The organism is Tunturiibacter psychrotolerans (assembly GCF_051013365.1).
In the GTDB taxonomy this organism is placed as follows: Bacteria; Acidobacteriota; Terriglobia; order Terriglobales; family Acidobacteriaceae; genus Edaphobacter; species Edaphobacter psychrotolerans_A.
This window is the reverse complement of the sequence record NZ_CP132941.1, coordinates 2,763,402-2,878,744: the sequence shown is the minus strand read 5'-3', so window position 1 is coordinate 2,878,744 and position 115,343 is coordinate 2,763,402. Positions and strand designations below refer to the sequence as shown.

Below are 115,343 nucleotides of genomic sequence, written 5' to 3'. Positions count from 1 at the left end.
GCGCGGAGCCAGTTGCCAGCAAACCTGCCGAGTAATCCGGGGTATTACAAGGTGAATCCTGCGGACTCGCCGATTATGATTCTGGCGCTGACCTCGGACACGATGAATATTCCGCAGTTGTACGACGCTTGCGACAGCATTCTTGCGCAGAAGATCGCGCAGATACCGGGTGTGGGGCAGACTTTCTGCGGAGGCAGCTCGAAGCCGTCGGTACGGATCGAGGCGAATCCGCTGCAACTGGCGCACTACGGTGTGGGGTTGGAAGCGGTGCGGGCTGCGATCGGCACAGTGAATGTAAATCAGCCGAAGGGGTATCTGCAGGACGATACGCGACGGTGGAGTGTTAGTGCGACGGATCAGTTGTTTGGCGCGGCGGAGTATGCTCCGTTGATTGTTGCAACGGACAGGGGGCCGGTGAGTTCGGCTCCAGCAAGTTCGGGGCTGCCTGCTTCCGTGGCTAGCGCGTTGACGAGCAATCCGCAGGCTGTGAGTGGAGGAACGGGTTCGACCACTACTACCGCGAGCACCGCTGCTTCAGCGGGCACAAACAGTCCGGTTGCGACTCCGGCCGCGACTGCGTCTACGGGGATGACGGCGGGACCGGCAACTGCGCATGGCATCGTCCGGATCGAGGACGTCGCGAAGGTGGTGGACAGCGTTGAGGATGTCCATGGCACCGGCGTGTTTAACGGCAAGCCCGCAATTCTTGTGATCGTGTTCAAGACCTCGACGGCGAACGTGATCGAGACCGTGGATAACGTGAAGAAGATGCTGCCGTTGCTGGAGGCGTCGATTCCGCCGGCGATTTCGGTGCATGTTGCGTTGGACCGCACGACTACGATTCGCGCGTCAGTGAAAGATGTGACGCGAACGCTGGTGATCTCGATTTTGCTTGTGATCCTGGTGGTGTTTTTGTTCCTGCGTGAGGTGCGTTCGACCTTGATTCCGACGGTCGCGGTGCCTTTGAGTCTGCTGGGAACGTTCGCGGTGATGTATCTGCTGGGGTATACGCTGGACAATCTTTCGCTGATGGCGCTGACGATCTCGACCGGGTTTGTGGTCGATGACGCGATTGTGGTGATCGAAAATATCAGCCGTCATCTTGAAGCTGGAATGTCGCCGTACCAGGCGGCGATGTTGGGTTCGAAGGAGATCGGGTTTACGGTGGTTTCGATGAGCACGTCGCTGATTGCGGTGTTCATTCCGATTCTGCTGATGGGTGGGATTGTTGGGAGGTTGTTTCGCGAGTTTGCGGTGACGCTGTCGGTGGCGATTATGGTGTCGCTGGTGGTGTCGCTGACGACAACGCCGATGTTGAGCGCGAAGTTTCTTGAGGCGCACAACAAGCGGAAGCATGGATGGTTTTATCGCGCAGGCGAGCGGGCGCTCGAGTGGCTGGCGGCTGAGTATGAGCTGGGACTGCGGTGGGTGCTGAAGCATCAGAAGCTGGTGCTGACGATCACCGTGTTGACGTTTGTGCTCAATGTTTATCTGTACATTCTGGTGCCGAAGGGATTCTTTCCTGAGCAGGACGCGGGTCGCATCGGCGGACAGGTGCAGGGTCAGCAGGACGTTTCGTTTCCTGAGTTGAAGAAGAAGGTGCTGGCGCTGGCGGCGATTGCGGGGAAAGATCCGGGAGTGCAGGATGTGACGGCGTTTGCCGGCGGACGAGGGAACGTCAACTCGGGCTTTATGTTTATGTCGCTGAAGCCGGATGCAGAGCGGAAGAAGACGGGAGACACTGCGCAGGTGATCGTGGACCGGCTGCGGCCGCAGATGACCAGCGTTCCGGGCGCGATCATGTATCTGCAGGCTTTTCAGGATCTGCGGATCGGTGGGCGGAACACGGCGACAGAGTACCAGTACACACTGACGGCGGATAACCTGAAGGAGTTGAACGAGTGGGGGCCGAAGCTGGAGGCTGCGATGGACCAGCTGCCGCAGATTAAGGACGTTGCGACGGACGAGCAGCAGGAGGGGTTGCGTGGACAGCTGGTGATCGATCGGGCTACGGCGAGTCGCCTGGGAGTTTCGCCGCTGACGATTGATTCGACGCTGTCGGATGCGTTTGCTCAGGCACAGGTTTCGACGACGTATATGCCGCTGAATCAGTACCACGTGGTGCTGGAGGTTCCGCCGGAGTTTCAGGAAGATCCTGATGCGCTGAAGAATATCTATGTGAAGAGCACGACGGGAGCGATGGTTCCGCTGTCGGCGGTGACTCACTTTGAGACACAGAGAATTCCGCTGGCGGTGAATCACCAGTCGCAGTCGCCGGCTACGACGCTGTCGTTCAATCTGGCGCCGGGGGCTTCGCTGAGTGAGGCGACGCAGGCGATTCAGCAGGCGCGGGTGGACATCGGAATGCCTTCGGCGATTCATGGTGGGTTTGCAGGATCCGCGCAGGCTTTCAAGGATTCGCTAAAGAGCGAGCCGTGGCTGATTCTGCTGGCTCTGGTGGCGGTTTATCTTGTGCTCGGGATTTTGTATGAGAGCTTTATTCATCCGTTGACGATTCTGTCGACGCTGCCTTCGGCTGGCGTGGGTGCGATTGTGGCGCTGCTGCTGTTCAAGGTGGACCTGAGCGTGATCGCGATGATCGGGATCATTCTGCTGATCGGGATTGTGAAGAAGAACGCGATTATGATGATCGACTTCGCGCTGTTGGCGGAGCGGCAACATGGGAAGACGCCGCAGGAGGCGATCTTCGAGGCTTGTATGCTGCGGTTTCGGCCGATCATGATGACGACGATGGCGGCGATGCTGGGTGGGTTGCCGCTGGCGCTGGGACGCGGAGCTGGGAGCGAGACGCGGCGGCCGCTGGGAATCACAATTGTGGGTGGTCTGATTGTGTCGCAAGCGCTGACGCTGTTTACTACGCCGGTGGTTTATCTGTTCTTTGATCGGGTGAGGGGCAGGTTTGCGCGGATGGGACGGAGACGACGGGCTGGGCGGCGGGTGGCAGAGGTTGTGGCTGGGGATTAGTTACTGGAAAAGACAACGGCGTGCTGCGCGCACGGCGCGATCTGCCATCGAGGCTGAAGCGCCTTCGGCGCCTTTCCGCGGCAAAGAAAACAGGCAACGACCGATTGGCCGTTGCCTGTGGAATTGCTTGGTTCGGATTAGACGAGTGCGGCTTCGGCGACTACTGTGTCGGTGGAGCGACGGTGTTCGAGATAGCTGGTCTGGACTGAGGAGAGTGGCGTGGCGGGAAAGTACGAGTTTTCAAAGTACTGGGCGAGCATGCGGTGAGTGTTGAAGAAGCTGCCGTTAATGGCGACGCAGTGCTGCTGCATGCGCGACCAGGCCCCGGGGTTCGCATACATGGGGGCGACGGACTTCTCAAGCTTTTCATAGAGGCTGGTGGCTTCGGCGGCTTCGTCTTCGCCGTTTTCGATAGCCCAGCCAGTGGTGTTTTCGGCACAACCTTCGATCCACCAACCGTCGAGGATGGAGAGCGACGGAACGCCGTTGAGGGCGGCCTTCATGCCCGAGGTGCCGGAGGCCTCGTAGGGCCGGCGGGGGGTGTTGACCCACACATCGACGCCCTGGGTGAGGAGAGCGCCTAACTCCCAGTCATAGTTTTCGATGTAGTAGATCTTGAGAGCCGAAGAGTTGAGTTTCGCCGCGGAGGCAAAGACGTCGCGGATGAGACCTTTGCCGGCGGTGTCGGCCGGGTGTGCTTTGCCGGCGTAGAGAATCTGCAGGCCGCCGATCTTTTCCGCGATCTCGACTAAACGCTTGGGGTCGTGGAGGAGAAGGCTGGCGCGCTTGTAGGTGGCGACGCGGCGGGCGAAACCGAGGGTCAGAACGTTGGGGTTGAAGTGATGGCCGGCGCGTTTCGCGATGGTGCTGAAGAGGCGAAGCTTACCCTTGTTGTGAGCAGCAGCGATGCGGGCGGGGTCGATGCCGTAGACCGAGCGAAAGTATTGATTGTCGGTGCGCCAGTTGGGAATCTCGCCATCGAGAAGCTCTTGAAAATGGGGGGAGAGCCAGGTGGCGGCGTGAACGCCGTTGGTGATGGAGTAGACCTTGTAGCCGGGGAACATCTGTTGGGAGACCTTGCCGTGCTGCATGGCGACGCCGTTGACGAAGCGCGAGAAACGCAGAGCGATATAGGTCATGTTCATGAGGCCATTGTGAAGACAGCCGAACTGCTCGATGGCAGCGCCGCGGTCGTGGCCGAGAACCTGGTACATCTGGTCGACGCCGAACTGGTCGTGGCCGGCGGGGACGGGAGTGTGAGTGGTGAAGACGCATTGCTGACGGACGGATTCGATATCGGCTTCGGTAGCGTCTTTGAGGGGGATGCCGGCGAGGTGATCTTCGAGAAGGCCGATGGCCAGGAGGGCGGCGTGGCCCTCATTCATGTGATAGACTTTGGGTCGACAGGCAAGCGCTTCGAGAAGAGCTACGCCGCCGAGGCCGAGCACGGTCTCCTGACAGAGGCGGTAGTAGGTGTCGCCGCCGTAGAGGTGATCGGTGAGGCGACGGTCCCAGGGGTCATTGCCTTCGACGTCGGTGTCGAGGAGGAAGACGGGAATGATGTGGCCGGTGACACCTACGACATCGAAGCGCCAGGCGCGAACGAGGACCTGACGGCTCTGCAGGGTGAGGGCGATGATTCGGTTGGCGCTGGGAAGCGTCGTATCAGGAGACCATGGAACGTCGGCTTCGGTCTGCTGGCCTATGTCGGAGAGTTTCTGACGGAAATATCCGCGGCGATGGACAAGCGAGATCGCGACCATGGGGGCGGCGGTGTCGGCTGCGGAGCGAAGGGTGTCGCCGGCGAGCATGCCGAGGCCACCGGAGTAGGTGGGTACGGCGGGAGATAGAGCTATCTCCATAGAGAAATAGGCGATGGTGCGGGTGGAGAGATCGGGAGTCGAAGGAGGGGTGAGAGCGGAGGGAAGAGTCATGCGTTGGTGGTTCCTTTTCTCATCCGATTATGTATCTCGTAACGTCGGTGGCCTAAGTTGCGATGTCACAACTTCTATCGGCGGGAGATGCGCTACACGAGATCCGGAGACAGATCGTTGGAGCTTCGAATTTAGGTGATTCTACCAAAGGGAGCTCCATCAAAAGATGGAACTCCGGTTAGGTTACGTTGGTTCTATTGGGGTATTGACCGGTAACCGTGTTGGCGGCGGCCTGAAGGCGTTGCCACAAGTGGTCTAACCAAAGGAGATGCTCGGGCTTCATCAGTACGGACCGGAGGCAGGTCACAGTTTTTTCGGTGTTTTTTGAGGAGGTATCTTTCCATGTATCTTGTGGAAAAAACCGCACCGGAAGTTTCGCCAGAGCAATATGAAGGTCGATTTTGGCGGCTTCGTCGAAGATGGACTGCGCGAGGGCTGAGGAAGCCTCGGGAGTGGGGGCGTTGGCGGCCCAGAAGACGATGTCGAGTTGAGGAGAGCCGGATGGGGTGAGGAATTGAGTGCTCTGGGTTAGACGGCGATGGAGTTCGTGCGCGGCGGCGTGGCCGTCCTCGAGACCCTGGGCGAAGATGCCGCCGGGGGTGTAGGGGAGAAGCTGTTGGGTCGCCCAGAGAGCTACGGCGGAGGCTCCGGCTCGGGAGCACTCGAGGGAGATTTCGCCGAGATGGAGGTCCTTTGAGGAGAAGTAGGTGTAGGGGGAGTCGTGTTTGTAGAAGCGGCCGACGGTGGGGTCGCGGAAGAGGATGGAGCCGCAGCCGTAGGGCTGGAGTCCGTGCTTGTGGGGGTCGATGACGATGGAGTCGGCGTGGGGGATGGCGTCGAAGGCGGCGCGGGTCTCGGAGGAGAGGTTGGAGGCGAGGGTGAAGTAGCCGCCGTAGGCTGCATCGACATGGATGCGGAACTCGTACTTTTTCTGGAGGGTCAGGATCTGGTCGAGCGGGTCGACGGAACCGATGGCGGTTGCGCCTAAGGTGACGACGACGGTGCCGATGTCTTTCGTTGCGAGGAGCTGTTCGAGAGCGGCGAGATCCATGCGGCCGCGCGCGTCGGAGGGAACGGTGACGAAGGGCAGGCCGAGGACGCTCGAGATGCGGCTGTGAGTGTAGTGGGCCTGATCGGAGGCGGCGATTGCTTTGCCCGGCATGAGCTGGCCAGACACCCAGAGGGCTTCGAGGTTCGCGAAGGTGCCTCCGCTGGTGAGATGGCCGAGATGCTGGGGCCAGTGAAACATCTTTGCGATGGCGGCTACGGCTTCGATCTCCATTGCAGAGCTGGCGCGACCGCCGTCGAGAGCGTGATTGTTCGGGTTGACCGACATGGCAAGCGCGTATGCGGCGCGGGCGATGGGGTGAGGCGGCTTGAGCATCTGTCCGGCGTAGAGGGGGTGGGCGTAGGGGTAGTTGTCGTGCAGGCGCTCGGCTACCTGATGGAGAATCGCTGAGGCTGATTCGTCCAGCGGGGGCGTGGGGTTTGGAGGCAGGTTGGCGAATCCGGCGTCCAGGTGACGCTGTGCTTCGTTTAGAAGTTGGAAGAGATTGTCTGGCATGAGATTTCTTAGAAGGTGGAACGGGTGAGGAAGCCGAATTTCATCATGAACCCGACAATGGCTGCGAAAACAAAGGCGATTGTCATCCAAGGCGCAGAGACCCGGAGACGCTTCATCAAAAGTTCGATGAGGACAATAAGAAGATATACGACGAATGCGATGAGAAGGCCGTCGGCGATAAAGATGCGCGTGCCGGTCGGGGTTGTGCTGAGGACATGCTCGATGTGGAACGGCGGAAAGAGAGAAAAGGCTCCGAAGACGATCAGGAAAAGAAAGAACTGGAGGATGGTGATGATGGCTTTTTTCATGGGCTCTGGAGATGAGTTTAGCGTGCGCGGCCAGGACTTAGGGGAGGCTGGATTCGAAGAGATCGAAGCGGTGTTCGAGCTCCCACTGTTCAGCAGCTTTTTCGCTGGATTGGAGAAAGCTCAGGCAGTTCGGGGTAGGATTCGCGGCTCCGAGCGGCTGTCCGGCACAGGCAGAGACGGTTTTGGTAAACGCGTCAGGCTGTTGCCAGAGGCTGGGCCCGGGGAGAAAGTTATGCTCGAGGCTGGTGCGGGCAGATTGTTTGAGGTCGAGGTAGGAGAGGTTGAACTCCATAGCGGCGCGTGTGTACTCGTTGGTGAGATCGATGCGGGAGACGCCCTCGTCGTCGGTGGAGAGAGCGATGGGGACGCCGGCGGCTCGATAAGTCGGTAGCGGGTGCCATGGCGCGGTGACACCGAGGATGACATCGTTCGAGGTGAGATTGATCTCAACCATGATGTGCCGGTCTGCTAATTCTTTCAGCAACGCCTGAGGATCGTTCTCATACATGACGTCGACGCCGTGACCAATGCGTTCGGCATGGCCTAAGTCAACGGCCTCGCGGATGTGGAAGCGAAGACCGTCGGGAGGGACGAGGCCTGGAGCGATCTCGCCAGCGTGAAGCGCGATGTGAATCTTTGGGTAGACGCTGTGAAGGTAGTCGAGCATAAGCATCTGGCGGTGATACTCGGACATGGATAAGTATCCGTCTTCGGGTTGCACAAGGTTGATGCCGACGACGCGAGGGTCGACTGAAGCAACCTCGAAGGCTAGCAGCATTTGTGCGAAGACATGTTGCGGAGGAAAGGCGCGGAGAACCTGGTAGAGAAAGCGAACTTTGACGGAGCAGGCAGCTCGAGCACTGGGCTGGCCGCAGTTTTCGATGCGATCTCGTGCGTCGAGGGCGTCGTCCAGTTGTTTGCGATCGACGGCTACCTCGTCGCGGAGGCCTACCTTGAGGAGCGTGTCGCGAAGATGGCTGAGATCTTCGCGGGTGGTGCCGGTAGCGTCACCGGTGCGGTTTTGCGCGGGATCGGCGGGTGTGGTGGGCCACTCAATGTTGGAAACGATTTTGGAGAGGTCAGTGAAGGTTGGTGTCTCCATGACCTCGAGGTATTGCTCGTTCTGAGACGCAGCGCGGGTGGCCACTTCGTCGAGCCACTCTCCTGTATGAGATTTATTGAGGCTGCGAAAACGGTCGAAGGTGGCGAAGAACTGATCGTGTCCGCTGACGCCCGCGCTGGGCACAAAGGCACGCATGGAGAAGGCATCGACGAGAGCATCGTAGAGCTTCTGGTCTTTGAAGGCGTCCTCGGCGCGAACATTGCCTTCACCACAGACGGGCTGCGGCGGGATGCTTCGGGTGGTGGCGTCTGGTTTAAAGAAGCTGTGCGTGGCGGGGTTGACGCAGAGGATATCTGCAGCGCCATTCTTGATGAAGGTCTCAGCATAGACCGCGCCCGCGAGGTGCATGTGCAGATCCGCTCCCTTTGGCATGCGGGTGAGGAAGGCGTTGAGCTGGAGTGGACTTTCTCTTGCGGCGTTGAAAGCCTTGATGGCTCGCTGTTCGTGCGGCGCGGCGGCGGCGGTTGCCTTGGTAGTGGCCGGTGCGGATGATTTCGCTGCGACTTGCGCGTGGGCGGCAATGACGAGACAGAAAAGAAATGATGCAGGAGTAAAGTTTCGGGAACAAAGGAGCATAGGCATCCTAGCGTTAAGTTTCAGGTAATGAGAAAGGATAGCGCGAGCGGGGAGAGTTGGCGGTACAGCTCGGGATTGCTATACTTAGAATGCGTTTGCGTTGCTGGCTCCCGCCGGCGATGGGCTCCCCTGAAAAGCCGGGGCGACAGATGTAGTATCAGCGCACGGTGGTTCTTGGCGATCCCCGATAACAGGCGTTGCATGCCAAGGCCAGATAGCTCAGTGGTAGAGCGCGGCCCTGAAAAGGCCGGCGTCGGCGGTTCGATCCCGTCTCTGGCCACCACTTTATAATCAACAACTTAGATGGTGCTCTCCGGAAAGTGCAAGAGGATTTGCAAGAGTGCGATGCTACTCTTTTGCAATGCACGAACTGAGCCCTGCTTTGCTCCGCCCCAAAAGTCAACCTGTCTCCGTTTATACGCGCCACTCTGCAGATTGCTCCAAGAAGGGGAGCCGCAGTGGAGGCGTTGTAAGTGTGCGAAATACCTCTACCTATTGAGGGGCGGGAAGGACACGACTGTGTCCGCGAAGACCCGCTCTTGGGAAAAAGCCGAACAACAGGCCCAGGAGATTCGGGAGAGTTGGGATCCGGTCAAGCAGAGGCTCGGTGAGTTGGATGAACTCAAGCAGGCTCCGAGCTTGGCGAGGCCACGATCACCCATGCTTTGGAACGGTGGCTCGCGTCCGTTAAAGCGGACAGCGACTCCGGCAACGAGCATACGCATAGCAAATATCGGACCGCCGCTAAACATATCGGAGCCTGGGCGCACGCAAACCATCTGATCCGTCTCAGCCAGATTACGCCGGATGCTCTCGACCATTGGAAGAGCTCATGGTCGCCCAAGGCGAAAACTCCTAATGATCGTATCGGCAAGACGACTGCGGGCAGGAGGCTGGAGAAGGTCAAGAGATTTCTTGGCTACTGCGTGAAGGTGCACTGGCTTGCGACAAACCCCGCCACCGAGTTGAAAGCCATCAAGCCTGACCCAAGTGTGACGTGGCCGTTATTGAGTGGCCGCTATGAAAAGGTGATTGCCGCGACCTATGAGTATGACAAGCGTGCCCGTCGTCCCTCCGATCAATTCGGCGCCGAAATGAGAGCGATCATCGAGTTGATGCGGTGGACAGGCCTGCGGATTGGCGATGCTCTGATGTGCGCCAAGTCGAGGATTCAGGGAAACCGTTTCAGTCTCACAACCCAGAAAAGCAAATCTGCCCTGACCGTCCTGATTCCTGACCACGTTATCGCCGCTTGAACGCTCTTCCCACTCGAGCGGATGTTCATCCGGACTATTTCTTTTGGAGTGGGAACTCAAAGCACAAGTCCCTGACAGGTCGATGGCAGCGCAAATTGGAACGTCTTAACGACCATCTTGCCATTGCGAAGGACGATGGAACACCCATGAGATTTCATTCGCACCAATTGCGCGACACCTTTGCTGTTGCTCAGCTTCTAAATGGAACCAGCATGCAGGATTTATCCAAGATGCTGTCGCACAAGTCGATAAAGATTACCGAAAAATACTACTCTCCGTGGATCCCCGAAAGGCAGGCGGCACTCGAGCGGGCGGATGGCTGAAGCACTCATCCAGATGGGTGTTTCGGTTAGTCTATAAACTCTTAATCAGACCGATGGCGATCGAACCAACGGTTGGCAGCTCTCAGAGTCAAACATCATCTCAGATAGGCACCTACACTTGGCCCAAAAAAGGCTTCTTCACAATGGCAATTCGCCATTCTGTGCATCACCACGTGAGGATGAGGCTCTTAGCCAAAAATGCACGGCTGGATTTCTTCAGGCGAGTCGGCAAGTGATTGGATCAACTTACGGATGCTCAGGCCAAGAGTGTTTAGGATATCGGCGCATCAGTTCACGACGTAGCTGCGGATAGAGTCTCGTCCAGAATCCGGCAAGATCTGTCGTTGTCTGCACTGCCCTCTGGTTCGGCGCGAGCAGGTGGATCACCAGCGGCATGTTGTTGACCCCAACGCGCGGTGTGTCTCTCATCCCGAAAAAGTCCTGAAGGCGAGACGCGATCCATGGGGGCTTGTCGCCTTCGTAGTGAATCTTGGCCTGACGCCCGCTCTGCAGTCGAACGCTCACCGGAGCGAGTTCCCGCAAGAGCTGCTGATCTACCTTTTGCTCTAAAAGAAGCACGAAGCTCTTCGCGGCATCCTTCAGATCGGCGAAGCTTCGAAGTCCCGAACACAATTCACGCAGTGTTTGCGGAATATCGGGCTGAGCAAGACCAGCGAACTCAACCCGGGCTTGGAATTGCTTCAACGAGTCTCCATCAACGAACCGCTCGATGCCAATTTCCAGGGCCTTGCTCCAGAGCAGATCGGATGCTGCCTCCATCTCTGGCTGCGTATCTCGGGATTCCTGTATCACTAGATCGTCGTATAACAGCGTGCTGACTGCTTCGACTCGTTCTGCGAGACGATTCCATTTCACGCTGGATTGTTCGCGCACACGATCCGGAAAGAGGTCGATCAGCCATTCGGGCTCGACTCGGGACGTCGTGCGTACCAACGGAAGAGGCTTGTCCTTGCGATCCTCCGCATCGATCGCAACCATGAACTCATATACAGGTGGCTCGCCTGCGATTTCAGCCGAGACGCCTGTCGACAACCGCACCTGATTCCCCGCTCTCCGTCGTGCGACTCGATCGGGGAAACCGGCAAGGACCGATATGAGCAACGCATCGTCTTCGTGTTTGAGTTGCTTCGAAGGGCGAGCGATGCGACGGAGCTGCTCAACGTGCTGAACGGTGCGGTAGTCATGTCGCGACTCCATTGCGTCAAGAAGGTCTCTTTTCTCGCTCCGTGTCTCCGACTCAAGCAGAGCCACCGCGAGACATCCGTCCTCACCTACGCCGCGGTTTATGGCCTCTACCAGGATGCGCGACAACCGAGGAGACAAGGGATATCGCGCCAGTCTGTCGACCATCTTTCCGGTAGCCCCAAGGCTGTCGAGTAACGACTCGGCGTTTTGAAGTGCCGACATTGGCGGCGCGTCCAGCCAATTCACCATGTTGGAGTCGTATATCTGCATCGCCCGCAGGGTCAGGCACAACTGGGATAAGTCGCTGCGCAGTATCTCTGGCGTCTCCTGATTCGCACGAAGCAAATAGTCTTCCTCAGAGTAGAGACGGAGCGCTTTACCTGGCCCCGTGCGCCCTGCTCGGCCAGCTCGTTGCTTCGCCGACGCTTTGCTTACTCGACCGAGGTGCAGAGTCGGTAAACCGGTCCATGGAGAGTAGGTGGCAACGCGAGCCAGACCACTGTCGATGACAGCAGTTACGCCCTCAACCGTCACTGAACTCTCCGCGACATTGGTGGCAAGAATGAGCTTTCGTTGTGGACTAGGGGAGACCGCCCGGTCCTGTTCTTCTGGTGACAGATCGCCATGCAGCGGTAGCACGAGCAGCCCGGCTCGGCGAGCAACGGCCTCGCACTCTCGCGTCGTGCGCCGTATCTCCGCAGCTCCAGGCAGAAAGACCACGGTGTGGCCGAGATTTCCGTCGTCGAGCAGCCACTCCACTGCGCCCTTCACCTGTACGTGAATCGGCGCTGGAGAGTACGGTAGATGCTTGATTGTGAGTTCGAACAGCCGTCCCTCGGACCGCAGTATCGGACAACCATCCAGATACAGCGCCACAGGAGCGGCATCGAGCGTAGCCGACATCACCACGATCCGCAGATCTGGCCGCGTTCGCTGCAGTCGCTTTAACAACGCCAGAGCGAGGTCACTGTCGAGGTGTCGTTCGTGGAACTCATCTAGTACAACGGCATCGACGCCCTTGAGGCTAGGATCCGAAAGCAGCCGTCTCGTAAAGAGGCCTTCCGTGACAAACCGCAGCCGTGTGCCCGGTCCGACTGCTTCCTCAAACCGAACTTGATATCCGACAGTCTCACCGACCTGTTCGCCTAGTTCCCAGGCGACTCGCCGAGCCGCCAGTCGTGCAGCTATCCGACGCGGCTCGAGGACCATTACTTCACCCCGGACAATCCCGAGCAGAGCAGGTGGCACACGCGTCGTTTTACCCGCGCCCGGTGGCGCTTCGATGACCAAGTTTGGGTTGTGCTGCAGAGACGAGATGATCTCCGGCAACAGAACGTCCACCGGAAGAGGAGATGTGCGGCTCACTTCTTCCATCGAACACGATCAGTTGAAGGACGTCAATCGACCACATCATCGAGCACACTTCACATCACCGCAACCTCCCTCAGAACCATTGCTAGCGGGCGGCTAGTGACACCGATTGACTGAGCGGTACCAGTGTTCTACACCGACATACTTTTGTGGACGCTTATCGCAACACTCTCGGGGATCCGGAGAGAACAATAACCCACGCTTGTTCCGCAGCTCTGGGCGGTCAACCTTCAGGACGCCGGGTTCGTCAGCAAAGATCTTCCTGACTACCTTCGGGCTCAAACTCCATTGCTCCGCCAACTCCGTCGCCTTATAGTGCCTCTCCAGTGCCCTCACTGCCGTACGCCCCTCGATCGCCCCTTACATTCGGAACGATGAGGGCTAATACCCAGTGAGAGGGCCGGACAGTGAATATCGACTGAAATTATTTTGATTGAGTCGCTAACCTCAGCGGACAATGCGTTGTAGTTTTCCTAACCGCCGTTTCGAAAGAGATATGCAGAGCAAGAGAGAGGACGGGGAGTGGCACCTTGTGAGGATGGCGTCGTGCTCGCAGGGACCTGGCTAGTTCCCTAAGGCTTCGAAGTGTTGCTCAATCTGCTCCAGGGTTTTTCCTTTGGTCTCAGGCAGGAAGAAAGTCGCGGTGATGAAGTAGATCACCGTGAATCCGGCAAAGAGAAAGAACATTGTCGAGTAGCCGTACTTACTTACGACGGGGAGAAATAGAACCGCAAGTGTGGTCGACACGAGCTGATTGATTACTAGCGCAACACTCATTCCGATGGAACGAATTCGCGTCGGCATCAACTCTGAAAGCGCAAGCCAGACGCAGACTCCAGGCCCTACTGCAAAGAACGCGATGAATGCAAATAGCGCAAGTGCCACCATGTATCCGTGAGCCCGGTCGGGAACCTGGCCGATTCGCGCACGTTCAATTGTCAGAGGCGCGGTCCGAGCAGCGTCGAGATCAGAGAAAGGATTCTTGAAGAAGGCTTCGACCCTGGTTGCGGGAATGGAACTTGCCCGAGTAATCCGGATGGGTTCTGCCGCAGGGTCATCAGAGCGGACGAAAGTAGTCGCCCCGGTAAAACCCCCGTAGGAGTATATGACCGCGAGCGATGCATGTGCACCAAGCGACGTCGTGTCTTCGTGACCGCTGGCCGCCAGGAGACGATCGGCTTCCGGTTGATCGAACTTAAGAACCAACTCCTGTTGCGGCCCTACGAGCGATTGAACAGCGTCGCGACACTCCAAATTGGATTTTTCCGTTTTCCAAAAGAGCATTCCGATTGAGATCAGCGTCGCCATCAGGCCTGTGCTACCCAGGATGAGCAAAAATCTTCGGCCCCTGCGATCGACGAGTGTCATTCCTACGATTGTCATCAGGAAGTTCACGGTAGTAAAGATGACATAACCCCAATGCGCTGCTAAATCGGAGAGGCCGCTTTGCAGCAGGATGCTTGTGTTGTAGCCGATGATCGAGTTGACGCCGGTCGCGGTGTTACAGAAGAGAATCACGCAAGCAAGTAGAAACGGAATTACATACTTTTTGCGAAAGAGGCTCTCCGTGTTCTTTTGGCCTGATCCATCCGGCATTCCGACGTTCAGCGAACGCTGTTCCATCTCGCCGAACTCGAGCTCCGCCATTGCCGGTGTTCGCGAGCGACGTAGCGCCGCCATAGCGCGTTCACGGTGGCCAGCGCGAAAGAGGTGGCGCGGCGACTCCGTGACAAAGATGCTCCCGAGAACGAATAGGACTCCCGGCGGCAGTGAGATCCAGAAGATGTGTCGCCACGCACGATCTTTGACCTGAAACAACGCCGCGGCATCGGACGCACGCGCCACAGCCTCAACGCGATAGCTGTAGTAGATTCCGATCAATGCTGCGGCTACGATACCGAGCGTAAGCAGCCACTGAAATATTCCCGTTCCTTTACCGCGATTGGATGAGGCAAGGCATTCCGCGAGATAGAGCGGAACCACCACACCGATAAATCCGCCGCTGATGCCCTGTAGGAGTCGTCCGACAAAGAGAGGACCGTAGCCATGGGACAGCGCGATGACAGGAATGCTCACAACGAAGACGAGGCCGCTCAAAGTCATCATCGGTTTGCGGCCCATCCAGTCCGCGAGCAGCCCGGCGAAGATGGTCGAAATCACGCTACCTAGCAGGACAGCCGCGACAATCACTGAAAGCTGTCCGGCATTCAATCCTGAGGTCGCCTCCAGATAGGGCAGCGCTCCCCCGATGATTCCGATATCCACCCCATAGAGCAGGCCGCCGAGTCCGGCCACACACAATAGCAAAGCGTTATAGCTGCGTTGAGCTGAGGCTATTGCGGAAGAGGAATTAGCTCCAGAGATCATAGATCGTATTTGCTCCCGCCAACAGTGTCTCAGTGGCCATTCCTGCTCGCAATCTCACTTTAGATTTGGCAACAAACGCAGTGCATTGTCTCGATAGACCTTCCGCAGAACATCCTCCGGCAAGTCCATTCCATAGATGTTCCAGCGTCCCTGGCGAGATGCGTGGGTGGGGTATTCGAAATATTCGTCCGCCGTCTCCAGAAACCGATAATAGAGACGATACATCTCGACCTCTGGAACAAGATCAGCGCCGAACAAAATCCGATCCGCAAAGCGTAGAAAGAACTTCCGCGCCGAATAGGGTTGCCGTCCTAGTTCAGATGCCCTCGCACTGATATCCACGAGCACATTTGGATTTGCATCCAGCATCGCGGAGACACGCTGAAGATCCTCTGCATTCTCGGCAATGTGAGCGGCAACGAAAGTTGTCCCCGGATGTCTTTTGAAGACGCGATCCCGCTGATCTAGCAACTCATGTTTGCTGAACTCGGCACCAAAAAAGCTCCAGTCCGGGTGTGCAGCCAACTCTTCATAACGCTCGTTGTTCGCATCAATTGGAAGGAAAAAAGCCTCCGGATCGCCAATATGCACCATCACCGGAATGCCAAGCTGGCCGGCCTTCTCAAAGATTGGTGCAAGACGTTCGTCATCGACGTGTAGAAGCTGTCCGCTTGCATCACGCACGGACAAGCCGAGATCTTTCCAGAACTTGAATCCGACGGCCCCATGCTCTACCAGACGCTCAAGCCGGTCGATGCTTACTCTAACGAAATCGTCGCGCTCGACGCCTGTCCAATCCATCCAGCCGATGGTCGAGAAACGTGCAGCATCCGCGGACCGGTAGCGATCCATCATACGGAGCGCTTCATCCCCCACCTTCATCGTGATGTTGACGATGTGCTCGATTCCGCAAGCATCCATGATATCCAGCACATGTTTTGGCTCCTGCGCATCCAAGTGATTGTGATAATCAATGACCGGAAAGCGTGGAAGTAACACTTCGTTGCGTGGCGTGTTCAGCATGCAGCGTGGATGAAAGTCGCTAAGCGGCAGCGTAACATTGGCCGTTGCCGATACCATGGCGATGAACTTGTCTTGTGCTTTCTGTTCCGACATCATTTCCTCGTTCGTGAGGGTGTGCTTTTCGATTCGAGATCTCTTTCGAATCGCCGTCGCTCCTAAAATGAAGCTCCGGCATGTTGGAAGAGATTGCGATAGGTGGACTATAAAACGAAACATACCACTATTTCTATATATTTCGTTTTATGTTAGAAGATAATCATTTCAATCATCGAACTCGGGGCCAACGGCACTATGTTCAACTTCCTCTTCTGTCGATTTAAGCGCAGGCTGTTAGGTCTATTGTTTCCTATTCTGATTTGTAGTGGTCCATTCGGCGTTGCTCAGGACCAGAGCCTTTCTGCCAAGAACAATACCGTCCTGCACGCCGGGGATCTGTCCCTCAACATCGAGGTCTCCAACCATCATTTTGGCGGTTTTCACGTCCGTGATGGCTTTTCCGATAGAACAATTGATCTCCCAGAATCCTTCATTCTCGTGTTGAGGGACAAGAGTGTGCTTCGTTCAACGGAGATGCAGGTGACTCGGGCATCGAACTCAAGACTGGCAACGGACCCGCATCAATCCTTGCGGATATCGCATGACGATAGAGCTTCGACAAACGCCTGCTGGAGCTTTGCTACTCCACGATTGCCCGCTCATCTTGAATGGTGCGTTGTCGCGCGTCCCGGATTGGCTTATGTCCGACAGTTGCTCAGCATCACGGCAACCGCTCAGGATTTGCCTATCGCAGAGATCAGGCTGCTTCACTTTGCCGATCCAATGGCGCACGTCGAAGGCATGGTCAAAGGCTCCCCAATAATTAGCGAAAATATGTTCTTTGGATTTGAAAATCCGCTCTCCGTCAGCACAGTGCAAGACCGAGAGGTTACGGTTTCTCTCTTTCGTGATCTGCCTCTTCGCGCCGGCCAAAGAATCACATATTCCTCCGTGATTGGGACCTCGCGGCCGGGCCAGCTCCGTCGCGCGTTTCTTAGCTATATAGAGAGTGAGCGCCCACGGCCATATCAACCGTTTTTGCATTACAACTCCTGGTTTGATCTTGGCTATGAAAACCGATTCGACGAAAACGGAGCACTTGATCGGATCAACGCTTTCGGCCAGCAGTTAACGGTGGCGCGGCATGTTCAGCTTGACTCTTTCCTTTTCGATGATGGATGGGACGATCCGACTACATTATGGGGCTTTAACTCAGGATTCCCGAACGGGTTCACGAAGGCCGGGGCGGCGGCGGCTCAATACAAGGCCGGCATTGGTGTTTGGCTCTCACCGTGGGGCGGCTATTCCGATCAAAAAAAACAACGCATCGCGTACGGCCGCGAACATGGATACGAGATTCTTCACGACGGCTATGCGCTATCCGGACCGAAGTACTTTGAGAAGTTTGAGGATACCTGTCTTACGATGATCGGTCAGTACAACGTCAATCAGTTTAAGTTTGATGGGACTGGCAATGCGGACAGTGTTTTTCCGGGGAGCGCTTTTGACAGTGACTTCGATGCCGCCATCCACCTCATCGAACGGCTCCGTAAAGAGAAGCCATCCATCTTTATCAATCTCACCACGGGTACGACGGCCTCTCCGTTCTGGCTTTTCTACGCCGACTCTATCTGGCGCGGCGGAGAAGATCACGACTTCTCCGGGGTAGGTACACCCCGTCAGCGTTGGATCACGTACCGCGATGCACAGACCTACAAAAATATTGTTCGCCAGGGTCCACTCTTTCCGCTCAACTCGCTAATGCTCCACGGCATTGTCTATGCCAAACAAGCAAAGGATCTAGCCACCGATCCAGGCAACGACTTCGCTGACGAGGTTCACTCTTACTTTGGGACAGGAACTCAGCTACAGGAGATGTACATCACGCCTTCGCTCTTATCGCCAGCGAACTGGAACACGCTCGCCGATGCGGCTCGATGGAGCCGTTCTCACGCCGAGACACTCAAAGACGTTCACTGGATTGGCGGTGATCCGGACCAGCTGCAGGTCTACGGATGGGCGGCGTGGAGTTCACGAGAGGGTGTGATTACCCTGAGAAATCCATCGAATAATCCACAGGAATTCAGCATAGATGCAGCCAGAGCCTTTGAACTCCAGCCGTCAGACCCAGCAACCTACAAAGTGCACAGTGTGTGGAAGGACGAAAAAGACTCGAGCCAAAAATTCGCGTCGGAGTTGCGCAGAGACCAGAGATTCTTGATTCATCTCGCCCCATTTGAGGTCCTCACACTTGAGGCCGTGCCCGCCGATTAGCAAATCAAAGGGAAAATCAGCCTGGAATACGAAGGCTGCCGCATAAGCGGTTTTTCTTGGTTCCTAGATTCGGCCTAAACAAGTGTGAGTTTGATGTTGAGATTGCGTAGGGCTTCGGCCGTCTCTTTTGGAAGATTGTTGTCGGTTATGACGTGATGAATCGAAGACGCATCGACGATCTTCGACAAGCTTCGGCGATTGAATTTAGTGGAATCGCAGACCGCCACGATCGTCTTAGCGGCTTTCACCATCGCACGATTAACACGCGACTCCATTACATTCGGCGTCGTAAGGCCTACCTCAAGGTCAAATCCGTCGACCCCGAGAAATAGGATGTCGGCATGCATGTCATGAAGCATCTCTTCTGCAAGCGGGCCGACGAGGGAAAAAGAGTTCTTGCGCAGCGAACCTCCGGTAAGGAGCACTTCGAAGTCAGTCCCGCTTAGCTCAGCGGCGATATTTACCGCGTTAGTAATGATGGTCAGGTGCGAAAACTTCTTAAGGGTCCTGGCGATGGCAGTCGTAGTCGTCCCTGAGTCAAGCAGAACGCATTGACCTTCCTGGATAAGGTCTACGGCAGCGATCGCTATCCGCTGCTTCTCCTGCAGGTGACGCCCTTCCTTCTCCTTGATCGACGGATCGAAAAGGGTTCCCGACTGTGGAAGCAGTGCACCACCATGAGTTCTCTGCAATACGCCCCTGCGTTGGAGATAGTCGAGATCCTTACGGATTGTTATCCGGGATATTCCGAGGGATTCTGACAGCTCCTCGACGAGAACGCGACCTCGTTTCTGTGCCAGCGAAAGGATATGCTGGCGACGTTCTTCGATGAGCATTTGTTTGCCACTCTCGGACTCTGCGGGAGGCACTTTTGACGAGGCTTTCGGAGCGACTTTTCGCTGCATAAAGGTCAATTTACCAAGTGACAACTCCCGAACAGTACCACGGGGCTTTCGCATAGGCAATTCCGAATTAAAAGGAAAGACGAAAGAGGTGCGACCTGGTTGCAGTCAGCGGCATAGAACACCCAGCACGTCCCGCATGCGGTCCACGATCAATGACACTGGGTGTCACCTTCTATTTCTTTATTTCGCGGCCGCGGGTATTGCAAGGATAAATAGCGGCTGCAAATGCTATCGGGCGTGGTTACCACAGAAGATTCGCAATCAACATATCAACGGCTTCGGCGATCTCGGGTAAAAGCCAGTAGTTACGAATACGGTCGATATCGCGATAGAGCCTCAATAGCTTCTGTTCTGCGGGAGTGCCCTGGTAGTAGGATTTCCAGTTCGCGAAGTGATTTCGGTGAAGTCTGCCTCTGCCATCGATGTCATAAGTTTACGGTTGGCTAAATCGGGAGACAGACTGGTTCAAAAACCTCAAGCTAGCGTTCTTCAGTGACGGCCCCCTCATAGAGAACGAATGGCCCCCAATAATACGGTTTCGCATAAATAGTTTGCGACCGTAAAAGCTCGAGTTTAGCTGCCCGCAGCGCGACTCCGGGATCTTCTCCTTCAGCTATACCGGAGTAGAAGTTGTTCATGAGGCGGGGAGTGGACGTATCATCTACGTCCCACAGTGCGGCAAGTACTTGATGTGCTCCAGCTCTAAGAAATGCCCAAGAAAGCCCCACCAATCCTTCAGATGAGTAGATTCTGCTGCCCGCACTATCACAAGCAGAAACAGTTACGAGCCTGGCGTTCAGCTTCATCTTTGCGATATCGCGTGCATACAGGTTAAACGAACTACCGTCTTGGGAAAGAACGACGGCGGAATCGAGTGGGCTTACGCGGCTTGCTGTTCCATGGGCCACAAAATGAATAAAAGAAAAAGTCTCAGGCTTCGCATTGAAATAGGCCGTCGGAGTAGCGTCCGGGCCTGAAATAACAGTTTCTTGTTCTGAGCTAAAGTGGCCTCGTATGAGCCGGATTTCATCGCCTGCATGTGCTAGCGGCTGATAATATTGGGGCGCTTTAGGATCTCCGATCAAAAGGAGCGTTTTATTTGGCCTTGCCGATGGCCGTAAAATTGAATGCCCACCTGTAGATAGCAAGGCTGTTGAATTGGCATTCGAGATGAAGACGTCCTCGATCCAGTAGTGCGGCTTCGGTGAAGCGACAATTAGAGTTTCGAAGTTCAATCCGCACAAAACTCCATCAGGAATGATGGTTATCCGCGCCTCCGGCGTAATCCACCGCTCCGCCGGACCAATTAGCACTTTGTAAAGTTCCTGTCCGTCGGTATAGTCCGCGTTCTGGGATTTGAACGATCCAGCAAGTCGTTCGTGATGCCGTTCGACCATTGCACCAATCTGATCTTCACCCGGCAGGACGAATACCTGCGAACCATCAGGCCGACAAACCCAAAGATAACTCTGTTCCGGCCCTAGCCAATAAGCGAGGATCACCCGGTGCTGACGCGACGCGGCACGCTGAGTGTCGGCAACGCTCAACGCCTGTCTGCTAAAACCGCCTTGCAGTTCCAGGCCCTCCGTGAGTGTTTTGGCGCGATGCAATTCCGCTACAGCGAAAGCGTCATTCGACCGACCCCGGTCCATTAGAAATCTGATGTAGGCGTTATAGGCGTCCTTAGCGTTTGTGGGATAGGAGAGCTCAAATTCTTCTCGACCGAGAGACTTTCGTTCTTTGTCGAGAACTGCAATCGCCGATCTGTAATGCTTATCGGCCAATTCCGGCTGCTTGAGCTTGTCTTCTGTCTCGCCCAGGCCGTCCAAGGCCTCTGCCTTCATGCTGATGTCGTCGCCTGCGTCACTAACCACTTCCTGAAACAGCTGATTGGCCACGATGTACTGTGCGGTTGCAAACGCTTTGTTTGCGCTGTTCAGCTTCGTGTAGAGTTTGCTGTTCTGACTGCCGATCGCATCTGCTAAAGCAGCTGCTTCCTGGTTATAGCGCTCCGCAAGGGGGAATTGTTTTTTTGCGAGTGCAATTCTCGTTAATCCATGCAGTCCATAGATCACCTCTTGCCGATCATTCAGCGACCTCGCCAATTCGAGAGATCGTGAATAGGATTTTTCCGCTTCTGGAAGATCCCGACGGAGAAACTGTACCTCTGCAGCGTTCATCAGCCAGGTCTGTTCATCGGTGATCATGCTATGTCGTTCTGATATAGTCTCCGCCTGAGAAAAACTTTCGAACGCTCGATCCAGGTCGCCCATTTTGAGATAGGCCCACCCCAGGTTGCCCAGGGTTCTTGTTGCCGTAATTTCCGCGTTGCGGGATTGAGCTAAGAATATGGACTCATTGAACCAGTCAGCAGCCTCCGCATAACGATGCTGTTGCATGTTAAGCATGCCAAGGTTGCCTAATGCACTTGCTTCGAGAATTGGTTTGTTCTGTTGGTGGGCAATCTCAGCTGCCTGCCGAAACATTTGGTCTGATCTCGCAGGCTCATGATGAAGAGCTGCTAATCGACCCTCGCCAAGCAATAATCTGCAGGTTACCTCACGCACCTCCGGAGTGTTTAGCGTCTTGGCGGTGGCAAATTCCCGTTCCGCATCATCGAACATTTGGAGATTGCTGTAGGCGGATCCGAGCAACACAGATCGAAACGCAGCAAGGTCGGACTGCGAAGAAACGGAACTTGGCATTGGAGCAAGCAGATTCACCGCGTCGCGGGAGAATCCCTGCCAGATTAGAATCTCAGATTTAAGAAAGCGAAGACGCCAAGCTTTCTCAGACTGTTTGTCGTGCAAATCCTGTAATGAGGCGTCCGCTTCATGCAATGCGGATTCCACATCACCCTGAGAGAACTTCAGCTCCGCGTCCTCAAACGTTGGCTTTGGCGTCGACTTGACTCCAGGGCGACAGGCCACGAACAGAAAGCAAATAAGCGAGAGGAGCGTTATCCGCCCTTGCTTTAACGAAGTCGCGACCCATACTGACCTCATCTTCGACATTTCGTTTCTTCGAGAGTTCGTGGATGAGGTCATTACCCTGATTGAAAGTCCTGTGGTTACATTATTCTACGGGTACCACTTACCGTTGGTCTCCAAACCAGCTACCGCTAAACTCCCGACAACAGGGCTACCTAGTTCAAGGCGCATCATCGTAAGCCGCTTTGTATCTTCCGAGGAGGTAAGTTCGCCCAAGTAGAGCCGGCCAACGTCGGGAATTTTAATAGCGTGGGCATAAGGGACAGGTGGTGCATTGACCGCTCCGGATGGACTTGCTTCTCGCACGGACCGCACCAGACTGCAGTACAAATGGGATCCCGACTGCTGCCAACCAGGGATGGGCGGCGCTAGTAGACGCTCCTGCAACGTGGCTGGCATGTTTGCAACTGGATGACCCCATTCGTATCTCAATTGAGTCGGCGGAGTGAAGCCTGCGCAAGGGTCACTAGTGTTGCACTTGCCTAGAAAGTGATCGACCAGAGAGGAATGTGTTGAATGATGCGCAAAGAGATTATCGAAGAGATCGACCTCAACTGGTTTTCCTGCAATCTTCAAATTCTGAAAGGTACTACCCAAGGGAATGATTTTGGCTGGCTGGCCGTCTTCGTGAGTTGAGGACAGCCTGCCGATCACTGAATCGGCAGTAATCACATCGAGAATATTGAGATCCTCTACAACCGTATTTACAACCGTACTGTGACGGGTGTCATTGTTCTGGATTCCCGAAATATAGGTGTGCGCCGAACGGTAAGAGATTAGGTCTTTGAGACGATAGCTGTCTGCTTTTGCCGAAGCGAGGCCACCAACGATCGAGAGAGCCGTAGCTGCATGGCTGTTAATCTCCTGTTCAAGAGGCTGGGTGATCCTGCCGCCGAGCGCGAATCCATTCGCGTGATATAAGAAAATTCTTTTTCCCATCTGTATCTCCGCTCCTGTGGACATCTAGCCTCGGATGACCAATCTAACATCGTCTACTCGGTTGAACTAGACATCTCGGCTTTGAAGTCTCCGAGTATAGTGGCTCTACGTGAGATTCGTTTCAAGTGTCGATATAAAACTTGCAAAGAAATGGGCTCGAGCCATGAGTAAACAGCTTTTTTGAGATTCAAGCGATCGACTTGCCCCCTTTACGGTACTCTCCCTTTTACTCACCGTAGTCTGTGGGATAGCCATTTACATTCCGAGCTGCCCCCGCTAGATCGCTAGGCACCGAATAACTAACTGAAAATAAATCGTTTGCGAATCCTCACTCATTGCCGCTACTGTTGTACTTGAGTTGAATCACTGATTGGCAAATGAAACGTTTAGTGGGCAAGCTTCACCATCCAATGAGGGCGTAATTTGTGGATCATAAGGAAGCAATTGAGAGTCAAGCCGTAGAAAGATATCTGCTGAAGGAATTGTCCGCCTCGGAGCGAGACGAATTCGAAGAGCACTACTTCGGATGCGGCGAATGCGCCAGCGATTTGAGAAGTACCTCAGCGTTTCTTGAACTTGCTGGAAGGGTGACTGTCTCTGATCGAATCAGCGCACCCAAACCAAAGGTCTTACCTATCCTTAATCGCTGGAAACCTTTGAGTTACGCAATTGCAGCTTCCATTGCATGCTTCTCGTTCATTTTGTATCAGAACATATTGCTGATCCCGAAGCTCCGTAGTGCCGCCTCACCTCAAGCCTTGCAATATTTTTCACTGACCGACAAGACCGCACGAGGTAGTGTTCAAACAGCGTTCAAGGTCGAACCTGGAAAGCCTTTTCTCCTGCTTGTTGATTTGCCACCGCGTGAGGCTACAGGCGAATATCGATGCGATATCTCGAATTTAGCCGGCAAGAAAATGCTGTCGTTCTCTTTGTCGAAAGAGAACGTACAAAACACGGTCCCGTTGCTGATACCGGCGACGTCCCTTGAACAAGGTGTCTATTCGCTAAGCATTTCAGGAAGGTCAACAAACGAATCTGCTTACACTGAAATTCAGAACCTTCATTTCGAGATCAGATGATTTTGTTTTTGGGATTGCCTGAATCGGCGATCGAATAGATTTCGAATGCAGCATGAATATGTGAAAGGCGCCTCTCTGTTTTGCTGACAGTGGCGATTGCCTCATGGTCTTGGGACTGCGCGATGCTCACGAACGCAATTGCCCTGTCCGCGAAAAAGCACATCTCCCGGGGGACCTTGGTGGGCATTGATGCAAGGCAACGGCGTGAATTTGATTGTCCGCATGTTTTAATCAATTGATAGGAAGGAGCTATCAGATGGAACTGCGGCATCTTCGATATTTCACTGCAATTGTCCAGTGGAAGGGTTACCGTCAAGCGTCGCGGCATCTTTATATTGCGCAACCCTCCATTAGCCAGGCTGTGGCAGATCTTGAAGGCGAACTCGGGATCAAATTGTTCGCGCGCGAGGGACGGGTCGCCAAGCTCACACCCGAGGGGCAGGTTTTCTACGAGGAAGCATTGAAGACGCTCGCTCAAGCGGAGCGTTCGATAGCCACTGCGCAACGGGCCGCAAAAGGGGAGATCGGCACGCTTGGTATCGGCTTCATGGGATTTACGTCTCATCTGTTTCTGCCCGACCTTATACGCAAATACAAGGCTCGTCATCCTGGCGTTGCGATGCGCCTAGTCGAGGATGTGCCGGGAGGCCAAGACATTGCGTTTGATCGCGGCGAGATCGACATCGCGTTTACGCGTCCGCTGTCGGCAGACCGCCGGGCCCAGTATGATACGCGACTGCTCTTCAGTGAACCGTTAGTCGCAGCTCTATGCAAAGCCCGCAAGGTCCGGGCTAAACGAATTCGGATCGCAGATCTCGCGGGGGAACGATTCATCGTTTTCCAGCGGTCAAGCTCGCCTGCGGTTTTTGACACAATCGTACGTGTCTGCAACGACAATGGATTTTCACCCCGCTTGCAAAACGAGCTGAACAATATGAACTCTGTGCTTGCCACTGTCGAGGCCGGAGAAGGAGTCGCTATCATTCCCGCCTCAGCCCGCAACCTGCGCGCAGACAACATCTCGTTCTTCCGCCTGCAGCCTGATGATGTCCGTATCGACTTTGTAGCGGCATGGCAAAAAAGGGAACCCTCAGTCCCTCTCAAATTGTTTCTTCAACTACTGGAAGAAGAGCTTCCCTCCATTCGTGAGAAGACCCTTTTCTCGTAACCGCGAATAGATAGTCTAGACCTATCATTTGATCGAAACTTACGACGAATCGCGATCAATGCAAGCTGAATCTCTTGTTATGTACGACGAACAAAACCGTCGCGACGAAGGAGAAACATGGCAAGCAAGGGAACAATCATCGTAACTGGAGCGTCTCAGGGGATCGGCGCGGGCGTGGTGCAGGCGTTTCTCGACCGGGGCTACAACGTGGTGGCTAATTCGCGGAATATTATCAGCTCAGGCACCTTTCGTGAGTCCGATAAACTCGCGCTCGTCGATGGAAACATCGGAGAGAGCGCGGTCGCAGCAAAGATTGTGGAAACTGCGATCACAAAATTTGGTTCGATCGACGCTCTGGTGAACAACGCTGGCATCTTCTTTGCCAAACCGTTCACGGAATTCACGGTGGAAGACTTCGAGGCGCTTTCGACTGTGAACCTCAAAGGCTTCCTCTTCGTGACTCAGGGCTCTGTGAAGCAGATGCTTGCGCAGAAGAAAGGTGGCAGCGTCGTCAGCATCACCACTTCGATGGTCGTCAATCCGATCGCCGGCATGCCGGCGTCCGTGCCCATGATCACCAAAGGCGGCATTGAAGCTGTCACCCGCAGCCTGGCGATCGAGTATGCGAAAGAGCACATCCGCTTCAACGCAGTAGCGCCGGGCATTGTTGACACTCCGATGCACGTAAACAACCCAAAGGACTTCCTCAAGACGCTCTCGCCGATGGGCACAATCTCCAGCATCAGCGATATCGTTGACGCCGTTGTGTACCTAACCGAAGGCCGCAACGTCACCGGGGAGGTGCTGCACGTGGACGGTGGATCCCACCAGGGTCGTTGGTAACCCCCAAGGACTCAGGCACAAACGCGGACAGTCGGCTTACGGCTGTCCGCGTCAAGATGAAGCCCGCGCCTTTGGGCCTGCCTAGCTTGACGATGGTCAGGTTCGAGCGTTGGCTTGGATAGCGGACTGTAGTCACCTCTCCAGGTTAGAGACGAACGGAACGGGATGAACGAAACGTTTCATCCTTCCTCGAGACAAGGAAATAGAGACTTAGGCTAGTTAGCGCGATACCAGCGCCGGCCAGTGACTTTGAAACCCCAAACATAGGTATGAGTTTCCCCAGCCCCAGCGCGCCAAGTGGAATCCCGGCGCGGAACGCGAGGTTGTAGACACTCATGACACGGCCACGCATTGCATCCGTCGAGATGAGTTGCGCCAGAGAAAGCATAAGGGATGCAGATGCCATAACTGCCGCTCCTGCGAAAAACATCAGAGTGCAGGATGCTGGAAGCCATCTCGATAGGGCGAATCCAGCCGTAATCAGCCCCAATAGGGCGAGGATCAGGAGGGTTAGCCGCCCCTGTCCCTTCAATTTTTCCGAAGTCGCAACTGCTAGAGCGCCACAGATTGAACCGGCGCCTGAGCAGACGAGCAGCAACGTGTAAGTTTCCGGGCCTTTGTGGAACACATCGCGAACAAAGACCGGAATAAAGCCGTTGAGAGAAAAACCAAACAGTGTCGTACAGAATGCCAGGACAACCAGTGCGCTCATGCCGTCCCGCTGCCGTATGAAACGAATTCCCTCTTTCATGCTCGACAAGACAGAGTCAGTTGTCTTTGCAGGGACGAACTTCACCTGAATCAGAAAAAGCGACGCTATCACCGCCAAATAGGAGAAACCGTTCAGAGTGAAGCACCAAGTTGCACCAAGCGTGGTGTAGGTCAAACCGCCAAGCGTCGGACCAATGATTCGGGCAAGATTAAACTGGATCGAGTTCATTGCGATCGCGTTGGAGAGATCCTCTGGACCAACCAACGTCGGCAAGAGCGAGGAGTACGCAGGGCCACCGAAGGACTGCCCAAGGCCGACGACGAATGACAGCGCAAGAATGTGCCATACCTTTACAACGTGGAATGCGAACAAAAGTGCCAAGAGAAACGCGCACGTCATCTGGATGTACTGCGAGGCAAGGAGCAGCTTCCGGCGATCCATGCGATCTGCAAAGACACCGCCGAATAGAGAGAACATCATAATTGGAAGCTGGCCCAAGAAAAGGTCCAAGCCGAGATAGAACGGGTCTTTCGTCAGGTCATAGACTAGCCAGCTTTGCGCGAACTGCTGCACAAACGTCCCAACGGTGGACGCGCATGCTCCGAACCACATCAAGCGGAAGTCGCGGTAACGAAAAGCCCGGAAGGTGCGTGCGAACCCTGCAGTCGCGTTTGCCATTACTTCGTTTAACTATCTCCCTGATCAGGACACAAGGTATTCACGCTTACTGTCAAGAGTTGATACAGAATCGATGTATACGCGGTGTGTTTGGACTCAATAAAGAAGTTGATGCTGCCGTCGTTATTATCTTTTGGATATGTGGTCGCGGGTCTGATGCTCGCGAAGCGCATCGTCGTAAGAACACGAAGCTGCAATTTTTATTACGAATGAATAAGGATAAACCCTCTCGTCACTTGTCTGGCAGGGCCGATGTCGGAGTAATTTCACCGTCATACGTAGTGAAAGATGCCTCGTCCGTACTCGTTCGCATTCCCACCACCTGGCATCACGCACATTTTGAGAAGGGCGTCGATCAGGTCCTCACGACTCAGAGAGGAATAGCTGCCGTCCTGGCGCATCAAGGCCAGTATGCCGGAGATGTACGCAGTCGACACCGACGTTCCAAAGCAGATGCCCGTACTACCACTGCCTACATGCTCTTGTGGCAGTACTTCTTCCCCTCCTGGGGCGACCAGAAAAGCCGTGTGGGTTGTGCCATAGTTGCTGAACGACGACCGCTGACCGCTATCGGTCACCGATCCAACAGCTATCGTGTAGTCAAAGGCCGCGGGATAGTGGAAGCCGGTTGTTGATCTTTGATTGCCCGTCGCTGCCACAAAGATGGGAGCCCTGAATCCAATCCGAATCGACGGATCGAGATCGATCAACATACCAAGCATTTTTTCAAGAGCAATCGAACGAGAGACATCATTCGCGCCGCAGGCTCCGCAACTCCCGCCAAAATCGACAAAGCCAAAACTAAGATTGACGATTTCTGCTTGGCAGTCGCACACGGCGATAGCAAGGCCGGCGAGAACATGCATATACTCCGGGTCGCTGTCGGCTATACGCACCATCGATATTGATGCCCCCGGGGCGACTTCGTGGATGAGCGTTGCCATTGCCGTTCCATGTCCGTCGGTGTCGACCTGATTCGCCGCTCCGGGATGGAGGTTAGCGGACGTTGTCGTTATATCGTAAAAGTCAGTCACGAAATGCAGCTTGTCGGATCCCGTGTCGAGCACGGCCACTTTAACGTCTGCCCGCCCTCCACCACCCGCCGCTCCGATGTTGAGCGTCTTCAAATAGCTGTTATGCCAGCCACCGAGAGAAAAGGGGAGCCCGAGTGCCGAGAGTCTAAACTTTACGTTTGGTTCGATCGCTTCGATATGGCCGCGCCACTGCCGTCGGCCTGTCGGATCGGAATGCCATCGAAGAATCTTTGGGATGGCGATTTTTTCCTGACCTTCTGCGACCTCTAGGGCATGAAATTCATACGGCAATGCTTCGAGTACCTGCGTAGCGACGATTGGTACTTCGGAAAGTTGTCGTAAAAAGTCAGACAGAGATCCCCGGTAGGTGATTCCGAAGTCCCAAGGTCCGAACTCTCTGAGATGATTGACCGCTTGTTTTCCAGCGTCATTATTTGGAATCGTCGCGAGATACTGAGGCATACTGAACTCCCTAGAAGATCGGGCGATAGATTGGATCGTTCGGCGCACCGGGTGCCGATTCGATCGCTTTCTTATTCAGAAGCCCGATGAGGGCATCTTTGAAATCCCGAGGAAGATCATACCCTCGCGCTCGGATCAGGGTCTGAATGTCTTGCTCTGTCCCTTGGAGGTGCTTCGGATCGATGTGGGGAAATCGGTTCCTGGTTTCGATCTCTGCAATGATGTCGTACAACATGATCTCGGTAGGACTCAGCTTCTCAAGGCTTTCTGCAAAAGCGGCTAAGAACTCAAGCCCCTGCTCAACACCTGCCAGAAAGGTGACCTTTGAGGCATCCACGGTAGAGATGCCCAGAAAGAATACTGAACAGGCAGCAGACCGGATAAGCTTCTTGAGCTTAATATGTAATGGCCCAACCCGAACTTCAGTGCTTCCAGGAAGCTTGTTTTTATCACTGGCAGCGATTTTTTGGAGAGTCTCCGCGGCCTTCTTGCTGTCCGGTTCTTTTGCCAGGGCAGCGGCAATGTCTGCCGCTGTGAGTTTTGGGACGCCATCGCCTTGCGGTAGCGATTTGAGGAGAAACTCGAGTTCGCTTCCCTTCTTAATCTCCGTTGATTCCGCCATATAAATCTCCTCGGTCAGATAAACACGCTATAGAACACGGCTGGCCCGGGACTTCTGACGCTGGAAATGAGGATACTGATTTCCAGCCAGTTGGCAATAGATTGGGTTTGATCACTTCTTTGCACTTCAGTGCCGCTCGTCAAACAAGTGCGTCACCCGTTCTGTGCTTGCCCGTGCCCAACCCGTGTTCGACGCAAACCCGATCACTAGCACCGCTGCGCCGCACGCCGTCATTACCCACCAAATCGGGTGTGTCGCCGAAGTGAAATCTGTGCCGTTTGCATGGCTTACTGATACCACCGTTCCAGACACCGCGACACCAATCGCTGCGCCTACCTGCCTGCTCGTCGAAGCAACCGCAGCAGCTACGCCCGCCTGAGATAGCGGCATTCCAGCCACCGCGCTGTTTGTGATCGCCGCATTCACCATGCCGAGCCCGACGCCGAACAGCGCGTATACAGCGAGCAGCCAACCTACTGAAGTCTGTTGAGTCAACCGGGTCAGCATGAGTGCGCTTAGTAGGAATCCAACACCTGAGGCCAAAAGAGAAGGTCGCGTGCCGTAGTTCCCTACAAGCCGTCCCGACAATGGCGAAGCCACCAACATCGCTAACGCCAGAGGCAGCGTAAACAATCCAGTGTGAAAAGGTGAAAATCCGCGCACCTGCTGGAGATAGAGTGCATTCAAAAAGAGAAATCCCGCGAAACAAGAAAAGGCACATAGGGCTAAGACCGTTGCGCTCGAGAATGGCACGCTGCGGAAGAACCGCAGGTCCAAGAGGGGATCACTCCTGCGCGGCTCGTATAGCACGAACGCAAGCAATGCCATCCCCCCTGTAATAAAGAACCCCAGGATCAATCCTGATCCCCACCTTTCGTGCGGCCCTTCGATGACACCCGACGTCAGCGTTGCCAGCCCAATCAGCACCAGGATCTGTCCAACCGGGTCAAAGGCGCGGGCGCGCGCAGCCTTCGATTCAGGCACAAAGTGCGCCGCCAGCAGCGCTGCCGTAACTCCGATCGGCACGTTGATCCAGAAAATCGACCGCCATCCAATTGACTCAGTCAGGGCTCCCCCGATCAGCGGTCCGATACCCAGCGATAGACCTGCCACCGCCCCCCATACGCCCACTGCCCGCGCTCGAGCCTTCGGATTCGGAAACGCATTTGCAATAATCGACAGAGCTACCGGATTCAGCATTGACGCCCCAAATCCCTGGAGCGCACGAAATCCGATAAGTTGTTCGATTGTTCCAGCCCGACTGCATAGAAGTGATCCGAGAACGAACACGGCCAATCCGATCTGGAACACCCTCCTGCGCCCGAAACGGTCCGACACTGATCCTGCCAGCATCAGGAAGCTTGCCACCACCAGAGTGTAAGCGTCGAGGATCCACTGCAGTCCAGCCAGCTGAGCGTGCAGGTCTTTCTGGATTGCCGGCAACGCGACATTAACAATCGTCACATCCATGCCCACGATCAGCAGGCTCATGCAACAGATCGTAAGGATCACGTTGGGATGAGTAGTGCGTATGGAGGGATCAGCGGTGACCCCATTCTTTGTGGCGGAAGGATAAATGGACCGATTCTCAGTTTTTGGCAAAGTGTCTCCACTTAAAAGATGCATATGATGAGACAAAGATGGAAAAAGCCGCTGGGCTGGCCACTCCGGAGAATCCGATCCACTGGACGAGCAGGAGTTCCTGGTCAACACGATCAACTTCATCCAACAGTCGAAGTTTTGGGACTCGACTGCGATCATCGTGACCTACGACGACTCTGACGGCTGGTATGACCATCAGTTCAGGCCCCATCGTAAACTCCTCCAACGGGATCGCAGACTTCCTCAACGACAAGGGAGTTTGCGGAGATCAAAAGGTGATTCTGCCGGGCATCGATCCGACTAACCACCATGCGCTGGCCCGCTGCGGCCATCGGCCTCGCTTGCCGCTCCTTGTTCTTTCCCCTTGGTCAAAAGAAAACTTTGTCGATCACACATTGACCGACCAGACCTCAGTCATCCTTCTCAAATGTTACTCAACGGAAACCGCTGGCACGATCCCATTACCGAGAAGCCCCGTCACGGGAGTTTGGAAATCTGGCAACTGATCAATCTGACCACCGACACCCACCCCATTCATCTGCATCAGGTGCGATTTCAGGTACTGGATCGGCGCCCGATTTCGGTGCCAACTTACCTATCCAACGAGACTCTGGCCTACATCGGCCCTGCGGTCTCTCCGATGAAGCAGGAGGCTGGATGGAAGGACACGGTGCGTGTGGAGTCGCGAGGGGGTACGCGTATCGCAGTGCGCTTTGATGGCCATGCGGGCCGATTTGTCTGGCATTGCCATACCCTTGAGCACATGCGGCTAACGAGATGATGCGGCCCTACGAAATATTGCTTGATTAACGTATATCGCGGCCAACTTCTAGAGCACACGGGCACTATGTCATTGCATGAAGCCGTTTGCCGCAAGGCGAGAATCGCTCGAAGTTTACTAGCAGTCTCCACAATAAGAGCTCGCAAGATCCATCATCGCCTTGTGAGTTCCTAGTGCCTCGGCCCCCGTGGAACTGCCTTCTCCATCAGGCCGCAACTGCGAATAAGTGCCGTTAGTATCGAGGACCCAAGCTTGCCGCTTGTCCGTCAGACAAATGTCAAGGAACTCCCAAAGCCTCCGCTTTGGTTCTTTGGCTAGGATCGGCGTCGCCACCTCAATTCGCTTAGAGAGGTTGCGAACCATCCAGTCCGCAGATCCGATGAAAAAATCACCTTCAAGGTGATCCTCTTTACCATTGGCAAAATAAGCGATTCGCGAGTGCTCGAGGAAGCGGCCGATGATGGATCGAATACGAATGTTCTCGGTCTGACCGGGAATGCCTGGGAGCAGACAGCAGAAGCCTCGGATGATAAGGTCGATCGATACGCCGGCGCGAGAGGCTTCACAGAGCGCTTCGATCAATGCCGGGTCTTCAAGCTGATTCATCTTCGCGACGATTCTGGCCGGACGTCCCGCCAGTTTATGCTCGATCTCACGTTCGATTAGTTCAAGGTAACGCGGGCGCATAGTCGTAGGCGCCACCAAAATGGTAGTGCACTCCGGCGCGCTTGCGTGCCCGGTCAGATAGTGAAAGAGATTCACAACGTCGCGAGTAATCAGAGGGTTGCTTGTCAGCAGACCAAGGTCTGTGTACAGGCGTGCTGTCTTCACGTGGTAGTTGCCGGTCCCGATATGCACGTAGCAGCGCAGGCCATCGGCCTCCTTCCGAACAACGAGGGCCGTCTTAGCGTGAGTTTTGAGACCCTTAATGCCGAACGTTACATGGGCTCCCACTCTCTCAAGCTCGGCCGCCCAGTGCAGATTTCGCTCTTCGTCGAAGCGAGCTTTTATCTCCATGACGCAGGCGACTTGCTTTCCTTGTTCAGCGGCCCGAACTAACGATTTAACAAAGGGCGTATCGTCGCCAATACGATATGCGGTCATCTTGATCGAGATGGTCTGCGGATCGTCAGCGGCACTATGTATGAACGCTTCGACGCTGGCGTCAAAGCTCTCGTAGGGATGATGGACAAGCACGTCACCGGCTTGAATGGCGGCGAAGATTCCCACGTTCTGGAAGGCCGGGGGTACGAGAGGAGTCCAAGCGGGTTCACGCAGCTCTGGGAACGGCAAGCCCATAAGCTCAAACAGGCTCCCGTAATCCAACTCCTCCTGCATATCATAGAGTTCTGAAGGCGCCAGTCCAAAACGCTCGCGCAGCAGCTCCTTGATCGCCGGGTCAGCGCCCGGCCCGAACTCAAGACGGATGACCGGTTCATAACGCCGTTGACGTATCTGATCCTGAACCAGGCCTCGAATCTCAGCTTCGGAATTCTCCTCCAGTTCCACCTCAGCATCGCGAGTTAGCCGCATGAGCGTGACAGACCTGATCGTCATTCCACTGTAAAGCTTATGGAGATTGCCCCGAATGATTTCATGCAGAGGAACGAATACCTTTTGATTTGGTGCATCATTGCTCTCCAATGGCACCCACTGTTTCAAATTTTCGGGAACTTTTACGCGAGCGTACATCGATTCGTTGTGAGCTGTGTCGCGCAGATGAAAGATCAGTGACGTGGAAAGATTGGAAAGAAATGGAAACGGATGCACAGGATCAACGACCAGCGGAGTTAGGGCTGGAGATAGCTGCGAGTCAAAGTAGCGCGCGGCTTCGTCCTGCTGAACTTGGGTTAGTTCATCCCAATTTCTTAGATGGACACCGTGCGCAGCCAAACCGGGGATGATCACTTGCCGGTAACACTCAGCCTGGCGCTGAAGCATGGGGGTCAGCCTGTCCCTAAGCTGCCGTGTCAGTGAACGCCTCGCCTCAGCTTCTCCCTCGCGCAGTACGACGGCACGCTTCATGAAAAACTCATCCAGGTTCGAGGTGAAGATAGCTAAAAACTTAGCTCGTTCCAACAATGGCGTCCGCTCATCGAGCGCCTCGGCCAGCACTCGTTCGTCGAAATCGAGCCAGCTGACATCGCGGTCGATCCAAACATTCGAGAGCGTGGGGGAAAGCGACTCGTTCAAAACACCGTCATCGCCTATAGATGCGAGGGTTGCAGCAGTGCTCATGCTTTTTTCCTCGATGAGTGAACTCGCGAAGGTGCACTCATAATATGCGCAGGACTATGAACAGAGCATTACATCGACGACATGAGAAGCGCGCAAACATCCTGTCAAGGATAGAGAGGCGATTCCTCTCAGATTATGCGGCTTTCCGTAGTCAATGCATTGGTCGAGATCGACACCTGGGTTAGGTACGAGGGTACTAGTGTCGTACGTAAGGTCTGGAATGGAGGTGCCAATCTTGTCGAACTCGAAGCCGACGGCTAGGCAGGCCAGTTTGAAGGGTTGAGCGCGCGTCTATATAACCCCAATCTCACCAGTGGAGTCTCAATTTTGCGAGCGGTCGTGCAGGAATCTTCAGCCAGCCCACGATTGGCGAGTTCAAGAACGGGCGCGGTGAATCTTCGATCAGGAACCATTGAATGGCCGGGCTATCCTTCTTCTATTTGTCATATGGCATATGGGACATTACTCCCAATTCATGCCGGTATGAGATGGACGCTTGTCCATTCCGCCGATTATTTTTCCCGGGAACCTAACCAGCGGGCAAACCAGTTGTCTAATCGGCGAATGGATAGAGCAGAGACAGAAGCGATCCGAGAGGTGCTCGGGGGGAATCGAGACGCTTATCGTGTGTTGATGGATCGTCACTTCTCGTCGGTGGCTCGTGTAGCGTTTCGCATCACTGGCAACAAAGAAGATGCGGAAGAAGCAGCTCAGGAGGCGTTTCTGCGCGCTTACAACAAGCTGCCGAGTTTTCGGCAGGATTCTGCCTTTTCGACCTGGATCGTACGAATCACTATGAATACGGCTATCAATCTCGTCGAACGACGCAACCGCGATCTCTCCTATCGTGCACCGCGAATCGCGGACGAGCCCTCTGCGGCACAGGGTACGGTGCGTGTCACAGACGGGCAGGCAGGGCCGGAGGGCGAGCTGCTTGTCAGGGAAGCTGTCTCTCTTCGTGAAACAGCGATGGCAGCGCTCACTCCGATGGAGCGAGCTGCATTCACGATGAGGCACATGGAAGAAGTTCCAATGTCAGAGATTGCGGAGGCACTGAACATCACGGTGAACTCAGCGAAACAGGCTGTTTTTCGAGCGGTCTCGAAGCTGCGGCGATCGCTCGCGCCTGTTGCAGGAGGTTTGCGATGAAACATTTTCCAGAAGAGGATTTGATTGCATATCAGTTACATGAGAGCTCGAATGAGACTGCAATTCGTCGGCATCTGGAGGAGTGCGTGCAATGCGCCGCTGTGTCGGAGTCGATCGCGGAGACGCTGCGTGTGTTTTCCGCCGAGCCAGTCCCGAAGCTTGATCTGGAGAGAAACTGGCAGCGGTTGCGTGGAAATCTGAGTGTATTGGGCGCCGGCCATCCGAAGCGGTTTGGTCTTCGGTGGAAGCTTATATGGCCCACGATTGGCTTGGCGATGGCAGCGCTCCTCGGGGTGGTCTTTATAGCTTTGCACGGGAGCTACACAATGAAGAGGCGGCCGAATGTGGCGATCAACGGACACGGACCACTGACGAGTGAGCCCCGCGATCCGGCAATTGCGGATCATCTCGACTCCGCGGAACGGTTGCTCACTGAAGTGAACAACACTCAGGGGCCGCTGGATGAGATTACGCGCGAACAGGCACATCACTTGCTTCTGAAAAACGCGGTTTATGTTCACTCGGCGAGGGAGAGTGGAGATGTGGCGCAAGCAGCGGTGTTGGAAAACCTCGGCCGTGTCCTGACCACACTGGACAACGAACCGGAAACTCAGCACAGCACGTGGAGGCTGCGGTTGGAGATGAATACAAGCGGATTGCTGTTGGACATAAGGATCCTGCAGCAAAACGACGATCGAAATCAAGGAGCGGCACAATGATGTCTTTTACTCGAATTACACTCTGCTCGACACTGCTGTTTTTTTCGATGGACGTGTCTTCCATTCATGCGCTCACGCCAGAACTGGCTGCTGCACCGGTACAGGACGATGTCGCCTACACAGCGGGCTCGAAAGCAATGGATGAGCATCGCTGGCAGGATGCGGTTGTCTCTTTTGACAAGGTGATTAACGCTAAAGGGAAGCGCGTGGACGCGGCAGTTTATTGGAAGGCTTACTCGCTGAACAAGCTGGGCAAACCTCAATTAGCTGCGGCGACATGCGACCAACTACGTGCGCAAGACCCGAACAGCCAGTGGAATCGAGACTGTTCCGCATTGACTGTGAATGTACATATCGATACGGAGGCCTTAGCTGAGAGCATGAAAAATGTGAATGTTCAGGTGCGGGCAATGACCGATCCCTCAGTGGAAGATGTGGAGATGTGGGATAACAGCAATCCACCACACGGTTCAGATGAGGATCTGAAGATGTTGGCCTTGAACTCGCTGCTGAATCAGGATCCTGCGCGGGCGATTCCTCTCTTGAGAGGTGTCCTCAATGGGAACGGGTCGCCCGCCATGAAGAAACATGCACTGTTTGTGTTGGCACAAAGCAAATCGCCCGACGCCGACGCCATTTTGCATGATGCGGCGATGGGGAAGATGGGCCCCGAACTCCAGCGCGAAGCAATTCGGTCGATCGCGGTCTTCGAAGGCAAGCGCTCGAACGACACACTCGTGGAAGTTTATAAGGCGACTAGCGACCCGAAGATCAAGAAATCTGTCATCTCCGGACTATTTATTACTCAGGATGCACCGAGAATGGTGGAGCTGGCCCGCAGTGAGAAGGACCTCGAGTTGAAGCGAAGCATCGTGTCCCAGCTCGCTCTGATGAATGATAAGGCTGCAACTGACTACATGATGGAGTTGCTAAGCAAACCGTAGCTTCTTTGCTAACAAATCAACGTCGTAAACCAATTCAAATGTTCAGGAGCATATGGATGCGAACCCTCTCGCGCGTCTCGCCGCTGCCATCCACACGTCCCCAGTCACCACACTTTCGGCGCAGCAGCCAAAGATAGTTCACTCTCAATGAGATACGGGTTGTGTAGTCCGATATCCTTCCTCTCCCGCATAGCCTCCAAAAATTGCAGCGCTCCGTGGGGATTGACGTCGGTCTACCAAAACCTCAAGCATCGCCAGATGTGGAATAATTGCATGCGTCCAAGAGAGCCGTGTCGGGGAGGTGGTACTTGGCTATCGATGAGAAAGACACAAAGGGACCGATGTCTTCGCTAGGGAAATTGAGCCGAAGATCATTTCTTTCCCATATAGGAGCAGCGGGAGTTGCCACGGCCGCGACTGGGGTCGCTCCGCTGGCAATCACTCCAGCGATCACTCAGGCCCAAGAGAGAACAGGCTCTGAAGGCCACGCTATTCCAGGAAGGGTGCCTGTGACTTTGAGGGTGAACGGTCAGGCATATTCGGTTCAGATTGATCCGCGCGCCACGCTGCTGGACACCTTACGCGAAACGTTGTATCTGACCGGGACCAAAAAAGGCTGTGACCACGGGCAGTGTGGAGCTTGCACGGTGCATATCAATGGCCGGCGCGTGAACAGCTGCCTGACGTTTGCAGCAATGCAACAAACCGCTGAAATTACCACAATCGAAGGTGTCGGTCAGCCAGGCCACTTGCATCCGATGCAAGAGGCGTTCGTGGAGCACGATGGCTATCAGTGCGGCTATTGCACCTCTGGGCAGATTATGTCTGCCGTAGCCATGGTCAAGGAACCTTGGGGAGCCGGAGATAGCGATGTAAAGGAAGCTATGAGCGGCAATATCTGCCGCTGCGGGGCATATCCGAATATCGTCGCGGCGGTCCAGGCGGTTCGGCGGATAGGGTAAGACAGGAGACCAACGATGGAACTCTTCGAACTGGTGACGGCGCGAACGATACCAGATGCAGTGAAGGCTCAGGCGAAGTCGTCCACAGCGCAAAATGGCGCGGAGATACGTTTCATTGCGGGTGGAACCAACCTGATCGACTATATGAAATTGAACGTCGAACGTCCTAAGGAATTGGTGGACATCAATGGTCTGCCACTCGACCGGATCGAGAAGACCGCGGACGGTGGGCTGAAGATTGGAGCTCTCGCGAGGAATGCGGACGTGGCTCAGGACGCAGTGGTGAAGGAACAGTATGCGGTTCTTTCGCAAGCCTTGCTGTCGGGTGCGTCACCCCAGCTGCGTAATATGGCAACCACAGCAGGCAACCTGCTCCAGAAGACGCGCTGCGTGTACTACAGGGATACAGCCACAGGATGCAATAAGCGCGAACCTGGTTCTGGATGTTCTGCTATCGGTGGCTACAACCGAATGCTGGCGATTCTTGGTACGAGCGAGCACTGCATTGCGACAAACCCCTCCGACCAGAACGTCGCTCTGATGGCACTCGATGCCATGGTGCATATTGAGGGGGTAAAGGGACCGCGGACCGTACCTATCGGGGAGTTCTACCTTGTGCCCGGATCCACTCCTCAGCTTGAGACCGTCTTGGAGCCGGGGGATTTGGTGGCATACGTCACACTACCGAAGATGCCTCCTGGCGCAAAGAGCGTCTACCTGAAGCTTCGTGACCGTGCCTCCTATGAGTTTGCCTTGGCTTCCGCGGCGATCGTGATGAAGCAGAGCAGCGACAGAATCGATTTCATTCGCGTCGCAATGGGCGGAGTGGGGACGAAGCCCTGGCGCTCTGTAGAAGCTGAAAAAATATTAATTGGAAAACCGGCGACTGCCTCTAACTTCGTCGCCGCCGCCGAGGGTGCTCTTCACGGCGCGAAACCTCAAAGCCAGAACAGATTCAAAGTAGAGCTGGCAAAGCGCTGCTTGGTGCACGCGATGGCGCAGGCGAGTCAAAGCGCCTAAGGAGAGAACGATGGATCGGGTAACTGAATCGAAGGTGATCGGCGTTGCGACGCCTCGGATAGATGGTCCACTCAAAGTAAGCGGCTCGGCGATGTACGCCTCAGACCACCACTTCCCTGGCCTACTCTACGCGTGGCCGGTCTGCGCAACGATTTCGAACGGCACAATCACGCGCCTGGACACAGGTGCAGCGGAGAAGATGCCTGGCGTCGTCGCTGTATACCATCGGGAAAACATCGGAAAGCTTTACCGTGTACCTCCTTCAACCGGGTTCACCATGATCATTGATGAAAAGCGCCCCCCGTTTGAGGACGACACAATTCGTTATTACGGCCAGTACGTTGCTGTCGCCGTCGCGCAGACAGTCGAACAGGCACGCGCTGCGGCCGAGAGTGTCACGGTGACCTACAACAAAGAGAAGCCGAACACGGGTGCCAAGCTCCTGGGAACCTCACTTACCACAGACAAACCTGAAGAGAAAAGCAAACGCGGAGATACGACTGCCGCGTTGAATGCGGCAAAGATGAAGGTCGATGAGGTATATACAATTCCGGTGGAGACACACAACCCTATCGAGTTGCATGCTTCAGTCGCAGTCTACGATGGGCAGAGGTACACGCTGTACGAAACCTCGCAAGCGGTTGTGAATCATCGCGATGTGATGGCGCAGATGCTTGGTGTCCCTCCAGAACAGGTGCAGGTGATCACTCGGTACTTAGGGTCGGGATTTGGCGGCAAGTTGTGGCCATGGCCACATGGTTTGTTAGCAGCCGCGTGTGCCCGCAACCTTAAGCGCCCAGTCAAACTGGTGGTAAGCCGGCAGATGATGTTCCAAAGCGTCGGTCATAGACCCGCAATCGACCAGCGAATCCAACTCGCAGCCGATGCCGACGGTAAATTAACTGCTGTACAACAGGATTACATCAACCACACTTCGATGCTCGATGACTACGACGAAGGTTGTGGCGAAGTCACTCCGTTCATGTACAGCACTTCCAACCTGCTTGTGACCGGAGGCCTCGCACGCCGTAACGTCGGCAACCCTACCGCAATGCGTGGTCCCGGTGCGGTGCCAGGACTGTTCGCGTTGGAATCGGCAATGGATGAGTTGGCGATTGCGCTGAAGATGGATCCCGTCCAGTTACGGTTGAAGAATGAGCCTGCGCTGGACGAGAGCTTGAACATTCCCTTCTCTTCACGGCACATGAAGGAGTGCCTCACTGTCGGGGCGGAAAAGTTCGGATGGTCGCGGCGAACTCCCGAGGTCGGATCGATGAAGCGCGATGGTCTCACGTTGGGCTGGGGTGTCGCAGCATGCTCTTGGTTGGCGGCGCGAATTGAGACGGAAGCGACGGTAGAACTTCTACAAGATGGCTCTGCGCGCGTTGCCTGCGGTACCCAGGACATTGGCGGAGGAACCTACACCGTTATGGCTCAGGTAGTGAGCCACGAGACGGGAATTCCAGTCAATAGAATCGATGTCGTACTCGGCGACTCTTCGCTTCCACCGGGACCGATTTCGGGCGGCTCCTGGGTCACTGCCTCGATGACGCCGGCAGTCCTCGCCGCGGCGCAGAATGCAGGCAAAGCCCTACTCCTCGCAGCCATCAAGTCGAATGGGTCACCATTCCTGGGCAAGAAGCAGGAAGATATCGAACTTGTCGACGGAACTGTTCGTTTGAAGGGGCAAGGAACAGCTGGGGTGCCGATGACAGAGATACTGAGGATCGCCAACGTCAACTCCGTTTCGGGTACGGGCAAGTCTGACGGTACCTTTGGAGCTTCAAAGCCGAAGTTCTCATTCCATTCGTACGGTGCGCAATTTGCGGAAGTGACTTGGCAGCCCGAGATAGCACGCCTTCGTGTGAGCCGCGTCGTCACGGTCATCGATGCTGGTCGCATCCTGAATCCACGACCAGCGCGCAACCAAATAGAAGGCGCAGTGGTGATGGGTGTCGGGATGGCTATGTTTGAAGAGACGATGTACGACCCGCGCTCGGGTGCACCAATCAACAACAACCTTGCCGACTATGTTGTATCCGTAAACGCGGACACGCCGGAGATCGATGTCACCTTTCTCGACTATCCGGACTACGAGCTTAACGCGCTCGGAGCTCGAGGGGTCGGCGAGATAGGTCTTGCTGGAATTGCCGCGGCGATCACGAACGCAGTATACCACGCGACAGGCATTCGTGTACGTGATCTGCCGGTTCGTATTGAGGACTTACTGATTCCAGCAAGCCAACGCACGCTTGCTAGCTGATCCAGAGAGTAGTCTTCGATTCATTGCGGTAGCTCTTCGCCGGACTGCTCGCGCACCATGTACTGGGCGTACCAATCCGGCCAGTTCTCATCGTGCTGACCGCCGGTGCGCTTCTCATGTTCGCCGTGGGCCCCTGCGGCACGCCGGAGCGCACTCGCCAGATCATTGGCCGATGCGAAGCTCGTCGCCGCAGCGTCAATGCGACCGGGCAGTCGCGTCGTGAGCTCCTGGAACAGCCAGCCGTTGCCGTCCGGATCGTGGAATGAGGCGAACGAGCGATAGCTGCGATGCTCGGAGTCAGGACCGCTGACTCGCATTCGCCCGAAGAGGTAGGGCTCATCTGGGCCGGTGTACACGCCCTCGTTGTGGAACACCTCACTCACCTTTACACCAAGACTGAGCAACTTGGCGCGGGCGGCCGCAATATCGGAGACGATCAGGTATAGACCCTGGGCGGAGCCGGGTGCAGCCGCTGTGACGTTCTTGCCGAAGATGACCGAACACTGGGAGCCAGGCGGCGTGAACTGAATCACGCGGAAGTCATCGGTGGCATAGTCGGCATCGAGCCGCCACCCGAGCCTCACGTAGAACTCCTTCGCACGATCGACATCCGAAACTGGGATGACGACAATCTCGAACTTCATATCGACTCTAGCGACGCTCGCCGCGTCGTTACTCTGAACTTCGTTCTTCAAATTTGCCATGTCCTTCCTCCGATGTGCTCACTTCAGTTGAGTCAGTTTGTTTGAATGCAAGCATTAAGCCGTAGAACTACGTGGCCCTTAAGATGGCGACATCCTATCTCTTTGCGGTCCCGGGAATCTTAACTCGACAATCTGGAGACCTGCTCTGCATTTTTCTGATTCTGACGGCGGTGGGCCATCCGATCTAGGGTGCCTATTCTACTTTCACGTTGGTTCTTGAGCCACAACCGAGACCTTCACGTGGGCAAAGACCTTCCCCCCGTCTTATCAGTTCACACCGGACTTCATTTAATCGTCAAGTTCACTGGTCTGATGAGCATTAGCCTGTCATATCGCCTTGTTCGAACCAATATGACCAAAGATCAATGTGAGCAAAGATCAATGAGGATTCGAACATTAGATCCTGGACTTAAAAACCACGTCCCTCTCTAGGGACAACAAGATACGAGAGCACTCAAACGGCGACTCTGAGCGGCCAATCCTAACTCAAGGTTAGAGTTACTCTCCGTGATGATGTGGCGTGCCATCCGTATGAGTCAAAATCCCGTGCGATAAGAACTCGCGTTGTGTTCGACGCAGGATCTCTGTCTTCATAGCAGAGGCGAAGCGATGATCGTAGACATATGCCTGGATCACGAGCAGCATAATCTTCTGTCGCCTGTTATCTTCATGCAGATCGACTTCAACGTGACGACCAAGGTAGGTGTAGGGACAACACACCGCGACTTCGCGACACAGCTTCAACGCCTCATCCACATCGGCACTGGCAGGGAGCGCCACTTCAGCAGAGACCATACACTCAGCCACTCCCATATTGGCGTTGAAAATCGGCTTGGTCAGCGCGTCCGCATTTGGGATCGTGACCAGCATTCCAGAGTCCGCTAGCACCTTCGTACTGCGCAGCCCGATTTGCTTCACCTCACCACACGCCTCTCCGAACTCCACTCGATCGCCCGTCTGAAATGGACGGTCGACAATGACCACAAAGCCTCCTATTAGATTCTTAATCAGATCCTGCAATCCCAAACCGATAGCGAGAGCTGCAGATCCCAGTGCCGCTAAAAATGCACTCTTTGATGGAGCGAGAATCTCCGCAGAAAGAAGAAGCGCGGCAAACCAGATTGCGACCCGCAGAGGCGGTTCCACCTGCCGCAAAAGAAACCTCAACCTCGGGTTGTGCTTTTCGAGGCCATCGAAAAGGCCACGTATCCATTTGAGAAGAGCCCACGCCGCGACAACCAGCACGACCACAATCAGAATCTTTACGAGGGACAACTGAGCCAGCACATTTGCTTCTCCCCCTTGAGTCAACTGAAGTATCTTCGGTTCGTTGTTTAGCATGCGCAGTATCCCTTATGTCAGATTTGCTCGCCGCAAGAGGTCGTTTACGAAGCGCTGCGCCTCCGGTTTTACCCGCAGCCCGGGATGTTCGGGATCCAATTCGATCAAGCCCAAGGCAGTCAGGCGCTCGGTCCGGCCTCGGCTCTTGTCCGGCGATTCGCACAGAACCTCGGCTAACTCCTCCTGAGTCAGTGAGCCATGTTCCTGAATCACGAGCAACGTGAAATGGTCTTCCTGCGCAAGCTCGCTACGAAACAGGTTGAATGAAGGATCAAGCGGTTGGCGAATATGAATCGTATCGCCCTCGACGCGTTCAATCGAGCTGAGCCAAAGCTCGAATGCAGAGCGAAAGATGCCTTCCGACTGCTGCAACAAAGAATCGAAGAAGAGCTTTTGCGGCGAATCCTCAATGCCAAACCATCGCTTCGCTCGATTTACCCTAGGATCTCCTGCCGGCGGGGGCGCGAACTCCAACCGCAGCCCGGAGAGCCGATGTCTCTCTAGAATCGCGGTTTCAAGATCGCTTCGGGAGACGCTCATGGCATTAATCCGGTGCGAGAAGACTCGATGAAGATGCGTCGCGGCGTCGAGCACACGAAACGACCTGTCGTTCATCACGATAAGCCATAACGTCGTCGCGGCAGTGCGATGGATCAAGTGCATGAGATGATGAACCACTGCAAAGCCGTCTACCGTTCTCAGGAAAACTCGCTCGCTCTCTTCCAGAATGAGAATGCGCCGTTCGGACGCGAGCGCCTTCAACAGATCGTCGTCGCCGCGCAGTCCCAGCAACGAACGAAGAAACGCATCTAGCTGCTCCGGGCGGAGCAGCCGATCGTTAAACTCCGAGCGAATCAAGCAATGATTAGCAATTGTTTCTCGAACAGCACAATTCAACAGGCTCGTCTTGCCGCTACCTCGCGCGCCAATCAGCAGACATGCCGCAAATCTTCCGGCCTCCCAATCTGTTACAGCCTGATCGATACCTGCCAACTCCTGATCCCGACCCACTAGAAAGCGACGATCCTCCACAGGAGCTAACCGAAAGAGCAGTCGATAGAGCGGCGGCAACTCGCGTTTTGCCGCCGGAAGCGCCAAGGTATCCCGAAGGGTTGTCCGTCGAATCACAGGAGGCAAAACGGGATGAGTTGGTACTCTGCCTCCCACTGACTCCATCGTGCGTTCTACGCGACCCCTTACCCAGTGGGCGCTTCCCAGTAGAGCTGTTCGGCTTTGCAATCCCAACATTTCAATAGCAGTCGGAAGAAAACTCCGAGCGCGTGGACGCCGTAGAAAGGCAAACCATCCATCTTGCTCCGCTTCGAGCATGAGCGAACCAGCCTGATGCCATCTCCAGAATGCTTCGACCGCTTCTCGATTCAGTTCTTCGACCGGAACCAGCGTGGGCTCCTCGACGAGTGCGATCATCGCATTCTGACGTGCCTCTTCGATGAGCTGCGATGCCTCAGCTGGCCGGTCCAGGGACGTTTCGCCCCAATAAGCGATCATCTCCTTCGATTGCTCCGCGTCACGCACCACACGCGCGGTCATTTGCCAGGAATGTTCAATGAGCCCTCGCATTCGTTTGCGCGCATATACATCGAAAGCCCTTAGGAATCGAGAGCGCATCGCGATACGCCGCAACCGCGGGCGAAAGCCGCCTACCAGTAACTCGGTCCGTTCGGCCATCTTAAGGCGAGCCTCGGATTCAATCGGAAGAGCCCATCCGCGTAGGCGTTCCTCTGGTGTGATGAGAGCAAAACTGTCCTGAGCCAGATCGGATCGTGCGCCCTCCTCGAGCCACCGCAACGTTGCGGATCTGTGCGAGCGGGCTTCCTCACTCTCCCGATGAACATCGCCGATCAACGTCTCGGTCGCAGAAAACCAGGTTAGCGTGAGGTTGCGCCATGCCATCTCGACTAGGAGCGTCTCAAGCAATGCACGATGTTGCCGCCACCATAAGTCGTTTCTCGGATCCCTTGGTGCTTCCTCTCTCTTCTTCTCTTCGCCTATCGCCTTCTGCGCCCACCGTGCATAGCGGTCGAGAAGCGCTGAAGCTTCTTTGTTGTGCGCCTCCCGACGCTTCTGCCACGACTGCGACTCGGCAACATTGCTTCCAGCGCGGAAGATCCGCCAGAGTTCGGGAAGATCAAGCGCCGTTGCAATCAAGACCCGCTGGAACTTCTTATCGATTCGCGACCTGGCATTGAGTGCGCGAGGAGATATCTCCGGATCACGCATACTGAGCGCATCAAGTGCGCTCTTGACGGGCTGCAATTTGAGAAACCGCTCAAGAGGGTCCATCAAAAGTTGCCGACTCGTTTCCTCGTACCAAGCGCGCATCTCCTGCAGATTTTGCAGATCGGCGTTAGCTTGCTGAACGAGAGCCGCGGCATGAGCTGCTCCGTCAGTGCAACTCCTCAGATCCTGCCATGCCGTCCGAAGCTTAACGGCGAGGCGATCAGCCGCGTTCCGGGAAGACTGCGTCGCTGGTTCGGACGAGGTTGCCATAGGACGTCTCGGAGAAGCATCCGTGCTTTTGAAATAGTCGACAAGCGAATGACGGTTAGCCTGACAAATCCAAAGTTATAAAACAGACCAAGACACTTCTCACTGCGAATGCTACTGAGTCGCCCATTTGAAATCGCGCCAGTCTCAAACGACCAGATCATCCAAGACGTAGACGAATGAACACGGCCCTTCGACCGATTTTAGCTCTCTTGAAGAAAGCTAATGAACAGGAGATGAACTTACTGCCTTGTTGGTCAGCAACTTTGCTGCCCTAGCGCAACACTATAAGCCCACAAAACTCTATCCCATATAACCACTGGGAGTTGGAACCCACGGTGACAAATCCGGTTTACCATGGTTAACTTGCATTTATGTCTCAGGAAATGACAATTTCGAGGGAAGACTATCTCAAGGCCATCATTGAAGCCGAGAGCGAAGGACACACAGTCATCCCCGCTTTGCTGGCACAATGGCTGAAGGTCTCTGCCCCCGCAGTCACCAAGGCCGTAAAGCGGCTGCGAGAAGACGGATATCTTGAGGCAGGTCGAGAAGGAGCACTGAAACTCACCGCGAAAGGGCGAGAGGCAGCTCACCATACAGCATTACGCCACCATCTCGTAGAACGGATGCTTTCCGAGATGTTCGGCATGGAGTGGCATCAGATCCACACCGAGGCGGAACGCCTGGAACATGCTATCTCGCCCGCATTCGAAGCCAAGCTCATCGAAAAATTGGGAAAAGACGGCGATTGTCCCCATGGCAACAAGGTCCTTCCCGAAACTCCGGACCAAATCAAACGGCGGGGATTGGTCGCACTTTCTGAAGCTCAACAAGCGACGGACTATGTTGTGGCGAGCCTCTACGAACGCGACTCGCGACTCCTCGAATTTCTTCACAAACTTGGGATTGGGCCAAAGATCACAGTTCGCGTACTAGAACGCAACTACGACGATACGATGCTGGTAGCGACCCCTAACGGTCCTGTGACTCTGGGTCAATCCGCCTCAGGCAGGGTCTGGGTACGCCTCAAAACGGGTGATAAACCTAAGCAACATAGAAATTATTAACCTGCGTTAACATGCTGTGGCATACTATGTTTAGGCATAAGGTGCCGACGCCATTCATGCCCCTAGTTCTAGACATCGACCACCAACAACGGCCGTCCCTGCCAGACGTGTTTTCTTCCGTCCGCCTCACACAGTCGCGCGGGTTCTGGCGGCGTGTCCTGGGATTTTTGGGTCCGGGTTTCCTTATTTCGGTTGGATACATGGACCCAGGCAACTGGGCGACCGATCTCGCGGGTGGTTCTCGGTACGGCTACACTCTGCTTTTTGTCATCATGATCTCGAACCTGATGGCGATCTTGCTTCAGAGCCTCGCCCTCAAGCTCGGTATCGCCTCTGAGAGAGACCTGGCGCAAGCCTGCCGTGAGACTTACAGCCGTCCCACAGCTATCTTTCTCTGGTTATTTGCAGAAGTCGCGATTGGCGCGTGCGATCTTGCCGAAGTGATTGGCTCGGCGATTGCCCTCCAACTGCTCTTCCATATTCCACTTTTGATTGGGGTCCTCATCACCGGGACAGACGTTTTGCTGATCTTGCTCCTCCAGAATCGAGGATTCCGTTACCTCGAAGCGCTGGTGATCACACTCATCGGCACAATCGCAGTTCTCTTTGGCATTGAAATCTTCCTCTCGCGGCCGGAGTGGCTAGCCATTGCGCGAAACCTTGTCGTTCCGTCCGCAGCCATCGTCACTGATCCAAACATGTTGTACATCGCAATTGGCATTCTCGGAGCGACGGTAATGCCGCACAACCTCTATCTTCACTCCTCTATCGTCCAGACGCGTGACTACAAGAGGACGTCAGAAGGAAAGCGAGAGGCAATCCGCTTCGCGAACATCGACTCCGCGACAGCATTGATGCTCGCGCTCTTTGTGAATGCAGCCATCCTGGTGCTGGCGGCTGCAGTCTTTCACAAAGGTGGCCACTCTGAGGTTGCAGAAATAGGCGACGCCTACAAACTCCTCACACCAATGTTGGGCTTCTCCGGCGCAAGCACCATGTTCGCTCTCGCTCTGTTGGCTTCAGGACAGAACTCCACCATCACCGGCACGCTCGCCGGACAGGTCGTGATGGAGGGTTTCATCCATCTTCGGCTCGCGCCGTGGCTGCGTCGCCTTATCACACGTTCCCTCGCTATTATTCCCACCGTGATTGTGACCTTCCTGTATGGCGAACGCGGTACAACGAATCTCCTCATCCTTAGCCAGGTCATCCTGAGCATGCAGCTCAGCTTCGCCGTGTTTCCTCTCGTCGCATTAACTAGCGACCGAAAGAGAATGGGCGAGTTCGCCAATCACGTCTTGCTCAAATATTTGAGCTACGCCGTCGCATCCCTGATCGCCGGACTCAACATTTGGCTCCTTATACAAACCTTCCGCGGCCGCTAATCCCGCAACACCATTAGTTATCTCGTATGCCCCCTGACACATCTCGGAACTGGCGCGTCCGTGCTATGGAACCTTCCCTGATTTCAGCGACACCTTAATTAGATAAAATCTGCAAAAGAGTTGGTCATTCTGGTACATTTCGCCAACTGACTTTGCGGACCCTTCAGCGTTGACGGAGCATGGCATGACCACAAACTCATCGAATGCCGCCAATACTGAAGAGGCGGCACATCTCTCCCTGAAGCTAGGCCGCCTCCTATTGGCTAGCGGCGCTGACACAGCACATACCAGGGAGGAAGTGGAACATTTCGCCCTCGGGTTAGGCTTCGAGACCCATCTATTGATCACGTACGAGTCGCTCCTGCTCACTCTAATCGCAGGTGATGAGTTCCGTACCAAGGTCGGCTCACATATCCCGGCGACGAATGTGAATATGGCTGCAGTGGGGGAGCTCAGTCGGACTTCCGACGACACAGCGTCCGGTCTCCTGGATGCCGCCGCGGCAGCTTCGCGGCTCACGTCTATAGAAAACAGCAAGCCACTCTATTCTAGGTGGCTCGTTGCCGCGGCCCTCGGTCTTACCGGGGCAAGCCTCTCCAGGCTTTTCGGAGGTGACTGGCCCGTGTTTGCCACGGTCTATGTTGCCTCGACCATTGGGACTGTAATACGTCAGCAACTCGGCCGCTGGCATGTCCATCTGTTGGCTATTCCGTTCATCTCCGCGCTGGTTAGCGGGGTCATCGGTGGCTTGGGGATGCGGCTGCACCCGAGCGCAACCCCGGCATTATGCCTCATCGCACCCGGAATGATTTTGGTGCCCGGAGTGCCATTGATCAACGGCATTCGAGACGCGATCAATAACAATATGGTGCTAAGCCTTGCCAGGCTGTCATTCGCCGTCCTGGTGATAGCTGCAATAGCATCAGGACTCTTCGCTGCAACTGCAATCACAGGCGTTGGCATCCCCGTTTGGGGACCCACTGCGTTGCTTCCAATCTTCGAAGACGCCGTGTTCTCCGCGCTGACAACGATTGGTTACGTCTTCCTCTTCAACGTTACCCCCCGCGTCGCCTGGGCTTGCGTTCTTTGCGGCGTGTGTTGTCACGCGTTTCGAACAACCCTGATGCATTTGGGGCTCGACATTGTCAGCGGAACCTTCATCAGCTCCATGGTCGCAGGCCTCCTGGCGCATATCTTCTCCAGAGTTTTCACAGCTCCCCCCACCACATTTGCATTTCCCAGTGTCGTCGCTCTCGTTCCAGGTTCTTACGCGTTCCGTGCAGTCATCGGAGGCATTCAGATCCTCCACGCAGCGGGTAGCGTGCCCAGCCCAGTTGTCGCTGAAACCATATCCCTCGCTATCTACACAATCCTTCTGACCTCCGCAATTGCACTCGGTTTGGCGATTGCACTGGCAGTGCCGTTACCCGGTTGGCGTCGAACGCAAACGCAGGCCCAGGGATCGTAACTTACGTCCTTAATCTTCACGGACAATCACGACGTTTAGCGATCGATGAACACCATCGTCTTCGGATCGACCACACGATCAAAAGTTTTTTCATCGATCCATCCGGTTGCTAGCGCTGCCTGCTTCAAGGTCGTCTCTTCATCAAGCGCTTTATGGGCGATCTTCGACGCCTTGTCATATCCAATCACCGGGCTCAGCGCAGTCACCAGCATCAGCGAATTCTGCACAAATTGCGCGATACGTTTTTCATTCAACGTCGTCCCCTCGACCGAGAAGACGCGGAACTTCTCACACCCATCGGCCAGTATCCGTGCCGAATGAAGAAAGTTGTTGATAATGATCGGTCGCATCGCATTCAATTCGAAGTTGCCCTGTGAGCCTGCGAAGGCCACAGCAGAATCATCCCCGATCACCTGAATACAGATCATCACCATCGCCTCGCACTGAGTCGGATTCACCTTGCCCGGCATAATCGAAGACCCTGGCTCATTGGCCGGCAACACCAACTCACCAAGCCCGCAACGCGGACCCGAAGCCAGCCATCGCATATCATTGGCAATCTTCATCAGAGCAACAGCAAGAGAGCGCAAAGCTGCATGCGCGTTCACCATCGCGTCGAGCGAGCCCTGCGCCGCAAATTTATTCGGCGCAGTGATAAAGGGTAGCCCCGTCAACTCCGCAATCTTCGCCGCAATCTCCTCGCCAAAACGAGGCGGAGCATTCAACCCGGTCCCAACCGCCGTACCGCCGGCCGCCAGTTGGTAGAGCCCTCCCATCGAGCTCTCAATCAATGCAACAGCGTCACGAATCTGAACAGCATAGCCTGACCACTCCTGCCCAACCGTCAAAGGCACGGCGTCTTCCAGGTGCGTACGTCCAATTTTGACAACATCGTGCCACTGTTTCGCCTTCGTCTCAATCGCCGTCGCCAAGGCCTCCACTCTCGGCAGCAAATACCTCTTCACCTCCAGCACGCTCGCAATATGCATCGCCGTCGGAAAGGTGTCATTGGACGACTGAGCCATGTTCACATGGTCATTCGGATGAACCGGGACCTTGCTCCCCAGCTCTCCCCCAAGCAGTTGAATCGATCGATTGGAGATCACTTCATTGACGTTCATGTTCGACTGCGTCCCCGAGCCCGTCTGCCACACAAAAAGCGGAAACTCGCTATCCAACTTTCCGGTGATTACTTCGTCTGCAACTGTGGAGATCGCGTCGGCCCTCCACTGATCGAGCCGCCCTGCCGCCGCATTCACCTGAGCAGCCGCTTTCTTCACATAGCCATAAGCGTGATACACCTGCTTCGGCATGTGGTCGTCCCCAATGGCAAAGTGAATCAGAGAGCGCTCGGTTTGAGCCCCCCAGTAGTGATCTGCCGGAACCTCGACCTCGCCCATCGAGTCCGTTTCTTTCCGCTTCCCTGTCGCACCCACGCCTATCGGAACATGCTTCAGTTCGTACGCTTCTTGTGTAGCCATACATTCACCTCACTCGGGCTTCAGCCGCCAACAGCCAATCGTCCAGATAGACTGCACTAGTTGTTCAACCGCACGTACGGCCGATAGACCGGTTCCCATACATATTCGCGGAGTTCCGCCTCGAATGACTTCTCATCAGCCACTCCCGCAAGTCCTTCCGCAATTGCCTGTTTCCCAACAGCCTCCGCAACCGGCAGGCTGACCTTGCGAGAGTCTGTGATCGGAGGCAACAGCGACGCTTCTTTGTTCTTCAGCGTCGGAGAGAGAGCCGCAAGAGCCTTCGCAGCGGCCATAATCATCGCATCCGAAACGTGCTTCGCCTTCGACGTCAGAATCCCGAGAGCAAGACCCGGAAAAATATAGGAGTTGTTCGTCTGGGAGAACTCCACGGTCTTTCCGTTGATCTCAGCTGGAGGGAATGGGCTTCCCGTGCCGATCAAAGCGCGACCATTGGTCCACTTCGTAAGGTCCGCGGGGGTAGCTTCACTTTTGGACGTAGGGTTCGACAAGGGGAAAATAGCCGGACGATCTGTGTGCTTCGCCATCTCGCGCACAATCTCCTCAGTAAACGCCCCCGCCTGACTCGAAACTCCGATTAACACCGTCAGCTTCGCGTTACGAGCTACATCCGCAAGCGAAATCTGTTCCGAACCGGAAAGCGTCCACCCCTCCAGATCCGACTTCTTCCGCGCATAGCGCACCTGATCCGGCCGAAGCCCCGCCTGCCCTGTAAGTATCAACCCGTACCGATCCACCGGGTAAAACTGTTTATGTGCGTCTTCTTCGCTCAACCCATCTTCCTTCATCGCGGCAAGAAGCAGATTGGCAATCCCAATTCCGGCAGAACCAAAACCGAGGAAACCGATTCTCTGTTCTTTCATCGGAATGCCGGTCGCCTGTACCGCTCCAAGCACAGTAGCCGTCGCCACCGCCGCCGTTCCCTGAATGTCGTCATTAAAGGTGCAAAGCCGGTCGCGATACCGCTCGAGCAACCGGTTGGCATTCGAGCCGGCAAAGTCCTCCCATTGCAGGAGAATATGTGGCCAGCGCCGCTTCACCGCCGACACGAATGCTTCCACGAAGTCGTCATACTCCTGTCCCCTCACTCGCTTATTGCGCCAACCTATATAGATAGGATCTTTCAGCCGCTCCTCGTTGTCCGTTCCAACATCGAGAAGTACAGGCAGGCAGTGCTCCGGATGAACTCCGGCGAGCGCCGTATACAAAGCCATCTTCCCGATCGGTATTCCCATTCCTCCGGCCCCCTGATCGCCAAGACCAAGAATCCGTTCGCCATCACTCACGACGATGCACCGCACCTTGTCATAGCGCGGGTCGGCCAGCATCTGGTCGATACGCTTTTTGTTGGGATAGCTAATGAAGAGGCCGCGCGGCTTTAGCCAGGTCTCACTGAATCGCTGGCACCCTTCACCCACCGTAGGGGTATACACGATCGGCAAAAACTTCTCGACGTTCCCAGTAATCAGCGCATAGAACAACGTCTCATTCGAGTCCTGCAAGTTGCGCATGAAGTTGTAGCGATCAAAGCTGTTGGTCTCACAGTCAAAGGCTTTCATGCGCCGTTCCAGCTGATCCTCCAGGTTACCCACATGCGGTGGTAGCAATCCGTGGAGCGCAAACGCATCGCGCTCCTCCTCCGTAAACGCGGTCCCCTTATTCAGTGCCGGATGAAGGAGCAGGTCGTAGCCAGAAAGGCGGGTCTCCACGGCTTCGGCTTTAGCTGAGTTTTCTGCGGCGGATGATGAGTTCATTCAATTCCTCTCTTTCTCTATCGCAACGGAGATAAACGAGGGCACCCTACGACTCAATCTTCGATGCGTGCTGTCTGCTGTTATATCCCCTTTTTCGAAACTCGTGCTTGGCCGGAACTGTCAATTTTTGCCCATCCTCCTTATTTATTAAATGAGCGCGCTCTCCGTCTTCCCACCCGACTTTCGGTAACCAATGCTGTGACTTATGTGTCACTCCCCAAAAAACATCTTCCTCAAATGGGAAAAAAAACCCGTGTTTTCGCGAAATTTATGCTGACACCTTTGGACTATGGATGCTACGCCCCAGCTAGTTGATTCTATTGAGGAGCAAAGGAGGCCCAATAACTCTCTTATGCGATTCCATTTTCTATCGGCGAACACCTTGGCCTGATAAGAACAGCAAAAAAAGTTCTTGGTTCTCTCCGGGCTCTAGCAACTCCAAAAAAGTTCTCTCTCAAAAGTCTTCTTAAAAAAACGCACGAGATCGAAGGTGGCCACAAACCACCCGAAATTTTGCGTAAGAGCACCTGTCTGTCTGAAAAGTCTTCCTGTCTGTCACTGGTCGTCACGGAGATACGAATGTCGTCACACTGCTCTACCTCTAGTCGCTTTTTAGGCAATCAAAAGTTCGGCGCGCGTACTTTCTCACGTGTTTTCTCGACCGTGGTCGCCATGCTTCTGGCGGCTGTAGCAACGCCTGCCAGCCTTGCTTTCGGCGCCTCAACAACGACGGACCTGACATTATCTTCATCCTCCGTTGCCAGTGGAACCGTCGTGACCTTCACGGCCACTGTTACGACCGGTTTAAGCACGCCTGTCTCCCCAGGTTTGGTAACTTTTTGCGATGCTTCGGCTGCCTTCTGCGTAAACTCAGCGGTCCTTGGAACGGCTCAACTCACCTCCGGCGGCACCGCCGTCCTGCACCTGGCACCCGCCGTCGGGAACCACAGCTACAAAGCCATCTTCAGCGGCACCAATCTCTACACTACGAGCACTTCCTCCGCTCAACCCCTCACCGTTACAGGGACTTACATCACCGGAACAACCCTCACCAGCACCGGCACCGCGGGCAACCCAGGCTACACCCTCGCGGCTGCGGTCGCAGCCAAAGGCGGAATGGACCTCTCTCCTGCCGCCGCCGTCTCCTTCCAGGACACTTCAAACGGCAACTACGTCTTCGGCACCGCGCCCTTGGGAGCACCAGTATCCACACAGACATTCCCCGCCGCGACTTTTACCGGCGCCTTCACAGCAACGCCGCCGCGAGGCGCAGCTCTGGGCGACTTTAAAAACAACGGCACTCTGGACATCGCCGTCGCCTCCGGAAACGTCGTCAACATCTTCCTTGGCACCGGGACCGGAACCTTCGCCGCTGCAACTGCGCTGACCGCCGGAACGACACCAACCGGTGTAGCCGTTGGCGACTTCAACAGCGACGGCATCCTCGATATCGCAGTAGCCAACTTCGGCAGCAACAATGTAAGCATCTTCCTGGGCAAGGCAGGTGGAGGATTCCAGACAGCGGTCAACTACGCCGCCGGAACCGGACCAGTGTCGGTCGCTGTCGGCGATTTCAACAATGATGGAAACGCCGACCTCGCCATTGCAAACCAGACCAGCAATAACGTCACAATTCTTCTCAACAGTGGCAGCGGAACTTTCAGTGCAGCCCTCGGCTCGCCCATCGCCGTTGGCACAACTCCCACCAGTCTCATCGTCTCGCACTTTAACACCGACGCTAATCTCGATATCGCTGTAACCAACAATGGCTCGAACACGGTCACCATTCTCGAAGGCAATAGCACAGGAGGTTTCACCCAGCCCACAGGCTCCCCCTTCGCTGCCGGAACCTCTCCCATGGGTCTCGTCGCCGGAGACTTCAACGGCGACGGAAAAATCGATCTCGCCATCTGCAGCTCGGGCGATAACACGGTCAGCATTCTTCTCGGTGACGCAACCAAGACCTTCAAAACAGCGGTAGCCTACGCTGCCGGAACTGGCCCGACCGCAATCGCTCTCGCAGACTTCAATGGAGACGGTAACGCCGACTTAACGGTTATAAATCCAGCCGGAACCGGTAATCAGACGCAAAGTGTTCTGCTCGGAAATGGCGACGGAACTTTTGGAACCCCAGCCAGCTTCTCGGTTGGAGCAAATGGAACTGCCACCCTGGCAGGAGATTTTAACAGCGACGGGTTTCCAGACATTGCGACGCCAACGCCAAACCCAACTACGGGCAACGGTAAAGTCTCGATCCTTCTCGACCAGATCACCCAAACCGCGCAGGCCACGCTCAAAACACCCAACGTTCCTGAAGGAGCAGCCAACACACACAACGTCGACGCGGCTTATCCAGGAGAGACCTTCTTCAAAGCAAGTACCTCTACCACGATTGCCCTGACCGGAACCCCAATCTCAACTTTGACCCTGCTGGGGACCAATCCCTCGACGACCCCTTTTGGCCAGCAGGTCGTACTCTCTGCCACGTTGACCCCCTTCTCTCTGGGCAACTACACCACGAACAACGATCTCGTCACCTTCTTGAATGGCACCACCGTTCTGGGCACCAGCAAACTTACGAGTGGAGTCGCAACCCTCAACGTAACCTCCCTGCCTGGTGGGACCGATAGCCTCACGGCAAGCTACAACCTGTCGAACAGTGACAAGAACTTTCTAACCAGCACCTCTTCGCCTGTGCCCTATTCGGTTACGAAGGCCACGCCCGTGATCACCTGGCCTACTCCGGCCCCGATCAACTACGGCACGCTGGTCTCGCCCGTGCAGGAGAATGCAACAACGACAGTTGCGGGAACATTTGCCTACAGCATCGCCCCTTACACGCTGCTGCAAGTCGGCACTTACACGCTGAACGTCACCTTCACGCCGAGTGCTGCAAACAGCACGAGCTACAATTCGGCGACCAGTAGCGTTACGCTCGTCGTGAACCAAGCAGTCCCCCAGATCAACTGGCCTTCGCCCGCGCCCATCACCTTCCCCACGCCATTGAGCAACATACAACTTGATGCAACAGTGGCCGTCTACACTCCCGTCCCGTTGACCTCGTATTACAACATCAACGCGATCAACTCCGATGGCAGGACCTTTAGCGGCGGTTTCGACCAAAGCGGAAATTCCTACTCAGCGAATTTGTTGGGAACGTCCGTCACCTGGAACAACATCACCTATCAACTGGGACCTGCCAATGCACCCGATGCAGTCGCGGGTCTGAGCAGCACGGGGACAACGCTGACTATCCCCCTTCCGGCCGGATTCTATGCCAGCATCAATTTGCTTGGTGCGATGGTCAACAATACTACCTCGGCGAACCCATTCATCATCACCTATACCGACGGAACAACCTCGACCTATACGCAAAGCCTGAGTGACTGGGTCTTCCCTCAGAACTTCGCCGGGGAGTCGGAAATCACCTGCGTCCCCTATCGCAACACCTCCGGTGGCGGCCAGGACGCCCACTTAACCTGCGTCTATGGCTATCAAATTCCTCTAAACAGTTCGAAAATTGCTGCGAGCATCACGCTTCCCGCATACAACGGGCCAGGGGACGTCTCGATCCTTGCCATGGACATGGTCTCTCCTCCCATCCTGGGCAATCTCGTTTATAACCCCGTATCTGGCACTGTTCTGCCGACGGGCGAGAACACTCTAAACGCCAACTTCACCCCGACCGACACAACCAACTACACCTCCGCCACCGCATCCGTACCCCTGCTCGTCAATCCAGCAAGCTCGACCGTAATCGTCTGGCCAACGCCCGCCCCAATCACATACGGCACCCCGCTCAGTTCCACACAACTCAACGCCGTCGCCGAGACGACTCCAAGCGTCACTTCCGTCTCTCTTTCCTCCTACTATCGCGTCAACGCCTTCCAGTCGAATGGATCTGTGTTCTCAACCGGAGGCTTCGATAACGCCGGAAACGCTTATTCCTCTAATCAGGTCGGCACCTCCATCACCTGGAATGGCCAGACCTACTCTCTAGGACCTGCGAATCTTCCAGACGCCGTTACAAGCACAACCATCGCACTTCCTCAGGGTGTCTTCACCGGTTTAACCATGATCGGCGCTGCGACCACAGTCGGACAGACTTCGCAACGTTTCACCATTACCTACACCGATGGAACCACCGCATTCGCAACCATAAGTCTTGATAGCTGGACACCGACCACTCCCTTCACTCCCGTCACTGGCGAGAGCATCGTTTCCACCACGACGATCAGAAACACCGGCAGCGGCGGTTCTACCGCAGGTACGACCTATCTCTACGGCTACCAAATCCCACTAGATAACACCAAAACGGTCCAGAGCATTACTCTTCCGAATAACCGCAACGTCGTCATCGTGGCGATGGCGCTTAACACCGCTGCCACCCCGACCGTCATCCCAGGCAGTTATGTCTACACCCCGCCTGCCGGCACAGTACTTCCCGCCGGCACCAATACGCTCAGCGTCCAGTTCACCCCAACTAATCCGGCCTTTGGATCAGCCACGGGATCGGTGAACATCCTTGTTACCAAACAGACACTGCTCTTCACGGCTAACAACGAAACCGTCGTCTACGGAACAGCAGTTCCTCCCTACACCTACACCGTGACGGGCTACGTCAACGGGGATACCGCTTCAACCGCTTACACAGGCAATCCCTCGTTGACAACCACTCCGGCATCTCCCACGACGGTGAACAACTACACCATCACCGCAGGCCCCGGAACGCTAGCGTCGTCAAACTACAGTTTGACCTTCGCCACCGGAATACTCTCGATAACCAAAGCGACCCCAGTCATCACCTGGGCGAATCCAGCCGACATCACCTACGGTACGGCACTCGTTCAAAGCCCCGCAGGCCAGTTGAACGCGACGGCTTCAGTTGGAGGCGCCTTCTCCTACAGCCCAGCCGCAGGCACAATTCTCTCTGCAGGCCCTCACACTCTCACTGTCACCTTCACCCCCACTGACACGGTCGACTACACCACTGCTACGGCCTCCGTCCAAATAAATGTCGATCAGCGTGCCCTCACCGTCACCGCCAGCAGCTACACCATTCCCTACGGCACCGCAGATCCAACCTATGCCGCCACCATCTCCGGCTTCGTCAACGGAGACACCGCAGCCACCGCCACCACCGGCTCTCCCTCACTGACCACTACCCCTGCGGTTCCCTCAGCTCCCAACACCTACACCATCACCGCTGCCGCCGGCACCCTCGCCTCCGCCAACTACACCTTTAACTACGTCAACGGTTCTCTCACCATCACCAAGGGCACTCTCACCGTCACCGCCGGCAGCGCCACCCGTGTCTACGGCGCAGCGAACCCAACGTTCACCGCCACCGCCACCGGCGCCATGAACAGTGACACCTTCACCTTCTCCGAGACCACCACCGCCACAGCCACAAGCCCCGTCGGCACCTACAACATCGTCCCTACCGCCTCGGGCGCCAACCTCGGCAACTACAACGTCGTCTACGTCAACGGCACTCTCACCGTTACCAAAGCCAATCTCGCCGTGACAGCGAATAGCTACACCATCGCCTACGGCACCGCGGACCCGACCTACACCGCAACCATCTCCGGCTTCGTCAACGGAGACACCACCGCCTCAGCCACCACAGGCTCCCCATCACTGACCACCACCCCCGCGGCTCCCTCTGCTCCGAACACTTACACCATCACCGCTGCCGCTGGCTCGCTAACCTCCACCAACTACACCTTCACTTACGTCAACGGTTCTCTCACCATCACCAAGGGCACACTCACTGTCACCGCTGGCAGCGCCACCCGCGCCTACGGAGCTGCGAACCCCACGTTCACGGCCACCGCCACCGGCGCCATGAACAGTGACACCTTCACCTTCTCCGAAACCACCACCGCTACCGTTACCTCGCCAGCCGGCACTTACAACATCGTTCCCACAGCTTCCGGCGCCAACCTCGGCAACTACACCGTCGTCTACGTCAACGGCACTCTCACCGTTACCAAAGCCAACGTCACCGTCACGGCGAACAGCTACACCATCCCCTACGGCACCGCGGATCCGACCTACACCGCAACCATCACCGGCTTCCTCAACGGCGACACCACCGCCTCAGCCACCACTGGCTCCCCATCGCTGACCACTACCCCTGCGGCTCCCTCTGCTCCGAACACCTACACCATCACAGCTGCACCGGGCACCCTCGCCTCCACCAACTACACCTTCACTTACGTCAACGGCTCCCTCACCATCAACAAGGGAATCCTTACCGTAACCGCCGGCAACGCGACCCGCGTCTACGGCGCGGCTAACCCCACCTTCTCGGCCACCGCCACCGGCGCCATGAACGGTGACACATTCACCTTCTCCGAGACCACCACCGCCACAGCCACCAGCCCCGTCGGCACCTACAACATTGTCCCCACGGCTTCCGGCACCAACCTCGGCAACTACACCGTCGTCTACGTCAACGGAACCCTCAGCATCACTAAGGCGAATCTCGTAGTTACCGCTAACAGCTACACCGTCCCTTACGGCACGGCAGACCCAACCTATACCGCCACGATCAGTGGCTTCCTCAACAGCGATACCCAAGCTAACTCCACCACCGGCACACCTTCACTGACCACCGCACCTGCAGCTCCCACCGCCGCAGGCATCTATACCATCACCGCAGCTGCCGGAACCCTCGCCTCCACCAACTACACCTTCACCTACACCAACGGCTCCCTCACTATCAACAAGGGAACCCTCACCGTAACCGCCGGCAACGCGACCCGCGTCTACGGCGCAGCGAACCCCACCTTCTCGGCCACAGCCACCGGCGCCATGAACGGTGACACATTCACCTTCTCCGAGACCACCACCGCCACAGCCACCAGCCCCGTCGGCGCCTACAACATCGTGCCCACGGCTTCCGGCACCAACCTCGGCAACTACACCGTCGTCTACGTCAACGGAACCCTCACCGTCACGCCAGCGGTCCTCACCGTTACGGCCAACAGCTACACCATCCCGTACGGCACCGCCGACCCAACCTATACCGCCACCATCAGTGGCTTCCTCAACAGCGACACTCAGGCTAACTCCACCACTGGAACACCGTCACTGACCACCACACCTGCAGCTCCCGCGACCGCAGGCGTCTACACCATCACCGCTGCTCCCGGGACGCTCGCCTCCACCAACTACACCTTCACCTACACCAACGGCTCCCTCACTATCAACAAGGGCGCCTACACCATCACCTGGAAGAACCAGTCCGCGGTCTACGGCACCGCCCTCGGCTCGACCACCCTCACCGCCACCGCCTCCATCCCCGGATCCTTCACCTACAGCCCCGCCGGCGTCCTCCAGGTCGGACCTGCGGTCCCGGTCATCGCCACCTTCACCCCCAGCGACACCGCCGACTACGCCGGCCAGTCCGCCACCGCACAGATCACCATCACCCCAGCCGTCCTCACCGTCACCGCCAACAACGCCACCCGCGCCTTCGGCGCCGCTGACCCGGCCTTCACCGCCACCATCGCAGGCTTCGTCAACGGAGACACCACCTCCGTCGTTACCGGCACCGCGTCCTTGACCTCCACCGACACCGTCACCTCGCCCGTCGGCGCCTACCCCATCACCGCCGCCGCCGGGACCCTCGCCGCCAAGAACTACACCTTCACCTACACCGCCGGAACCCTCACCATCACCCAGGCCACTGCCTCCGCCTACACCATCACCTGGAAGAACCAGTCCGCCGTCTACGGCACCGCCCTCGGCTCGACCACCCTCACCGCCACCGCGTCGATCCCCGGATCCTTCACCTACAGCCCCGCCGGCGTCCTCCAGGTCGGACCCGCCGTCCCGGTCATCGCCACCTTCACCCCCAGCGACACCGCCGACTACGCCGGCCAGTCCGCCACCGCACAGATCACCATCACCCCCGCCGTCCTCACCGTCACCGCCAACAACGCCACCCGCGCCTTCGGCGCCGCTGACCCGGCCTTCACCGCCACCATCGCCGGCTTCGTCAACGGAGACACCCAGGCCGTCGTCACCGGTGCAGCGTCGTTGACCTCGACCGACACCGTCACCAGCCCCGTCGGCACCTACCCCATCACCGCCGCCGCCGGAACCCTGGCCGCCAAGAACTACACCTTCACCTACACCGCCGGAACCCTCACCATCACCCAGGCCACCGCATCCGCCTACACCATCACCTGGAAGAACCAGTCTGCCGTCTACGGCACCGCCCTCGGCAGCCCCACCCTCACCGCCACCGCCTCCATCCCGGGATCCTTCACCTATAGCCCCGCCGGCGTCCTCCAGGTTGGACCCGCCGTCCCGGTCATCGCCACCTTCACCCCCAGCGACACCGCCGACTACGCCGGCCAGTCCGCCACCGCGCAGATCACCATCACCCCTGCGGTCCTCACCGTCACCGCCAACAACGCCACCCGCGCCTTCGGCGCCGCTGACCCGGCCTTCACCGCCACCATCGCAGGCTTCGTCAACGGAGACACCCAGGCCGTCGTCACCGGTGCAGCCTCGTTGACCTCGACCGACACCGTCACCAGCCCCGTCGGCACCTACCCCATCACCGCCGCCGCCGGAACCCTCGCCGCCAAGAACTACACCTTCACCTACACCGCCGGAACCCTCACCATCACCCAGGCCACCGCATCCGCCTACACCATCACCTGGAAGAACCAGTCCGCCGTCTACGGCACCGCCCTCGGCAGCCCCACCCTCACCGCCACCGCGTCCATCCCGGGATCCTTCACCTACAGCCCCGCCGGCGTCCTCCAGGTTGGACCCGCCGTCCCGGTCATCGCCACCTTCACCCCCAGCGACACCGCCGACTACGCCGGCCAGTCCGCCACCGCACAGATCACCATCACCCCAGCGGTCCTCACCGTCACCGCCAACAACGCCACCCGCGCCTTCGGCGCCGCTGACCCAGCCTTCACCGCCACCATCGCAGGCTTCGTCAACGGAGACACCCAGGCCGTCGTCACCGGTGCAGCCTCGTTGACCTCGACCGACACCGTCACCAGCCCCGTCGGCACCTACCCCATCACCGCCGCCGCCGGAACCCTCGCCGCCAAGAACTACACCTTCACCTACACCGCCGGAACCCTCACCATCACCCAGGCCACCGCATCCGCCTACACCATCACCTGGAAGAACCAGTCCGCCGTCTACGGCACCGCCCTCGGCAGCCCCACCCTCACCGCCACCGCGTCCATCCCGGGATCCTTCACCTACAGCCCCGCCGGCGTCCTCCAGGTTGGACCCGCCGTCCCGGTCATCGCCACCTTCACCCCCAGCGACACCGCCGACTACGCCGGCCAGTCCGCCACCGCACAGATCACCATCACCCCAGCGGTCCTCACCGTCACCGCCAACAACGCCACCCGCGCCTTCGGCGCCGCTGACCCAGCCTTCACCGCCACCATCGCAGGCTTCGTCAACGGAGACACCCAGGCCGTCGTCACCGGTGCAGCCTCGTTGACCTCGACCGACACCGTCACCAGCCCCGTCGGCACCTACCCCATCACCGCCGCCGCCGGAACCCTCGCCGCCAAGAACTACACCTTCACCTACACCGCCGGAACCCTCACCATCACCCAGGCCACCGCCTCCGCCTACACCATCACCTGGAAGAACCAGTCTGCCGTCTACGGCACCGCCCTCGGCAGCCCCACCCTCACCGCCACCGCCTCCATCCCGGGATCCTTCACCTACAGCCCCGCCGGCGTCCTCCAGGTTGGACCCGCCGTCCCGGTCATCGCCACCTTCACCCCCAGCGACACCGCCGACTACGCCGGCCAGTCCGCCACCGCGCAGATCACCATCACCCCAGCGGTCCTCACCGTCACCGCCAACAACGCCACCCGCGCCTTCGGCGCCGCTGACCCGGCCTTCACCGCCACCATCGCCGGCTTCGTCAACGGAGACACCCAGGCCGTCGTCACCGGTGCAGCCTCGTTGACTTCCACCGACACCGTCACCAGCCCCGTCGGCACCTACCCCATCACCGCCGCCGCCGGAACCCTCGCCGCCAAGAACTACACCTTCACCTACACCGCCGGCACCCTCACCATCACCCAGGCCACCGCATCCGCCTACACCATCACCTGGAAGAACCAGTCCGCCGTCTACGGCACCGCCCTCGGCTCGACCACCCTCACCGCCACCGCCTCCATCCCCGGATCCTTCACCTACAGCCCCGCCGGCGTCCTCCAGGTCGGACCTGCGGTCCCGGTCATCGCCACCTTCACCCCCAGCGACACCGCCGACTACGCCGGCCAGTCCGCCACCGCACAGATCACCATCACCCCAGCGGTCCTCACCGTCACCGCCAACAACGCCACCCGCGCCTTCGGCGCCGCTGACCCGGCCTTCACCGCCACCATCGCAGGCTTCGTCAACGGAGACACCACCTCCGTCGTTACCGGCACCGCGTCCTTGACCTCCACCGACACCGTCACCTCGCCCGTCGGCGCCTACCCCATCACCGCCGCCGCCGGGACCCTCGCCGCCAAGAACTACACCTTCACCTACACCGCCGGAACCCTCACCATCACCCAGGCCACTGCCTCCGCCTACACCATCACCTGGAAGAACCAGTCCGCCGTCTACGGCACCGCCCTCGGCTCGACCACCCTCACCGCCACCGCGTCGATCCCCGGATCCTTCACCTACAGCCCCGCCGGCGTCCTCCAGGTCGGACCCGCCGTCCCGGTCATCGCCACCTTCACCCCCAGCGACACCGCCGACTACGCCGGCCAGTCCGCCACCGCGCAGATCACCATCACCCCCGCCGTGTTGACGGTCACCGCCAACAACGCCACCCGCGCCTTCGGCGCCGCTGACCCGGCCTTCACCGCCACCATCGCCGGCTTCGTCAACGGAGACACCCAGGCCGTCGTCACCGGCTCCGCTACCCTGACCTCGACCGACACCGTCACCTCGCCCGTCGGCACCTATCCCATCACCGCCGCCGCCGGGACCCTCGCGGCCAAGAACTACACCTTCACCTACACCGCCGGAACCCTCACCATCACCCAGGCCACCGCCTCCGCCTACACCATCACCTGGAAGAACCAGTCCGCCGTCTACGGCACCGCCCTCGGCAGCCCCACCCTCACCGCCACCGCCTCCATCCCCGGATCCTTCACCTACAGCCCCGCCGGCGTCCTCCAGGTCGGACCTGCGGTCCCGGTCATCGCCACCTTCACCCCCAGCGACACCGCCGACTACGCCGGCCAGTCCGCCACCGCACAGATCACCATCACCCCCGCCGTCCTCACCGTCACCGCCAACAACGCCACCCGCGCCTTCGGCGCCGCTGACCCGGCCTTCACCGCCACCATCGCAGGCTTCGTCAACGGAGACACCACCGCCGTCGTCACCGGCACCGCGTCCTTGACCTCGACCGACACCGTCACCAGCCCCGTCGGCACCTACCCCATCACCGCCGCCGCCGGAACCCTCGCCGCCAAGAACTACACCTTCACCTACACCGCCGGCACCCTCACCATCACCCAGGCCACCGCATCCGCCTACACCATCACCTGGAAGAACCAGTCCGCCGTCTACGGCACCGCCCTCGGCAGCCCCACCCTCACCGCCACCGCCTCCATCCCGGGATCCTTCACCTACAGCCCCGCCGGCGTCCTCCAGGTTGGACCCGCCGTCCCGGTCATCGCCACCTTCACCCCCAGCGACACCGCCGACTACGCCGGCCAGTCCGCCACCGCACAGATCACCATCACCCCAGCGGTCCTCACCGTCACCGCCAACAACGCCACCCGCGCCTTCGGCGCCGCTGACCCGGCCTTCACCGCCACCATCGCAGGCTTCGTCAACGGAGACACCACCGCCGTCGTCACCGGCACCGCGTCCTTGACCTCGACCGACACCGTCACCAGCCCCGTCGGCACCTACCCCATCACCGCCGCCGCCGGAACCCTCGCCGCCAAGAACTACACCTTCACCTACACCGCCGGCACCCTCACCATCACCCAGGCCACCGCATCCGCCTACACCATCACCTGGAAGAACCAGTCCGCCGTCTACGGCACCGCCCTCGGCAGCCCCACCCTCACCGCCACCGCCTCCATCCCGGGATCCTTCACCTACAGCCCCGCCGGCGTCCTCCAGGTTGGACCCGCCGTCCCGGTCATCGCCACCTTCACCCCCAGCGACACCGCCGACTACGCCGGCCAGTCCGCCACCGCGCAGATCACCATCACCCCTGCCGTGTTGACCGTCACCGCCAACAACGCCACCCGCGCCTTCGGCGCCGCTGACCCAGCCTTCACCGCCACCATCGCAGGCTTCGTCAACGGAGACACCCAGGCCGTCGTCACCGGTGCAGCCTCGTTGACCTCGACCGACACCGTCACCAGCCCCGTCGGCACCTACCCCATCACCGCCGCCGCCGGAACCCTCGCCGCCAAGAACTACACCTTCACCTACACCGCCGGAACCCTCACCATCACCCAGGCCACCGCCTCCGCCTACACCATCACCTGGAAGAACCAGTCTGCCGTCTACGGCACCGCCCTCGGCAGCCCCACCCTCACCGCCACCGCCTCCATCCCGGGATCCTTCACCTACAGCCCCGCCGGCGTCCTCCAGGTTGGACCCGCCGTCCCGGTCATCGCCACCTTCACCCCCAGCGACACCGCCGACTACGCCGGCCAGTCCGCCACCGCGCAGATCACCATCACCCCAGCGGTCCTCACCGTCACCGCCAACAACGCCACCCGCGCCTTCGGCGCCGCTGACCCGGCCTTCACCGCCACCATCGCAGGCTTCGTCAACGGAGACACCCAGGCCGTCGTCACCGGCTCCGCTGCCCTGACCTCCACCGACACCGTCACCAGCCCCGTCGGCACCTACCCCATCACCGCCGCCGCCGGAACACTGGCCGCCAAGAACTACACCTTCACCTACACCGCCGGAACCCTCACCATCACCCAGGCCACCGCCTCGGCCTACACCATCACCTGGAAGAACCAGTCCGCCGTCTACGGCACCGCCCTCGGCTCGACCACCCTCACCGCCACCGCCTCCATCCCCGGATCCTTCACCTACAGCCCCGCCGGCGTCCTCCAGGTCGGACCTGCGGTCCCGGTCATCGCCACCTTCACCCCCAGCGACACCGCCGACTACGCCGGCCAGTCCGCCACCGCACAGATCACCATCACCCCAGCCGTCCTCACCGTCACCGCCAACAACGCCACCCGCGCCTTCGGCGCCGCTGACCCGGCCTTCACCGCCACCATCGCAGGCTTCGTCAACGGAGACACCACCTCCGTCGTTACCGGCACCGCGTCCTTGACCTCCACCGACACCGTCACCTCGCCCGTCGGCGCCTACCCCATCACCGCCGCCGCCGGGACCCTCGCCGCCAAGAACTACACCTTCACCTACACCGCCGGAACCCTCACCATCACCCAGGCCACTGCCTCCGCCTACACCATCACCTGGAAGAACCAGTCCGCCGTCTACGGCACCGCCCTCGGCAGCCCCACCCTCACCGCCACCGCCTCCATCCCGGGATCCTTCACCTACAGCCCCGCCGGCGTCCTCCAGGTTGGACCCGCCGTCCCGGTCATCGCCACCTTCACCCCCAGCGACACCGCCGACTACGCCGGCCAGTCCGCCACCGCGCAGATCACCATCACCCCAGCGGTCCTCACCGTCACCGCCAACAACGCCACCCGCGCCTTCGGCGCCGCTGACCCGACCTTCACCGCCACCATCGCCGGCTTCGTCAACGGAGACACCCAGGCCGTCGTCACCGGTGCAGCCTCGTTGACTTCCACCGACACCGTCACCAGCCCCGTCGGCACCTACCCCATCACCGCCGCCGCCGGAACCCTCGCCGCCAAGAACTACACCTTCACCTACACCGCCGGCACCCTCACCATCACCCAGGCCACCGCATCCGCCTACACCATCACCTGGAAGAACCAGTCCGCCGTCTACGGCACCGCCCTCGGCTCGACCACCCTCACCGCCACCGCCTCCATCCCCGGATCCTTCACCTACAACCCCGCCGGCGTCCTCCAGGTCGGACCCGCCGTCCCGGTCATCGCCACCTTCACCCCCAGCGACACCGCCGACTACGCCGGCCAGTCCGCCACCGCGCAGATCACCATCACCCCAGCCGTGTTGACCGTCACCGCCAACAACGCCACCCGCGCCTTCGGCGCCGCTGACCCGGCCTTCACCGCCACCATCGCAGGCTTCGTCAACGGAGACACCCAGGCCGTCGTCACCGGCTCCGCTACCCTGACCTCGACCGACACCGTCACCTCGCCCGTCGGCACCTATCCCATCACCGCCGCCGCCGGGACCCTCGCCGCCAAGAACTACACCTTCACCTACACCGCCGGAACCCTCACCATCACCCAGGCCACCGCATCCGCCTACACCATCACCTGGAAGAACCAGTCCGCCGTCTACGGCACCGCCCTCGGCAGCCCCACCCTCACCGCCACCGCGTCCATCCCGGGATCCTTCACCTACAGCCCCGCCGGCGTCCTCCAGGTTGGACCCGCCGTCCCGGTCATCGCCACCTTCACCCCCAGCGACACCGCCGACTACGCCGGCCAGTCCGCCACCGCACAGATCACCATCACCCCAGCGGTCCTCACCGTCACCGCCAACAACGCCACCCGCGCCTTCGGCGCCGCTGACCCAGCCTTCACCGCCACCATCGCAGGCTTCGTCAACGGAGACACCCAGGCCGTCGTCACCGGTGCAGCCTCGTTGACCTCGACCGACACCGTCACCAGCCCCGTCGGCACCTACCCCATCACCGCCGCCGCCGGAACCCTCGCCGCCAAGAACTACACCTTCACCTACACCGCCGGAACCCTCACCATCACCCAGGCCACCGCATCCGCCTACACCATCACCTGGAAGAACCAGTCCGCCGTCTACGGCACCGCCCTCGGCAGCCCCACCCTCACCGCCACCGCGTCCATCCCGGGATCCTTCACCTACAGCCCCGCCGGCGTCCTCCAGGTTGGACCCGCCGTCCCGGTCATCGCCACCTTCACCCCCAGCGACACCGCCGACTACGCCGGCCAGTCCGCCACCGCACAGATCACCATCACCCCAGCGGTCCTCACCGTCACCGCCAACAACGCCACCCGCGCCTTCGGCGCCGCTGACCCAGCCTTCACCGCCACCATCGCAGGCTTCGTCAACGGAGACACCCAGGCCGTCGTCACCGGTGCAGCCTCGTTGACCTCGACCGACACCGTCACCAGCCCCGTCGGCACCTACCCCATCACCGCCGCCGCCGGAACCCTCGCCGCCAAGAACTACACCTTCACCTACACCGCCGGAACCCTCACCATCACCCAGGCCACCGCCTCCGCCTACACCATCACCTGGAAGAACCAGTCTGCCGTCTACGGCACCGCCCTCGGCAGCCCCACCCTCACCGCCACCGCCTCCATCCCGGGATCCTTCACCTACAGCCCCGCCGGCGTCCTCCAGGTTGGACCCGCCGTCCCGGTCATCGCCACCTTCACCCCCAGCGACACCGCCGACTACGCCGGCCAGTCCGCCACCGCGCAGATCACCATCACCCCAGCGGTCCTCACCGTCACCGCCAACAACGCCACCCGCGCCTTCGGCGCCGCTGACCCGGCCTTCACCGCCACCATCGCCGGCTTCGTCAACGGAGACACCCAGGCCGTCGTCACCGGTGCAGCCTCGTTGACTTCCACCGACACCGTCACCAGCCCCGTCGGCACCTACCCCATCACCGCCGCCGCCGGAACCCTCGCCGCCAAGAACTACACCTTCACCTACACCGCCGGCACCCTCACCATCACCCAGGCCACCGCATCCGCCTACACCATCACCTGGAAGAACCAGTCCGCCGTCTACGGCACCGCCCTCGGCTCGACCACCCTCACCGCCACCGCCTCCATCCCCGGATCCTTCACCTACAGCCCCGCCGGCGTCCTCCAGGTCGGACCTGCGGTCCCGGTCATCGCCACCTTCACCCCCAGCGACACCGCCGACTACGCCGGCCAGTCCGCCACCGCACAGATCACCATCACCCCAGCGGTCCTCACCGTCACCGCCAACAACGCCACCCGCGCCTTCGGCGCCGCTGACCCGGCCTTCACCGCCACCATCGCAGGCTTCGTCAACGGAGACACCACCTCCGTCGTTACCGGCACCGCGTCCTTGACCTCCACCGACACCGTCACCTCGCCCGTCGGCGCCTACCCCATCACCGCCGCCGCCGGGACCCTCGCCGCCAAGAACTACACCTTCACCTACACCGCCGGAACCCTCACCATCACCCAGGCCACTGCCTCCGCCTACACCATCACCTGGAAGAACCAGTCCGCCGTCTACGGCACCGCCCTCGGCTCGACCACCCTCACCGCCACCGCGTCGATCCCCGGATCCTTCACCTACAGCCCCGCCGGCGTCCTCCAGGTCGGACCCGCCGTCCCGGTCATCGCCACCTTCACCCCCAGCGACACCGCCGACTACGCCGGCCAGTCCGCCACCGCACAGATCACCATCACCCCCGCCGTCCTCACCGTCACCGCCAACAACGCCACCCGCGCCTTCGGCGCCGCTGACCCGACCTTCACCGCCACCATCGCCGGCTTCGTCAACGGAGACACCACCGCCGTCGTCACCGGTGCAGCCTCGCTGACCTCGACCGACACCGTCACCAGCCCCGTCGGCACCTACCCCATCACCGCCGCCGCCGGAACCCTCGCCGCCAAGAACTACACCTTCACCTACACCGCCGGAACCCTCACCATCACCCAGGCCACCGCCTCCGCCTACACCATCACCTGGAAGAACCAGTCGGCCGTCTACGGCACCGCCCTCGGCAGCCCCACCCTCACCGCCACCGCGTCGATCCCCGGATCCTTCACCTACAACCCCGCCGGCGTCCTCCAGGTCGGACCCGCCGTCCCGGTCATCGCCACCTTCACCCCCAGCGACACCGCCGACTACGCCGGCCAGTCCGCCACCGCACAGATCACCATCACCCCCGCCGTCCTCACCGTCACCGCCAACAACGCCACCCGCGCCTTCGGCGCCGCTGACCCGACCTTCACCGCCACCATCGCCGGCTTCGTCAACGGAGACACCACCGCCGTCGTCACCGGTGCAGCCTCGCTGACCTCGACCGACACCGTCACCAGCCCCGTCGGCACCTACCCCATCACCGCCGCCGCCGGAACCCTCGCCGCCAAGAACTACACCTTCACCTACACCGCCGGAACCCTCACCATCACCCAGGCCACCGCCTCCGCCTACACCATCACCTGGAAGAACCAGTCGGCCGTCTACGGCACCGCCCTCGGCAGCCCCACCCTCACCGCCACCGCGTCGATCCCCGGATCCTTCACCTACAACCCCGCCGGCGTCCTCCAGGTCGGACCCGCCGTCCCGGTCATCGCCACCTTCACCCCCAGCGACACCGCCGACTACGCCGGCCAGTCCGCCACCGCGCAGATCACCATCACCCCCGCCGTGTTGACGGTCACCGCCAACAACGCCACCCGCGCCTTCGGCGCCGCTGACCCGGCCTTCACCGCCACCATCGCCGGCTTCGTCAACGGAGACACCCAGGCCGTCGTCACCGGCTCCGCTACCCTGACCTCGACCGACACCGTCACCTCGCCCGTCGGCACCTATCCCATCACCGCCGCCGCCGGGACCCTCGCGGCCAAGAACTACACCTTCACCTACACCGCCGGAACCCTCACCATCACCCAGGCCACCGCCTCCGCCTACACCATCACCTGGAAGAACCAGTCCGCCGTCTACGGCACCGCCCTCGGCAGCCCCACCCTCACCGCCACCGCCTCCATCCCCGGATCCTTCACCTACAGCCCCGCCGGCGTCCTCCAGGTCGGACCTGCGGTCCCGGTCATCGCCACCTTCACCCCCAGCGACACCGCCGACTACGCCGGCCAGTCCGCCACCGCACAGATCACCATCACCCCCGCCGTCCTCACCGTCACCGCCAACAACGCCACCCGCGCCTTCGGCGCCGCTGACCCGGCCTTCACCGCCACCATCGCAGGCTTCGTCAACGGAGACACCCAGGCCGTCGTCACCGGTGCAGCCTCGTTGACCTCGACCGACACCGTCACCAGCCCCGTCGGCACCTACCCCATCACCGCCGCCGCCGGAACCCTCGCCGCCAAGAACTACACCTTCACCTACACCGCCGGAACCCTCACCATCACCCAGGCCACCGCATCCGCCTACACCATCACCTGGAAGAACCAGTCTGCCGTCTACGGCACCGCCCTCGGCAGCCCCACCCTCACCGCCACCGCCTCCATCCCGGGATCCTTCACCTACAGCCCCGCCGGCGTCCTCCAGGTTGGACCCGCCGTCCCGGTCATCGCCACCTTCACCCCCAGCGACACCGCCGACTACGCCGGCCAGTCCGCCACCGCGCAGATCACCATCACCCCCGCCGTGTTGACGGTCACCGCCAACAACGCCACCCGCGCCTTCGGCGCCGCTGACCCGGCCTTCACCGCCACCATCGCCGGCTTCGTCAACGGAGACACCCAGGCCGTCGTCACCGGCTCCGCTACCCTGACCTCGACCGACACCGTCACCTCGCCCGTCGGCACCTATCCCATCACCGCCGCCGCCGGGACCCTCGCGGCCAAGAACTACACCTTCACCTACACCGCCGGAACCCTCACCATCACCCAGGCCACCGCCTCCGCCTACACCATCACCTGGAAGAACCAGTCCGCCGTCTACGGCACCGCCCTCGGCAGCCCCACCCTCACCGCCACCGCCTCCATCCCCGGATCCTTCACCTACAGCCCCGCCGGCGTCCTCCAGGTCGGACCTGCGGTCCCGGTCATCGCCACCTTCACCCCCAGCGACACCGCCGACTACGCCGGCCAGTCCGCCACCGCACAGATCACCATCACCCCCGCCGTCCTCACCGTCACCGCCAACAACGCCACCCGCGCCTTCGGCGCCGCTGACCCGGCCTTCACCGCCACCATCGCAGGCTTCGTCAACGGAGACACCACCGCCGTCGTCACCGGCACCGCGTCCTTGACCTCGACCGACACCGTCACCAGCCCCGTCGGCACCTACCCCATCACCGCCGCCGCCGGAACCCTCGCCGCCAAGAACTACACCTTCACCTACACCGCCGGCACCCTCACCATCACCCAGGCCACCGCATCCGCCTACACCATCACCTGGAAGAACCAGTCCGCCGTCTACGGCACCGCCCTCGGCTCGACCACCCTCACCGCCACCGCGTCGATCCCCGGATCCTTCACCTACAGCCCCGCCGGCGTCCTCCAGGTTGGACCCGCCGTCCCGGTCATCGCCACCTTCACCCCCAGCGACACCGCCGACTACGCCGGCCAGTCCGCCACCGCACAGATCACCATCACCCCCGCCGTCCTCACCGTCACCGCCAACAACGCCACCCGCGCCTTCGGCGCCGCTGACCCGACCTTCACCGCCACCATCGCAGGCTTCGTCAACGGAGACACCACCGCCGTCGTCACCGGTGCAGCCTCGCTGACCTCGACCGACACCGTCACCAGCCCCGTCGGCACCTACCCCATCACCGCCGCCGCCGGAACCCTCGCCGCCAAGAACTACACCTTCACCTACACCGCCGGAACCCTCACCATCACCCAGGCCACCGCATCCGCCTACACCATCACCTGGAAGAACCAGTCTGCCGTCTACGGCACCGCCCTCGGCAGCCCCACCCTCACCGCCACCGCCTCCATCCCGGGATCCTTCACCTACAGCCCCGCCGGCGTCCTCCAGGTTGGACCCGCCGTCCCGGTCATCGCCACCTTCACCCCCAGCGACACCGCCGACTACGCCGGCCAGTCCGCCACCGCGCAGATCACCATCACCCCAGCCGTGTTGACCGTCACCGCCAACAACGCCACCCGCGCCTTCGGCGCCGCTGACCCAGCCTTCACCGCCACCATCGCAGGCTTCGTCAACGGAGACACCACCGCCGTCGTCACCGGTGCAGCCTCGTTGACCTCGACCGACACCGTCACCAGCCCCGTCGGCACCTACCCCATCACCGCCGCCGCCGGAACCCTCGCCGCCAAGAACTACACCTTCACCTACACCGCCGGAACCCTCACCATCACCCAGGCCACCGCCTCCGCCTACACCATCACCTGGAAGAACCAGTCTGCCGTCTACGGCACCGCCCTCGGCAGCCCCACCCTCACCGCCACCGCCTCCATCCCGGGATCCTTCACCTACAGCCCCGCCGGCGTCCTCCAGGTTGGACCCGCCGTCCCGGTCATCGCCACCTTCACCCCCAGCGACACCGCCGACTACGCCGGCCAGTCCGCCACCGCGCAGATCACCATCACCCCTGCGGTCCTCACCGTCACCGCCAACAACGCCACCCGCGCCTTCGGCGCCGCTGACCCGGCCTTCACCGCCACCATCGCAGGCTTCGTCAACGGAGACACCCAGGCCGTCGTCACCGGTGCAGCCTCGTTGACTTCCACCGACACCGTCACCAGCCCCGTCGGCACCTACCCCATCACCGCCGCCGCCGGAACACTGGCCGCCAAGAACTACACCTTCACCTACACCGCCGGAACCCTCACCATCACCCAGGCCACCGCCTCCGCCTACACCATCACCTGGAAGAACCAGTCCGCCGTCTACGGCACCGCCCTCGGCAGCCCCACCCTCACCGCCACCGCCTCCATCCCGGGATCCTTCACCTACAGCCCCGCCGGCGTCCTCCAGGTTGGACCCGCCGTCCCGGTCATCGCCACCTTCACCCCCAGCGACACCGCCGACTACGCCGGCCAGTCCGCCACCGCGCAGATCACCATCACCCCCGCCGTGTTGACCGTCACCGCCAACAACGCCACCCGCGCCTTCGGCGCCGCTGACCCGGCCTTCACCGCCACCATCGCCGGCTTCGTCAACGGAGACACCCAGGCCGTCGTCACCGGCTCCGCTACCCTGACCTCGACCGACACCGTCACCTCGCCCGTCGGCACCTATCCCATCACCGCCGCCGCCGGAACCCTCGCGGCCAAGAACTACACCTTCACCTACACCGCCGGAACCCTCACCATCACCCAGGCCACCGCCTCCGCCTACACCATCACCTGGAAGAACCAGTCCGCCGTCTACGGCACCGCCCTCGGCAGCCCCACCCTCACCGCCACCGCCTCCATCCCCGGATCCTTCACCTACAGCCCCGCCGGCGTCCTCCAGGTCGGACCTGCGGTCCCGGTCATCGCCACCTTCACCCCCAGCGACACCGCCGACTACGCCGGCCAGTCCGCCACCGCGCAGATCACCATCACCCCTGCCGTGTTGACCGTCACCGCCAACAACGCCACCCGCGCCTTCGGCGCCGCTGACCCAGCCTTCACCGCCACCATCGCAGGCTTCGTCAACGGAGACACCCAGGCCGTCGTCACCGGTGCAGCCTCGTTGACCTCGACCGACACCGTCACCAGCCCCGTCGGCACCTACCCCATCACCGCCGCCGCCGGAACCCTCGCCGCCAAGAACTACACCTTCACCTACACCGCCGGAACCCTCACCATCACCCAGGCCACCGCCTCCGCCTACACCATCACCTGGAAGAACCAGTCCGCGGTCTACGGCACCGCCCTCGGCTCGACCACCCTCACCGCCACCGCCTCCATCCCGGGATCCTTCACCTACAGCCCCGCCGGCGTCCTCCAGGTCGGACCCGCGGTCCCGGTCATCGCCACCTTCACCCCCAGCGACACCGCCGACTACGCCGGCCAGTCCGCCACCGCGCAGATCACCATCACCCCTGCGGTCCTCACCGTCACCGCCAACAACGCCACCCGCGCCTTCGGCGCCGCTGACCCGGCCTTCACCGCCACCATCGCAGGCTTCGTCAACGGAGACACCCAGGCCGTCGTCACCGGTGCAGCCTCGTTGACCTCCACCGACACCGTCACCAGCCCCGTCGGCACCTACCCCATCACCGCCGCCGCCGGGACCCTCGCGGCCAAGAACTACACCTTCACCTACACCGCCGGAACCCTCACCATCACCCAGGCCACCGCCTCCGCCTACACCATCACCTGGAAGAACCAGTCCGCCGTCTACGGCACCGCCCTCGGCAGCCCCACCCTCACCGCCACCGCCTCCATCCCCGGATCCTTCACCTACAGCCCCGCCGGCGTCCTCCAGGTTGGACCTGCGGTCCCGGTCATCGCCACCTTCACCCCCAGCGACACCGCCGACTACGCCGGCCAGTCCGCCACCGCACAGATCACCATCACCCCCGCCGTCCTCACCGTCACCGCTGACAGCTTCAGCCGACCCTATGGAAGTGCCAATCCCACCTTCACTGGAACCATTACCGGAGCGGTCAACGGAGACACATTTACCGAGAGTTTCTCCACGACCGCCACGACGACCTCTCCCGCAGGCGCATACCCCATCGTCCCCACTGCAGTCGGTACCGCTCTCTCAAATTACACCGTTGCCGCAACCAATGGCACCCTCACCGTCGGCAAAGTAACCCTCACCGTCACTGCTGCCAACGCCACCCGAGCCTACGGAGCCCCGAACCCGACCTTCTCCGCATCAGCAACCGGCGCACAGAACGGCGACACCTTCACCTTCACCGAGAGCACTACCGCTACCGCTACCTCACCTACGGGCAGCTACTCAATCGTTCCCGTTGCCACCGGGGCCAACATCAACGACTACAACGTCGTCTATGTCAACGGAACACTGACCATTACCTCGGCCACCCTCACGGTCACCGCCGCCGATGCCAGCCGTCCGTTCGGCGCCGCCAACCCTGTCTTCTCCGCATCTGCAGCCGGCGCACAGAACGGCGACTCCTTCACTTTCTCTGAGACCACCACCGCAACAACGTCATCGCCAATCGGAACCTATCCGATCGTCCCCGTCGCATCTGGCGCGAATCTATCGAACTACACCGTCACATACGTCAACGGCACACTCACCGTCGGCAAAGCCACTCTCACTGTCACCGCAGCTGACGCCAGCCGAGCATACGGTGTAACTAACCCAGCCTTCTCTGCCTCCGCCACGGGCGCGCAGAACGGCGACACCTTCACCTTTACCGAAAGCACCCCGGCAACCATAGCTTCTGCTCCTGGCACCTACGCCATCACCCCGGTAGCCTCAGGCACCAACATCGGCAACTACACCGTCGTATACGTCAACGGCACCCTTACCATTGGCAAGGCAACCCTGACCGTCACCGCAGCTGACGCCAGCCGCAACTATGGTGTAGCTAACCCAGCCTTCTCTGCCTCCGCCACCGGCGCGCAGAACGGCGACACCTTCACCTTCACTGAAAGCACCCCGGCAACCATAGCTTCTGCTCCTGGCACCTACGCCATCACCCCGGTAGCCACAGGCGCCAATATCAACGACTACAACGTGACCTACGTCAACGGAACTCTCACCATCGGCAAGGCAACCCTGACCGTCACCGCCGCAGACGCCAGCCGAGCCTACGGTATCGCTAACCCGGCCTTCTCTGCCTCCGCCACGGGCGCGCAGAACGGCGACACCTTCACCTTCACTGAAAGCACCTCTGCTACGACGAGTTCAGCACCTGGCACTTACTCAATCGTTCCCGTTGCCACGGGCGCCAACATCAACGATTACACCGTCGTATACGTCAACGGCACCCTTACCATCGGCAAGGCAAACCTGACCGTCACCGCAGCAGACGCCAGCCGTGCCTACGGTGTAGCTAACCCGGTCTTCTCTGCCTCCGCCACGGGCGCGCAGAACGGCGACACCTTCACCTTCACTGAAAGCACCCCGGCCACCATATCGTCCGCCCCTGGCACCTACGCCATCACCCCGGTAGCCACAGGCGCCAACATCAACGACTACAACGTCACCTACGTCAACGGAACTCTCACGATCGGCAAGGCAACCCTGACCGTCACCGCAGCTGACGCCAGCCGTGCCTACGGTTCAGCGAACCCAGCCTTCTCCGCATCTGCCAGCGGCGCTGCCAATGGCGACACCTTCACCTTCTCCGAGACCACCTCTGCTACCACGAGTTCACCAGTCGGAAACTATCCCATTGTTCCCACAGCTTCGGGAGCAAATCTCTCGAACTACACCGTCGTCTATGTCAATGGAACTCTCTCGATCGGCCAAGCTTCACTGACGGTCACAGCCGCCAACGCGAACCGCACTTACGGAACTCCCAACCCGACCTTCACTGCATCAGCCACTGGAGCACAAAACGGCGATACCTTTACCTTCACTGAAAGCACCCCAGCAACCATAACGTCTGCTCCAGGCACCTACGCCATCACCCCGGTAGCCACCGGCGCTAATATCAGCAACTACACAGTCGTCTACGTCAACGGAACGCTCACCATCGGCAAGGCAAACCTGACCGTCACTGCAGCTGACGCGAACCGCACTTACGGAACTTCCAATCCGACCTTCTCTGCATCAGCCAGCGGAGCACAGAACGGCGATACCTTTACCTTCACTGAAAGCACCCCGGCAACCATAGCGTCTGCTCCAGGCACCTACGCCATCACCCCAGTAGCCACAGGCACCAACATCAACGACTACAACGTGACCTACGTCAACGGAACTCTCACCATCGGCAAGGCAAACCTCACCGTCACTGCAGCCGACGCAAGCCGTACTTACGGTGTACCCAACCCAGCCTTCTCTGCTTCCGCCACTGGAGCACAGAACGGCGACACCTTCGCCTTCACTGAAAGCACCCCGGCAACCATCGCATCGGCCCCCGGCACCTACGCCATCACCCCGGTTGCCACGGGCACCAACATCAACGACTACAACGTCACCTACGTCAACGGCACTCTCACCATCGGCAAGGCGAACCTGACGGTCACAGCAGCGGATGCCAGCCGTGCCTACGGTGCAGCGAACCCAACCTTCTCCGCATCTGCCAGCGGCGCTGCCAATGGCGACACCTTCACCTTCTCCGAGACCACCTCTGCCACCGCGGCCTCTCCGGTAGGAACTTACGCAATCGTTCCCACTGCGATCGGCACCAACCTCAACGACTACAACGTCGTTTACAACAACGGAACCCTTACCGTCACCCAGGCCACTCTGACGGTCACTGCCGCGAACGCCACCAGAACATACGGCGCCACGAATCCAGCCTTCTCCGCTAGTGCGGCTGGCGCAGTAAACGGCGATACCTTCACCTTCACTGAGAGCACTTCGGCGATCGCGACCTCTCCTGTTGGCACCTACGCAATCGTTCCGCTGGCATCGGGCACCAACCTCAGCGACTACAACGTCGTCTATGACAACGGAACTCTCACCATCACCCAGGCCACCCTCACCGTCACTGCTGCCGATGCGAACCGCACCTACGGCGCTCCAAACCCGACGTTCAATGCATCCGCAGCCGGCGCGCAGAACGGCGACACCTTCACCTTCAACGAAACAACCACTGCAACCCAAGCGTCTCCCGTTGGCACGTATCCAATCGTTCCGACAGCCAGCGGCACCAACATCACCGACTACAACGTCGTCTATGTCAATGGAACTCTGACCGTAGGCAAGGCGACCTTGACCGTCACCGCTGCTGATGCCAACCGCACCTACGGATCTCCTAACCCCACCTTCACCGCCTCGGCTACGGGAGTCGAGAACAACGATACCTTCACCTACACCGAAACCACCACAGCCACTACCGCATCGCCCGTCGGCACTTACCCAATCGTTCCTGTCGCTGCGGGAGCAAACCTCAGCAACTACAACGTCGTCTACAACAACGGAACTCTCACCATCGGCCAGGCAAGCTTGACCGTTACAGCCGGAAGCATCAGCCGCATCTATGGCTCTCCGAACCCGGCCTTCTCGGCAACATCCGTCGGCGCGGTCAATGGCGACACCTTTGTCTTCACCGAGAGCACGAACGCAACCCAATCCTCGCCGATCGGCAACTACCCCATCGTGCCAGTCGCGACCGGTACCAACCTCAGCGACTATAACGTGACCTACGTGAACGGAGTTCTCACCGTCACGCAGGCTACGCTGAACGTAACAGCCGCCAACGCTAGCCGTGAGTACGGGACCCCCAATCCGACATTCACAGCCACCACCGTAGGAGCAGTCGACGGTGACACCTTCACAGTAACCGAAAGCACTCCCGCAACGATCAGCTCGCAAATTGGCACCTATCCCATCATTCCCGTAGCGACCGGTACAAATCTCAGCGACTACAACATCGTCTATTCCAACGGAACCCTCACTATCGACCAGGCCACGCTCAACATCACAGCGAACAACTTTACGAGGCTCTACGGCCAACCGAACCCCGTCTTCACGGGTACCATCACCGGCATGCTTGACGGAGATACCTTCACGGAAATCTTCTCCAACTCCGCAAGCACACTCTCTCAGCCAGGACAGTATCCAATCATTCCTGCTGCAACCGGAACCAACGTCACCGATTACCTGCAGACCGTGCAGAACGGAATGCTGACCATCAACAAAGCACCCACCGTCACAACGCTGACCCTCAGCACAACCGACATCCACTTCGCCCTGCCGGTAACTTTCACCGCCACCGTAGCCTCAACGACCTCCGGAACACCGACTGGAACGGTCACCTTCTTTGACAACGGAACGGCGCTCAACACAGCAACCCTCAACAGCAGTGACGTCGCCACATTCACCACCACGGGTCTCACCGTAGGGATCCATACCATCACGGCCGTCTACAGCGGAGACGTTGACTTCACCTCCAGCACCGTCTCTGCCGCATCAGGTGCAACCACCATCACCATCGTTCCGCTCGACTTCACCATCGTCCTCACCAGCGCCCAAACCGTCGAAGGCATCTACGGCACCACCCGTCAGTACACCTTCCACGTCACGCCCCTCGGCGGCTACTACCCCGGAACCATCAATCTCTCCGCCAGCCCGAGCGGTCCCATCCTCGCAACCTATACTTTCTCGCCGTCGTCCATCGATCAGTACGCTGGCCCAATGGACATCACCCTCACCGTAGCCACCCGTAAGCTCGCCTCACTCGACTCTCCGCAGGATCGGTCGCGCCGGCTCTCGCACATCGCATTCGGCCTCTTCCTCCTGCCTCTCCTCGGCCTGCGCTACTCGCGTCGCTCCAGCCGCAAACTCACTCGCCTCATCATCCACTCGCTCCTCATCCTCTCCTCGCTCGGAGCCATCGGAACCCTCACCGGTTGCGGCTCAGGTTACTTCGACCGCACCTACCCAATAGTTGTAACGGCCAACAGCAACGGAATACAGCACACTGTAAACGTGGAATACCACATCGATCAGTCCCCACAGTAAAAACCATAAGCTTCAAGAGAGAACACCGCATGAGCAACAAAGCCTCCTCAAAGAAATTCGCGAAGCTGGCAGCAGATCTCCTCCCTGGACTTAAGATCTCTGCCCTGCTCTGCCTGATCACCTTCGCCGGTGTCCGCCTGCACGCCCAGGCTCTCCCCACCGCCACCAGCGCCGGAGTCCTTCAGGCTGGCGGCGAATTCAATTACGCAGACTCTGACTACGTTCCGCAAAAGATCAAAGGCGGCGGAGCCTACGTCAACTTCGACTTCAAATATCACTGGGGAATCGAAGCCGCGTTCCACCAGATCAACGACCCCGATCCCAGCACAAACATCTACGAACGCACTTTTGAAGTCGGCCCGCGCTACGTCCTGCACTTCCACAGAATCGAACCCTTCGCGAAGGGCATGTACGGACGCGGCATCTTCAACTATCCGGAAGTCCCCAGCCTCACCCCCGGCGGCCCTCCGCAAGGCAACGCAGCAAACCTCGCCTACAACATGGCCGCGGCCGGCGTAGGAGTCGACTATCGGCTTCTATACTCCGTCAACATCCGAGTGGAATATGAGTTTCAAAAATGGTTCGGCTTCCCGCCCAACGACCTCACCCCACAGGTCCTGGGAATCGGCGCCGCCTACCGCTTCCACTAGAACCCACGAAACATCAGCGAACGAAAACTACTTTGCACCGATCTCTAGCTCCCCGCCCTCCGCCTTCTCTGGCAGCGTGATGGTAAGCGAGTGCGCCGACTCTTGAAAGTGGAGCTTCGAAATCGTCTCCCCCGCATACGTAACCTTTCCCGGCGCAGACTTCCAATCGAAGATCGTCACCTCGACTTCATTCCACCACGGCTGAAAGCTTCCCTCCCGCGCTCCCACACGGAGACGCAGCCCGCCGTTCGCCGAATCGCAGCTATACTTCACGCGCAAAAAATCTTTCGCCTTGTACGCGAAGCTGATTCCATCATCCTGGTACAGCGAACCCTCGCACCCCTCCCCCGGATAAACCTTCAGCGTAAGCGGACCATCCGGTTTCTCCTGCGTGCTCTGCACCACTGGCGCGAACGGCAGAATCGATCCCGCCCGAACAAATACCGGCAACACATTCACCTCTGGCTTAATCTTCACCGACTGAAGCGCCCCAACTCCAAGCGCGGCGCCCGTACTGACCGCTACCGCTTCACGCGGCGCACTCGCAATCTTCGCCCCCGTCCAGTAGTCGTACCAGCCCACCGGCGGAAATGTCACCTGATAATCATCCGGGGCCTCGGGATAAGGAGCAGGCGCAATCAACAAATTCGCCCCCAGCATGAACTGATTCCCCGCATCGAGATCGAGCGGATGCTTATCCGCCGTCGCATCCGGAAACTCCAGAAACAGCGGCCGCATCATCGGCACACCAGTACGCGAATTCTCCTCCGCCAACGTGTACAGATACGGCATGAGCCGATATCGATCCTCAATATACCGCCGCCGAACCGCCTCCACCTCCGGACCACCAACCCACGGCTCCTGATCCGCAGTGAACTTCTCCGTATGATCCCGATAAATCGGATTAAACTCACCCACCTCAATCCACTTCGTCAACAAGTCCTGGGTAGACGAACCCGCATACCCTCCAATATCGTCACCCGCCATCGAAAACCCACTCAATCCTAGATTCAAAAGCATCGGCGTACTCATGCGAAGGTGATTCCATGTACTCGAATTATCGCCCGTCCACGTTGCCGCATAACGCTGGCCGCCCGCATACGTAGCACGCGTCAAAACAAACGGCCTCTGCTGCGGCTTCAACTTCAACAGCCCCTCATACGTCCCACGCGAGTTCTCCATCCCATAAACGTTGTGTATCTCCGCATGGCTCGCAGACCTCGGTAAAAATCCCGGCTCATCGATGCGATGCACCACATCCAGCGGCATCGTCTTCGAAGCCACTTCAAACACCGAAGGCTCGTTCATGTCATTCCAGAACCCGGCAACTCCCTCGTCATAGAACTGCTTATAAAGAGTTCCCCACCAATCCCGCGACTGCTTCCTCGTGAAGTCAGGAAAGACCGAAGGCCCCGGCCACACCTTACCCACGAAGACCGATCCATCCGGATTCTTCACAAAGTGATCTCCCGCAGCCCCCGAATCGTAAGGCGCATACCCTTGATTTGGCCGATCCGCAATATGAAGATCCGTAATCAACACCAGGTTGAAGTGTTTGTCCTTCAACTCCTCAACAAACTCAGGAAACTTCGGAAACGTCTTCTGGTTCACCGTGAAAGGCGCATTGCCCACCTGAAAGTCGATATCGAGATAGAGCGCATCGCACGGAATTCTGTCCGCACGCATACGATCCGCCACTTCACGCGCTCGCGCCTCAGTCATATACGAGTACCGCGACTGCTGAAAGCCAAGCGACCATCGTGGAGGCAGAGGCGTCAGGCCAGTCAACCACGCATACCCCTCCACCACCTGCTTCGGCTTCGGACCATAAATAAAGTAATAGTCAACCGGCCCGCCATCGGCGCCGAACGAGTAAGCATTCGCATCTTCTTTTCCGAAGTCGAAGCTCGTCCGCCACGTGTTGTCCAGAAACAAACCATACGATCTGCCGCCATTGTCCGCGAGAAAAAACGGAATCGCTTTGTACAAAGGATCGCTGCTCTCCTGAAAGCGATACTGATCCGTGTTCCACATTTGGTAAGCGCCGCCTCTGCGATCGAGCGGCCCCATCTTATCTCCCAGTCCGAAGTAATGCTCCTGCTCCGGCATCCGCTTATAAACTCTAAACCGGTCGCCATGAAACTCCACCGGCTCCGCATCCTGCAACAAAACCCCACCGCTTCTATCGCTGATCGTCAGGCGCGAGGTCGCCCGGTCCACCGACACCTCCAGCACCTTCGTCTGAAAACCAACTTTGTCTCCCTTCACTGCGTAGGTCGTCACCACCGAGCTCGTGCGAGCCCCCGCAAGCACAGCCCACGAAGCATCCTCAGACATCTTCTCCGCCTTCGAAACTCGAACGCGCAAAACATCCTCACGCAAGGCAGTAATCTCAATTCGCGCCTTGCCGTCTCTCACATCCACACCATTCGGCAGCGCCGTGGCACTGGTCACACGACCCAGAGAGATCAAATCCGAAGCTTCCGTCTTAACGCTCTGCGCCCGCAAATACGGCAGATTCACCACACAACAAGAAAGGCTTAAAGCCACAGCCAGATGTCCGAGTCGAGATTTGTGCATATTTTCTTTCAGCCTTCAAGAGCGAGAGTCTGGCTCGAAGAATGCTCGAGTCCCAAGGCAACATTATGCACTCCCGCCAGCCTTCACCTGCAGGAACCCTCCACCTTGCGCCACATCAAGCAACACTGTGCAGGATCATCTCCACGAAGAGAACCTACTCAGGTCCACCGTCCTTCGCCCTTCTTTCAACGAGTTACTGGATTCAATGAAAAGCCCCGGCGACGACCGAGGCTTTTCTTGCTTGTCTAACTTAGCTACCACCTTCCTGGGATCCCCCGATCGAAGTGACCCGACGCTATTTCGAAGGCGCCACTTCGTCGAGATCCATATTAAGCAGCAACACATTCACCCGCGGCTCCCCGAGGAACCCAAGCTGCCGTCCTTCGGTATGCTGCAACACCAGCCGCCGCACCGTATCCTCGCTCAAATGTCGCTCCCGCGCAACGCGGGCCACCTGAAACTCCGCACCAGCCGGCGTGATGTGAGGATCGAGACCCGACCCCGAAGACGTCACCAGGTCGATCGGCACAGCGACACCAGGATGATCGACCTGCAACGTCGCCACATCCCCGGTCACCCGGTCAACCAGCTTCTTATTCGTCGGTCCTAGATTCGATCCGCTCGAGTTTGCAGCATCGTACCCATTGCCTGCGGCCGAGGGACGCGAATGAAAGTACTGCGGAGCCGTAAACGACTGACCGATAATCCGAGACCCAACCAACTGCCCATTCTTGTAGATGAGCTGCCCGTTAGCCTTGTCATGAAACAGCACCTGCGCCAGCCCGGTCACGACAAACGGATAGACCAGACCGAACAGCACAGTAGTCACAACGGTATAAAGCACAGCGGTGATCAGATTGCGACGCATAAAATTCCTTACGCCAGATGAATGGCAGTGATGATGAGGTCGATGATCTTGATCCCGAGAAATGGAGCTACAAGGCCACCGACACCATAGATAAACAGATTGCGCTGCAGCAAAGACTCCGCCGACATAGCCTTATAACCAACGCCCCGCAGCGCCAGCGGAATCAACCCGACAATAATCAGCGCATTGAAGATCACCGCGGAGAGAATTGCAGACTCCGGTGTCTTTAGGTGCATGATGTTCAGCGCATTCAACACCGGGAACGTCGCCGCAAACATCGCGGGAATAATCGCAAAGTACTTCGCAACGTCATTCGCAATCGAGAACGTAGTCAGCGCGCCACGAGTCATCAGCAACTGCTTGCCGATCTCCACAATCTCGATCAGTTTCGTCGGGTTCGAGTCGAGATCGACCATATTTCCCGCCTCTTTCGCCGCCTGCGTTCCTGTGTTCATCGCAACACCCACATCGGCCTGAGCAAGCGCAGGAGCATCGTTCGTCCCGTCGCCAGTCATCGCGACCAGCTTGCCTTCAGCCTGCTCGCGGCGAATCAGATCCATCTTGTCCTTCGGCTTCGCCTCTGCCAGAAAGTCGTCAACTCCCGCCTCACGCGCGATAGCCGCCGCAGTCAGAGGATTGTCGCCCGTGATCATGATCGTCCGAATCCCCATCGACCGAAGCTGCGCGAACCGCTCCTTCATCCCACCCTTCACGATGTCCTTCAGATGAATCACGCCCAGCGCCTGCCGATTCTCAGCCACCACCAGCGGCGTCCCCCCGCTGCGAGCAACCGTCTCAACCGCCGCACGAACCTCGTCCGGCAAACTTCCTCCGTTCTCTTTCAAAAACGCAGCGATCGCATCCGTCGAACCCTTCCGAATAATTCGCCCATCAAGGTTCACTCCCGACATTCTCGTCACCGCGCTGAACGGCACAAACTCCGCCTGCAACTCACTCAACTCTCTCCCGCGAAGACCATACAACTCCTTCGCCAAGACCACAATACTTCGGCCCTCCGGTGTCTCATCCGGAAGCGAGGACAACTGCGCCGCATCTGCAAGCTGATCCTTGCTCACACCGGGCGCAGGAATAAACTCCGCAGCCTGACGATTGCCCAGCGTAATCGTTCCCGTCTTGTCTAGCAGCAGTGTGTTTACATCACCAGCTGCTTCCACGGCTCGCCCAGACATCGCCAGCACATTGTGCTGAACTAGACGATCCATCCCAGCAATCCCAATCGCCGAGAGCAAGCCGCCTATCGTCGTTGGAATGAGACACACCAGCAACGAGATCAGCACAAACACCGTCTGCGGCGCAGTGGAATAGATCGCAATAGGTTGAAGCGTCACAACCGCAAGCAGGAAGATGATCGTTAACCCGGCTAGCAAAATATTCAGAGCAATCTCGTTCGGCGTCTTCTGTCGCTCGGCACCCTCAACCAGCGCGATCATGCGATCAAGGAATGTCTCGCCAGGGTTCGATGTGACCCTCACCTTGATCTGGTCAGACAACACTCTCGTTCCACCAGTCACCGCCGACCGGTCTCCACCAGCCTCACGAATTACCGGCGCAGACTCACCCGTAATCGCCGACTCATCCACCGAGGCAACGCCCTCGATCACTTCACCATCGCCGGGAATCATATTACCGGCAACAACGAGAACCTGATCCCCGGCTCTTAGATGCGAACTGGGAACCTCCTCCGTGCTCCCATCCGCGCGAAGTCGCACTGCGGTCGTCTCCGACTTTGCACGCCGCAACGCATCGGCCTGGGCCTTTCCGCGGCCCTCCGCCATCGCCTCGGCAAAGTTTGCGAACAGTACCGTAAACCAGAGCCACAGCGTAATCTGCAAATCGAATTGAAATGAACCCCGATGCTGCAACGTGTCGCGCAGCAGATAGATCGTAGTAATCACGCTGCCGATCTCAACGACGAACATGACCGGGTTCTTCATCATCGTGCGCGGGCTTAGCTTGACTAAAGCGTCAATCAACGCGCGACGTACAATTTTGGTGTCCCATAGGGAGCGTTTGCGGGTATTTGCCATTGTTTGTCTGCTTTTCTCTTCTGGACTAGAAGCTTTTGCCAGCGTGCATCATTAAGTGCTCAAGAATAGGGCCGAGCGAGAGCGCGGGGAAGAAGGTAAGTGCCCCCACGATAACAACCACACCCACCAACAACACCGTAAAGAGAGGTGTATGCACAGGGAAGGTTCCTAGGGATGGCGGAACAAGCTTCTTCTTCGCAAGACTACCCGCGATAGCAAGCATCGGAACGATCATCAGGAATCGGCCGATCAACATCGCTGCGGTCAACGAAAGGTTATACCAATGCGTATTCGCATTGAGCCCTGCGAAAGCAGATCCGTTGTTTCCAGTCGCCGAGGTGTAGGCGTAGAGAATCTCTGAAAGACCATGCGGCCCGGCGTTCGCAAGGGAGGAGAGCCCAAGATTCGGCATCATGAGCGCCACTGCCGAAAAACCAAGGATCGAAAGCGGAAAAATGAGCACGTACAGCATGGCCATCTTCACGTCATAGGATTCGATCTTTTTTCCTAAATATTCCGGCGTCCGCCCCACCATCAACCCGGCAATAAAAACAGCCAGGACGACGAAGATCAGTATGCCATAGAGGCCGGCTCCCACACCACCGAAGATCACTTCACCCAGCATGATGTTCACCATCGGGACCAGGCCGCCCAGCGGCATGAAGGAATCGTGCGTCGAGTTCACCGCACCGCAACTGGCATCAGTTGTTACAGTCGCAAACAAAGCAGAATTGGCGACTCCGAAACGTACCTCTTTGCCTTCCATATTGCCGCCGGCCTGCGTTAGCGAAGCACGCTGGTCGACTGAGTGGAGAAGTGGGTTCGACTGTGCCTCTGCGTAGTACGCCACGAAGACGCCAACAAGAAAGAGCGTAGCCATCGCAGCAAAAACGGCCCAGCCATGCTTCGGCGCTCGCGTCATCCGTCCGAGAGTGACTGTTAGCCCAGCAGGTATCACAAAGATCGAGAACATCTGCATTAGGTTAGAGAGCGGCGTAGGGTTCTCAAACGGGTGAGCGCTGTTTGCATTGAAAAAACCTCCCCCGTTTGTTCCAAGCATCTTGATCGCCTCTTGCGAAGCAACCGGGCCTTGAGCAATACTCTGCGTTGTTAGGGTCTGCGTCACCGTCTTACCATCAGCACCAGTCGCGGTTGTAGTCTGCGACTGCACAAGCTTTGCCTGATCGTAAGGACGAAGATTCTGCACCACACCTTGAGAGATCAGAAGCAGGGAATAGATGAGACAGCCAGGCAACAAAACCCATAAGGATGCGCGTGTTGTATCGACCCAGAAATTTCCCAGCGTTTTAGACTCTCGTCTTGCAATTCCTCGAATGAGCGCAACGGCCAATGCCATGCCGGCTGCCGCCGAAAAGAAGTTATGGTAGGCAAGCGTGAGCATCTGGGTCAGATAGCTCATCGTCGTCTCAGGCACATACGACTGCCAGTTCGTATTCGTCGTGAAAGAGGCCGCGGTGTTCAACGCGAGATCTGGAGCCACAGCCGCGAGATGCTGAGGGTTGAGAGGCAACAAATGCTGCAGGCGCTCAATAGCATACGTTGCAAGCATCGTGACCAGGCTGAAGAGCAGCATGACGACTGCATACTCAGTCCATGCCATCTCATGTGTTTCGTCGACGCCGGTCATCCGATAAATCAGTCGCTCGATCGGGCGAAAAATAACGTCTGCCCGGGTCCGTTGATGCTCGAAGACGCGAGCCATATACAAACCCAGAGGCTTTGCACAGACCAGCACCAGTGCAAAAAAGAAGAAAATTTGGAACCAACCGTTCGCTGTCATGATAACTACTTCCTCTTAAAACTTTTCAGGGCGCAGCAGCGCATACACCAGGTAGATCAGTAACGATAGAGTTACAAGACCAAGCAGCAATGTCTCGATCATCCCTGTTTCTCCTTGATCCCCAACCGATCACACCCGATCGTGTAGCTGATCGCGATCAGGAAAAACAGCACGCTGGCACCTATACATCCCAAATCCCACATTGTCCTACCTCCAACCGGAAGTCTTACGTCCTAATCCACCACAGAGTCTCAGTCAGCCAACAAAATTGAGCCTCCAGCGCAGGACGAAAACTTCGCGCTTCCGCACGTTTCTTTATTCAAGCAGCCGATACGTAAAGAAGGTGTAGAAAGGTCGTAAAGAAGTCGTATGTGGCGCGGAGCCCGACAACCAGGGGAGCTGATCGCGTCCAGTCAAACCCTCGGCTTTGACCACACTCGCCTAGGCAACAGTCGGATGCTGGTGCCATGGGATCTTTGAGATCGCATTGGTCGGGTTCTCTATCACTTGCTGCAAAGTGGCATGTCCTTTGATCTGAACAGCGCCCATGGGCTGGTCGATCGCTTATGCGCTTCCATCAGCACCCCCCGGTCTGCATCCAATCGGCCCTACGGAACGCGATTGGGCTGATGATTCAGCTTTAGCTGGTCCCGCAACAGATCATCAACATCGCCGATTTTTTCCGTAAGAAGATTTAACTTGCTCGAAAGGTTTTGGATCTCAGATTCAGCACGAAGATTCACATCATAGTCCAACTCACCACGCACTCTGTCTTTCGTGTCCTGACGATTTTGGCTCATCATAATCACCGGCGCCTGGATAGCTGCCAGCATCGACAGAAATAAATTGAGCAAAATAAATGGATATGGGTCCCATGCCCTCCCCTTCAGAGCGATGTTCACAGAAGCATAGATCACAAGCGTAGCTCCAAATAAGATGATGAAAGTCCAGGACCCGCCAAATCGTGCAACAGAGTCGGCGATGCGATCACCAAAACTCATCTCCTCCTCAATCACGTCATTCGAATTGCGACTGGCCCGAAGCCGCACCAGTTCTTGTGACGCATGGAATTGACGGCTTACTACGGTTAGCATGTCCATTCCAGCCATTGGCTTCTGCCGCAGAAGCGCAGCGATATCGTCGCGGCTCACCTCCACGCAGGTCGTCTCTTCCATCGCCAAGGCCGTAGTTTGATGAGGCGTGTCCTCGAGCATCGAAGCAAAGCCAAAAAACTCACCATCGCGAGGCTCATCTACCAAAACTTCCTGATGATCTCGATCCACTGTCGTCACTCGCACAGTGCCCGACATCATCACATAAGCGTGTTTTCCGGGCTCACCCAACTTGTAGATCCGTTGCCGCGCAGCAAATTTTTTGACCTCAACCTGCGCCGCCAACACCGCTATCTCTTCATCGTCGAGCAGCGCAAAGAGAGGAATTTGTCTCAGCTCTTCGACTTTACAAGCCATCTTTCACCTCACTGTGATCCTGTGCTATTTTGCATGCGAAATGAACCGCTGCATATCCTCTTTCGATCCATCATCGTTAAAAGAACGACCCGGAACAAAGAAGGCTACCGACCTATGAGGTGACTTCTTGGACAATGCGGGAAGCGTTCGATCATCCTGCAATCGGCAATCTGAGTTCGGCTCTGCATCCACCGTGACCATCTCTACGATTCGCCAGTCGCACCGATCCGCGATGTGCCTGAGCAATCTGCTGCGCAAGAACCAGACCAACCCCCGTCCCACCTAGCTTGGTCGTATAAAACGGAACGAACAGGTTGTTCGGGTTGGTCAGCCCCGGGCCGTTGTCCAGTACCTCGATAATGACCTCTGAGCCTTCAGTACCCCATGCGATTTCTACGTGTGGTTCACCCTCACCAATTTGATCTGGACTCAGCGCAGCGTCGGCCGCATTGCGTACCAGATTAATCAGTGCTTGTTCAATATGGTCAGCATCCACCTGCACCACAACATCTGCCGCTCCTTCAACGGTCACGACGACCCGTCTCTCCAACAGGGCGACCCTTTGTGCCAAGGCCGCTACCGACACTGCCGCCAGTCGTGGTGCGGGCAGCCCCATCAACTGCCGATATGCCTGCAGAAACCGGTTCAGCGACTCCGCACGATTTTCGATAACCTCGAGGCCTCGCTCAAAGTCAACACTCTCACCAGTTGCATTGTTCAACGTAGCGATTCGTCCACGCAGACTCCCAGCAATCGACTTGATGGGCGTCAACGAATTGTTGATCTCATGGCCCAGAACGCGAATCAACCTCTCCCAGGCGAGCCGTTCCTCTTCCCTCAAGGCGGCGCTCACATCCGACAGCACGAACAGCGTATGCGGAATCCCTCGAAGCCGGAAGCCTGTTCTCTTCACGACCCACCGCACCGACTGCTGCCCGCTCCCCAGCGACATCACTTCCTCGTCCGCTACATCAAGAAGCTGTTCTAGATTCAACTCGGCCGCCGTGTGCCCAAGCGCTATCTGTACCTGCAGCCGGAACGCGCTCTCCCCCGCTGCATTCAGCAGCTTCAATCTTCCCTCGGGATCGAACGCTAGCACCGGAGATGGCATCGAACCCATAACCCGCTCGACCAGCGCCATGGCCTCTAATGCGCCTGCGCGTTGCGCCTGAAGCATCCCCGCGAGTCGATTGATCTCAAGTGCCAAGTCGCCCATCGCGTCATTTCTCCTGCCTCCTCGGGCCCTGAAAGAAAAATCGTCCTCCCGCAACGCCGCCACCACGTTCGCCAGCGTCTGCAGCGGCCGAATGATCTGCTCCATCAAAACGGATACCGCAAAGGCCCATCCAAGCGCGAGGCCAAGTAGAACGATAATCTGCAGAAGAGTTTCGACTGAATGTTGTCGTAGCTGAAGCCAGCACAGAAGCAGCAGCAATAACCCGGGAAGATAAAGCCACAGGCGTAGTCTCTTTTCAAAACTCAGCCGTCGCGCCGATCTCCCCAGCGGCATGCGGGTCCGCCTCACACTACCGCCGGATATCTCCTCATCTGGATCTTCAGAGACCATATTTTTCGATACGGCGATAGAGCGCACCTCTGCTCAATCCAAGCGCATCAGCCGCATGGCTCACATTACCACCTGCACGGGCGAGCGCCTTGCGAATCAAGATTGCCTCGACTGACTCAAGACTCATCTCATCCATGCTCTGTGCCCCTCCCCGTTGCTGCGTGTTTAGCCCCAGGTCCGCCGGTTCGATATTCACTCCGCGTGCCATCAGGACCGCACGTTCGATAGTATGGTCGAGCTCGCGCACGTTACCCGGCCAGCCATACTGCAGCATCATCTGGAGCGCAGACGGCTCCAGCCCCTGAATCGGTCTGCGATAACGTGCTGCATATCGCGCCATAAAGTGCCCGGCCAGCGCCGGAATATCTTCACGTCGTTCCCGAAGCGGAGGCAGACTGATCTCAACCGTGTTCAGACGAAAAAATAAATCTTCGCGGAAACGCCCCGCTGCGCACTCTGCATGGAGATCCGCGTTGGTCGCAGACAGCATCCGTACATCTACCTTCTGCGTCTTTGAAGATCCTACCCGCTCTAGCTCTCCCGTCTCTAACACGCGCAGCAACTTCGCCTGCTGCCGTACCGGTATATTCGCAATTTCATCGAGAAAAAGCGTCCCCCCGCTCGCCAGTTCAAATCGGCCGATGCGATCTGCACGAGCATCAGTAAAAGCCCCCTTCACATGTCCGAACAACTCACTCTCGAAAGTCCCCTCAGGCAAGGCTCCCGTGTTCACAGCGACAAGTGTTCTCTCCGCACGCGACGACAACCGATGCAGCGTCTGCGCCACAACCTCTTTGCCCGTGCCATGCTCGCCCGTAATCAACACATTCGCATCCGATGGACCCACCCGAGCCATCGTCTCCAGCACGGGTCGCATCGAAGCTGCAGCTGCGATGAAATCCGGGGCGCCCGGAGCCCGCAGGATCCGATTCTCTGCCTCCAACCAGCGCATTTTCTTCTGACTGCGATGCAACTCCATTTGAGTACGCAGAATACTTAGCAGCCGCGCATTCTCCCACGGCTTCTGAATGAAATCTCCCGCACCACGGCGCATCGCTTCTACAGCAAGATCAATATTGCCCCACGCAGTCATTACCACGACCGGAAGCTGCGCATCGATCTCCTTGACTCTCGCCACCAGATCCAGTCCCTCCTGGCCAGAGGTCGTATCCCGCGTGTAATTAAGATCAATCAGAACGCCATCGAAGCTCTCATGCGCCAGGGCTTCGAGCACCAGCGCCGGCGTTCGTACCATCTCCAACTGATAACCTTCCGGCTTCAACAGGAGCCGGAGCGCCTCCAGTATATGGGGTTGATCATCCGCGATCAGGAGCCTGCACGACGCTTCTGCATCTTCCGCCCCTGACTCGTTCTTAACAATTCGCTCCGCCAGCATGGTGACCTGCTCCTGCGCGCTACTGCCCACTAGGGGCGATGCCCGTCTTCGCTGATTCTATCGAAATATCGTTTGCTTCCAGCGTAGAACCGACCGCGCGATCCACCTCAATCTTAGCCTTCTGATACGCCGTCATCGCTGCAACCAGCGTTGACTCTGCCGCTGCCAGATCGCGCCGCGCCGTCAGAGTCTGGTAGTTAGACCCCGCTCCCAGCTCCTGTTCCTTCGCAGTGATGTCGAAAGTCTTTTGCGCCAGGTCGCGCCCTTTGCGGGCCGAAACCACCCGAGCCTCACTTTGCTCCAGCGCATATTGAGCGTTCCGAACCTCGATTCGAATCTGTTTCTTCAACTGCTCCAATCGCAATTCAGACTGTCTCGTCTCCAACTCAGCTCGATATTGGTCCGACTTCGCCACGCGATTCCGAAGCGGCACATTCACCGTCACACCAACAAAGTAGTCAGGAGCGCTATTGTTGAAGGCAGTTCTCAACGATCCGGCAAAGTCCGGTGGCGAAGTCGAAATTGTACCCGACGCAGGGTTTTGCAAACCCGCCAACCCCGAGCCCCCATAGTACGCAGTCAACGCGACCGAAGGCAGCAATGCATTGCGCGCAGCATCACGGCTCAACCGTCTGTTTTCAAGATCGATATCCGACTCGCCCAACTCCAACCTGTCCTTCAGCGCACGTGTCGTCATGTCTTCAGTCGGGCCCTGCGTAGTCGTGTCCGTCATCGCGCTCTGATCGGTCGGTCGCACCGGCATCGCTTCTAAAATTGGATCGTCAAGATTTTTCGTGAGCGCGTTTTTTATTAGCAACTCCTGAAACTGCAAGGTCGTCTTCGCAATCGTCAGGTCTTGTTCGCGGCTCGCCTCTTCAGCTTCGTCCTTCATTACATCCATCGTAGGAATCGCCTGCAGTGCAAGCTGTTTGCGCCCGCTCTCCAGCGTCTGGCGAGCAAACTCGAGCGACCGGCTCTTAACGCCTTCGTCCTCGTACGCGGCCACCAGATCCCAATACATATTCGCGATCTGCGTCACCGTCGTCACTACCTGCAGCTTGAACGCCTCGTCCGAGATCCGCTGATTGTTCCTAGCAATCCGTAAAAACCTCAAGTTTGGCCCGAGACCGAATCCTGCCAACAGCTGCTGCTGCAGCGCAATGTGATAGTAGGTGTTCAGCGCTGGGACAAGAAAGCTCTCCGGACTGTTTGTCGTTCCCCGGTTGTTGTCGAAGACCGCCGATATCGAAGTCCCAGTCGGAAAAGCCTGTGTATAGCCGATATTTCCCGTCGTCGTGTTCTGCTGCAGCTCTGGAACTCCGTAAACGACGGTATTCGACAGTGGCTCCGCAAAGTGTTCGATACTGAAAGTCCCCGAAATAGCCGGATCATACGAAGAAACATTCGTACCTGTACCGAGGGTCGACGAGACAAGTCCGGACGCTCCGGAACCGGCACCACCAGCGCCGCCCGAGGTACCTCCAGCCCCCGCTCCACTCGGCCCCGGGCCGAAGCCGCCTACTCCACCCCCAGGCGTATTCTGCACCACGCCCGTATTGACTCCGCGAAACGAACCGCCCGCCTGTGTGCGCAAAACATCGGCGGCCGCGATCGGAATATTGTATCGAGCGATCGCAATATCGAGATTGTTTTCAAGCGCCAACGAGATCGCATCCTTCAAACTCAGCTCAAGCACACCATCCTTCACCAGAGCATCGATCCGCGGCGAGTTCGCCAGATTCGGTTTGGGGACCAACGTTGCTCGATATGTGTTCAACGGATTATCAGAGTGCGGAATATCCAGGCGCAACGCGGGCTGCGCCGCCGCAGGTACGTTCTGGGTAACGGTCGCCTGCTGCACCTGTGCCAACAAAGGCACCTCTAGCAAAGCCACTATGCTGAAGCAACGAAGCACTGAAGAACTGCCCTTCACGCTCGCACCCCCGCCCCTTCAGCTGCCACCAGACCTGCCGTATCCCGCGAAAGCCATCCATCTCGCAGCTCAATCGTCCGCGTGCCATACCCCGCATTCGTCTCAGAGTGCGTGACCTGCACTATCGTCGTACCCTCGTCATTCAGCTTTCGAAACAACTGCATAATCTCATTCGCTTGTTCTGAGTGCAGATTTCCCGTGGGCTCGTCCGCCAGTAAAAGATTCGGCTTGTGAATGACGGCCCTCGCAATTCCCACCAACTGCTGCTGCCCACCCGAGAGCTGGTTCGGAAACAGATCCTTCTTCCCCACAATATTGAAGCGATCCAGCGTATCCGCCACCAGTGCCTGCCGCTCCGACTTCGGAATATCCTTGTACGACAACGGCAGATCGATATTTTCCGCTACGGTCAGATCGTCCAACAGGTGATAGCTCTGAAACACCATCCCAATTCTTCGCCGCGCTAGTTCCGCCCGCTGTTTACGATTCATCGCGTGAACCGCATCGCCAGCGAAATAAAACTCTCCCTTCCATTGATCGTCCAGCATCGCCAGTACATTCAACAGCGAAGACTTCCCCGCTCCAGATGGACCCATCACAGTTACAAATTCTCCCTCACGGATCGCTAGATTAATGCGCCGTAGCACCCACGTCTCCGTATGGCCCGTCTTGTAGCTCCGCTCCAGCTGCTTCAATTCGATCATCTTAGACTCCATCCTCTAATCTCAACGTGTAATCGCGGCTGCTACTCCGAACGCAACGCCTGCATAGGATCGATAGTCGCGTCTCTTCGTGCTGGAGCGATGCTCGCCAGCAGTCCCACAGGCACTGGCGCGACGGTCAATCCCAGCAGCAGGAGGTCATCGCGGTTCCTTCTTGTTGTTACGCTGCCCGCCTGACAACCCGAAGGCGACAGCTCTTGCTTTTTTGAATCTCTTTTGTCGAACGAGCACATTCGTAGGCCATCGGAGCAACCCGGATACCCGTCGTTCCCATCACGTAGTCTGCAACTTCGTGCTGGAGATCCGATACCCAGCTGCGGGCGACACACCATCTCCGCTGACCTTTGCTGATCGTCTTCAACGTCGAAGTCACGACGGTCCGCATTACCTTGAGCTCTGTCTGAGCCGCAGCCTGCATCGTCGTCTTTTGGCAAATCGGTCGTTCATCCGTCCTCACGCTCTCCACCAGGCCGATAGCGGCAACGTTGAGCACGATGCCAAGCACAACCACAGGCACCACATTCATCGCAGTTCCCGAAATTCCAATCGTCCCGCACATCTGCTGTAGGAACAGCCTCATATCCTCGATCAGTGTCATCATCCTTCTACCTCCGCCAAGAGCCGATTCAGCTCACCCTCCGCAACAACCTTGCCGTCGAACAGATGCACCTGCCGCTCTGCGTGTGCCGCAAACCGTGGATCGTGCGTCACCATGCAGATCGTTGCACCCTCTGCATGCAACTCCTGCAGCAGCTTCATCACTGCCTCGCCATTCTTCGAGTCGAGATTTCCCGTCGGCTCATCGGCCAGCAGGATCGACGGCGAACCCGCCAGCGCCCGCGCCACGGCGACTCTTTGCTGCTGACCACCGGAGAGCTGCGCGGGGTAGTGCCGCATCCGGTGCGCCATATTCACGCGCTCAAGCGACTCCTGCACCCTCTTCTTGCGCTCCGTAGCAGGCATACCCGCGCGATAGGTCAGCGGCAACTCGACATTTTCGGCAACCGTCAGGTCGCCGATCAGATTGAAACTCTGAAAGATAAATCCAATCTCCTGGTTTCGAATCCGCGAACGATCCGCAAAGTTCAGGTTCGCAACTTCTTTACCGTTCAGCGTGTACGCGCCACCGGTCGGCGTATCCAGCAATCCAATAATCGAGAGCAGCGTGGACTTCCCACACCCCGACGGCCCCGACATCGCCACATACTCGCCGCGATTGATATTCAAATGCACACCCGACAGCGCATGCGTTTCAATCTCATCCGTGTAAAAAATCTTCTTCAAGTCCTCAATCTGAATCATCGTGTCCGTCGCCATCCCTGCTCTCCTTTATCCCGGCCGTCGCCTGGGCTCTGTCTAATTCAAGCGAATCCGATCCGTGTTATCCCATCGGCTCATGTCCGACAGAATCACCGTATCGCCTTCCTGCAATCCTTCCAGCACCTGAATACTGTTCACCGAAGCCCGTCCTACCTTCACCGGAACTCTGACCGCAGTCTTGCCGTCCGCTCCCTGCTTGAAAAGACTGATCGTGCTGTTCTCATTCCCGAACGCCGGACGGCCCACATAGAGCACATCGGTCATCCGGTCCAGATCGATCGTTCCATCAACACTCAAGTCGGGTCGAGCACCCTGCGGCAGGGCTCCAGCAAGCTCTACGTCAACCGTCACCGTTCCGTTCAATACCGCCGGATCAATTCGCATCACCTTTCCGTTGATCACGCCGTTATGCGTATCAATCTCCGCCGGTTGGCCGATCTGAATATCACGCGCCTGCGTCTCGGCAATCTTCAAACTCGCCTTCAACTGGTCCGGCTGCACCACCTTCGCCAGCGTCGTTCCGGGAGCCACATGCTCGCCGACCTGATGCGGCAGCTCCACCAGCACACCGCTGATCCCCGCCCGGACACTCAACGCATCCAACTGCTTCTGCTTCAACCCAAGCAGCGCCTTCGCCTGATCGACCTTGGTCTGTTGCACTGCAAGCTGTGTCTCGATCGCCTTCTCATTCAACGTAAGCCGCTGCTTCTCAAGATCATTGCGCGTCGTCAACTCATCTGCTTTGCCCTTCGAAGCGCTGTACGTCAATCCACTGATCACGCCCAGATCAAACAATGACTTATCCGTCTGCGCCTGCAGCTGAGCCTGAGTATGATCCGCCCCCACCGTCGCCGCCGCGGCCTTCTGATCCATCAGGTCGCTCTGTACCTTCGCGCGCGTGTTGATGTAATCCGCCTGCGCGCCCTTCATCTGCAGCTGCGCATCCAGCAACTCCTGCTGCAGCTGTGGATCGACCAGATCCATCAAAATCGTGTCCGGCTCAACCTTCGCGCCCGGCAACACGCGAATCCGAACCACCGTTGCTTCGGTCTCAGAAGGTATCAGCCGTATCTTGTCTTCTCGCGGAACCAGCGATCCCGGTCCCCGCACCTGGCGCAACAAAGGCCCACGCTTCACGGAGTCGGTCCAAACAGTCGCTCGATCGACCTCAGGTGCCGCGGGCTTCAACCGGGTCACAAAAAACGCAATCACCGCAAGCACCACGACAGCGCAGCCACCTGCGATCCACTGCCGACGCATCTTCTTCTGCTTTATATCTGGTCTGGAGATATCCATTGCGCCCTGTCTAAGTGCAAGCGCAAGGCCAACCTCAGCCACATGCTTTCAGATACTTAGAGAGCACCGCGCACACCCGCCCGTCCGCAATCGAAACAAACTGTCCATTATCGAACACGCGAAATATAAACTACGCTGCTGGCGATATCTTCAAAGCTTCCAACATCTTCGGCGTAATTCTTTGCCGCACCTTGAAAAACTGTTTCCACGGATCACGCTTCAGTCTCCCCTGCCACTCCGCGAAGTCTGCAACACGCACAACGGTCCGCTCCGCCGCCTTCAGATCGCTCCAGTCGAGCGGAAGCGAAACTGCTGCTCCGGCACGTGCTCGAGGAGAGAACGCCGCCACCGCAGTCGCGCCTCGTTCGTTTCGCAGGTAGTCCAGGAAGATTCTGTCTTTCCGCGCCGCCTTACTCATCTTTGTCAGATACAAACCTGGCTGATCCTTCTCCATCTTCAACACAAACGCATGCGCAAACTGCTTGATCACTGCCCAGTCGTACTCCGGCACAACCGGAATCACCACATGCAGTCCCTTACCCCCTGTGCTCTTCAAAAAACTCTCGAGCCCAAGCTGCTCAAGCTCTTTACGAACCTCCGCAGCGCTCTCGGCCAACCTCGGCCACGCAATCGCAGCATCCGGATCAAGATCGATGATGATCCGGTCGGGATGCTCGAGATCGTCATTACGCGATCCCCACGGATGCACCTCGAGCACGCCCATCTGCGCAAGTCCAGCCAGCGCCTCAGCCGTTGACAACGTGATGTAAGGCTCGATCTTCCCCGTCTTTTTATCCGGCACATCCACCGATGTGATCCCCGGTGGCAGCATCGCATTCACATGCTTTTGATAAAAACACGGCTTCTCGCTCCCATCAGGACAACGCACAAGAGATACCGGACGCCCCTCGATATGCTGCAGCATACGCGACGCGATAGCCCAGTAGTAGTCCGCCAACTGCTGCTTGGTAAGCTGCGTCTCCGCATCAAGAATCTTTTCAGGGTGCGTCAACCGAACCGGCGCATTCTCCAACGTAGACTTCGCGCTTTTCTTCGCAGTCTTCACAGGAGCCGCCTTCGCAGATTCTTCCTTGTCAGACTCAGTCTTCGCCGCAATAGCCGCAGACGCATGATGGGAAGCACTCTTCGCACCGTGCGCGCGAGGCACAACCGTGGGCTCCTCCCGCCGAACCGCACTGGCAGGTTTATCCTCTCGCAGTCCCTTGAACGAAGACTGCCGCACGAGGTTATCCGCGGTCCACGTTGCAAAATTGACCTGCGCCACTAACTCCGGCTTCACCCAGATCGCGCCTCGCCTCGCCTCAGCCGGCGGGTTTTCAAATGGATTTTCTTTTTGACGCAGCTCTTCAAGCTGATTCCGAAGAACGCGGTGTGTTTTCTCCGTAAATCCGGTGCCAGTACGTCCCGCATAGATAAGCTTTTTATCGTCGTAGTATCCCAGCAGCAACGCCCCAACTCCATGCTTTCCATTCGAAGGCAAAGTAAACCCGCCAATGACAAACTCCTGCTCATGCACGCACTTCAGCTTCAGCCAACTTCCACCCCTGCCGCTCGAATATTTGCTGGCAGCGCGTTTGGAGACGATCCCCTCAACATGCATCTCGCAAGCCTTTCGGAAGATGACCGCGCCATCGGACTCAAGATGCTCGCTAAGGCGCACAAACTCTCCACCACCCTCCAGAAGCTTTGCAAGCAACGTCTTTCTCTCAATCAACGGCAACCCACGCAGGTTATGTCCGTTCAGATGCAGCAGATCAAAAACGAAATAGCTGAGCGGTTTCTTCACGCCCTCCTGAAAAGCCGCCTGCAAATCCGCGAAGCTCGTAGTGCCGTTCTCTGCCAACACCACAACCTCACCATCCAGAATCGCTTGCTGCACCGGCAACTCTCCCACAAGAGCCGCGATCGGTTTCATGCGATGCGTCCAGTCGAGCCCAGTCCGCGTCAGCAGTTGAACCTTGTCACCATCCTTGCGAGCCTGAATCCGATAGCCATCCAGCTTCAACTCATGCAGCCATCCCGCGCCACTAGGCGCAGTCGTAGCCTGCAACGCCAGCTCGGGCGTAATAAACTCTGGAAGTCTTTCCTTAGGCGCACCCGCCGGCACCTTCAACTCCTTCGCAACACTCTTCGCCTTGCTAGCCTTCGCGCCCTTATCCGACGCCTTGCCACCCGATTCCGCCCTGGCTAAAACCTCCTTAGCAACAACTCCCGGTGCATCCGCAGGCCCGACATCTTTGCGATACCACGCATTCCCCTTCGCCGTCTCCTTCGAGTTCCAGACATGATCTTCGTTCCGCGCGATCTCCTCGAGACTGCGCCCCGTCACCGCACTATTCGGCTCTTCCTCGGTGACAGCCGCATCGTCCTGCTTCCGCTCAAACTCATCATGCTCTTTGATCAACAACCAATTCGGCTTGCTCTCATTCGCAGCCTTGCCACCCATGCGAATCAGCGCCCACTTCCCCTTCATCTTCGTGCCGTGCATGATGAACTTCAGCGACCCAGTCCGTAGACCCTGGTCGACATCGGTATGCCCTGCCTGCGGCTCCCACGTTCCCTGGTCCCAAACCATCACCGTGCCGCCGCCATACTGACCTTTCGGAATGATCCCCTCGAAGCCGCCATACTCCATCGGATGGTCTTCGACCTGGACCGCCAACCGCTTGTCTCCAGTAAAGTAGCTCGGCCCCTTCGCCACCGCCCAGCTCTTCAGCACCCCATTCCAGCCAAGCCGAAAATCGTAATGCAGCCGAGTGGCCGCATGCTTCTGAATCACAAAAGGCAGCCTGGATCCCTGAGCTGCCCTGCTCTTTGAACTTTTTTTTGACTCTTCTTCTCCGCTAGGCTCCGCTGTTATGTCGAAGTCACGCATCGACCGATAGCGTTCCAGCTGCTCATCGACCGCATCCGCCGCACTTGTGGGTGACTTCGATTTGGCTCTCTTCTTCGTAGCCATAAACGCGCTCTACGCCGACTTACGCGATTTCGTTGCCTTCGCAGGTTTCACCAACTCGATGCCCTTCTGCTCAGTCGCTGCAGTAGCCTTTGCCGGAGCCTTCTTCTTAGCCGCAGAAGTCTCATCACCCTGCACGCTCTTCCGAAGCGCATCCATAAGGTTGATCACCTTGCCCGATGTCGGCACCGGTTCATCCTTCGGAATCGGCGCATGCTTCACCTTCGCCTCAACCATCTCGCGTAACGCAGTTTCATACTCGTCTTTGAACTTCTCCGGATCAAACTTCGAAGCCTTGCGCTTGATCAACTCTTTCGCCAACGAAAGCTGATCCTCATCCACCGCCACCTTCTTGATGTCTTCGAAATACTCCTTGGGATTTCGAAGTTCATCCGCATAACGCATCGTGTAGGCCATCATGCCCGGAAGTTTGTCATCCGTGGCTGCCGAAACCGCAATCAGATGTTCACGGCCACTGAACGCAATCTTTCCCAGCGCAATCTTCTTCATCGACTGCAACGCCTTGCGAACCACCGCAAACGCCTCCGCCTGCACGTCATTCTCCGGTGCCACAAAATACGGCTTCTCGAAGAACTCTGGATTAAGCTCGCCCTCATCGACGAACTGCGTCACCTCAATCGTGTGCTTCGAAGGAATTCGAATCTGCTCGATCTCCTCCGGCTCGATCATCACGTACTCGCCCTTGCGATACTCGTAGCCCTTTACGATGTCGGAACTCTCGACCTTCCCTTCATCGCCAGAAGAGACCTTCTGATGCTTGATCCGCTCACCAGTCTTGCGACTCAGTTGATGAAAACGAATCTCGCTCTTCGACTCCGTGGCGGTAAAGAGCTTGACTCCAAACGAAACAAGCGAGATCTGTATCTGACCTGACCAGTAAGGACGCGGCATAAAGGGTTCTCCAAAGTAGGTTGGAAGCAAACAAAGGCCCGGAAGATGCTTTTATCACCGCAAACCCCGCAAATACAAGCCCTAAGAGGTGGTAGCCGACTCAACCGAGCCATTACTCATACATAAAACACCTCTTCGGTCCCTATACTGAAGCCCACTAGATGTTCACTCTGCCCAACATATTCGCAGCCATCCTCACCCTGATCCCTTTTCTCTCTGCAGCCTTCTCCGGCGACTCACTTCGAAAACAAATCCAGGCTTTGCCAACCCCAATCAGACTGCTTTTGCCCTCGGCCCTCAGCCTTCCCTACCTGATCGTCAGCATCGCAGCCTCCACCTTCCAGTGGGACTGGTTCGCTCTCTACGCCCTGCTTCCAGTCGCCGTCGCGCTCCTCCTGCAGCACGCCCGATACGTCGACGAGAATCAAATCGGCAACTGGCGAGACTACATCGTTCTCCTTACCCTCGGCCTCGCCGTCGACCTACGCTGGTTCGAGCCCGCATGGCCTCCTCACCTCGCCGTCTTCAACAAGATGATTCTGCTTAGCGCCGGCATCTACGGATTCCTCTTTGTTCGCGAACTGAACGACGTGGGATTCGACCTACGTCTCCAATTACGCGACCTTCGCATCGGTCTGCGTGAATGCGCTTTTTACATCCCCATCGCACTCACCCTTGGCCTCAGCCTGGGCTTTCTCCACGTCCACGCCATCTGGCCCCACCTCTGGAAGCTAGTTGGCGCCTACGTCTTCACCTTCCTATTCATCGCAATCCCCGAAGAGCTCTACTTTCGCGGCTGGCTACAGAATCTCCTCGAACGGCGCCTCGCCCGCACTCAGGCTCTAGTGCTTACCAGCGCGCTCTTCGGTCTCTCTCACTTCAACAAGCGCGCCGTCCACTTCAACTGGCGCTACGTTCTGCTAGCCGCCATCGCCGGCATCTTCTACGGCAGAGCATGGCGTCACGATCGCCGCGTCGCGGCCTCAGCCATAACCCACACCACAGTCGACACCTTATGGTCCATCTGGTTCAGATGATGCCGCCCATGCGGCCGATATCTCAAATAACCCAGCCCCACCCGCATATTATGCTGCACCGACGCCGGCAAAGTAACCGCAACGCAGATCCCAAGAATCGCGTGCGCCATCCCCAAAGTAAACAGATTGCGATAGCGCAAAAAGACAAGACAGGAAACCACACCCCACACCAGTGTCATCACCGTCAGCACAGGATTCGGCAGATGCGCCAACGCAAACAGGCCCGCCGCTCCGATCACCGCAACTCGCCGATCGTTCGTCAGTTTTAACAACCGACGCATCACAAAATCCTGCAGCAGGAACTGCTGAAAAAAGGACCACACCGCATAGCCCCAGAAGCCCTGCACCAGTCGCAACGTAGTATTCGGCGCGTGCAGCGTCTGCATCCGCCCGGCAAAAAACACCGCACACGCCGCCAAACATAACGCCACCCCCACAACCCACAGCGACCGGAAAAATCCCGCGACTCGTACCCCCATCGCGTCCCAGCCGCTAAACGAGCTCCACGTCGTGTACCCAATCCACGCAAGCGTCACAAAATACAGCACACTCCGCAGCGGCGCCGGGGTCCAGATCACCACCAGGATCAATCCATATCCCACAACCAGATCCAGCAGCGTGCGCCGTCTCCACCCCGCGGCACCTGGACGCTCCGGCCCAGAAAAATCCAACGCGCTGGCTGTGCTCGAACTCATAACAGACGATCCAACAAATTCATCGAATCTTTATATTAGTACGGGCCGAGCTCGCTCCCCGAATTTTTCCTATTCGTCCGCCTCGTCATGAAGCGGCCGTTTCGCGTCCGCCAGGATCTTCTGCGCCAGCAACGCGGGCACCACTTCATAGTGGTCCATCTCCATCCGGAAACTCCCCCGTCCCTGTGTAATCGACGTAAGCGTCGTCCCATAGCTCAGCATCTCCGCCAGAGGAACCTCGGCCCGCACCGTCGTCCCTGCACCGCCGCTCTCCATTCCCTGCACGCGCCCACGCCGCCCGTTCAAATCCCCCAGCAACGCCCCGGCAAAGTCATCCGGCGCCTCGATCTCTACCCGCATCACCGGCTCCAGCAACACCGGCTTCGCCTGTTCCATGCACTTACGAAACGCCAACCGCGCCGCCATCTTGAACGACATCTCGCTCGAATCGACATCATGGTAGCTGCCGTCGAACACCGTGATCTTAAGGTCGACCACCGGATACCCAGCCAGAAACCCGCGCGCCGCCGACTCCCGAACCCCCTTCTCCACCGCCGGCACATACTGCCGTGGAATGGCCCCGCCAAAAATCTCGTTTCCAAACACCACACCGCCGCCCCTCGGCATCGCCTCCATCCGGATCTTGCAATCCCCATACTGCCCATGGCCGCCCGTCTGTTTCTTGTATCGTCCCTGCGCCTCCGCCCGGCCAAGAATCGTCTCGCGATACGGTATCTTCGGTGCCTTCAAAGTCACATCCGTGTGGTATCGCCGCTTCAGCTTCGAAACAACAGCTTCAATATGCTGTTGCCCCGCGCCAGCGACCAGAAACTCATTCGTCTGCGGATCACGGAAAAACTTCACCATCGGATCTTCTTCCATCAACTTATGCAAAGCGGGCCCTAGCTTGTCCTCGTCCGCACGCGACTTCGGTTCAATCGCGTAGGTCATCGCCGGCTCAGGCATCGGCACCGGCTCCAGATAAACCTCATGAGCCTTATCGCCCAACGTGTCTCCAGTCAACGTCACGCGCAGCTTCGCTACCGCTCCAATATCTCCCGCGTGCAGCTCCGAAACCTCCACCGCCTTCCGCCCCTGCATAATCGACAGGTGCGCCAACCTCTCCGGCTCATGCCGAGTGAAGTTCTGCACCGTCTTATCCGTCGTCATCATCCCGCTTACGACCTTGAAGAACGAGATTCTCCCCGCAAACGGATCGGTCATCGTCTTGTACACATAGAGCGCAAGCGGCTCCTTGTCATCCACCTTGCGCATCACTATCTCGTCCTGATCGGCCCCCGCCCCACTCCCATTCGCACCCGCTGAAGCCGAGTGCAGTATGCCCCGCGTCGCCACGGGTTCCCGTTCCGTCGGCGCTGGCGCATACACCTTCAGAAAGTCCAACAGATGGTCGGTCCCCACATTTCTCAACCCGCTCACATACAACAGCGGAAAAATCCTATCCTCACGAATCGCCTCATGTAGCGCAACGATCAAATGCTGCTCCGGAATCGTTCCTTCACGAAAGAACTCTTCCATCAGCTCGTCTTTCCCCTCGGCAACCAACTCCACCAGCGCCTCATGTGCCGCCTTCGCGTCCGCCTTCAAAGCTTCTGGAATCGCACCGACCTCACCCCGTCCATCTCCATCCGGCTTATACAGATATGCCTTCATCGTCACCAGATCCACCACACCGTGAAATCCATGCTGATCAACAATCGGCAACTGCACCGGCACAACCTGCCGTCCCCACTTCTCCTGCAACAGTTCAATCATTCGCTGCCGTCCCACCCTGCTGTCAGCCTTCGGATGATCGACCTGGTTCATCGCCAGCACGCGCGGCAGGTTGACCTCTGCGGCGTACTTCCACACCCTGTCCGTAACCGCCTCAATCCCCGTCTGCGCATTTACCACCACCAGCGCTACCTCAACCGGCAGCATCGCCGCGCGCGTCTCGTGCACAAACATATGAAATCCAGGCGTATCAATCAGGTTGATCTTGATCCCGCTCCACTCTGCAAACGCCACGGCATTCGACATCGTCGTTCGCCGCGCCACCTCTTCTTCGTCGTACGCCGTCACCGCCGATCCGTCCTCGATCCGTCCTCGTGTCATCGTCATCTTCGCCGCATGAAGCAACGCGCAGATCAGGGTCGTCTTTCCACTATGCGCATGGCCCACCACGGCCACATTACGAATATCGTTTCCCAGATAAACTTTCATATCAGATCTCTCCTTTCACAATCTGAGCTGATCGATCACCGTCGGTTACAAATGGAATATCTCAACGGGGATAGTCCGAACAATCTCTGAGGAGGAGCAGCCACCGCTGGCGACCATCGAGTTCGGCCCCTTCTGAGGCCGGTATCTCGAGGAGCACGGATGCTATCACAAACGCAGTCCTGCTTTTTGCCCTTAAATTTCCCTCAGCGGCAACGAGCCCTTAGGGCCTCAGAAATAAAAAGTTAGCCGCAAGTCCACTATCAACGCGGGAACCGACCCCAAAGCTCAACAGATCGACGCCGCCAGAGCTATCTCTTACCCGTTCCAGGAGGACACGTTGACTCTCGCACCACCAACTCCGGGTCGACGACGATCTGTTGCGCAGCATTTACCCCGCTCCCCGACCCGATCTGCTGCAACACTGTCTGAGCGGCCAGAACTCCCATTGTCCGCAACGGCTGTCGCACCGTCGTCAGTGCAGGATTCTGAAATGCCGCCGACTGGACATCGTCAAAACCCACCACCGAGACATCCTGTGGCACCCGCAGCCCAGCCTCGCGCAACGCCTTGATAGCACCAATCGCTGACACATCGTTGAACGCAAACAAAGCAGTAAATGCCTCGCCACTTGCCAGCAACTTCTGCGTCGCCAGATACCCCGGTTCATGCGTCGGCTGGTCTCCTTCAAGCTGCGCCACTAACCGCGGGAGAATCGTCATCCCTCTCTTCTCCATCGCGTGGCGAATTCCTCTCCACCGCGACTCCGTATCAGAGCTAAACTTCTGCCCCTTGATGAAGGCAAGCCGTTTATGCCCTAGTCCACCCAGGTGATCGATCGCGAGCTCCGCCGCCAGACGATGATTCAGCACAATATTAATCACGCCCTTCGGCTCATGATGGCCCGAGACGCTCACCGTTGGAATCGCCCACCGGTCCCGCAGCAATGTATCCACAGCGATCACTCCCTCAACGGCACGGTCCCGAAATAGCCGCTCGCTCCGCTGAATCATCTCTTCACGGTGATGATGGCTGATCAAAAAATAAAAGTAATCCGCCTGCATCAGTTCGTGTTCAATCCCACTCAACACCAGTGTTGCGTACCCCTCGCTTAACTCCGGCACAATTACGCCGACCGTCTGACTCCGTCGATTGCGCAGCGAGCGGGCAAATAGATTCGGCCGGTAGTTCAGCTCCTCCGCTGCCGCGACGATCCGGTCCTGCGTAGCCTTTGGAATCGAACGCGCAGCTGGCGCACCACTAAGAACCCGCGAGATCGCAGCCATCGACAGCCCAAGATGGTCGGACAAGACCTTCAGGCTCGCGGGCTTGTGCTCTTGCGTCTTCGGTTCCGGCGTCGCAGATCTTTTCGCGCGTCCACGCATTCATGCAGTCTGTCACAAGTCACACGCTGTGTGGCTAAATCCTCCCCCCGATCCTTGACACTTGTTTTCTGAAACGGCAATATCCATAAAGGCAAACGCTTGCTAACCCACGCGAGTACGAGGTCAGATGACCTCTCAAAACTCCGGTATTGAACCTTCTTCAAAGTGTCCCCACAACGATGGAGACCTCAATCCAGATCCGATCCACCCAACTCCACGTTCGCTGAACACAACGCTTCCTACCGGGAACATCGCGCCAGCATCTACATTCACATACGCGGCATCCAACCACTAGCAATCTTCGGCTACACGGTTTCACCAAAAACCGGCACCCTCTACAACGTCCGCGTTACTTTTACACGATTCACAGAGTCAGACAAGTCTGCTGCCCTGGCAAGACCGTACGATAGAGAAGATGAGTTTCAGCACCTCGACTCCGCCTAAAATCACGAGACGTCGCGCGACCCAACTCCTCGGCGGAGCCATACTCTCAGGTCTTGCAGCCTCCCCTCTCGCAGCCCAGCAGGCCGCCCCATCGCAATCCACCTACTCAAGGCTCCTGAGCGACGAAGACCTCGCTTTCCTCGAAGAGATGGAGCGAGCTGGCTGTCTCTACTTCACCGAGCAGGCCGACCCAGCCTCCGGACAGGTCCTCGACCGCGCCACCAACAAAACCGCCACCGGAGAGTTCGACCAGCACTTCGCCGCCAGCATCGCCGCCACCGGCTACGGCCTTGCCGCTCTCTGTATTTCTGACAAGCGCGGCTACCAGGACACCGCTCGCATCAAGAAGCAAGTCATCACCACGCTCGACTTTCATCTCAACAAGATGCCAGACGAGCACGGCTTCTTCTACCACTTCAGCGACGTCAAAACAGGCAAGCCCCTCATCAACGTCGAAGTATCGTCCATCGACACCGCCATCTTCCTCTGCGGAGTTCTCACCGTCCGAGCCTATTTCAACGACCGCAGAATCACCGACCTCGCCACGCAACTCTACAACCGTGTCGACTGGCCCTGGATGCTCAACGGCGGAAAAACCTTCTCCATGGGCTGGTACCCAGAGACCGGCTTCATCTCCACGCGCTGGGACCACTACTCCGAACTGATGATGCTGTATCTCCTCGCCATCGGTTCACCCACCCATCCCATCTCCCCCGACTCCTGGAGCGCCTTCACTCGCCCACCCATCACCTTCGGCCCGTACTCTTACATCAGCGGGCGCGACCCCCTCTTCGTCCACCAGTTCTCCCACGCCTGGTTCGACTTTGCCGGCAAACGCGACGCCTACGCCAATTACTTCTCCAACTCCATCACCGCCACCCGCGCCCACAAAGCCTTCTGCCTGGGCCTCAAACGCGGCTACACCGACGACTACTGGGGCGTCTCCGCCTCCGACTGGCAGCACGGCTACACCGCCTGGGGCGGCCCTCCCCTCATGGGCCCCGTTGACGGATCAGTCGTCCCCAGCGCCGCCGCCGGTTCGCTTCCCTTTCTCCCTCACGACTGCGTCCGCGTCCTCCGCGCTCTGCGGGAAAACTTCGGCCAGGACGCGTGGGGACGCTACGGCTTCTGCGACGCCTTCCACCCCGAACTCCACTGGTACGACCCCGACGTCCTCGGCATCGACCTCGGCATCAGCGTCATCATGGCAGAAAATCTTCGCAGCGCCTTCATCTGGGACACCTTCATGCAGAACCCCGAACCTATCGCCGCCATGAAGGCCTGCGGATTCCGCGCCACTCGGCAAACCACCAATCCATCCGAGCCAAAACCAATTGCCATCCCGGGCCCCAGTCAGCCAGTTACTCCAAGCACCAACCGCCCACCTAACCTTTAGCGGGTCCGGTCTCCAGCAACTCAAGCAATCCCACTTCATCAAGCACGGCCACACCCAGCGAATTCGCCTTATCCAGTTTCGAACCCGCCTCCTCCCCCGCCACCACATAGTCCGTCTTCTTACTCACGCTCCCCGAAACCCGTCCCCCCGCCGACTCAATCCTCTCCTTCGCCAACTCCCGCGTAAGATTCGGCAGCGTTCCCGTCAACACAAACGTCAACCCCTCCAGCGTCGATGTCGTCACGCGCTTCTCCGCCGTCATCGTCAGCCCCAGCGTCGTCAGATCTCTCACCAGATCCTTGTTCTTCTCCACCGCAAAGAACTCCACAATCGCCTGCGCCACCTTCGGCCCCACCTCCGTCACCGCCTCCAGCGCCTCGCTTGCCTTCTCCAAATCCTGACTCGCCGCCGCCGCTAACTCCTGCATCGAACCGAAGTGCGCCGCCAGCAACTGCGCCGTCCGCTCCCCCACAAACCGAATCCCAAGACCCAACAACACCCGCGCCAATCCAGCTTCCTTCGACCTTTTGATCTCACCCAGCAAAGCATCCGCCGTCTTCTCGCCCACCCTCTCCAAACCAAGCAGATCCTCGCGCTTCAAACGATACAAATCACCAATCGTCTTAATCAGCGCCTTCCGCGTCACGACCGGAGCACCCTCCTCCGTCACAACCTCCGCATCGCCACCCAGCTCTGCGCCCTGCCCCAGCAACTGCGCCACCATCGCATCGCCCAACCCTTCAATATTCATCACCCCACGCGACGCCCAATGCAGCAACTCCTCGCGTACTCGCGCCGGACACGAGTTGTTCACACATCTCCAATCGACTTCGCCCTCCACCTTCATCAATGGGCTCTTGCACACCGGACAAAACTCCGGAAACACAATCTCCTTCGTCCCCCGCGGATGCGCCTTATCCTCCACCACCTCCACAATCTTAGGAATCACATCACCGCCGCGCTCCACCTGCACAAAATCCCCAATACGAACTCCAAGCCGCGCAATCTCATCCGCGTTGTGCAGCGTCGCCCGCGTCACGGTCGTCCCACCAATCAAAACCGGAGTAAGCGCAGCCACCGGCGTCACCTTCCCCGTCCGCCCCACCTGAAACAAAACATCTTCCAGCTTCGTAATTCCCGCCCGCGCTGCAAACTTATAAGCAATCGCCCACCGCGGAGCCTTGCCCGTAAAGCCAAGCCGCCTCTGCTGCGCCGTCGCATCCACCTTGATCACGACGCCATCGATCTCATACCCCAACGTGTCGCGCAGCGGCTCCGCGTCCGCAATAAACTTCACCACCTCATCGATACTTTTCAGCGCCTTCGCATACTTGTTCACGCGAAAGCCTGACGCCTTCAATGCCTCGAGCGTCGTCGACTGCTGCGGCAATAAAAACTCTCCATCCTTGAGCAAAAAGTAAGCATAAAAATCCAGTCGTCTCTGCGCGACAATATTCGGCTCCAGCGTCCGTATCGTTCCCGCCGCCGCATTCCGGGGATTCGCCGCCGGAGCCTGTCCTGCCGCCTCGCGCTCTTCATTCATCTTCACAAACGCCGTCTGCGGCAACACCACCTCTCCCCGCACCTCAAAGCTCTGCGGCAATCCAGCCGCCTTCAGCTTCGCGGCCGAGATACTCAACGGAACCGATCGAATCGTCCGCACATTGCTAGTCACATCCTCGCCAATCGACCCATCCCCACGCGTCAATCCCCGCTCCAGGTGTGCACTCCCACCCGCACCCGGCCCATATTGCAGAGCCAGCGATAAACCATCCAGCTTCAGCTCACACACATACCGCACTGCCTCCGTACTCGGCAGCGCATCCCGCACCCTCTGACCCCACGCCCGCAGCTCTTCTTCGTTGTAAGCGTTATCGAGCGACAACATCGGCCGCGAGTGCGGCATCTTCACAAACCCATCCTTCGGCTTGCCTCCCACCCGTTGCGATGGAGAATCCGCAGTCACCAACTCCGGATGCTTCTCCTCAAGCTTTTTCAACCGATTCATCAGTGCGTCGTACTGCGCGTCTGTGAGTTCCGGCGAATCTTCGACGTAATACAAATACTCATGGTGGCGAAGCTGATCGCGCAGCTCCTGGATCTCTTGATCAGGTGTCAAAGCGGTTGCCATACGCAAAATTATAAAGACGCATAGCTGATCGCAATCATCGTCTCCGACCAGCGGGAGGACCAAAACACCCCATCGCACCCATAAAAGGTACACACGCCACGAAGTGGCCGCCCCACGCGCAGCGGGCCGTCCGGCAGGACACGCGCCTCTCCATCCTCTATCATTTCTGCATCCAATCGATATGCCTTACCGCCTTCGCCGCTACCCACCCCCGCCGCCCGTGAATCAGGACGCGCAAAAGAATCTCGAGCGCCCCAGCGCCCAGGACATCTACGAGCAGGTAGCCAACAACGCCCGCCAGGAGCTAGGCCGTTCCAGCATCTCCCTCGCCATCTCCGGCCTCGCCGGCGGCATCTTCATGGGCCTCTCCGCTCTCGGCAACGCAATCGCCATCGCCCTCCTTACCACCCCCGGCACAGTTCCCTCCCACACCATCTTCTTCGTCGGCAAGATGTTCTACCCTCTCGGCTTCATCGTAGTCATCCTTGGCCGCTCGCAGCTCTTCACCGAAAACACGCTCTACCCCGTAGCCCTCGTCCTCGCCGAAAAGAAGCACTTCTGGAAAACTCTTCGCCTCTGGGCGACTGTCCTTCCCGCAAACGTTCTAGGCGCTCTCTCCTTCGCTGCCATCGCCGCTCTCACCACTGCCCTAAAACCCGAGATCGTTCAAGCCATCGCCGGCCTCGGCCTCGAAGCCATCCACAACCCCGCCGCCACCATCTTCTGGAGCGGCGTCATGGGCGGTTGGATCATCGCCACCGTTGCCTGGCTCGTCTCCGGCTCTCACTCCATCACCGGCTCCGTCATGATCATCTGGATGCTGACCTTCGTCGTTGGCCTCGGCAACTTCGCCCACTGCATCGCCACCAGCGGAGAGATCCTCACCGCCATCCTCATCGGCAAGGCTGCATGGAGCAGCTACTTCACCTGGCTCCTCCCCGCCGTAGCCGGCAACATCTGCGGCGGCGTAGGCATGGTCACCCTGCTCGAATACGGCCAGGTCATCTACGGCGGCGACGCCGACGCCGAAGCCATCGCCCCTCACGTCAAAGAAGACCCCAAACAAGAAGAATCCACCAAAGCCTGACAGTCCTTGAGAGACAAGCCCACCCCCTAACTCCTGAGTCTTTCCCTCTGCGCCTTCATCCAACCACAGAGCGAGAGCAAGGAGAGCCACATGCCCGACACCGTAAAGATCGTCCGCTTCCACAAGACCGGCAACGCCGATGTCCTCCAGTTCGACGAACTCCCTCTCCCCGAACCAAACAATGGAGAAGTCCGTCTCCGCGTCAAAGCTCTCGGCCTCAATCGCGCCGAGGTAATGTTCCGCAACGGCCAATACCTCGAAACTCCCATCGTCCCCGCAAAGAACGGCTACGAGGCCTCCGGCATCATCGAAGCGGTCGGCCCCGGCGTCGACCCTGCATGGATCGGCAAGACTGCCAGCACCGTTCCCGGCCTCTTCAGCCTTAATACCCACGGTGTCTACGGCGAAGTCGCCATCGTCCCGGCCGCAGCACTCGCCGAGTACCCCGCCCAGCTCTCCTACGAGGAAGGCACCTCCATCTGGATGCAGTACCTCACGGCATACGGCGGCCTCATCATGCTGGGCCATCTCAAAAAAGAAGATTTCGTTCTCATCACAGCTGCCAGCAGCAGCGTAGGCGTAGCCGCAATTGAAATCACTAAGGCGGAGAGTGCCACCAGCATCGCCGTCACCCGCACCGCCGCGAAAAAAGCGGAGCTACTCAAACTCGGTGCCGACCACGTCATCATCTCCGACGAAGAAGATCTCGTCGCCCGTGTCAAAGAGATCACAGCTGGCAAGGGCGCTCGAATCGTCTTCGATCCTATCGGCGGCAAGATCGTCGAAGCTCTCGCCGCAGCGTCGTCCAAAAACGGCATCATCTTCGAATACGGCGCCCTCGCCCCCGAGCCAACCCCCTATCCGCTCTTCACCGCACTCAGCAAATTCCTCACCATCAGGGCTTACACCCTCTTTGAAGTCGCTGCAGATCCCGTAGAGTTTCCCAAAGCCAAGAAGTACATCTTCGACCACATCGTCGCAGGCAACTTCAAGCCTCTCATCGACAGGACTTTTCCCTTCGCCGAAATCGTCGAAGCCCACCGCTACATGGAGTCGAACGCTCAGATCGGCAAGATCGTCGTCACGCTCTGACCTCACAAGCCTCTGCCCTGAAGACTACGGCGTCTTGTCCTCTCCAATGTTCAACAGCGAATCTACATTGCCCTTATCAACCAACGTAACTCCCGTATCGATAAGTGTCGGAACCGGCGCAAACGAGTCCAGCGCGTAGTCCTTCACGAGCGGTTTCATCGGGTAATGGTAGATATCATCCAGCGCCTTCAAACCCACCAGCGCCATCGTGAAGGGTTTTTGAGAGATAGTCGAATCGATCGTTCCATCCTTTACGCCCTGCAGCACCGTCTGATCAGTATCCATCGCCACCAGCAGCCGGTCCTTTACATTCGCCCTGCGAAACGCCTCCGCCACATCTTTCCCCGAAGCCGCCTCAAGACACACGATCGCATCAACCCTGTTCGCCCCCGTCCGCGACAGATAATCCCGCGTCTGATCCATCGCCAGTCCGGAGTCTCCCTTCATGTCGAACACATCGACAACCTTGATCCCCGGATAGTGCGAGAACGAATCTTTATAGCCCTTCAATCGCTCGTCAATATTCGGCTGACCAGGAATCGAAAAGAAAGCCACGTTCCCTTTGCCGTTCAGCTTCGCCGCAACCCGCTGTCCGCCCAGTCTCCCCGCCTGCAGATTGTTCGTCCCAATGAAGTAGAGTCGCGTACTAGCCGGAGCATCGGAGTCCATCGTGATCACCGGAATCCCCGCATCCATCGCGGCTTTGATCTCCGGTGCCATCAACTCTGCGCTCGCCACCGAAACCAGAATCCCCGCAGGCTTTCGCGCGACCACCGTGCGAAACTCAGCCACCTCGCCCTGCGGATCGAACGTAGTCGGCCCGCGCATCTCGGCCGAAACCCCGTACTGAACCGCCGCCTTCTGAAATCCCGCATTCGCCGCCTTCCAGTAGGGCAGATTGATGTTCGTAGCAACCAAATAATAATGTTCATCTTTGCTGTGCCGCGTACACCCCGCAAGCAGTGGAAAGAACATAGCCAGGAGAGCAAAAAGAGGTCGCCTCATAAAGTGGTTCATCGTCATCCTCTGGCAAAACTTCTGTCCGAAGCCGAAAAGCATGGAACTCCGGCAGCGGCAAAGGTATATCCCGGGGGCCTGATGCTACTCCAAATGCTGTTGGCGGTAATTTTCTAAAAGACCTCAGCGACCGTCCTCAGACACCCTCAGACGGTCGCACCATGCGCTTGCCGCTCGAACCCATTACTGGTTCGCCTCTTTTTGCTTCTTCATGACGGCGCTCAAATTTGTCTTATCCACCAGCGCGACTCCCGTATTCACGAACGCCGGAAACGGAGAATACGGATCCAGCGCAAAGTCCTGATCCATCGGCTTCACAGGATAGTGATGAATCTCATCCAGCGCCTTCAGCCCTAGATACGCCATCGTGTAAGGCTTTTGCGAAATTGTCGAATCGATCGTTCCATCGCCCACCAGTCTCAACGTGTCAGAGTCCACGTCCATTGCGATCAATAAACGGTCCGTAATATTTCGCCGCTTGAAAGCCTCCGCCACATTCACACCCGAACGCGAGTCCAGGCAGATAAACGCATCCACTTTGGCTGGCCCCTTCCGTTCCAGGTACTCACCCGCCTTATCTAACGCCGTGCCTGGGTCAGCCTTAATATCAAAATCCTCCACCACCTTAATTCCCGGAAAGCCGGAGAAGATATCCATGTAACCCTTCAAACGTTCGTCAAGGTTCGGCTGCCCCGGGTTAGAAAAAAACACAACATTCCCTTTGCCGTTCAACACCGCAGCCACGCGCCTTCCGC

General features: G+C 58.0%; 67 protein-coding genes, 1 tRNA gene and 2 pseudogenes (2 of these 70 cut by a window edge). 27 read left to right on the top strand and 43 right to left on the bottom strand.

What is annotated here, in order from left to right:
* Positions 1-2,985, top strand: the 3' portion of a protein-coding gene (locus tag RBB76_RS12035) for an efflux RND transporter permease subunit (RefSeq protein ID WP_429631842.1). 342 nt of this gene lie to the left of the window's left edge; the window shows 2,985 of its 3,327 coding nt (coding positions 343-3,327); the start codon falls outside the window, past its left edge; the stop codon is at positions 2,983-2,985.
* Positions 2,986-3,122: 137 nt separating this feature from the next.
* Here the strand turns inward: RBB76_RS12035 and glgP are convergent, their stop codons facing one another.
* The 4 genes from glgP to RBB76_RS12015 all read right to left on the bottom strand — a co-directional run bounded on the left by glgP (position 3,123) and on the right by RBB76_RS12015 (position 8,490).
* On the bottom strand, positions 3,123-4,919 hold the full coding sequence (glgP, locus tag RBB76_RS12030; protein WP_429631844.1) for an alpha-glucan family phosphorylase: 1,797 nt from the start codon (positions 4,917-4,919) through the stop codon (positions 3,123-3,125).
* A gap of 178 nt (positions 4,920-5,097) precedes the next feature.
* Entirely contained in the window at positions 5,098-6,483 is a 1,386-nt protein-coding gene (locus RBB76_RS12025; RefSeq protein WP_429631846.1) for a pyridoxal phosphate-dependent decarboxylase family protein, read from the bottom strand.
* 8 nt (positions 6,484-6,491) lie between these two features.
* On the bottom strand, positions 6,492-6,791 hold the full coding sequence (locus RBB76_RS12020; RefSeq protein ID WP_429631848.1) for a hypothetical protein: 300 nt from the start codon (positions 6,789-6,791) through the stop codon (positions 6,492-6,494).
* A 37-nt stretch (positions 6,792-6,828) separates the two neighbouring features.
* Positions 6,829-8,490: an adenosine deaminase family protein gene (locus RBB76_RS12015; protein WP_429631850.1), complete on the bottom strand. Its 1,662-nt coding sequence runs from the start codon at positions 8,488-8,490 to the stop codon at positions 6,829-6,831.
* 208 nt (positions 8,491-8,698) lie between these two features.
* Between RBB76_RS12015 and RBB76_RS12010 the strand changes: the two genes are divergently transcribed.
* From RBB76_RS12010 to RBB76_RS12000, 3 genes are all read left to right on the top strand, one after another.
* Positions 8,699-8,773, top strand: a tRNA-Phe gene (locus RBB76_RS12010).
* A gap of 382 nt (positions 8,774-9,155) precedes the next feature.
* Positions 9,156-9,746: a hypothetical protein gene (locus RBB76_RS12005; protein WP_429631851.1), complete on the top strand. Its 591-nt coding sequence runs from the start codon at positions 9,156-9,158 to the stop codon at positions 9,744-9,746.
* Positions 9,743-10,069, top strand: coding sequence for a tyrosine-type recombinase/integrase (locus tag RBB76_RS12000; RefSeq protein WP_433963550.1), 327 nt, complete (start codon positions 9,743-9,745; stop codon positions 10,067-10,069). Before RBB76_RS12005 ends, RBB76_RS12000 begins: the two co-directional genes overlap by 4 nt.
* A gap of 246 nt (positions 10,070-10,315) precedes the next feature.
* Here RBB76_RS12000 and hrpB read toward each other — a convergent pair whose 3' ends face one another.
* The 3 genes from hrpB to RBB76_RS11985 all read right to left on the bottom strand — a co-directional run bounded on the left by hrpB (position 10,316) and on the right by RBB76_RS11985 (position 16,129).
* Positions 10,316-12,649 carry an ATP-dependent helicase HrpB gene (hrpB, locus tag RBB76_RS11995; protein ID WP_429631855.1) on the bottom strand — a complete coding sequence of 778 codons (2,334 nt, stop codon included), beginning with the start codon at positions 12,647-12,649 and terminating at the stop codon, positions 10,316-10,318.
* 561 nt (positions 12,650-13,210) lie between these two features.
* Positions 13,211-15,013, bottom strand: coding sequence for an MFS transporter (locus tag RBB76_RS11990; protein ID WP_429631857.1), 1,803 nt, complete (start codon positions 15,011-15,013; stop codon positions 13,211-13,213).
* A 54-nt stretch (positions 15,014-15,067) separates the two neighbouring features.
* Entirely contained in the window at positions 15,068-16,129 is a 1,062-nt protein-coding gene (locus RBB76_RS11985; protein ID WP_429631859.1) for an amidohydrolase family protein, read from the bottom strand.
* 636 nt (positions 16,130-16,765) lie between these two features.
* On the opposite strand from RBB76_RS11985, the gene RBB76_RS11980 reads away from it, so the two are divergent.
* A complete protein-coding gene (locus RBB76_RS11980) occupies positions 16,766-18,346 on the top strand; it encodes an enterotoxin (RefSeq protein WP_429631861.1) in 1,581 nt (526 codons plus the stop codon).
* Positions 18,347-18,420: 74 nt separating this feature from the next.
* On the opposite strand, the gene agaR is transcribed toward RBB76_RS11980, so the two are convergent.
* From agaR to RBB76_RS11960, 4 genes are all read right to left on the bottom strand, one after another.
* Positions 18,421-19,182, bottom strand: a complete 762-nt coding sequence (agaR, locus tag RBB76_RS11975; protein ID WP_429631923.1) for a transcriptional repressor AgaR — start codon at positions 19,180-19,182, stop codon at positions 18,421-18,423.
* 310 nt (positions 19,183-19,492) lie between these two features.
* Positions 19,493-19,675 carry a class II D-tagatose-bisphosphate aldolase non-catalytic subunit gene (locus RBB76_RS11970; RefSeq protein ID WP_429631925.1) on the bottom strand — a complete coding sequence of 61 codons (183 nt, stop codon included), beginning with the start codon at positions 19,673-19,675 and terminating at the stop codon, positions 19,493-19,495.
* Between the two features lie 55 nt (positions 19,676-19,730).
* Positions 19,731-22,265 (bottom strand): CHAT domain-containing protein, encoded by a 2,535-nt coding sequence (locus tag RBB76_RS11965; RefSeq protein ID WP_433963549.1) that lies wholly within the window; start codon positions 22,263-22,265, stop codon positions 19,731-19,733.
* A gap of 66 nt (positions 22,266-22,331) precedes the next feature.
* Positions 22,332-23,180, bottom strand: coding sequence for a choice-of-anchor P family protein (locus RBB76_RS11960; protein ID WP_429631865.1), 849 nt, complete (start codon positions 23,178-23,180; stop codon positions 22,332-22,334).
* 425 nt (positions 23,181-23,605) lie between these two features.
* On the opposite strand from RBB76_RS11960, the gene RBB76_RS11955 reads away from it, so the two are divergent.
* The 3 genes from RBB76_RS11955 to RBB76_RS11945 all read left to right on the top strand — a co-directional run bounded on the left by RBB76_RS11955 (position 23,606) and on the right by RBB76_RS11945 (position 26,273).
* Complete coding sequence (locus RBB76_RS11955) at positions 23,606-24,262, top strand: anti-sigma factor family protein (protein ID WP_429631867.1); 657 nt, start codon at positions 23,606-23,608, stop codon at positions 24,260-24,262.
* Between the two features lie 256 nt (positions 24,263-24,518).
* Positions 24,519-25,430 (top strand): LysR substrate-binding domain-containing protein, encoded by a 912-nt coding sequence (locus RBB76_RS11950; RefSeq protein WP_429631869.1) that lies wholly within the window; start codon positions 24,519-24,521, stop codon positions 25,428-25,430.
* A 117-nt stretch (positions 25,431-25,547) separates the two neighbouring features.
* Entirely contained in the window at positions 25,548-26,273 is a 726-nt protein-coding gene (locus RBB76_RS11945; RefSeq protein ID WP_429631871.1) for an SDR family NAD(P)-dependent oxidoreductase, read from the top strand.
* A 145-nt stretch (positions 26,274-26,418) separates the two neighbouring features.
* On the opposite strand, the gene RBB76_RS11940 is transcribed toward RBB76_RS11945, so the two are convergent.
* The 4 genes from RBB76_RS11940 to RBB76_RS11925 form a co-directional block, all read right to left on the bottom strand.
* Complete coding sequence (locus RBB76_RS11940; protein ID WP_429631873.1) at positions 26,419-27,663, bottom strand: MFS transporter; 1,245 nt, start codon at positions 27,661-27,663, stop codon at positions 26,419-26,421.
* A gap of 272 nt (positions 27,664-27,935) precedes the next feature.
* Positions 27,936-29,159, bottom strand: coding sequence for a S8 family peptidase (locus RBB76_RS11935; protein WP_429631875.1), 1,224 nt, complete (start codon positions 29,157-29,159; stop codon positions 27,936-27,938).
* A 10-nt stretch (positions 29,160-29,169) separates the two neighbouring features.
* Positions 29,170-29,781: a hypothetical protein gene (locus RBB76_RS11930; RefSeq protein WP_429631877.1), complete on the bottom strand. Its 612-nt coding sequence runs from the start codon at positions 29,779-29,781 to the stop codon at positions 29,170-29,172.
* 126 nt (positions 29,782-29,907) lie between these two features.
* Entirely contained in the window at positions 29,908-31,272 is a 1,365-nt protein-coding gene (locus RBB76_RS11925) for an MFS transporter (RefSeq protein ID WP_429631878.1), read from the bottom strand.
* 181 nt (positions 31,273-31,453) lie between these two features.
* Here RBB76_RS11925 and RBB76_RS11920 point away from each other — a divergent pair.
* The 3 genes and pseudogenes from RBB76_RS11920 to RBB76_RS11910 all read left to right on the top strand — a co-directional run.
* A pseudogene (locus RBB76_RS11920) lies at positions 31,454-31,687 on the top strand (alkaline phosphatase family protein); the annotation flags it as partial.
* The gene (locus RBB76_RS11915; RefSeq protein WP_429631927.1) at positions 31,659-31,889 is read left to right on the top strand and encodes an alkaline phosphatase family protein; all 231 of its coding nucleotides are present in this window, start codon (positions 31,659-31,661) and stop codon (positions 31,887-31,889) included. The pseudogene RBB76_RS11920 and the gene RBB76_RS11915, both read left to right, overlap by 29 nt.
* Positions 31,811-32,164 carry a multicopper oxidase domain-containing protein gene (locus RBB76_RS11910; RefSeq protein WP_429631880.1) on the top strand — a complete coding sequence of 118 codons (354 nt, stop codon included), beginning with the start codon at positions 31,811-31,813 and terminating at the stop codon, positions 32,162-32,164. Before RBB76_RS11915 ends, RBB76_RS11910 begins: the two co-directional genes overlap by 79 nt.
* 117 nt (positions 32,165-32,281) lie before the next feature.
* Here RBB76_RS11910 and ppk1 read toward each other — a convergent pair whose 3' ends face one another.
* The gene (gene ppk1 / locus RBB76_RS11905; RefSeq protein ID WP_429631882.1) at positions 32,282-34,402 is read right to left on the bottom strand and encodes a polyphosphate kinase 1; all 2,121 of its coding nucleotides are present in this window, start codon (positions 34,400-34,402) and stop codon (positions 32,282-32,284) included.
* Between the two features lie 627 nt (positions 34,403-35,029).
* On the opposite strand from ppk1, the gene RBB76_RS11900 reads away from it, so the two are divergent.
* The 7 genes and pseudogenes from RBB76_RS11900 (at position 35,030) to RBB76_RS11870 (ending at position 41,459) form a co-directional block, all read left to right on the top strand.
* Entirely contained in the window at positions 35,030-35,551 is a 522-nt protein-coding gene (locus RBB76_RS11900) for an RNA polymerase sigma factor (protein WP_429631884.1), read from the top strand.
* The gene (locus tag RBB76_RS11895) at positions 35,548-36,270 is read left to right on the top strand and encodes a hypothetical protein (RefSeq protein WP_429631886.1); all 723 of its coding nucleotides are present in this window, start codon (positions 35,548-35,550) and stop codon (positions 36,268-36,270) included. The genes RBB76_RS11900 and RBB76_RS11895 overlap by 4 nt, the downstream gene beginning before the upstream one ends.
* Entirely contained in the window at positions 36,267-37,214 is a 948-nt protein-coding gene (locus RBB76_RS11890; RefSeq protein ID WP_429631888.1) for a HEAT repeat domain-containing protein, read from the top strand. The genes RBB76_RS11895 and RBB76_RS11890 overlap by 4 nt, the downstream gene beginning before the upstream one ends.
* A 341-nt stretch (positions 37,215-37,555) precedes the next feature.
* Positions 37,556-37,639 (top strand): annotated as a pseudogene (locus RBB76_RS11885) (twin-arginine translocation signal domain-containing protein); the annotation flags it as partial.
* Between the two features lie 84 nt (positions 37,640-37,723).
* Positions 37,724-38,176 carry a (2Fe-2S)-binding protein gene (locus RBB76_RS11880; protein WP_429631929.1) on the top strand — a complete coding sequence of 151 codons (453 nt, stop codon included), beginning with the start codon at positions 37,724-37,726 and terminating at the stop codon, positions 38,174-38,176.
* Between the two features lie 15 nt (positions 38,177-38,191).
* Complete coding sequence (locus tag RBB76_RS11875) at positions 38,192-39,196, top strand: FAD binding domain-containing protein (protein WP_429631890.1); 1,005 nt, start codon at positions 38,192-38,194, stop codon at positions 39,194-39,196.
* A 10-nt stretch (positions 39,197-39,206) separates the two neighbouring features.
* Positions 39,207-41,459, top strand: a complete 2,253-nt coding sequence (locus RBB76_RS11870; protein ID WP_429631892.1) for a xanthine dehydrogenase family protein molybdopterin-binding subunit — start codon at positions 39,207-39,209, stop codon at positions 41,457-41,459.
* A 20-nt stretch (positions 41,460-41,479) separates the two neighbouring features.
* Here the strand turns inward: RBB76_RS11870 and RBB76_RS11865 are convergent, their stop codons facing one another.
* The 3 genes from RBB76_RS11865 to RBB76_RS11855 form a co-directional block, all read right to left on the bottom strand.
* The gene (locus RBB76_RS11865; protein WP_429631894.1) at positions 41,480-42,163 is read right to left on the bottom strand and encodes a VOC family protein; all 684 of its coding nucleotides are present in this window, start codon (positions 42,161-42,163) and stop codon (positions 41,480-41,482) included.
* A 498-nt stretch (positions 42,164-42,661) separates the two neighbouring features.
* Entirely contained in the window at positions 42,662-43,504 is an 843-nt protein-coding gene (locus tag RBB76_RS11860) for a mechanosensitive ion channel family protein (RefSeq protein WP_429631896.1), read from the bottom strand.
* 12 nt (positions 43,505-43,516) lie between these two features.
* Entirely contained in the window at positions 43,517-46,015 is a 2,499-nt protein-coding gene (locus RBB76_RS11855; RefSeq protein WP_429631898.1) for an AAA family ATPase, read from the bottom strand.
* Between the two features lie 371 nt (positions 46,016-46,386).
* Here RBB76_RS11855 and RBB76_RS11850 point away from each other — a divergent pair, with 371 nt between their 5' ends.
* The 3 genes from RBB76_RS11850 (at position 46,387) to RBB76_RS11840 (ending at position 49,935) form a co-directional block, all read left to right on the top strand.
* A complete protein-coding gene (locus RBB76_RS11850) occupies positions 46,387-47,082 on the top strand; it encodes a metal-dependent transcriptional regulator (RefSeq protein ID WP_429631900.1) in 696 nt (231 codons plus the stop codon).
* Positions 47,083-47,138: 56 nt separating this feature from the next.
* Positions 47,139-48,467: an Nramp family divalent metal transporter gene (locus tag RBB76_RS11845; protein WP_429631902.1), complete on the top strand. Its 1,329-nt coding sequence runs from the start codon at positions 47,139-47,141 to the stop codon at positions 48,465-48,467.
* A gap of 184 nt (positions 48,468-48,651) precedes the next feature.
* Entirely contained in the window at positions 48,652-49,935 is a 1,284-nt protein-coding gene (locus RBB76_RS11840; protein ID WP_429631904.1) for a threonine/serine ThrE exporter family protein, read from the top strand.
* Between the two features lie 35 nt (positions 49,936-49,970).
* Here the strand turns inward: RBB76_RS11840 and fumC are convergent, their stop codons facing one another.
* Positions 49,971-51,416: a class II fumarate hydratase gene (gene fumC / locus RBB76_RS11835; protein WP_429631906.1), complete on the bottom strand. Its 1,446-nt coding sequence runs from the start codon at positions 51,414-51,416 to the stop codon at positions 49,971-49,973.
* A 56-nt stretch (positions 51,417-51,472) separates the two neighbouring features.
* A complete protein-coding gene (locus RBB76_RS11830; protein WP_429631908.1) occupies positions 51,473-53,188 on the bottom strand; it encodes an NAD-dependent malic enzyme in 1,716 nt (571 codons plus the stop codon).
* A gap of 672 nt (positions 53,189-53,860) precedes the next feature.
* Between RBB76_RS11830 and RBB76_RS11825 the strand changes: the two genes are divergently transcribed.
* Both RBB76_RS11825 and RBB76_RS11820 read left to right on the top strand, forming a co-directional pair.
* Positions 53,861-80,545: an MBG domain-containing protein gene (locus RBB76_RS11825; protein WP_433963548.1), complete on the top strand. Its 26,685-nt coding sequence runs from the start codon at positions 53,861-53,863 to the stop codon at positions 80,543-80,545.
* A 29-nt stretch (positions 80,546-80,574) separates the two neighbouring features.
* Positions 80,575-81,195, top strand: coding sequence for an outer membrane beta-barrel protein (locus RBB76_RS11820; protein ID WP_429632749.1), 621 nt, complete (start codon positions 80,575-80,577; stop codon positions 81,193-81,195).
* A gap of 27 nt (positions 81,196-81,222) precedes the next feature.
* Here RBB76_RS11820 and RBB76_RS11815 read toward each other — a convergent pair whose 3' ends face one another.
* From RBB76_RS11815 to RBB76_RS11745, 15 genes are all read right to left on the bottom strand, one after another.
* Entirely contained in the window at positions 81,223-83,775 is a 2,553-nt protein-coding gene (locus tag RBB76_RS11815) for a glycoside hydrolase family 31 protein (protein WP_429632747.1), read from the bottom strand.
* Positions 83,776-84,070: 295 nt separating this feature from the next.
* A complete protein-coding gene (gene kdpC / locus RBB76_RS11810; protein WP_429632746.1) occupies positions 84,071-84,643 on the bottom strand; it encodes a potassium-transporting ATPase subunit KdpC in 573 nt (190 codons plus the stop codon).
* A gap of 8 nt (positions 84,644-84,651) precedes the next feature.
* Positions 84,652-86,691: a potassium-transporting ATPase subunit KdpB gene (gene kdpB / locus RBB76_RS11805; RefSeq protein ID WP_429632744.1), complete on the bottom strand. Its 2,040-nt coding sequence runs from the start codon at positions 86,689-86,691 to the stop codon at positions 84,652-84,654.
* 25 nt (positions 86,692-86,716) lie between these two features.
* On the bottom strand, positions 86,717-88,492 hold the full coding sequence (gene kdpA, locus RBB76_RS11800) for a potassium-transporting ATPase subunit KdpA (RefSeq protein ID WP_429632742.1): 1,776 nt from the start codon (positions 88,490-88,492) through the stop codon (positions 86,717-86,719).
* A 15-nt stretch (positions 88,493-88,507) separates the two neighbouring features.
* On the bottom strand, positions 88,508-88,594 hold the full coding sequence (gene kdpF / locus RBB76_RS11795; protein ID WP_353067705.1) for a K(+)-transporting ATPase subunit F: 87 nt from the start codon (positions 88,592-88,594) through the stop codon (positions 88,508-88,510).
* 506 nt (positions 88,595-89,100) lie between these two features.
* Positions 89,101-89,961 carry a DUF1003 domain-containing protein gene (locus RBB76_RS11790; protein ID WP_429632740.1) on the bottom strand — a complete coding sequence of 287 codons (861 nt, stop codon included), beginning with the start codon at positions 89,959-89,961 and terminating at the stop codon, positions 89,101-89,103.
* 151 nt (positions 89,962-90,112) lie between these two features.
* Complete coding sequence (locus tag RBB76_RS11785; protein WP_429632738.1) at positions 90,113-91,486, bottom strand: sensor histidine kinase; 1,374 nt, start codon at positions 91,484-91,486, stop codon at positions 90,113-90,115.
* A gap of 31 nt (positions 91,487-91,517) precedes the next feature.
* Complete coding sequence (locus RBB76_RS11780) at positions 91,518-92,924, bottom strand: sigma-54-dependent transcriptional regulator (RefSeq protein ID WP_429632736.1); 1,407 nt, start codon at positions 92,922-92,924, stop codon at positions 91,518-91,520.
* Positions 92,925-92,943: 19 nt separating this feature from the next.
* Positions 92,944-94,785: a TolC family protein gene (locus RBB76_RS11775; RefSeq protein WP_429632759.1), complete on the bottom strand. Its 1,842-nt coding sequence runs from the start codon at positions 94,783-94,785 to the stop codon at positions 92,944-92,946.
* A 68-nt stretch (positions 94,786-94,853) separates the two neighbouring features.
* Positions 94,854-95,561 carry an ABC transporter ATP-binding protein gene (locus RBB76_RS11770; RefSeq protein ID WP_429632734.1) on the bottom strand — a complete coding sequence of 236 codons (708 nt, stop codon included), beginning with the start codon at positions 95,559-95,561 and terminating at the stop codon, positions 94,854-94,856.
* A gap of 178 nt (positions 95,562-95,739) precedes the next feature.
* The gene (locus tag RBB76_RS11765; RefSeq protein ID WP_429632732.1) at positions 95,740-96,180 is read right to left on the bottom strand and encodes a hypothetical protein; all 441 of its coding nucleotides are present in this window, start codon (positions 96,178-96,180) and stop codon (positions 95,740-95,742) included.
* Positions 96,177-96,896, bottom strand: a complete 720-nt coding sequence (locus tag RBB76_RS11760; RefSeq protein WP_429632730.1) for an ABC transporter ATP-binding protein — start codon at positions 96,894-96,896, stop codon at positions 96,177-96,179. Before RBB76_RS11760 ends, RBB76_RS11765 begins: the two co-directional genes overlap by 4 nt.
* A gap of 39 nt (positions 96,897-96,935) precedes the next feature.
* Positions 96,936-98,195, bottom strand: a complete 1,260-nt coding sequence (locus RBB76_RS11755; protein ID WP_429632728.1) for an efflux RND transporter periplasmic adaptor subunit — start codon at positions 98,193-98,195, stop codon at positions 96,936-96,938.
* A 130-nt stretch (positions 98,196-98,325) separates the two neighbouring features.
* Complete coding sequence (gene ligD / locus RBB76_RS11750; protein ID WP_429632726.1) at positions 98,326-101,175, bottom strand: DNA ligase D; 2,850 nt, start codon at positions 101,173-101,175, stop codon at positions 98,326-98,328.
* A 9-nt stretch (positions 101,176-101,184) separates the two neighbouring features.
* The gene (locus RBB76_RS11745; protein ID WP_429632724.1) at positions 101,185-102,084 is read right to left on the bottom strand and encodes a Ku protein; all 900 of its coding nucleotides are present in this window, start codon (positions 102,082-102,084) and stop codon (positions 101,185-101,187) included.
* 161 nt (positions 102,085-102,245) lie between these two features.
* Between RBB76_RS11745 and RBB76_RS11740 the strand changes: the two genes are divergently transcribed.
* Entirely contained in the window at positions 102,246-103,121 is an 876-nt protein-coding gene (locus tag RBB76_RS11740; RefSeq protein WP_429632722.1) for a CPBP family glutamic-type intramembrane protease, read from the top strand.
* On the opposite strand, the gene RBB76_RS11735 is transcribed toward RBB76_RS11740, so the two are convergent.
* From RBB76_RS11735 to RBB76_RS11725, 3 genes are all read right to left on the bottom strand, one after another.
* A complete protein-coding gene (locus RBB76_RS11735) occupies positions 103,046-103,816 on the bottom strand; it encodes a CPBP family intramembrane glutamic endopeptidase (RefSeq protein WP_429632720.1) in 771 nt (256 codons plus the stop codon). The two genes, RBB76_RS11740 and RBB76_RS11735, sit on opposite strands and share 76 nt — an antisense overlap.
* A gap of 69 nt (positions 103,817-103,885) precedes the next feature.
* A complete protein-coding gene (fusA, locus tag RBB76_RS11730; protein WP_429632718.1) occupies positions 103,886-106,039 on the bottom strand; it encodes an elongation factor G in 2,154 nt (717 codons plus the stop codon).
* A 308-nt stretch (positions 106,040-106,347) separates the two neighbouring features.
* Positions 106,348-107,346 (bottom strand): LacI family DNA-binding transcriptional regulator, encoded by a 999-nt coding sequence (locus RBB76_RS11725; protein ID WP_429632716.1) that lies wholly within the window; start codon positions 107,344-107,346, stop codon positions 106,348-106,350.
* A 490-nt stretch (positions 107,347-107,836) separates the two neighbouring features.
* On the opposite strand from RBB76_RS11725, the gene RBB76_RS11720 reads away from it, so the two are divergent.
* The gene (locus RBB76_RS11720) at positions 107,837-109,261 is read left to right on the top strand and encodes a glucoamylase family protein (protein ID WP_429632714.1); all 1,425 of its coding nucleotides are present in this window, start codon (positions 107,837-107,839) and stop codon (positions 109,259-109,261) included.
* Here the strand turns inward: RBB76_RS11720 and ligA are convergent.
* Entirely contained in the window at positions 109,251-111,392 is a 2,142-nt protein-coding gene (gene ligA, locus RBB76_RS11715) for an NAD-dependent DNA ligase LigA (RefSeq protein WP_429632712.1), read from the bottom strand. The genes RBB76_RS11720 and ligA overlap by 11 nt on opposite strands.
* 8 nt (positions 111,393-111,400) lie before the next feature.
* A complete protein-coding gene (locus RBB76_RS11710) occupies positions 111,401-111,556 on the bottom strand; it encodes a hypothetical protein (protein ID WP_429632711.1) in 156 nt (51 codons plus the stop codon).
* A gap of 17 nt (positions 111,557-111,573) precedes the next feature.
* On the opposite strand from RBB76_RS11710, the gene RBB76_RS11705 reads away from it, so the two are divergent.
* Both RBB76_RS11705 and RBB76_RS11700 read left to right on the top strand, forming a co-directional pair.
* Positions 111,574-112,479: a formate/nitrite transporter family protein gene (locus RBB76_RS11705; RefSeq protein ID WP_429632709.1), complete on the top strand. Its 906-nt coding sequence runs from the start codon at positions 111,574-111,576 to the stop codon at positions 112,477-112,479.
* A gap of 90 nt (positions 112,480-112,569) precedes the next feature.
* A complete protein-coding gene (locus RBB76_RS11700; protein ID WP_429632707.1) occupies positions 112,570-113,571 on the top strand; it encodes a zinc-dependent alcohol dehydrogenase family protein in 1,002 nt (333 codons plus the stop codon).
* 24 nt (positions 113,572-113,595) lie between these two features.
* On the opposite strand, the gene RBB76_RS11695 is transcribed toward RBB76_RS11700, so the two are convergent.
* Together RBB76_RS11695 and RBB76_RS11690 are read right to left on the bottom strand one after the other, a co-directional pair.
* Entirely contained in the window at positions 113,596-114,576 is a 981-nt protein-coding gene (locus tag RBB76_RS11695; RefSeq protein ID WP_429632705.1) for a substrate-binding domain-containing protein, read from the bottom strand.
* 195 nt (positions 114,577-114,771) lie between these two features.
* Positions 114,772-115,343, bottom strand: the 3' portion of a protein-coding gene (locus RBB76_RS11690) for a substrate-binding domain-containing protein (protein ID WP_429632703.1). 421 nt of this gene lie beyond the right edge of the window; 572 of the gene's 993 nt are visible here — the last part of the coding sequence; its start codon lies off the right edge, out of view; the stop codon is at positions 114,772-114,774.

Bases quoted from the DNA above. Each gene is read 5' to 3' on its own strand.
- glgP (WP_429631844.1), bottom strand. From the start codon at position 4,919: ATGACTCTTCCCTCCGCTCTCACCCCTCCTTCGACTCCCGATCTCTCC.
- RBB76_RS12025 (WP_429631846.1), bottom strand. From the start codon at position 6,483: ATGCCAGACAATCTCTTCCAACTTCTAAACGAAGCACAGCGTCACCTG.
- RBB76_RS12020 (WP_429631848.1), bottom strand. From the start codon at position 6,791: ATGAAAAAAGCCATCATCACCATCCTCCAGTTCTTTCTTTTCCTGATC.
- RBB76_RS12015 (WP_429631850.1), bottom strand. From the start codon at position 8,490: ATGCTCCTTTGTTCCCGAAACTTTACTCCTGCATCATTTCTTTTCTGT.
- hrpB (WP_429631855.1), bottom strand. From the start codon at position 12,649: ATGGAAGAAGTGAGCCGCACATCTCCTCTTCCGGTGGACGTTCTGTTG.
- RBB76_RS11990 (WP_429631857.1), bottom strand. From the start codon at position 15,013: ATGATCTCTGGAGCTAATTCCTCTTCCGCAATAGCCTCAGCTCAACGC.
- RBB76_RS11985 (WP_429631859.1), bottom strand. From the start codon at position 16,129: ATGTCGGAACAGAAAGCACAAGACAAGTTCATCGCCATGGTATCGGCA.
- agaR (WP_429631923.1), bottom strand. From the start codon at position 19,182: ATGCTCATCGAAGAACGTCGCCAGCATATCCTTTCGCTGGCACAGAAA.
- RBB76_RS11965 (WP_433963549.1), bottom strand. From the start codon at position 22,265: ATGTCGAAGATGAGGTCAGTATGGGTCGCGACTTCGTTAAAGCAAGGG.
- RBB76_RS11960 (WP_429631865.1), bottom strand. From the start codon at position 23,180: ATGGGAAAAAGAATTTTCTTATATCACGCGAATGGATTCGCGCTCGGC.
- RBB76_RS11950 (WP_429631869.1), top strand. From the start codon at position 24,519: ATGGAACTGCGGCATCTTCGATATTTCACTGCAATTGTCCAGTGGAAG.
- RBB76_RS11945 (WP_429631871.1), top strand. From the start codon at position 25,548: ATGGCAAGCAAGGGAACAATCATCGTAACTGGAGCGTCTCAGGGGATC.
- RBB76_RS11940 (WP_429631873.1), bottom strand. From the start codon at position 27,663: ATGGCAAACGCGACTGCAGGGTTCGCACGCACCTTCCGGGCTTTTCGT.
- RBB76_RS11935 (WP_429631875.1), bottom strand. From the start codon at position 29,159: ATGCCTCAGTATCTCGCGACGATTCCAAATAATGACGCTGGAAAACAA.
- RBB76_RS11930 (WP_429631877.1), bottom strand. From the start codon at position 29,781: ATGGCGGAATCAACGGAGATTAAGAAGGGAAGCGAACTCGAGTTTCTC.
- RBB76_RS11925 (WP_429631878.1), bottom strand. From the start codon at position 31,272: ATGAGCCTGCTGATCGTGGGCATGGATGTGACGATTGTTAATGTCGCG.
- RBB76_RS11910 (WP_429631880.1), top strand. From the start codon at position 31,811: ATGTTACTCAACGGAAACCGCTGGCACGATCCCATTACCGAGAAGCCC.
- ppk1 (WP_429631882.1), bottom strand. From the start codon at position 34,402: ATGAGCACTGCTGCAACCCTCGCATCTATAGGCGATGACGGTGTTTTG.
- RBB76_RS11895 (WP_429631886.1), top strand. From the start codon at position 35,548: ATGAAACATTTTCCAGAAGAGGATTTGATTGCATATCAGTTACATGAG.
- RBB76_RS11890 (WP_429631888.1), top strand. From the start codon at position 36,267: ATGATGTCTTTTACTCGAATTACACTCTGCTCGACACTGCTGTTTTTT.
- RBB76_RS11875 (WP_429631890.1), top strand. From the start codon at position 38,192: ATGGAACTCTTCGAACTGGTGACGGCGCGAACGATACCAGATGCAGTG.
- RBB76_RS11870 (WP_429631892.1), top strand. From the start codon at position 39,207: ATGGATCGGGTAACTGAATCGAAGGTGATCGGCGTTGCGACGCCTCGG.
- RBB76_RS11865 (WP_429631894.1), bottom strand. From the start codon at position 42,163: ATGGCAAATTTGAAGAACGAAGTTCAGAGTAACGACGCGGCGAGCGTC.
- RBB76_RS11860 (WP_429631896.1), bottom strand. From the start codon at position 43,504: ATGCTAAACAACGAACCGAAGATACTTCAGTTGACTCAAGGGGGAGAA.
- RBB76_RS11855 (WP_429631898.1), bottom strand. From the start codon at position 46,015: ATGGCAACCTCGTCCGAACCAGCGACGCAGTCTTCCCGGAACGCGGCT.
- RBB76_RS11850 (WP_429631900.1), top strand. From the start codon at position 46,387: ATGTCTCAGGAAATGACAATTTCGAGGGAAGACTATCTCAAGGCCATC.
- RBB76_RS11845 (WP_429631902.1), top strand. From the start codon at position 47,139: ATGCCCCTAGTTCTAGACATCGACCACCAACAACGGCCGTCCCTGCCA.
- RBB76_RS11840 (WP_429631904.1), top strand. From the start codon at position 48,652: ATGACCACAAACTCATCGAATGCCGCCAATACTGAAGAGGCGGCACAT.
- fumC (WP_429631906.1), bottom strand. From the start codon at position 51,416: ATGGCTACACAAGAAGCGTACGAACTGAAGCATGTTCCGATAGGCGTG.
- RBB76_RS11830 (WP_429631908.1), bottom strand. From the start codon at position 53,188: ATGAACTCATCATCCGCCGCAGAAAACTCAGCTAAAGCCGAAGCCGTG.
- RBB76_RS11825 (WP_433963548.1), top strand. From the start codon at position 53,861: ATGCTTCTGGCGGCTGTAGCAACGCCTGCCAGCCTTGCTTTCGGCGCC.
- RBB76_RS11820 (WP_429632749.1), top strand. From the start codon at position 80,575: ATGAGCAACAAAGCCTCCTCAAAGAAATTCGCGAAGCTGGCAGCAGAT.
- RBB76_RS11815 (WP_429632747.1), bottom strand. From the start codon at position 83,775: ATGCACAAATCTCGACTCGGACATCTGGCTGTGGCTTTAAGCCTTTCT.
- kdpC (WP_429632746.1), bottom strand. From the start codon at position 84,643: ATGCGTCGCAATCTGATCACCGCTGTGCTTTATACCGTTGTGACTACT.
- kdpB (WP_429632744.1), bottom strand. From the start codon at position 86,691: ATGGCAAATACCCGCAAACGCTCCCTATGGGACACCAAAATTGTACGT.
- kdpA (WP_429632742.1), bottom strand. From the start codon at position 88,492: ATGACAGCGAACGGTTGGTTCCAAATTTTCTTCTTTTTTGCACTGGTG.
- kdpF (WP_353067705.1), bottom strand. From the start codon at position 88,594: ATGATCGAGACATTGCTGCTTGGTCTTGTAACTCTATCGTTACTGATC.
- RBB76_RS11790 (WP_429632740.1), bottom strand. From the start codon at position 89,961: ATGGCTTGTAAAGTCGAAGAGCTGAGACAAATTCCTCTCTTTGCGCTG.
- RBB76_RS11780 (WP_429632736.1), bottom strand. From the start codon at position 92,924: ATGCTGGCGGAGCGAATTGTTAAGAACGAGTCAGGGGCGGAAGATGCA.
- RBB76_RS11770 (WP_429632734.1), bottom strand. From the start codon at position 95,561: ATGATCGAATTGAAGCAGCTGGAGCGGAGCTACAAGACGGGCCATACG.
- RBB76_RS11765 (WP_429632732.1), bottom strand. From the start codon at position 96,180: ATGATGACACTGATCGAGGATATGAGGCTGTTCCTACAGCAGATGTGC.
- RBB76_RS11760 (WP_429632730.1), bottom strand. From the start codon at position 96,896: ATGGCGACGGACACGATGATTCAGATTGAGGACTTGAAGAAGATTTTT.
- RBB76_RS11755 (WP_429632728.1), bottom strand. From the start codon at position 98,195: ATGGATATCTCCAGACCAGATATAAAGCAGAAGAAGATGCGTCGGCAG.
- ligD (WP_429632726.1), bottom strand. From the start codon at position 101,175: ATGGCTACGAAGAAGAGAGCCAAATCGAAGTCACCCACAAGTGCGGCG.
- RBB76_RS11745 (WP_429632724.1), bottom strand. From the start codon at position 102,084: ATGCCGCGTCCTTACTGGTCAGGTCAGATACAGATCTCGCTTGTTTCG.
- RBB76_RS11740 (WP_429632722.1), top strand. From the start codon at position 102,246: ATGTTCACTCTGCCCAACATATTCGCAGCCATCCTCACCCTGATCCCT.
- RBB76_RS11735 (WP_429632720.1), bottom strand. From the start codon at position 103,816: ATGAGTTCGAGCACAGCCAGCGCGTTGGATTTTTCTGGGCCGGAGCGT.
- fusA (WP_429632718.1), bottom strand. From the start codon at position 106,039: ATGAAAGTTTATCTGGGAAACGATATTCGTAATGTGGCCGTGGTGGGC.
- RBB76_RS11720 (WP_429632714.1), top strand. From the start codon at position 107,837: ATGAGTTTCAGCACCTCGACTCCGCCTAAAATCACGAGACGTCGCGCG.
- ligA (WP_429632712.1), bottom strand. From the start codon at position 111,392: ATGGCAACCGCTTTGACACCTGATCAAGAGATCCAGGAGCTGCGCGAT.
- RBB76_RS11710 (WP_429632711.1), bottom strand. From the start codon at position 111,556: ATGATAGAGGATGGAGAGGCGCGTGTCCTGCCGGACGGCCCGCTGCGC.
- RBB76_RS11705 (WP_429632709.1), top strand. From the start codon at position 111,574: ATGCCTTACCGCCTTCGCCGCTACCCACCCCCGCCGCCCGTGAATCAG.
- RBB76_RS11700 (WP_429632707.1), top strand. From the start codon at position 112,570: ATGCCCGACACCGTAAAGATCGTCCGCTTCCACAAGACCGGCAACGCC.
- RBB76_RS11695 (WP_429632705.1), bottom strand. From the start codon at position 114,576: ATGAGGCGACCTCTTTTTGCTCTCCTGGCTATGTTCTTTCCACTGCTT.